The organism is Arenibacter hampyeongensis (assembly GCF_002909255.1).
Classification (GTDB): Bacteria; Bacteroidota; Bacteroidia; order Flavobacteriales; family Flavobacteriaceae; genus Arenibacter; species Arenibacter hampyeongensis.
In genome coordinates this window covers 173,014-288,356 of record NZ_PIOB01000003.1, presented here as the reverse complement: position 1 = coordinate 288,356, position 115,343 = coordinate 173,014, and the positions used below count along the sequence as shown (strand labels likewise).

107 protein-coding genes and 2 riboswitches (1 of these 109 running past the window's edge) are annotated in these 115,343 nt (G+C 39.2%); of the genes, 90 read left to right on the top strand and 17 right to left on the bottom strand.

Annotation, left to right across the window (positions count from 1 at the left end; all coding sequences use genetic code 11):
- Window positions 1-156: 156 nt before the first annotated feature.
- From CWD91_RS09600 to CWD91_RS09580, 5 genes are all read right to left on the bottom strand, one after another.
- Complete coding sequence (locus tag CWD91_RS09600; protein WP_103440766.1) at window positions 157-981, bottom strand: thymidylate synthase; 825 nt, start codon at window positions 979-981, stop codon at window positions 157-159.
- Between the two features lie 194 nt (window positions 982-1,175).
- Window positions 1,176-2,636, bottom strand: a complete 1,461-nt coding sequence (locus CWD91_RS09595) for a NupC/NupG family nucleoside CNT transporter (RefSeq protein ID WP_103440765.1) — start codon at window positions 2,634-2,636, stop codon at window positions 1,176-1,178.
- Between the two features lie 21 nt (window positions 2,637-2,657).
- On the bottom strand, window positions 2,658-3,287 hold the full coding sequence (locus CWD91_RS09590; protein ID WP_103440764.1) for a bifunctional nuclease family protein: 630 nt from the start codon (window positions 3,285-3,287) through the stop codon (window positions 2,658-2,660).
- 90 nt (window positions 3,288-3,377) lie between these two features.
- Complete coding sequence (locus CWD91_RS09585) at window positions 3,378-4,346, bottom strand: electron transfer flavoprotein subunit alpha/FixB family protein (RefSeq protein WP_103440763.1); 969 nt, start codon at window positions 4,344-4,346, stop codon at window positions 3,378-3,380.
- Between the two features lie 139 nt (window positions 4,347-4,485).
- Entirely contained in the window at window positions 4,486-5,232 is a 747-nt protein-coding gene (locus CWD91_RS09580; RefSeq protein WP_103440762.1) for an electron transfer flavoprotein subunit beta/FixA family protein, read from the bottom strand.
- A 186-nt stretch (window positions 5,233-5,418) separates the two neighbouring features.
- Here CWD91_RS09580 and CWD91_RS09575 point away from each other — a divergent pair, with 186 nt between their 5' ends.
- The 6 genes from CWD91_RS09575 (at window position 5,419) to CWD91_RS09550 (ending at window position 14,566) form a co-directional block, all read left to right on the top strand.
- Complete coding sequence (locus CWD91_RS09575; protein ID WP_103440761.1) at window positions 5,419-6,399, top strand: pyruvate dehydrogenase complex E1 component subunit beta; 981 nt, start codon at window positions 5,419-5,421, stop codon at window positions 6,397-6,399.
- Window positions 6,400-6,569: 170 nt separating this feature from the next.
- Window positions 6,570-9,065, top strand: coding sequence for a DUF5686 family protein (locus CWD91_RS09570; protein ID WP_103440760.1), 2,496 nt, complete (start codon window positions 6,570-6,572; stop codon window positions 9,063-9,065).
- Window positions 9,066-9,134: 69 nt separating this feature from the next.
- Window positions 9,135-9,665 (top strand): inorganic diphosphatase, encoded by a 531-nt coding sequence (locus tag CWD91_RS09565; protein WP_103440759.1) that lies wholly within the window; start codon window positions 9,135-9,137, stop codon window positions 9,663-9,665.
- A 114-nt stretch (window positions 9,666-9,779) separates the two neighbouring features.
- On the top strand, window positions 9,780-12,194 hold the full coding sequence (locus CWD91_RS09560) for a sodium-translocating pyrophosphatase (RefSeq protein ID WP_103440758.1): 2,415 nt from the start codon (window positions 9,780-9,782) through the stop codon (window positions 12,192-12,194).
- A gap of 86 nt (window positions 12,195-12,280) precedes the next feature.
- Window positions 12,281-13,531 carry an MgtC/SapB family protein gene (locus CWD91_RS09555; protein ID WP_103440964.1) on the top strand — a complete coding sequence of 417 codons (1,251 nt, stop codon included), beginning with the start codon at window positions 12,281-12,283 and terminating at the stop codon, window positions 13,529-13,531.
- A 12-nt stretch (window positions 13,532-13,543) separates the two neighbouring features.
- The gene (locus CWD91_RS09550; RefSeq protein ID WP_103440757.1) at window positions 13,544-14,566 is read left to right on the top strand and encodes an App1 family protein; all 1,023 of its coding nucleotides are present in this window, start codon (window positions 13,544-13,546) and stop codon (window positions 14,564-14,566) included.
- Between the two features lie 75 nt (window positions 14,567-14,641).
- On the opposite strand, the gene CWD91_RS09545 is transcribed toward CWD91_RS09550, so the two are convergent.
- Window positions 14,642-15,256, bottom strand: coding sequence for a deoxynucleoside kinase (locus CWD91_RS09545; RefSeq protein WP_103440756.1), 615 nt, complete (start codon window positions 15,254-15,256; stop codon window positions 14,642-14,644).
- Window positions 15,257-15,455: 199 nt separating this feature from the next.
- Here CWD91_RS09545 and CWD91_RS09540 point away from each other — a divergent pair, with 199 nt between their 5' ends.
- The 34 genes from CWD91_RS09540 (at window position 15,456) to CWD91_RS09370 (ending at window position 56,608) form a co-directional block, all read left to right on the top strand.
- Window positions 15,456-16,295, top strand: a complete 840-nt coding sequence (locus tag CWD91_RS09540) for a GLPGLI family protein (RefSeq protein ID WP_103440755.1) — start codon at window positions 15,456-15,458, stop codon at window positions 16,293-16,295.
- A gap of 52 nt (window positions 16,296-16,347) precedes the next feature.
- Window positions 16,348-19,035 carry a carboxypeptidase-like regulatory domain-containing protein gene (locus tag CWD91_RS09535; protein WP_103440754.1) on the top strand — a complete coding sequence of 896 codons (2,688 nt, stop codon included), beginning with the start codon at window positions 16,348-16,350 and terminating at the stop codon, window positions 19,033-19,035.
- A 247-nt stretch (window positions 19,036-19,282) separates the two neighbouring features.
- Window positions 19,283-20,539 carry a methionine adenosyltransferase gene (gene metK, locus CWD91_RS09530; RefSeq protein WP_103440753.1) on the top strand — a complete coding sequence of 419 codons (1,257 nt, stop codon included), beginning with the start codon at window positions 19,283-19,285 and terminating at the stop codon, window positions 20,537-20,539.
- A gap of 75 nt (window positions 20,540-20,614) precedes the next feature.
- A riboswitch (SAM riboswitch) is annotated at window positions 20,615-20,729 on the top strand.
- Between the two features lie 153 nt (window positions 20,730-20,882).
- Window positions 20,883-22,175, top strand: coding sequence for an O-acetylhomoserine aminocarboxypropyltransferase/cysteine synthase family protein (locus CWD91_RS09525; protein WP_103440752.1), 1,293 nt, complete (start codon window positions 20,883-20,885; stop codon window positions 22,173-22,175).
- 142 nt (window positions 22,176-22,317) lie between these two features.
- Window positions 22,318-25,704, top strand: a complete 3,387-nt coding sequence (thrA, locus tag CWD91_RS09520; RefSeq protein WP_103440751.1) for a bifunctional aspartate kinase/homoserine dehydrogenase I — start codon at window positions 22,318-22,320, stop codon at window positions 25,702-25,704.
- A gap of 196 nt (window positions 25,705-25,900) precedes the next feature.
- On the top strand, window positions 25,901-26,224 hold the full coding sequence (locus CWD91_RS09515; RefSeq protein ID WP_103440750.1) for a GIY-YIG nuclease family protein: 324 nt from the start codon (window positions 25,901-25,903) through the stop codon (window positions 26,222-26,224).
- Between the two features lie 264 nt (window positions 26,225-26,488).
- Window positions 26,489-27,658: a trans-sulfuration enzyme family protein gene (locus tag CWD91_RS09510; protein ID WP_103440749.1), complete on the top strand. Its 1,170-nt coding sequence runs from the start codon at window positions 26,489-26,491 to the stop codon at window positions 27,656-27,658.
- Between the two features lie 93 nt (window positions 27,659-27,751).
- On the top strand, window positions 27,752-28,162 hold the full coding sequence (locus CWD91_RS09505; protein ID WP_103440748.1) for an RrF2 family transcriptional regulator: 411 nt from the start codon (window positions 27,752-27,754) through the stop codon (window positions 28,160-28,162).
- A gap of 225 nt (window positions 28,163-28,387) precedes the next feature.
- The gene (locus CWD91_RS09500; RefSeq protein ID WP_103440747.1) at window positions 28,388-28,657 is read left to right on the top strand and encodes a DUF2061 domain-containing protein; all 270 of its coding nucleotides are present in this window, start codon (window positions 28,388-28,390) and stop codon (window positions 28,655-28,657) included.
- A gap of 38 nt (window positions 28,658-28,695) precedes the next feature.
- A complete protein-coding gene (locus CWD91_RS09495; RefSeq protein ID WP_103440963.1) occupies window positions 28,696-29,319 on the top strand; it encodes a phosphoadenosine phosphosulfate reductase domain-containing protein in 624 nt (207 codons plus the stop codon).
- A 121-nt stretch (window positions 29,320-29,440) separates the two neighbouring features.
- Window positions 29,441-30,340: a sulfate adenylyltransferase subunit CysD gene (gene cysD, locus CWD91_RS09490; RefSeq protein WP_103440962.1), complete on the top strand. Its 900-nt coding sequence runs from the start codon at window positions 29,441-29,443 to the stop codon at window positions 30,338-30,340.
- 72 nt (window positions 30,341-30,412) lie between these two features.
- Window positions 30,413-31,660, top strand: coding sequence for a sulfate adenylyltransferase subunit 1 (locus CWD91_RS09485; RefSeq protein ID WP_103440961.1), 1,248 nt, complete (start codon window positions 30,413-30,415; stop codon window positions 31,658-31,660).
- Window positions 31,661-31,771: 111 nt separating this feature from the next.
- Complete coding sequence (locus CWD91_RS09480; protein WP_103440746.1) at window positions 31,772-33,862, top strand: HEPN domain-containing protein; 2,091 nt, start codon at window positions 31,772-31,774, stop codon at window positions 33,860-33,862.
- A gap of 2 nt (window positions 33,863-33,864) precedes the next feature.
- Window positions 33,865-34,698, top strand: coding sequence for a uroporphyrinogen-III C-methyltransferase (gene cobA / locus CWD91_RS09475; protein ID WP_103440745.1), 834 nt, complete (start codon window positions 33,865-33,867; stop codon window positions 34,696-34,698).
- 78 nt (window positions 34,699-34,776) lie between these two features.
- Window positions 34,777-35,841, top strand: a complete 1,065-nt coding sequence (locus CWD91_RS09470) for an NAD(P)/FAD-dependent oxidoreductase (RefSeq protein WP_103440744.1) — start codon at window positions 34,777-34,779, stop codon at window positions 35,839-35,841.
- 157 nt (window positions 35,842-35,998) lie between these two features.
- A riboswitch (SAM riboswitch) is annotated at window positions 35,999-36,141 on the top strand.
- A gap of 192 nt (window positions 36,142-36,333) precedes the next feature.
- Window positions 36,334-37,347 carry a homocysteine S-methyltransferase family protein gene (locus tag CWD91_RS09465; RefSeq protein WP_103440743.1) on the top strand — a complete coding sequence of 338 codons (1,014 nt, stop codon included), beginning with the start codon at window positions 36,334-36,336 and terminating at the stop codon, window positions 37,345-37,347.
- Complete coding sequence (locus CWD91_RS09460; RefSeq protein WP_103440742.1) at window positions 37,344-38,285, top strand: pyridoxal-phosphate dependent enzyme; 942 nt, start codon at window positions 37,344-37,346, stop codon at window positions 38,283-38,285. Before CWD91_RS09465 ends, CWD91_RS09460 begins: the two co-directional genes overlap by 4 nt.
- 43 nt (window positions 38,286-38,328) lie before the next feature.
- Window positions 38,329-41,043 carry a methionine synthase gene (metH, locus tag CWD91_RS09455; RefSeq protein WP_103440741.1) on the top strand — a complete coding sequence of 905 codons (2,715 nt, stop codon included), beginning with the start codon at window positions 38,329-38,331 and terminating at the stop codon, window positions 41,041-41,043.
- 580 nt (window positions 41,044-41,623) lie between these two features.
- Window positions 41,624-42,577: a methylenetetrahydrofolate reductase [NAD(P)H] gene (gene metF / locus CWD91_RS09445; RefSeq protein WP_103440739.1), complete on the top strand. Its 954-nt coding sequence runs from the start codon at window positions 41,624-41,626 to the stop codon at window positions 42,575-42,577.
- 142 nt (window positions 42,578-42,719) lie between these two features.
- Window positions 42,720-43,817: an acyloxyacyl hydrolase gene (locus tag CWD91_RS09440; RefSeq protein WP_103440738.1), complete on the top strand. Its 1,098-nt coding sequence runs from the start codon at window positions 42,720-42,722 to the stop codon at window positions 43,815-43,817.
- Window positions 43,818-43,871: 54 nt separating this feature from the next.
- On the top strand, window positions 43,872-44,681 hold the full coding sequence (locus tag CWD91_RS09435) for a head GIN domain-containing protein (protein ID WP_239985716.1): 810 nt from the start codon (window positions 43,872-43,874) through the stop codon (window positions 44,679-44,681).
- Window positions 44,682-44,810: 129 nt separating this feature from the next.
- A complete protein-coding gene (locus CWD91_RS09430; protein ID WP_103440737.1) occupies window positions 44,811-45,887 on the top strand; it encodes a serine hydrolase domain-containing protein in 1,077 nt (358 codons plus the stop codon).
- A 218-nt stretch (window positions 45,888-46,105) separates the two neighbouring features.
- Entirely contained in the window at window positions 46,106-46,447 is a 342-nt protein-coding gene (locus tag CWD91_RS09425; protein ID WP_103440736.1) for a hypothetical protein, read from the top strand.
- 312 nt (window positions 46,448-46,759) lie between these two features.
- A complete protein-coding gene (locus CWD91_RS09420) occupies window positions 46,760-47,227 on the top strand; it encodes a hypothetical protein (protein WP_157943756.1) in 468 nt (155 codons plus the stop codon).
- 37 nt (window positions 47,228-47,264) lie between these two features.
- A complete protein-coding gene (locus tag CWD91_RS09415) occupies window positions 47,265-47,627 on the top strand; it encodes a hypothetical protein (protein WP_103440734.1) in 363 nt (120 codons plus the stop codon).
- Between the two features lie 78 nt (window positions 47,628-47,705).
- Entirely contained in the window at window positions 47,706-48,203 is a 498-nt protein-coding gene (locus CWD91_RS09410) for a VOC family protein (protein ID WP_103440733.1), read from the top strand.
- A gap of 81 nt (window positions 48,204-48,284) precedes the next feature.
- Entirely contained in the window at window positions 48,285-49,079 is a 795-nt protein-coding gene (locus CWD91_RS09405) for a 3-keto-disaccharide hydrolase (RefSeq protein ID WP_103440732.1), read from the top strand.
- Window positions 49,080-49,175: 96 nt separating this feature from the next.
- Window positions 49,176-50,513, top strand: a complete 1,338-nt coding sequence (locus tag CWD91_RS09400; protein ID WP_103440731.1) for a Gfo/Idh/MocA family protein — start codon at window positions 49,176-49,178, stop codon at window positions 50,511-50,513.
- Window positions 50,514-50,665: 152 nt separating this feature from the next.
- A complete protein-coding gene (gene radC, locus CWD91_RS09395) occupies window positions 50,666-51,364 on the top strand; it encodes a RadC family protein (protein ID WP_103440730.1) in 699 nt (232 codons plus the stop codon).
- Window positions 51,365-51,456: 92 nt separating this feature from the next.
- Window positions 51,457-52,752, top strand: coding sequence for a polysaccharide deacetylase family protein (locus tag CWD91_RS09390; RefSeq protein WP_103440729.1), 1,296 nt, complete (start codon window positions 51,457-51,459; stop codon window positions 52,750-52,752).
- On the top strand, window positions 52,745-53,434 hold the full coding sequence (locus CWD91_RS09385; RefSeq protein ID WP_103440728.1) for a YjjG family noncanonical pyrimidine nucleotidase: 690 nt from the start codon (window positions 52,745-52,747) through the stop codon (window positions 53,432-53,434). The genes CWD91_RS09390 and CWD91_RS09385 overlap by 8 nt, the downstream gene beginning before the upstream one ends.
- 62 nt (window positions 53,435-53,496) lie before the next feature.
- Window positions 53,497-54,039 carry a hypothetical protein gene (locus tag CWD91_RS09380; protein ID WP_103440727.1) on the top strand — a complete coding sequence of 181 codons (543 nt, stop codon included), beginning with the start codon at window positions 53,497-53,499 and terminating at the stop codon, window positions 54,037-54,039.
- Window positions 54,036-55,472, top strand: coding sequence for a DUF5723 family protein (locus CWD91_RS09375; RefSeq protein ID WP_103440726.1), 1,437 nt, complete (start codon window positions 54,036-54,038; stop codon window positions 55,470-55,472). Before CWD91_RS09380 ends, CWD91_RS09375 begins: the two co-directional genes overlap by 4 nt.
- A 254-nt stretch (window positions 55,473-55,726) precedes the next feature.
- On the top strand, window positions 55,727-56,608 hold the full coding sequence (locus tag CWD91_RS09370; protein WP_157943755.1) for a hypothetical protein: 882 nt from the start codon (window positions 55,727-55,729) through the stop codon (window positions 56,606-56,608).
- A gap of 38 nt (window positions 56,609-56,646) precedes the next feature.
- Here the strand turns inward: CWD91_RS09370 and CWD91_RS09365 are convergent, their stop codons facing one another.
- The gene (locus CWD91_RS09365; protein WP_103440724.1) at window positions 56,647-57,924 is read right to left on the bottom strand and encodes a replication-associated recombination protein A; all 1,278 of its coding nucleotides are present in this window, start codon (window positions 57,922-57,924) and stop codon (window positions 56,647-56,649) included.
- 145 nt (window positions 57,925-58,069) lie between these two features.
- On the opposite strand from CWD91_RS09365, the gene CWD91_RS09360 reads away from it, so the two are divergent.
- The gene (locus CWD91_RS09360) at window positions 58,070-58,810 is read left to right on the top strand and encodes a rhomboid family intramembrane serine protease (RefSeq protein ID WP_103440723.1); all 741 of its coding nucleotides are present in this window, start codon (window positions 58,070-58,072) and stop codon (window positions 58,808-58,810) included.
- Window positions 58,811-58,885: 75 nt separating this feature from the next.
- Here the strand turns inward: CWD91_RS09360 and rlmB are convergent, their stop codons facing one another.
- The 4 genes from rlmB to CWD91_RS09340 form a co-directional block, all read right to left on the bottom strand.
- On the bottom strand, window positions 58,886-59,629 hold the full coding sequence (gene rlmB, locus CWD91_RS09355) for a 23S rRNA (guanosine(2251)-2'-O)-methyltransferase RlmB (RefSeq protein WP_103440722.1): 744 nt from the start codon (window positions 59,627-59,629) through the stop codon (window positions 58,886-58,888).
- A 190-nt stretch (window positions 59,630-59,819) separates the two neighbouring features.
- Window positions 59,820-60,713 (bottom strand): hypothetical protein, encoded by an 894-nt coding sequence (locus tag CWD91_RS09350; RefSeq protein WP_103440721.1) that lies wholly within the window; start codon window positions 60,711-60,713, stop codon window positions 59,820-59,822.
- Between the two features lie 18 nt (window positions 60,714-60,731).
- Complete coding sequence (locus CWD91_RS09345; protein ID WP_239985715.1) at window positions 60,732-62,432, bottom strand: SusD/RagB family nutrient-binding outer membrane lipoprotein; 1,701 nt, start codon at window positions 62,430-62,432, stop codon at window positions 60,732-60,734.
- An 11-nt stretch (window positions 62,433-62,443) separates the two neighbouring features.
- Window positions 62,444-65,596: a SusC/RagA family TonB-linked outer membrane protein gene (locus tag CWD91_RS09340; RefSeq protein WP_103440720.1), complete on the bottom strand. Its 3,153-nt coding sequence runs from the start codon at window positions 65,594-65,596 to the stop codon at window positions 62,444-62,446.
- 572 nt (window positions 65,597-66,168) lie between these two features.
- On the opposite strand from CWD91_RS09340, the gene rpsL reads away from it, so the two are divergent.
- The 38 genes from rpsL to ctlX all read left to right on the top strand — a co-directional run bounded on the left by rpsL (window position 66,169) and on the right by ctlX (window position 91,153).
- Complete coding sequence (rpsL, locus tag CWD91_RS09335; RefSeq protein ID WP_031445118.1) at window positions 66,169-66,543, top strand: 30S ribosomal protein S12; 375 nt, start codon at window positions 66,169-66,171, stop codon at window positions 66,541-66,543.
- A gap of 78 nt (window positions 66,544-66,621) precedes the next feature.
- A complete protein-coding gene (gene rpsG, locus CWD91_RS09330) occupies window positions 66,622-67,098 on the top strand; it encodes a 30S ribosomal protein S7 (RefSeq protein WP_103440719.1) in 477 nt (158 codons plus the stop codon).
- 9 nt (window positions 67,099-67,107) lie between these two features.
- Entirely contained in the window at window positions 67,108-69,240 is a 2,133-nt protein-coding gene (fusA, locus tag CWD91_RS09325) for an elongation factor G (RefSeq protein ID WP_103440718.1), read from the top strand.
- A gap of 11 nt (window positions 69,241-69,251) precedes the next feature.
- A complete protein-coding gene (gene rpsJ, locus CWD91_RS09320; protein WP_010230113.1) occupies window positions 69,252-69,557 on the top strand; it encodes a 30S ribosomal protein S10 in 306 nt (101 codons plus the stop codon).
- Window positions 69,558-69,714: 157 nt separating this feature from the next.
- Window positions 69,715-70,335, top strand: coding sequence for a 50S ribosomal protein L3 (gene rplC, locus CWD91_RS09315; RefSeq protein WP_103440717.1), 621 nt, complete (start codon window positions 69,715-69,717; stop codon window positions 70,333-70,335).
- Window positions 70,335-70,964, top strand: a complete 630-nt coding sequence (gene rplD, locus CWD91_RS09310; RefSeq protein ID WP_103440716.1) for a 50S ribosomal protein L4 — start codon at window positions 70,335-70,337, stop codon at window positions 70,962-70,964. The genes rplC and rplD overlap by 1 nt, the downstream gene beginning before the upstream one ends.
- Window positions 70,965-70,971: 7 nt before the next feature.
- Window positions 70,972-71,262, top strand: coding sequence for a 50S ribosomal protein L23 (gene rplW, locus CWD91_RS09305; RefSeq protein WP_103440715.1), 291 nt, complete (start codon window positions 70,972-70,974; stop codon window positions 71,260-71,262).
- Between the two features lie 9 nt (window positions 71,263-71,271).
- Entirely contained in the window at window positions 71,272-72,096 is an 825-nt protein-coding gene (gene rplB / locus CWD91_RS09300; protein ID WP_103440714.1) for a 50S ribosomal protein L2, read from the top strand.
- A gap of 13 nt (window positions 72,097-72,109) precedes the next feature.
- A complete protein-coding gene (gene rpsS / locus CWD91_RS09295) occupies window positions 72,110-72,388 on the top strand; it encodes a 30S ribosomal protein S19 (protein WP_103440713.1) in 279 nt (92 codons plus the stop codon).
- A gap of 3 nt (window positions 72,389-72,391) precedes the next feature.
- A complete protein-coding gene (gene rplV / locus CWD91_RS09290) occupies window positions 72,392-72,799 on the top strand; it encodes a 50S ribosomal protein L22 (protein ID WP_103440712.1) in 408 nt (135 codons plus the stop codon).
- Between the two features lie 10 nt (window positions 72,800-72,809).
- A complete protein-coding gene (rpsC, locus tag CWD91_RS09285) occupies window positions 72,810-73,532 on the top strand; it encodes a 30S ribosomal protein S3 (protein ID WP_103440711.1) in 723 nt (240 codons plus the stop codon).
- A gap of 20 nt (window positions 73,533-73,552) precedes the next feature.
- Window positions 73,553-73,972, top strand: coding sequence for a 50S ribosomal protein L16 (gene rplP, locus CWD91_RS09280; protein ID WP_103440710.1), 420 nt, complete (start codon window positions 73,553-73,555; stop codon window positions 73,970-73,972).
- Window positions 73,973-73,989: 17 nt separating this feature from the next.
- Window positions 73,990-74,181 (top strand): 50S ribosomal protein L29, encoded by a 192-nt coding sequence (gene rpmC / locus CWD91_RS09275; protein WP_103440709.1) that lies wholly within the window; start codon window positions 73,990-73,992, stop codon window positions 74,179-74,181.
- Between the two features lie 13 nt (window positions 74,182-74,194).
- Window positions 74,195-74,452, top strand: a complete 258-nt coding sequence (gene rpsQ, locus CWD91_RS09270; protein WP_031445107.1) for a 30S ribosomal protein S17 — start codon at window positions 74,195-74,197, stop codon at window positions 74,450-74,452.
- Window positions 74,453-74,454: 2 nt separating this feature from the next.
- Window positions 74,455-74,823 (top strand): 50S ribosomal protein L14, encoded by a 369-nt coding sequence (gene rplN, locus CWD91_RS09265; RefSeq protein ID WP_103440708.1) that lies wholly within the window; start codon window positions 74,455-74,457, stop codon window positions 74,821-74,823.
- A 13-nt stretch (window positions 74,824-74,836) separates the two neighbouring features.
- Complete coding sequence (rplX, locus tag CWD91_RS09260) at window positions 74,837-75,151, top strand: 50S ribosomal protein L24 (RefSeq protein WP_103440707.1); 315 nt, start codon at window positions 74,837-74,839, stop codon at window positions 75,149-75,151.
- Window positions 75,152-75,153: 2 nt separating this feature from the next.
- Window positions 75,154-75,705 (top strand): 50S ribosomal protein L5, encoded by a 552-nt coding sequence (gene rplE / locus CWD91_RS09255; protein ID WP_103440706.1) that lies wholly within the window; start codon window positions 75,154-75,156, stop codon window positions 75,703-75,705.
- Window position 75,706: 1 nt separating this feature from the next.
- Window positions 75,707-75,976: a 30S ribosomal protein S14 gene (gene rpsN, locus CWD91_RS09250; protein WP_103440705.1), complete on the top strand. Its 270-nt coding sequence runs from the start codon at window positions 75,707-75,709 to the stop codon at window positions 75,974-75,976.
- 67 nt (window positions 75,977-76,043) lie between these two features.
- A complete protein-coding gene (gene rpsH, locus CWD91_RS09245) occupies window positions 76,044-76,442 on the top strand; it encodes a 30S ribosomal protein S8 (RefSeq protein ID WP_103440704.1) in 399 nt (132 codons plus the stop codon).
- A 20-nt stretch (window positions 76,443-76,462) separates the two neighbouring features.
- Window positions 76,463-77,005 (top strand): 50S ribosomal protein L6, encoded by a 543-nt coding sequence (rplF, locus tag CWD91_RS09240; RefSeq protein ID WP_103440703.1) that lies wholly within the window; start codon window positions 76,463-76,465, stop codon window positions 77,003-77,005.
- An 11-nt stretch (window positions 77,006-77,016) separates the two neighbouring features.
- Window positions 77,017-77,373: a 50S ribosomal protein L18 gene (gene rplR, locus CWD91_RS09235; protein WP_103440702.1), complete on the top strand. Its 357-nt coding sequence runs from the start codon at window positions 77,017-77,019 to the stop codon at window positions 77,371-77,373.
- 7 nt (window positions 77,374-77,380) lie between these two features.
- The gene (gene rpsE / locus CWD91_RS09230) at window positions 77,381-77,905 is read left to right on the top strand and encodes a 30S ribosomal protein S5 (protein WP_031445099.1); all 525 of its coding nucleotides are present in this window, start codon (window positions 77,381-77,383) and stop codon (window positions 77,903-77,905) included.
- Window positions 77,906-77,918: 13 nt separating this feature from the next.
- Window positions 77,919-78,098, top strand: a complete 180-nt coding sequence (gene rpmD, locus CWD91_RS09225; RefSeq protein ID WP_072865343.1) for a 50S ribosomal protein L30 — start codon at window positions 77,919-77,921, stop codon at window positions 78,096-78,098.
- A 15-nt stretch (window positions 78,099-78,113) separates the two neighbouring features.
- Window positions 78,114-78,566, top strand: a complete 453-nt coding sequence (rplO, locus tag CWD91_RS09220) for a 50S ribosomal protein L15 (RefSeq protein ID WP_103440701.1) — start codon at window positions 78,114-78,116, stop codon at window positions 78,564-78,566.
- Window positions 78,567-78,578: 12 nt separating this feature from the next.
- Window positions 78,579-79,922: a preprotein translocase subunit SecY gene (gene secY, locus CWD91_RS09215; protein ID WP_103440700.1), complete on the top strand. Its 1,344-nt coding sequence runs from the start codon at window positions 78,579-78,581 to the stop codon at window positions 79,920-79,922.
- 3 nt (window positions 79,923-79,925) lie between these two features.
- Window positions 79,926-80,141 carry a translation initiation factor IF-1 gene (gene infA, locus CWD91_RS09210; protein WP_013751343.1) on the top strand — a complete coding sequence of 72 codons (216 nt, stop codon included), beginning with the start codon at window positions 79,926-79,928 and terminating at the stop codon, window positions 80,139-80,141.
- A gap of 9 nt (window positions 80,142-80,150) precedes the next feature.
- The gene (gene ykgO / locus CWD91_RS09205; RefSeq protein ID WP_013621733.1) at window positions 80,151-80,267 is read left to right on the top strand and encodes a type B 50S ribosomal protein L36; all 117 of its coding nucleotides are present in this window, start codon (window positions 80,151-80,153) and stop codon (window positions 80,265-80,267) included.
- A 2-nt stretch (window positions 80,268-80,269) separates the two neighbouring features.
- The gene (gene rpsM / locus CWD91_RS09200) at window positions 80,270-80,644 is read left to right on the top strand and encodes a 30S ribosomal protein S13 (RefSeq protein ID WP_103440699.1); all 375 of its coding nucleotides are present in this window, start codon (window positions 80,270-80,272) and stop codon (window positions 80,642-80,644) included.
- A gap of 13 nt (window positions 80,645-80,657) precedes the next feature.
- Complete coding sequence (gene rpsK, locus CWD91_RS09195) at window positions 80,658-81,050, top strand: 30S ribosomal protein S11 (RefSeq protein ID WP_103440698.1); 393 nt, start codon at window positions 80,658-80,660, stop codon at window positions 81,048-81,050.
- A 102-nt stretch (window positions 81,051-81,152) separates the two neighbouring features.
- The gene (rpsD, locus tag CWD91_RS09190) at window positions 81,153-81,758 is read left to right on the top strand and encodes a 30S ribosomal protein S4 (protein ID WP_103440697.1); all 606 of its coding nucleotides are present in this window, start codon (window positions 81,153-81,155) and stop codon (window positions 81,756-81,758) included.
- Between the two features lie 17 nt (window positions 81,759-81,775).
- Window positions 81,776-82,768 carry a DNA-directed RNA polymerase subunit alpha gene (locus CWD91_RS09185; RefSeq protein WP_103440696.1) on the top strand — a complete coding sequence of 331 codons (993 nt, stop codon included), beginning with the start codon at window positions 81,776-81,778 and terminating at the stop codon, window positions 82,766-82,768.
- 57 nt (window positions 82,769-82,825) lie between these two features.
- Window positions 82,826-83,371, top strand: coding sequence for a 50S ribosomal protein L17 (gene rplQ, locus CWD91_RS09180; RefSeq protein ID WP_103440695.1), 546 nt, complete (start codon window positions 82,826-82,828; stop codon window positions 83,369-83,371).
- Window positions 83,372-83,467: 96 nt separating this feature from the next.
- On the top strand, window positions 83,468-84,580 hold the full coding sequence (carA, locus tag CWD91_RS09175; protein ID WP_103440694.1) for a glutamine-hydrolyzing carbamoyl-phosphate synthase small subunit: 1,113 nt from the start codon (window positions 83,468-83,470) through the stop codon (window positions 84,578-84,580).
- Window positions 84,581-84,700: 120 nt separating this feature from the next.
- Window positions 84,701-85,993, top strand: a complete 1,293-nt coding sequence (gene eno, locus CWD91_RS09170) for a phosphopyruvate hydratase (protein WP_103440693.1) — start codon at window positions 84,701-84,703, stop codon at window positions 85,991-85,993.
- 152 nt (window positions 85,994-86,145) lie between these two features.
- Window positions 86,146-87,687, top strand: coding sequence for a glycogen synthase (locus CWD91_RS09165; RefSeq protein WP_103440692.1), 1,542 nt, complete (start codon window positions 86,146-86,148; stop codon window positions 87,685-87,687).
- Between the two features lie 125 nt (window positions 87,688-87,812).
- Entirely contained in the window at window positions 87,813-89,096 is a 1,284-nt protein-coding gene (locus CWD91_RS09160) for a citrate synthase (protein WP_103440691.1), read from the top strand.
- A gap of 101 nt (window positions 89,097-89,197) precedes the next feature.
- On the top strand, window positions 89,198-90,112 hold the full coding sequence (locus CWD91_RS09155) for a dimethylarginine dimethylaminohydrolase family protein (protein ID WP_103440690.1): 915 nt from the start codon (window positions 89,198-89,200) through the stop codon (window positions 90,110-90,112).
- A gap of 111 nt (window positions 90,113-90,223) precedes the next feature.
- Window positions 90,224-91,153: a citrulline utilization hydrolase CtlX gene (ctlX, locus tag CWD91_RS09150; RefSeq protein ID WP_103440689.1), complete on the top strand. Its 930-nt coding sequence runs from the start codon at window positions 90,224-90,226 to the stop codon at window positions 91,151-91,153.
- Window positions 91,154-91,162: 9 nt separating this feature from the next.
- Here ctlX and CWD91_RS09145 read toward each other — a convergent pair whose 3' ends face one another.
- Entirely contained in the window at window positions 91,163-92,647 is a 1,485-nt protein-coding gene (locus CWD91_RS09145; RefSeq protein ID WP_103440688.1) for a BCCT family transporter, read from the bottom strand.
- A gap of 158 nt (window positions 92,648-92,805) precedes the next feature.
- A complete protein-coding gene (locus CWD91_RS09140) occupies window positions 92,806-93,231 on the bottom strand; it encodes a hypothetical protein (RefSeq protein ID WP_103440687.1) in 426 nt (141 codons plus the stop codon).
- Window positions 93,232-93,432: 201 nt separating this feature from the next.
- Here CWD91_RS09140 and argS point away from each other — a divergent pair, with 201 nt between their 5' ends.
- The 4 genes from argS to CWD91_RS09120 all read left to right on the top strand — a co-directional run bounded on the left by argS (window position 93,433) and on the right by CWD91_RS09120 (window position 102,538).
- Window positions 93,433-95,217: an arginine--tRNA ligase gene (argS, locus tag CWD91_RS09135; protein WP_103440686.1), complete on the top strand. Its 1,785-nt coding sequence runs from the start codon at window positions 93,433-93,435 to the stop codon at window positions 95,215-95,217.
- Between the two features lie 215 nt (window positions 95,218-95,432).
- Entirely contained in the window at window positions 95,433-97,700 is a 2,268-nt protein-coding gene (locus CWD91_RS09130; protein ID WP_103440685.1) for a LamG domain-containing protein, read from the top strand.
- 145 nt (window positions 97,701-97,845) lie between these two features.
- The gene (locus CWD91_RS09125; protein ID WP_103440684.1) at window positions 97,846-99,114 is read left to right on the top strand and encodes a Gfo/Idh/MocA family oxidoreductase; all 1,269 of its coding nucleotides are present in this window, start codon (window positions 97,846-97,848) and stop codon (window positions 99,112-99,114) included.
- A gap of 22 nt (window positions 99,115-99,136) precedes the next feature.
- Window positions 99,137-102,538: a DUF1080 domain-containing protein gene (locus tag CWD91_RS09120; RefSeq protein ID WP_103440683.1), complete on the top strand. Its 3,402-nt coding sequence runs from the start codon at window positions 99,137-99,139 to the stop codon at window positions 102,536-102,538.
- 206 nt (window positions 102,539-102,744) lie between these two features.
- Here CWD91_RS09120 and CWD91_RS09115 read toward each other — a convergent pair whose 3' ends face one another.
- The 3 genes from CWD91_RS09115 to CWD91_RS09105 all read right to left on the bottom strand — a co-directional run bounded on the left by CWD91_RS09115 (window position 102,745) and on the right by CWD91_RS09105 (window position 106,912).
- A complete protein-coding gene (locus CWD91_RS09115) occupies window positions 102,745-105,306 on the bottom strand; it encodes a TonB-dependent receptor (protein WP_103440682.1) in 2,562 nt (853 codons plus the stop codon).
- Entirely contained in the window at window positions 105,290-106,198 is a 909-nt protein-coding gene (locus CWD91_RS09110; RefSeq protein WP_103440681.1) for a FecR family protein, read from the bottom strand. Before CWD91_RS09110 ends, CWD91_RS09115 begins: the two co-directional genes overlap by 17 nt.
- A 201-nt stretch (window positions 106,199-106,399) precedes the next feature.
- Window positions 106,400-106,912 (bottom strand): RNA polymerase sigma factor, encoded by a 513-nt coding sequence (locus CWD91_RS09105; protein WP_103440680.1) that lies wholly within the window; start codon window positions 106,910-106,912, stop codon window positions 106,400-106,402.
- 114 nt (window positions 106,913-107,026) lie between these two features.
- Here CWD91_RS09105 and CWD91_RS09100 point away from each other — a divergent pair, with 114 nt between their 5' ends.
- The 5 genes from CWD91_RS09100 (at window position 107,027) to CWD91_RS09080 (ending at window position 112,885) form a co-directional block, all read left to right on the top strand.
- Entirely contained in the window at window positions 107,027-108,787 is a 1,761-nt protein-coding gene (locus CWD91_RS09100; RefSeq protein WP_103440679.1) for a hypothetical protein, read from the top strand.
- Window positions 108,788-108,926: 139 nt separating this feature from the next.
- A complete protein-coding gene (gene ffh, locus CWD91_RS09095; protein ID WP_103440678.1) occupies window positions 108,927-110,264 on the top strand; it encodes a signal recognition particle protein in 1,338 nt (445 codons plus the stop codon).
- 77 nt (window positions 110,265-110,341) lie between these two features.
- On the top strand, window positions 110,342-110,704 hold the full coding sequence (locus CWD91_RS09090; RefSeq protein ID WP_103440677.1) for a four helix bundle protein: 363 nt from the start codon (window positions 110,342-110,344) through the stop codon (window positions 110,702-110,704).
- Window positions 110,705-110,742: 38 nt separating this feature from the next.
- Window positions 110,743-111,627, top strand: coding sequence for a bifunctional 5,10-methylenetetrahydrofolate dehydrogenase/5,10-methenyltetrahydrofolate cyclohydrolase (locus tag CWD91_RS09085; RefSeq protein WP_103440676.1), 885 nt, complete (start codon window positions 110,743-110,745; stop codon window positions 111,625-111,627).
- A 190-nt stretch (window positions 111,628-111,817) separates the two neighbouring features.
- On the top strand, window positions 111,818-112,885 hold the full coding sequence (locus CWD91_RS09080) for a sensor histidine kinase (protein ID WP_103440958.1): 1,068 nt from the start codon (window positions 111,818-111,820) through the stop codon (window positions 112,883-112,885).
- A 110-nt stretch (window positions 112,886-112,995) separates the two neighbouring features.
- Here the strand turns inward: CWD91_RS09080 and CWD91_RS22665 are convergent, their stop codons facing one another.
- Window positions 112,996-113,136 carry a hypothetical protein gene (locus tag CWD91_RS22665; RefSeq protein ID WP_157943754.1) on the bottom strand — a complete coding sequence of 47 codons (141 nt, stop codon included), beginning with the start codon at window positions 113,134-113,136 and terminating at the stop codon, window positions 112,996-112,998.
- Between the two features lie 209 nt (window positions 113,137-113,345).
- Here CWD91_RS22665 and CWD91_RS09075 point away from each other — a divergent pair, with 209 nt between their 5' ends.
- Complete coding sequence (locus tag CWD91_RS09075; RefSeq protein WP_103440675.1) at window positions 113,346-114,509, top strand: dipeptidase; 1,164 nt, start codon at window positions 113,346-113,348, stop codon at window positions 114,507-114,509.
- Window positions 114,510-114,672: 163 nt separating this feature from the next.
- On the top strand, window positions 114,673-115,343 hold the 5' portion of the coding sequence (gene fabV, locus CWD91_RS09070; RefSeq protein WP_103440674.1) for an enoyl-ACP reductase FabV. 517 nt of this gene lie beyond the right edge of the window; the window shows 671 of its 1,188 coding nt (coding positions 1-671); it begins with the start codon at window positions 114,673-114,675; its stop codon lies beyond the right edge, outside the window.

Here is a 115,343-nt window from a genome sequence, read left to right as displayed (position 1 = left end):
TATTTATCCCCAAATTTAAGAAATATACACCAATGATGGTCAATCCAGATAAATGAGGGATTGACCCGTTCCATTTTGGAACAGCGCTTGGGGAATCACTGGAAATTAGTCTAAGAATATTGATATCCTTACACTTCTCTAATCAAAAAAAAAGTATTATATGGCTACCGCTCCTTTGATATGTGGATGCGGATCATAATCCAACAAACTAAAATCCTCAAAGGTAAAATGGAAAATGTCCTTCACGTCAGGATTTAAAACCATTTTTGGCAAGGGTCTGGGTGGACGACTTAATTGCAATGCAACTTGTTCAAAATGGTTGTTATAGATATGTGCGTCGCCAAAGGTATGAATGAATTCGCCGGGTTGCAATCCGCAAACCTGAGCAATCATAAGTGTAAATAAGGCGTATGATGCAATATTGAAAGGAACACCTAAAAATATATCCGCACTTCTTTGGTATAATTGACAGGATAATTTTCCGTCGGCAACATAAAACTGAAAAAAGGCATGGCAAGGAGGCAAGGCCGCCTTTCCATTGGCTACATTTTCTGAAAAAGACAATGCGGTGTCCGGGAGTACGCTTGGATTCCAGGCTGAAACCAACATGCGTCGACTATTGGGGTTGGTTTTAAGGGTGCTTACTATTTCCTTGATCTGGTCTATTTCGTCACCATTCCAATTGCGCCATTGATATCCATAAACAGGTCCTAAATTACCATTTTCGTCGGCCCACTCATTCCAGATCCGCACACCGTTTTCCTGTAAATAGGTAATATTGGTATCGCCCTTAAGAAACCAAAGCAATTCATGTACAATGGATTTTAAATGAAGTTTTTTTGTGGTCACCATGGGGAAACCTTCAGCTAGGTTAAAGCGCATTTGATATCCAAACACACTTTTGGTGCCCGTTCCGGTCCTATCTCCCTTTTGGGTTCCATTTTCCAATACATGGTTTAGTAAATCGTGATATTGCTTCATATGCCTTAGCCTTGTTGACCTCCAAAAAGGAGCTAGTGTAGTTTGGATTTAAGTCTAATAAATTGTCTAGCAAAATTAGGTAAATCTACCTTGGGTACGATCGTCCAAGGTTTGAAGTTATTAAATTTTATTAACGGGAAATAATGCAAAAGTTTCCGTCATCAGTAAATCTAAGGATTTGTTTTTTTTACTACTTATCCCAAAATCATTCCCGCTATAGTAGCGGACAGTAAAGAGGCGATGGATCCTCCCAATACTGCTTTCATTCCAAATTCGGATAAGGTTTTTCGCTGACCTGGTGCCAAGGAGCCTATGCCTCCGATCTGAATGCCAATAGATGCGAAATTGGCAAATCCACAAAGCATATAGGTGGCCATGATAACCGATTTGTTGAATGAGAAGTGAGTGGTGCTAGCTATATTTTTAAGTTCCGCCAGTTGTATGTATCCAATGAATTCACTGGCAGCCAATTTAATGCCCAAAAGTTGCCCCATCAACATAATATCCACGGAATCCACTCCTATAAGCCACATAAGAGGAGCAAACATGGTCCCCAGTATGGCTTCCAAAGAAAACTTCCCATAAGGTGAATTGGAGGCGATCCATGAGTTTAGGTCCGTAATATCACCTGTCCAATTTAATATACCATTTATCATGGCAATAAAGGCCACAAATACCAAAAGCATGGCGCCAACATTTACGGCCAATTTTAGGCCCTCCGTAGTACCATTGGAAATGGAGTCCAGAATATTGGAACCAATTTTTTCATTTGAAACATGGACCTCCGTGTTTATTTCTTCAGTTTGTGGATATAAAATTTTAGAGATAACAATGGCACCAGGTGCAGCCATAACCGAAGCTGCCAATAGGTGTTTGGCGAACTGTAGCCTAAGGATGGGGTCGTCTCCTCCTAAAAAGCCAATATATGCCGCTAATACGGCCCCTGCCACTGTGGCCATCCCGCCGATCATGACCAAAAGGATTTCGGATCTGGTCATTTTTTCCAAATAAGCCTTTATTAATAAGGGAGCTTCTGTTTGTCCCAAAAAAATATTACCGGTAACACTTAAACTTTCTGGACCTGAAATCCCTAGTGATTTTGTTAATAACCATGCCAATGCCTGCACTACTTTTTGAATTATTCCCAGATAGAACAAAACTGAGGTAAGTGCAGAAAAGAAGATAATGGTAGGCAGGACCTGAAATGCAAAAATAAATCCAAAGGTATCCATATCCACTACCAATCCTTCAAAAAGGAATTTACTGCCCGCTCTGGTAAAATCTAAAATACTGACAAAAATTTTCCCTCCAAATTCGAAAATCTTGGAAACAAAACTAAGGTCAAATCTATACCCAAAAGCATTGAAGCCTATTTTTTCGCCAATTAGAATGCATATGGCCAATACAAGTTGGATTAAGATTCCAATACCTGCTGTTTTCCAATTGATAGCTTTTTTGTTGTTACTGAAAAGGTAGGCAATAAAAATCAGCGATAACATACCTAAAATGCCCCTCCAAATACTTTGAAAGGACACACCTTGATTGGGGGTAATCTCTGAGGTGCTCTGAAGAATGTTCGTGTTGCCTATTTCTTGGCCTAAGGATGGAAATGTTATTAAACAGAAAATAAATAAAACCCAAAGCTTATTTCTCATCCAATATTTATTAGAGGTAATTTATTTGCGTTTGGAGATTTCGTCCCTAAGTTTAGCTGCTTTTTCATAATCTTCACTGGCAACGGCCTTGTCCAGCTCTGCATACAACTCCTCTATACTAAGTTCTTTGTATCCTTCTGAAGCCCCTGGATTTATCTCTACGGTTTCCCCTTCCTGAAGAATTTCATCGACCATAATGCTGTCGTCGGAATCTTCCTTATCCTTCTCTTTGGAAGAAAATTTTAGGAATATACCGGCTTTGTCCAAAATGGTCTTATAAGTAAAAATAGGAGCATTGAACCTTAATGCCAAGGCTATGGCATCACTGGTCCTGGCATCTATGATTTCCTCTATTTTGTCACGTTCACAAATAATACTGGAATAGAAAACTCCGTCGACCAATTTGTGGATGATAACCTGTTTGATAACAATATCAAAACGGTCGGCAAAATTTTTAAAAAGATCATGGGTCAGCGGTCTAGGAGGCTTAATTTCCTTCTCTAGGGCAATGGCTATGGATTGGGCCTCAAAGGCACCAATGACGATAGGTAGTTTACGGTCGCCATCAACTTCATTCAATATAAGGGCATAGGCGCCATTTTGCGTTTGGCTATAGGATATCCCTTTTATTTTTAATCTAACTAAGCTCATAGAAATTTATCAACTAAAAAAGGCTGTTCAAAATACTGGACGGACCAAGTAAATTTGAGCAGCCCTTTGAGGGGCACAATTTAACAAAAATTAAGCGTTTTGTGCCTTAAATTCCTTTAATTTTTCGATAAGCTTAGGAACAACTTCAAAAGCATCACCTACAATACCGTAGTCGGCGGCTTTAAAAAATGGGGCTTCCGGGTCTGTATTAATGACGACTTTTACTTTGGAGGAGCTAACACCGGCCAAATGCTGAATTGCTCCTGAAATACCAATGGCGATGTATAAATTGCTGGCAACCGGTTTTCCTGTTTGTCCAACATGCTCGCCATGAGGTCTCCATCCAAGGTCCGATACTGGTTTGGAACATGCCGTTGCCGCACCCAGTACTTCTGCCAATTCTTCGATCATTCCCCAGTTTTCGGGACCTTTTAGTCCTCGTCCCCCAGAAACCACAATGTCGGCATCGGCAATAGTGGCCTTTCCAACCACTTTGTCAATTTCTATGGACTTAGTGGTAAACAAATCATCCGCTAGGCTGGGGTCAAAACTCTCAACTGTTGCAGTAGTCTTATTTTCTATACTTCCAAAGGCATTGTTAGATACACCAATTATTTTGATTTCTGAACTAATCTCAGTAAAAGCGAAACCCTTGTTGCTGAAAACCGTTCTCTTAACCTTGAAAGGACTGGTGCTTTCAGGGGCAGAAACAACATTTGGGACATAGCCAGCCTTTAATTGCGCGGTTAAAATTGGCGCTAAAAATTTAGTGTCCGCACTGGAACTAAGAATAATGATCTTGGCGTTTTCTTTTTGGGCAGCCTGCCCTATGACGTTGGCAAAAGCTTTGGCGTTAAATGTTTTTAAACGTTCATTGGAGACGTTCAAGACCTTGGAAACCCCATAATCCGCCAAGCTTTCCGCTTCATTGGCATTAATGGAAATGGCCGTAGCTGTAGTTCCCATTTGCTTTGCTACCTCATAAGCGTAGGAGGCAGCCTCATGGGCATTCTTTTTGAATTTTCCGTTTTCGGATTCTGTATATACTAAAACTGACATATATTTTTAAGTTTTATTTGAGTGTCAAATGGTAAAGATGTGCTGTTAAAAGGCACATTAATTATTTTCCTTTAAACCAAAAAAAATGTTTTATTGGTTACTATTTCTTCAGTACGAATGTATTTATAGGGACTTAATATTAAATCACCTTCGCTTCATTGTGCAATAAATTGATCAATTCGTCTATATTGTCGGCGTCCACCAATTTAACCTGACCCTTAGGTGCAGGTTTTTCAAATTTAACATCATCCGTCGCTTTGCTTGCTGAAATAGGTTCAACGACATTTAATTTCTTTTGACGTGCCATCATAATTCCTCTCATGTTCGGAATTCTTAGGTCACTTTCGGCAACCAAACCTTTTTGCCCGCCAATTACCAAAGGTAATGTTGTGGATATTTTTTCTTTTCCACCATCGATTTCCCTTATGGCGGTTGCATTGTTGCCTTCTATTTCCAAACTTATGCAGGTGTTTACGAAATTCATTCCAGACAAAGAAGCTAAGATTCCAGGGACCATTCCGCCATTGAAATCAATAGATTCACGCCCTGCAATAACTAGGTCGTATTCTCCATTTTTTACTATTTCCGCCAACTGCTCGGCTACAAAATATCCATCCGTCGGAATTGCGTTTACCCGTATGGCTTCGTCAGCACCAATGGCTAGGGCTTTTCTGATGGTTGGTTCTGTGCTGGCCTCGCCAACAGTTGCCACGTGGACTGTAGCACCTTGTTTTTCCTTGAACCACATGGCGCGGGTAAGACCAAATTCATCGTTCGGATTAATTACAAATTGGACCCCATTGGTATCAAATTTTGTGTCTCCGTCAGTGAAGTTTATTTTGGATGTAGTGTCGGGGACATTACTTAGACATACTAAAATTTTCATATATTAATATTTTGTTGACCTTTAAATAAGAAATGGTGGCTAATATACTGAATAATTTTTTAATATACTATGCATGCATAGTATATTTTTGACGTATTTTTAATTATTAACATCTTAGATTTGATATATTATTTCCTACTTTTGCTTGCACTTTTAGCATTTTAACATAAAGATTCCATTTTACAGATGAAAACACTACAGTTTAGGGAGGCTATACAAGAAGCAATGTCCGAGGAGATGAGAAAGGACGAGACCATTTATTTAATGGGGGAGGAAGTTGCTGAATATAACGGAGCATATAAAGCTTCAAAGGGAATGTTGGAGGAATTTGGTCCGGAAAGGGTGATAGATACTCCAATATCCGAGCTTGGTTTTTCTGGTATAGGTGTGGGTTCAGCTATGATTGGCAATAGACCAATTATAGAGTTTATGACCTTTAATTTTGCTTTGGTCGGGATAGATCAAATCATCAATAACGCCGCTAAGATCAGACAAATGTCGGGTGGGCAATTTAATTGTCCCATTGTTTTTCGTGGTCCAACCGCCTCTGCTGGCCAATTGGCAGCGACACATTCACAAGCCTTTGAAAGTTGGTATGCCAACTGTCCTGGACTAAAGGTGGTGGTTCCTTCAAATCCAAAAGATGCCAAAGGATTATTGAAATCTGCAATTCGCGATAATGACCCCGTGATATTTATGGAATCGGAACAGATGTATGGAGATAAGGGGGAAGTTCCTGAAGGTGAGTTTACCATCCCATTGGGTGTGGCCGATATAAGGAGGGAAGGTACAGATGTTACTATCGTTTCATTTGGTAAAATAATTAAAGAAGCGGATAAGGCCGCCGAGGAATTGGCCAAGGAGAATATTAGTGTAGAAATTATTGATTTGCGTACTGTTAAGCCATTGGACTATGAGGCGATTCTAAAATCAGTTAAGAAAACCAATAGATTGGTTATATTGGAGGAAGCTTGGCCTTTTGGCAATGTTTCCACTGAAATAACGTATCATGTGCAGGCGAATGCATTTGATTACTTGGATGCGCCAATTGTAAGGATCAACACTGCAGATACTCCAGCACCATATTCCCCAGTACTATTGGCGGAATGGTTGCCTAACCATGAAGATGTTGTGAAAGCGGTTAAGAAAGTATTGTACAAATTATAATTTATATCATAAAAAGATTGTATTGGCTTCGTTGACTTAGGGTTGACGAAGCTTTTATATTATAAATTGATTTATTTGGGTAAGTATCGCCTTAAGGTTGCGTCTATAGGTTTGATTCCCAATTTTAAAGGAATGATGCAATATTTACATAAGTCCTTTTATCTAAGAAAATGACAAGAATCCTCTTAATCCTTTTTTTGTTTATCGCTCAATTCTCGTTGTCCCAGACCAAGGTTGGTGGTATAGTGTTGGACGAGTCCGGTGAGCCTGTTTCATTTGCCAACGTTTTGTTCAAAGATTCTTCCGAAGGGACCATTACCAATGATAATGGTAGGTTTTATATGGAATCCGATAATACCTATGCTACCTTATTAGTGTCTTTTATTGGTTATGAAACCAAGGAAATTACGCTTTCCTCCAAAGTCACATATAATATGAATATTGTATTGGTGGAGTCTAGTGAACAGTTGGACGAGGTGGTGGTATATGTTGGGAAAACGGACAAGAAAAATAATCCAGCTATAGATATCCTTAAAAAAATATGGGCCAAAAAACGTAAAAATGGGGTTCATATGTTCAAACAATATCAGTTTGATAAATACGAAAAGGTACAATTCGACCTAAATACTATAGATAGTGCCCTTATGAAAAGCAGGGTTTTTAGGGGATTGGAATTTGTGTTTAATGATTTGGATACGTCCAGAATAACGGGGAAGACCTACTTGCCAATTTTTTTGAACGAAACCTTTGCGAAGGTATATGGCAACAATGAAACGGGAGTGGTCAAAGAAGATGTTCTTGGTAGCAAGAATTCTGGCTTTAACAATAATCAGGCAATAATTGCATTTATAGCCGATTTGTATTCAGATTACGATATCTATAATAATTACTTAAAATTTTTCGATAAAAGTTTTACCAGTCCCTTGTCCAAAACAGGGGTGGACACCTATAATTATGTCTTGGCCGATAGTGCCTATGTAGATAATAAATGGTGCTATAATATTATCTACTACCCTCGAAGAAAGAACGAATTGACATTTAAAGGGAATTTTTGGGTAAATGATACTACCTATGCGGTGAAGAATATAAATTTGGCCGTGACCAAAAGTGCCAATATTAACTGGGTAAAGGAGATCTACATTGAACAAGAGTTTGATGTGGTCAACGATTCCGTTTTTCTTTTGACCAGGGATTATATGTTGTCCGATTTCAGCTTTAATAAAAAAGAAAATTCAAGGGGGGTATATGGTAAAAGAACTACTGTTTACGGGGACTATAAATTTGATCAGCCCAAACCCAATGACTTTTACAGGGCCAAGACAGATCCTTTCGACCCTCTGGTTCTGAACAAGGAAGATGACTTTTGGGCATCCAATAGGTTGGAGTCCTTAAATGCCGATGAAAAAGGGATCTATAAATTGTTGGATACCTTAAAAACAGTTCCCAAATTTAAAAGCTATTATAATATTGTGAGCATACTGGGTTCAGGTTATGTGGAGATCGATAAATGGAATTTAGATCTGGGGGATGTATATAGTGTTTTTGGTTACAATGAAGCAGAAGGAGTACGTCTTAGGGCAGGGGCAAGGACCTATTTTGGACAAAATGATCCATGGAGGCTTCAGGGATACGTTGCCTATGGTTTTGGGGACGATAAATTTAAGTATGGAATTTCCGGGAAATGGTTAGTAGATAAGAAATCCAGGTTTATCATATCGGGTGGCAAACGGAGGGATATAGAGCAACTTGGGATTAGTTTAACGTCCACCAATGATGTTCTGGGAAGAAGTATTGCATCTTCCTCTGTGTTTACAGTGGGTTCCAATGATAGGCTTACCAATATAGATCTTAGCACGTTTAACTTGGAGTTGGAGCCAGTCCGCAATTTTAGGATTGGTGTAGGAGGGTCATTCAGGACACTTGGTTCAGCCTTGCCAAATGCTTTTAATCTGGATTATATAGATCCTTCATCGCCTACAGGTATTTCCTCTGAAATAAATCAATTTGATCTTTCTACCGTTCTTATATACACTCCGGGAAAGAGGACTATAGGCAATGGGGTGGAAAGAAGGGATGTAAATGACAATTACAGTACCTTGTTTTTGTCCTATACCAATGGAATTAAAAATTTCATGGATAGTGATTTCGATTTTAAAAAGGTTCAATTTAGCTACACCCAGCCGTGGCAGGTTGGAGGTCTGGGAAGGTTGCTCAGTACGGTGGAGATTGGTAAGACTTATGGAGAGGTACCATTGGGATTGCTAAATGCCATTCCTGGAAACCAAACCTTTTTCTCGGTGTACAATACCTTTTCCAATCTGGATTTTTACGAATTTGTAACAGATACCTACGTATCGGCCCATTTGGAACACAATTTTAACGGTAGGTTTCTCTCTCGGATTCCCTTTATGAGAAATTGGAATTTAAGGGAGATCGTTGGACTAAGAGGTGTTTGGGGCGAACTTTCAGACGAAAATAAGGCCCTGAGTGCCCCGGCAAACATACCGTTGTTAGCACCAAATGATAAGATATACTGGGAGTATTCCGTTGGGGTCGGCAATATATTGAAGATTTTAAGGATAGATTTTAACTTTAGGGGAAATTACTTGGAAAACCCTGGGGCAAGGTCTTTTGGGGTTACCGGGTCCTTCGGATTTCATTTCTAATATACTTATTTGACCGCTACCTGATATTAATTTGTTATTTTAGAAAATTATAAGATTAAAGATAACCATATGAGCAATGAAGATATTACGTCGTTCGATGTATTGATCGAAATACCAAAAGGTAGTAGAAATAAGTATGAATACGATTTTGCCTTAAAGAAGATAAGATACGATAGGATGATTTTTTCGTCCATGATGTATCCTGCGGACTATGGCTTTGTACCGGAAACCCTGGCCCTGGATGGGGATCCATTGGATGTGCTTGTGTTGGTGACGGAAGCAACATTCCCTGGATGTGTTATGGAAGTTAAGCCTATTGGTGTCTTTCATATGACCGATGAAAAAGGACCGGATGAAAAGGTAATTTGTGTACCGGTATCTGATCCAGTCTGGAACAAAATCAATGATCTAAACGAACTAAATCCGCATTTAATAAAGGAAATAGAACATTTCTTTAAGGTTTATAAGGATTTGGAAAAGAAAAAAGTTGATGTAGGCGGATGGGGCGAGCGACAAGAGGCTATGGAAATTGTAGCAAAATGTATCCAAAGGTTTAAGGATAGCGATGTGCCAAAACAAGATGTAAGTATAAAGTATTAATCCTTAATTTTTTAAAAAGTTAAAAAGCAATATTATGGAAGTAATATTGCTTTTTTTATTCTACCATATTTTACTACTTTTGCCCCTCAAATTATATAACAAATAATCAAACAAATGGAATCAATAATTATTTACTTGCCAATAATTATGGCATTGGTAGGTCTTGCTTTTATGGCGGTAAAAAGGTCTTGGGTATTAAAACAAAATGCTGGGGACGGAAAAATGAAAGAAATTTCAGATTATATCTATGAAGGGGCCTTGGCATTTCTTAAAGCAGAATACAAATTATTGACCATCTTCGTTATAGGGGCCAGTGTTGCATTGGCTGCAATTTCTTTTATAGTACCAACTACCCATATTCTAATTGTAGTAGCTTTTATTTTTGGTGCTTTCTTTTCTGCATTGGCAGGTAATATGGGGATGAAAATAGCTACAAAAACAAATGTTAGGACAACACAGGCGGCACGTACAAGTTTGCCCCAGGCATTAAAAGTGTCTTTCGGTGGTGGAACTGTAATGGGACTTGGAGTTGCAGGTTTGGCCGTTTTGGGTTTAACCACCGCTTTTATACTATTATTCCAATTCTTTATGAACGGTACCTGGACCTCTACAGAGGACATGACTATTGTCCTTGAAACTTTGGCCGGCTTTTCCCTAGGCGCTGAATCCATAGCCTTGTTTGCAAGAGTTGGTGGAGGTATCTATACCAAGGCGGCTGATGTTGGCGCGGATTTGGTTGGCAAGGTTGAGGCAGGTATTCCTGAGGATGACCCGCGTAACCCGGCCACTATTGCCGATAACGTTGGGGACAATGTTGGGGATGTTGCAGGTATGGGTGCGGATTTATTTGGTTCGTACGTAGCTACTGTTTTGGCGGCTATGGTACTTGGTAATTATGTTATTAAAGATATGGGTGGAGCCATACAAGATGCTTTTGGTGGTATTGGACCAATTTTGTTGCCTATGGCCATTGCTGGTTTTGGAATTATTTTTTCCATTATTGGTACAATGTTGGTTAAAATAAAAAATAACGAAGCCAAGGAAAAAGAGGTGCAGGGTGCTCTGAATATCGGAAACTGGGTATCTATAGGTTTAACATTGATTGCCTGCTTTGTGTTGGTAAAATACATGTTGCCGGAAACCATGCAAATGGAGTTTTTTGGTGAAGGTTTAAAAGATATTTCTTCAATAAGGGTATTTTATGCAACCGTTATTGGCTTGGTTGTAGGTGGGGTTATTTCCTCGGTTACTGAATATTATACAGGTTTGGGTACAAAGCCAGTTATGGCAATCGTGCAAAAATCAAGTACTGGTGCAGGAACCAATGTTATTGCCGGTTTGGCAACGGGGATGATTTCTACATTTCCAACGGTTCTAATTTTCGCAGCAGCAATTTGGTCTTCCTATGCCTTTGCAGGTTTTTATGGGGTGGCATTGGCCGCTTCTGCAATGATGGCTACTACCGCCATGCAATTGGCCATTGATGCGTTTGGGCCAATCTCTGATAATGCCGGCGGTATTGCAGAAATGAGTGAGCAAGACCCTATTGTAAGGGAACGTACAGATATATTGGATTCCGTTGGGAACACCACGGCAGCAACAGGAAAAGGATTTGCCATTGCCTCTGCAGCCTTGACTTCGTTAGCATTATTTGCAGCCTATGTTACCTTTACGGGTATCGACGGAATTAACATTTTTAAGGCGCCAGTTCTGGCCATGTTGTTCGTAGGAGGTATGATTCCTGTAGTTTTTTCCGCATTGGCCATGAATTCAGTGGGTAAAGCGGCTATGGATATGGTATACGAAGTGCGTAGACAATTCAAGGAAATTCCAGGAATTATGGAAGGTACTGGGAAACCAGATTATGCAAAATGTGTCGATATTTCAACCAAGGCTGCACTTCGTGAAATGATGTTGCCGGGAATTCTGACCATTGGCTTCCCTATTGCAATTGTACTTTTGGGGAAATTGGTCTATGGTAGCGACAATCAGTTAATTGCCGAAATGCTTGGCGGTTATATGGCAGGGGTTACGGTTTCAGGTGTGCTTTGGGCTATTTTTCAAAATAACGCAGGTGGTGCTTGGGATAACGCCAAGAAATCTTTTGAAGCGGGTGTAGAAATTAATGGAGAAATGACCTATAAGGGATCGGATGCCCACAAAGCAGCGGTAACTGGAGATACGGTTGGTGATCCATTTAAGGATACTTCTGGTCCATCAATGAACATACTTATTAAACTTACCTGTTTAATTGGATTGGTAATTGCCCCTATATTGGGAGGTCACGCTGAGACAGGAGTGGCAGAGCAGGAAGTGCAAATTGAAATGACTGTGAATGCTCCTGAGTTGGCTCAAGCCGTTATTACCTATTCAACAACTGTTAATGGTGAGACAACAAAAGAAGAGAAAACATTTAAAGGAACAGCTGAAGAAGTAAAGGCCCAATTGGAAGCTTTTGAAAATACTACTGTAAAATCAGATAATAATGATAGAAAAGTAGTAATTGAAAAGGTGGAGATTAATAAGTAAGTTGTATAATTTATTTTTTGGTATTATCTTAAAAACCCCGTTTAACGGGGTTTTTACTTTTTTGAGTTGTTAACTTATTAATGTATATGGATTATCACGATTTAACTACTTTGGGCATTGCTTTTGGATTGGGATTGTTGGTAGGTCTGCAGCGTCAAAAAGCCCATAGCGAAATGGCGGGGGTAAGAACTTTTACCCTAATTGCGGTTTTGGGCGTATTGGCCGGATTCATAAGTAGGGATTATCAAAACCCCTTTATTTTGCCAGTTCTTGGCATAGCCATTACCAGCCTTTTGGTAGCCGCCAATTTAATTAAAGTAAAGGCATTTACCAACCCGGACATTGGACAGACTACGGAGGTGGCCGCCTTGATGATGTTTGCTATAGGGGCTTATTTGGTAATGGGCGACAGGGTATTGGGTGTAATTATAGGTACTTCCATGGCAGTTCTTCTTTATGTTAAGGAAAGACTGCATGGATTTATAGATAAACTACAGGAAAAGGATCTTGCTGCCATAATGACCTTTGCTGGAATCTCATTGGTTGTGTTGCCCATTCTTCCGAATAAAACATATGGGCCGTACGAGGTGCTAAATCCACAGAACATATGGTTAATGATAACCCTTATAGTAGGGCTGAGTGTCTTAGGGTATTTTATTTATAAGTTCGTAGGGAAGAAAGTTGGAATTATTTCCAATGGTGTTTTGGGCGGTTTGATCAGCAGTACTGCAACTACGGTAAGTTATGCCCGAAAAACTACAGATACCGTGTCCATAAGCAAAATGGCGGCCTTTGTAATTACAACGGCGTCGGCAATTGCCTTGGCTAGGGTAATGATAGAAGTGAGTGTGGTGGTACCTGAGAAAATTCCGGAAATGCTATTGCCTTTAATAATCGAATTTGTGGTCATGGCACTAATTTGTGTGGGCATGTTTTACAGTATAAATAAGGACTCTTCAAATGATAGGATGCCGGAGCCCGATAACCCTGCCCAGTTTAAAAGTGCTTTGATATTTGGGTTGCTATATGGGGCTATTTTGTTGGCGGTTGCTTTTGCCAAGGAAGAATTGGGCAACGAAGCCTTATATCTAGTGGCGATCATTAGTGGATTAACGGATGTGGATGCCATTACCCTTTCCTTGTCACAACTTGTTAAAACCGAATCATTGAATGCAAATACAGGCTGGAGGCTTATCCTACTGGCCTCAATGTCCAATTTGGCTTTTAAAGGGGTAATGGCAGGGGTGTTGGGAAGTAAACAGTTAGGGAGATGGATTGCAATTTCTTTTGGAATAGCCATTACAGCCGGGATATTTTTAATTTGGCTATGGCCATAGAATTTGTTTGCTATGGGATTATTTAGAAGGCGGGACCCCTTACAGATTATTGTTTTCCAAACCTATGGCTCCAACACGCAATTATACATTAAGGGGCGTGCCCTTGAGGATGAAAATATAGATCTATCAAAAAAGAATTTCATTCACCTTATAATCAATTCTTGGAAACGCTTCGAGACAGATGTTATTGGGAATTGCGCTTTAAAATTGAAGTTGCCCAATGGTGATATTCATGACTTCCATACTGATACGGAAGGCTATTTTTTACTGGCCTTAGGAAAAACCGATCTGCAATCTATGTGTAATGAAGAGGGGTGGTTGGCGTTTGAAGTATCCTATGCCAATAAAATCTTAAAGAGAAGTATTCAACTTGAAAACCGATTTCCTGGTGAAATGTTGATTCCTTCTCCGGAATCAGATTTTGGGGTTATTAGTGATATCGACGATACTATTCTTCAAACCGGTATGGTGTCCTTGTTGAAATGGCGGGTGTTGTATAACACTATCCTAAAAACCCCTGAAAGAAGGATTCCCTTGGTAGGAGCGCCAGAGTTTTATCACCTGCTCCATAGAGGGACTTCAGGAGAAAAATCGAACCCTATTTTTTATGTAAGTAACAGTCCATGGAATTTGTATCTATATCTGGAGTTTTTTTTAAGGAATAATAACTTTCCAAAAGGGCCCATATTATTAAGGAGCCTTAGCGCATTTTTCAAAAGAAGCAAGCTAAAGGGGCCGGACGATCGTCCACATAAAATAAACGAAATTTTAAATATACTTAAAACCTATCCAGCACTTTCCTTTGTGCTTATTGGCGATAGTGGGGAGAAGGATGCTGATATCTATTTGGAAATTGCAGGAATGTTTCCCGATAGAATCAAAGCCATTTATTTACGCAGTGTTAGGCATAGGAGGAAAATGTTGAGGATAAGGGGTTTGTTTAAGGAATATAAGGTTATACCCGTACTTTTGGTTGAGGATAGTGACCAAGCCATAAAACATGCCAAGGCAAATGGATTGATTGTGAAGAAATAGGCCTATTTCTATAAAGTACTTAATTCAATATTATAAGACTATTTAATTTCCAATAAAGTATAAAGCTGTTTAGGCTTAAAACAAGCCATTGATCTCGGCGTCTATTTTATTTATTACCAGTCCTAAATCTTCGGGTTCGTCCACAAAGTTAAGTTTATCCACATCAATAACCAGGAGATTGCCCTTGCCGTAACTCTGGGCCCAGGCCTCATACCGCTCGTTCAATCTACTTAAATAGTCTATAGAAATACTATTCTCATATTCACGTCCACGTTTGTGAATTTGATTCACCAAATTTGGAATGGAACTTCTTAGATAAATCAACAGATCAGGTGGCTGCACCAATGTTTCCATCAATTCAAAAAGACTAGTGTAATTGTTGAAGTCCCTATTCGTCATTAAACCCATTGCATGAAGGTTTGGGGCAAAAATATGTGCATCTTCGTAGATGGTACGATCCTGAATAGTGTCCTTGCCACCTTTTCTAATTTGTAATATTTGTCGATATCTATTATTTAAAAAGTAAATCTGGAGATTAAAGCTCCATCTTTCCATTTGATTGTAAAAGTCGTCCAGATAAGGATTGTCAACCACATCTTCAAATTGAGCCTCCCATTGGTAGTGTTTGGATAGTAATCTTGTTAAGGTGGTTTTGCCAGCCCCAATATTTCCTGCAACGGCGATATGCATAGATTATGTAATTATGGTTAGTGTTGTGCTCCCTTCCAATTAAGTGGTACAATATACAAGATATCGTGTGCATGTTAAAATCTTTGGTAGATTATCCGATAAAAAACTTATAGGAAGGCATAATTATTTTTTTTATCGGTTTTCGGATTAAACCAAAACATATAATTGTAGTCTTATTCTTGATATAAAATGTAAAATAATGAAAAGTTTCTGTTTTTTCTCTTTGATGCTATTTGCGTCCCACGTTGGAATTTATGCCCAAGATTTTCAGGGCGAAGCCACATATTTCAGTAAAACCACCGTGAATATGGATTTTGGCGGAAGGCAAATTCCGGAGGATCGCAAGAAGGAAATTATGCAAAGGATGAAGGAAGCCAATGAGAGGACCTATATTTTAACCTTTGACAAATCCGCATCTATCTATAAGGAAGAAGAAAGATTGGAACAGCCTGGCAACGAAAGAGGTGGTGGGCGATTTGGAATGATGTCGGGAGCTGGTGGCGATTATTACAAAGATGTGAAAGAAGGTAGGTATTTAGTTAAAAATGAACTTTTTGGAAAGATTTTTCTGGTCGATGATCAGTTGCCAAAATTGGAATGGAAACTGGGTGGAGAGTCTAAACAGATTGGAAATTATACTGCCTTTAAGGCCACTGCAACCAAAACGATAAAAAGACCCAATATGCGGGCAATTTTTCGTAGGGGAGGTGAGAATGATGAAAATAAGGAGGAGGAATTTACAGAAAAGGAAATAGAGCTTATAGCTTGGTATACTCCAGATGTTCCTGTGAATCAAGGTCCTGGCGAGTATTGGGGACTTCCGGGCCTTATTTTGGAAGTAAAGGATGATATTACGGTTATACTTTGTACAAAATTAGTGCTTAATCCTACGGAGAGGAAAGAGATAAAGGCTCCGAGCAAAGGCAAGACGGTGACCCAAGAAGAATATGATAAAATTTCCAAGGAAAAGATGGCGGAGATGAGACAGAATTTCCGTCGAGGAGGAGGTAACAGAGGTGGTGGCGGAAGGCCTCAATAAACCCAGGGACATTTTTCATAAACAATCATATTTGTATTTTAATTTATTATAGATGTACAATAAGAATTTTTATTCGGTACTAGCAGCTTTTTTCGCTCTATCGGTAGCTTTTGGCCAAGAAATTACCCTCACGGGAACAGTTAAGGATTCCATTGGAGTGGGAATCGATATGGCTAATGTAATTGCCATAAATACGGAAACCAAGGCGCTGGAATCCTATGGGATTACAAATCATAGTGGACTGTACAAATTAAATTTAAAATCGGGCGCAAATTTTAATGTTCGCGTTAGTTATTTGGGTTTTAAGACGGAGGAATTCTCTTTTACGGCACCTACCAACGATGTTAATAAGGATATTGTTCTTCATGAACAAACCAATCAACTGGATGAAGTTGAGGTAACTTATGAGATGCCTATTTCGGTCAAGGGGGATACCATAGTGTACGACACGGATTCTTTTGTGACCGGTACAGAAAAGAAGCTCAAGGATGTACTGGCCAATTTGCCCGGGGTGGAAATAAATGATGATGGGCAAATAGAGGTGGAAGGTAAAAGAGTTACCAAGGTAATGGTAGAGGGCAAAGATTTTTTTGACGGGGATTCCAAGTTGGCCGCAGAGAATATTCCGGCCAATGCCTTGGATAAAATAGAGGTGTTGAGAAATTTTAATGAAGTAACCCAAATGAAGGGCCTTACCAATGATACGGACAATGTGGCCCTAAATATTAAACTCAAGGAAGGAAAAAAGAGATTCTGGTTTGGTGAAATAACGGCAGGCTATGGTACCAACGATAGTTATTTGGCCCATCCAAAACTGTTTTATTACAGTCCTGATTATAGTATTAACATTATTACAGATCTTAATAATATAGGGGAAGCCCCCTTTAATAGAAGGGATTATCAGAATTTTACCGGTGGATTTAGAAACTTGGGCAGCTCAAGTGGAAGTTCAATAGATATTGGTGGAGATGGATTGGGACTGTCCAGTCTACAAAACAATAGGGCCAAGAATATAAATACCAAGTTTGCCGCTGTCAACTTTAGTTACTCTCCCAAAGAAAATTGGGATTTAAGTGGATTTGGTATTTATTCCTATACGGGGACCTTGATGGAAAACCAAACTAGGAGAGTATACATTTCCTCCAACGAGACGGAAGATGCTACTACGGCTACAGATCAAACCGCCCACTTGGGTTTGGCCAAATTTAGTTCCGTTTATAAACCCAATGACAGAGTGCAATTTGATTATGATGTACTTTTAAAGAAGTCGGACGATTATGAAGTGGAAAATGTGCTTTCCATTTCCAATATTACAGATGAAATTACCGAAACTAAGAAGCAAAAGCCTATTTCGGTCAGTCAAAATGCCAATATTTATTATACCTCCTTAAATGCAAAAAACATCATTGCCTTTGAAGCCCAACATATATATCAGGATGAAGATCCCTTTTATAATGCTATAAGGGATAATTTTGCATTTACGGATCTATTTCCAGTGGATGAGGGTCAGAATGTTTATGACCTAAACCAGGGCAAAAATACAATTACCAACAAGGTGGACGCCAAGGTAGACTACTATTGGGTTACTGGTATGAAAAGTAATTTAAACTTTACCCTGGGGACCACACAGAGTCGTCAAAGTTTCGATTCAAATATTTTTCAAATTTTGGATGGGGGATCATCATTGAATTTTACGGATGCCGAATTTAACAATGATGTCACCTATACTATTTCGGATTTGTATTTGGGTTTTCATTACAAGGTAATTGCAGGAATCTTTACTTTTAATCCAGGGGCTACATTGCATCAATACGGAGCTAAAAACACCCAGCTGGGAACTATAGTAAAGGAAAATCTAACGGCCTTGCTGCCCGATCTATATATTAACGCACAACTGAAAAAGTCAGAAAACATTCGATTTAATTATAAGGTTTCAAGATCTTTTACGGATATTAATAATTTCGCCGAAGCATATGTTCTCAATAACTATAATTCAGTTTATTCTGGAAATAGGGAGTTGGAAAGTGCCTTAAACCATAATTTATCCTTGAATTTCTTTAGTTTCAATATGTTTAATTTTACCAATATTTTCGGTAATGTTACTTATACGAAGCGGATAGATGCCCTTAAAAGTTCCTCGGAAATTATTGGAATAAATAGGATTGGCACTACTATCAACTCTAACTTGGAGGACGAATCCTTAAGTGCCAATGGTAGGTACCAACGGACTTTTGGTAAAATAAAGGCTTCAGTGGGGGCAAATGTTTCATGGTCTACCACTAATAATATTGTGGACCTGGAGCCAAGAAAATCGGAATCCTTTACTCAAAATTATACGTCTTCCTTAGCAACCAATTTTAGAAATGCCCCTAACTTGGAGTTGGGTTATAGGTATTCTGTAAATAATTATGACAACGGGGGACGTGCTACAACTTATTATACCAGCAGCCCTTTCGCCAAGTTTGATGCCTCCTTTCTAAAAAGCTTCATATTTACCTTGGATTATGATTACTATAATTACAGGGACAAGGAAAATACCATTGATAACACCTATAGCTTTTTGGAAGGCAATCTTTCCTATCAGAAAAAGGATAGTCCATGGGAATTTGGAATTAAGGGCACCAACCTTCTGGATACTTCAACGCTGAATAGGGATAGCACCAATGAATTGTATTTCACCACCTCTTCTTATTTTATCCAACCACGGTATGTCTTGTTTACGGTTAAGTATGATTTATAAGTTGAATCTACCTGTATTTTAAAATAGTTGTTAAACATTTTTAGATACGTCAAGAATTCTTGTACTTTTGTACCCTAAAATATCGAGGAAGGATTTGACTGATTGCAACCTCAATTGCTGAAATAGGTTCGGCATAACAAAATGCTAAAGCAGTTTATGTTGTTTATGTTCCTAGGGAACTTTAACATCCACTCTTCTTTAGTATGCTTCGTCAAATTCTTATTAATTTTTTATTTAGAAAGGATTTATGGCATATTTATTTACTTCGGAATCGGTTAGTGAAGGGCATCCAGATAAGATTGCGGATCAAATTAGTGATGCGTTATTGGATAATTTTTTAGCATTTGACTCGGAAAGTAAGGTGGCTTGTGAAACTTTGGTGACCACTGGCCAAGTGGTTTTGGCCGGGGAGGTCAAGAGCCATACCTATCTTGATGTTCAGCAAATAGCTCGCGATGTCATCAACAAGATCGGTTATACCAATGGAGATTATAAGTTTAGTGGAGATTCCTGCGGTGTAATTTCATTGATCCATGAGCAGTCCAAAGAGATCAATCAAGGGGTAGACCGTGGTTCAAAGGAAGAACAAGGTGCTGGTGATCAGGGCATGATGTTCGGCTATGCAACCAAGGAAACGGATAATTACATGCCGTTGGCCCTGGATATTTCCCATAAGATATTGCAAGTTTTGGCAGATTTAAGAAGAGTTGGCGATGCCATAACCTATCTTAGACCGGACGCCAAGGCGCAGGTAACCATAGAATATTCCGATGATAATGTGCCGCAACGTATAGACACCATAGTCGTCTCTACCCAACATGATGAGTTTGATAAGGACGATGAATTAATGTTGGCAAAAATTAAAAGGGATATAATCTCTATTCTAATCCCAAGGGTAAAGGAACAATTGCCAGGGAATATACAAAAGCTATTCAACGATACTATAAAATATCATATTAACCCAACAGGGAAATTTGTAATTGGTGGTCCTCATGGCGATACAGGTTTAACCGGAAGGAAGATCATCGTTGATACCTATGGAGGTAAAGGAGCCCATGGCGGTGGTGCCTTTAGTGGAAAGGATCCCAGTAAGGTAGATCGCAGTGCTGCTTATGCGGCAAGGCATGCCGCTAAAAATCTAGTAGCTGCCGGTGTTGCAGATGAAATGTTGGTGCAGGTAAGTTACGCCATTGGTGTTGTGGAGCCAACCTCAATATTTGTGGATACCTATGGGTCATCTAAAGTTGGATTGAGTGACGGTGAAATTGCAAAAAAAGTTGCGCAATTGTTTGATATGCGTCCATTTGCCATTGAGGAACGTTTGAAACTTAGAAATCCAATTTATTTGGAAACTGCAGCATACGGACATATGGGCAAGGAACCAATAACTAAGGTTAAGGTTTTCGAATCGCCTTACAATGGACGTGTAGAAAAAGAAGTGGAATTGTTTACTTGGGAGAAATTGGATGCCGTTGATTTGGTGAAACAAGCTTTCGATTTATAATTTTTTTGAAAAGATTAGGGAAAAAGAATTTTCCATACCTATATTTGCATACCTAAAGTTCAAACACTTATTGAATTGTTATCAAGAAAGGTGGAGGGAATAGACCCTTTGAAGCCTTAGCAACCCTTTGATCATTTGTTAAAGAAGGTGCTAAATTCTACCTAAATACTGCTCCAAAGAAAAGTGACTTTTTTTTGCAGTATCCATGGCAGATAACGCTAACGGTTACTTCTGTAATTGATTTTCTTTTTAACTTTTTGATTTTATAATATTGCATTGTCCGCATTATTTGTTTTGGCTTTTTATTTTATCTATTTTAATAATATAAAAAAAACAAGAAATCATGAGTACTCAAAAATTTTCAACAAATGCTTTGCATGCAGGACATGACACAAAATCAACGGCTGGTACTAGGGCTGTCCCTATTTATCAGAATACAGCCTATGTGTTTAATAATTCTGACCATGCTGCCAATCTTTTTAATCTATCGGAACCTGGATTTATTTATACCAGACTTAACAACCCAACCAATGATATACTAGAGCAGCGTTTGGCAGCTTTGGAGGGAGGACTTGCGAGCGTGGTTACAGCTTCGGGTACAGCCGCTATTTCTACAGCCTTATTGGTTTTGTTGAAAACAGGGGATCACATTGTAGCTTCCAGTAGTCTTTATGGGGGAACCTATAATTTATTGGCTGTGACATTGCCTAGATTGGGTATTACGACCACTTTTGTTGAGCCAGGGGACGAAGATAACTTTACCAATGCCATTCAGGAAAACACAAGAGCCATTTTCGTGGAATCTTTGGGGAATCCAAAATTGGATGTACTTGACCTAAAGGCCATATCTGGAGTAGCGAAAAAGGCAAAAATTCCTTTCATTGTGGATAATACGGTGGCTACAAGTGCCTTGGTAAAACCAATTGAGCACGGTGCGAATATTGTAATCCATTCGCTGACAAAATATATAAACGGAAATGGTACTTCCATGGGAGGTGTTATTATAGATGCCGGCACATTTGATTGGAGCAGTGGAAAATTTCCGGAATTTACAGAGCCATCCGCAGGATATCATGGATTGGTTTATCACGATGCCTTGGGAGCTGCAGCCTTTATTGCAAAGGTTAGAATAGAAGGTTTAAGGGATCTTGGTGCAGCCTTGAGTCCGTTTAATGCCTTTCAGATTATTCAAGGTTTGGAAACTTTGGAACTTCGTATCAAGAAACATAGTGAAAATGCTTTGGAATTGGCAAAATGGTTACAGGGTAGAAAGGAAGTGACTTGGGTAAACTACCCTGGTCTATCAACAAGTCCTTATTATACCTTGGCAAAAAAATACCTTCCAAACGGACAAAGTGGTATTGTAACCTTTGGTGTTAAAGGAGGATTTGAGTCTGCTAAAAAAGTTGTTGACGAAACCAAGTTGTTTTCTTTATTGGCCAACATAGGGGATACCAAATCCTTAATTATCCACCCTGCAAGTACCACTCACCAACAATTGGATGACAATGCCCAACAAACGACAGGAGTTACTAAGGATTTGATACGTCTTTGTGTAGGTTTGGAGGATATTGAAGATATTAAGGCCGATTTGGTGCAGGCATTTGCAGCGATCGATAAATCCGTTTTGGCGTAATATCGCGATAGTTTTCTTTAAATAAATTGACAAAATGATGTGGGAGTGCAGAAATTAATATCTAAAATGCCCAGGCATTCCCATATTGTTTTAAAATCAATGACCGTGTTCTTTCAGGAATAATTACAAGTATAAACAACTTATGTTACATCATCTTTCAATAAATAAATACGTTACCTATAGTGGCAAAACCTTGGATATTAATTTGTCTTATGAAGTTTTTGGTCTTCCCCTGCATTCTGCTCCAATTATTCTGGTGAACCATGCTCTTACAGGTAATTCCGATGTGGCTGGTGAGCATGGCTGGTGGACGACATTGATCGGGGTTGGTAAATGTATAGATACTAAGAAATACACCATTCTTTCTTTTAATATCCCTGGAAATGGATACGATGGATTTGTTATAGAAAATTACAAGGATTTTGTAGCCAAGGACATTGCCAAAATTTTTCTTTTAGGATTGGAGGCCTTAAATATAAGTAAGGTTCATGCCCTTATCGGCGGTTCCTTGGGAGGAGGTATTGCATGGGAAATGGCAGCCTTGAATCCCAACTTAACAGAACATCTTATACCAGTTGCAAGCGATTGGAAATCTACGGACTGGCTTATTGCCAACTGTCAGATACAGGAACAGTTCTTGGTGAATTCCAAGCAACCTGTACATGATGCACGTATGCATGCCATGCTCTGTTACAGGACACCTGAATCTTTTAAAGAGCGCTTCAAAAGAAGTACCAATGAGGAATTGAAAGTTTTCAACGTGGAAAGTTGGCTAACGCACCATGGAAAGAAGTTACAGGAGCGTTTTCAATTGTCTGCCTATAAGTTAATGAATCAATTGTTAAAGACCATTGATATTAACAGGGAAGGGGAAGAAGCATTTATTAATCTTCAAAATAGTGATACCAATATCCATATCATTGGGGTAGATTCCGATCTTTTTTTTACGGCCCAGGAAAATAAGGATACCTTTAAAAAATTGGCCCAGGCCAACAGTAATGTAACCTATGGCGAAATTCATTCCCTTCACGGACACGATGCCTTTTTGATCGAATTCAATCAGATGGAGGAGCTGTTAAAAGGAGTTTTTGACCGTAACGGCAGATCCAAAAAGGTGAAGGTCTTAAAATTCGGCGGTAAGTCCTTGGCTAATGGCGAAGGACTTGATACGGTGCTGAGGATTGTTACCGATAAGGTGGAAAAGGGTGAAAATATTGCTGTAGTGGTCTCCGCTAGGAATAAAGCAACCGATGAATTGGAAGCCATTTTGGATAAGGCGGCCAAGGGGTTGGATTATGTAAAGGATTTTGAGGAATTTGAAAAATATCAGAAGCACTCTTATGACAATGTTAATCTATCTGAGGAATTTAGGGGATTGGTGAAATTGTTCGAAGGGGTAGCGATGTTAGGGGATTATAGCCCTAAGATAAAGGACCAGGTTTTGGCATATGGAGAACTGCTCTCGGCAAAATTGGTAACCAAATTACTCATTGGGAGAGGAGTCAATGCCAAATTTATGGATTCCAGACAGCTCATTAAAACGGATTCCAACTTTGGCGATGCAAAAGTTTTGGAGACTTTGTCCAAGGAAAATGTGAAAAGCGAATTCGGTAAATTGGATTTGGATGCCGTAGCGGTTACCACTGGCTTTATTGCTTCCAATGAACTTAATGAAACAACCACCCTGGGCAGAAATGGGAGCAACTACTCGGCCGCCTTATTGGCAAATTACCTCAATGCCGAAGAATTGCAGAACTACACTCACGTGGACGGTATTTTTACGGCCAATCCTGATTTGGTGACCGAGGCAAAAAGAATCTCGGAACTCTCCTATAGTGAAGCCAATGAGCTGGCGAATTTCGGGACCAATATCCTGCATGCCAAGACAATTATACCATTAATAGAAAAGAATATTCCACTTCGTATCCTAAATACTTTCAACAACGACAATGAAGGGACATTAATAAGTGCCAAAACCAGTAAGGAAGGTATAAAATCCTTGTCGGTAATAGAGAATATGGCGTTGATCAATTTGGAAGGTCGTGGTTTACTGGGCAAGGTTGGGGTAGATGCCCGAATTTTTAGGACAATGGGCAATAATAATATTAGTGTAAGTATTATATCCCAGGGATCGTCTGAAAGAGGGATCGGTTTAGTGGTCGACGCAAAGAATGCCAACTTGGCCAAATCCTCGTTGGAAGAGGAATTTCAAACCGATTTCAAACTACAGGATATCAATAATATTACGGTGGTGGACCAAGTGTCCGTTATATCCATAGTAGGCCAGGATCTGAGCACATTCCATAAGCCCTTCAATGCCCTTATAAAGAATCAGGTTGTCCCATTGTTGTTCAACAATACTATTTCAGGAAAGAATGTGAGTTTGGTCGTTAAAAAATCAGATCTTCACAAGGCTCTTAACGTGGTGCACGGACAGATTTTCGGGATAAGCAAAAAAGTAAATTTGGCCATTTTTGGACATGGAAATGTGGGTGGAACCCTCATTGATCAAATTCTTAAGTCCAACAAGACTATCGAAAAGAGAAAAGGGATTAACATCAATGTTTTTGCAGTTGCCAATTCAAAAAAGGTATTACTGAATAAAAATGGTATTTCCAAAAATTGGAAGGCATCGATGGATACCAAGGCAGTTCCTTATAAATTAAGCGATATTTTCAAGTTTGCCAAAGACAATCATTTGGAGAACCTTATTGCTGTAGACAACACGGCCAACGAGGACTTTGTAGCTTCTTATTTTGATTTTGTGGATAACGGTTTTGATTTGGTTTCGTCCAATAAAATTGCCAATACCCTGCGTTTCGATTATTATCAATTGCTCAGGGAGGAGCTTGCCAGGCATCAAAAGCAATATTTGTACGAGACCAATGTGGGCGCTGGCTTACCCTTGATAGATACTATAAAATTATTGCATCTTTCCGGTGAGAATATCACAAGAATAAAAGGGGTATTCTCGGGGTCCTTGAGTTATATATTCAACACTTTTTCAGAAAAGGATGCCTTATTCTCTGTAATATTAAAAGAAGCAATGGAACTGGGATATACCGAACCAGATCCGCGTGAGGATCTTTCCGGTAATGATGTGGGCAGGAAATTATTGATTTTGGCCAGGGAACTGGATCTTAGCAATGAGTTTTCGGATATACAAATTGAAAATTTAATTCCGGAGTCGCTTCAGGACGGTGATGTAAAAGGCTTTTTGAAACAATTGGATATTTTGGATGAAAAATTCAGCAAGATAAAGGAAGTTCAAAAACCGGGTCACGTATTGCGCTATGTGGGCGACCTATCGGGAGACCTGCAAAAGGAAAAGGGGAAACTGGAAGTGAAATTGATCTCAGTTCCCAAAGAGAGTGCTCTTGGACAAATAAAAGGGTCCGACTCCATCATTGAAATATATACGGAATCCTATGGGGAACATCCACTGGTAATACAAGGCGCAGGTGCAGGCGCCGCAGTAACGGCCAGAGGTGTTTTCGGAGATATATTACGAATTGCTGAAAAGGGCTAGGTTTTTGTGGCTTCGACTCCGCTCAGCCACCGGGGATATTCGGAGATTGAGCGTAGTCGAAATCGGTCATAATGGAGAAGGAAAGTATTTGGATGTGGCTTCGACTCCGCTCAGCCACCGGGGATAGTCGGAGATTGAACGTAGTCGAAATAGAAATAATAGGTATTTCGGATATAACGGTTTTAATTTTTGTAGGGTGAAAGGTTTCCTTTACATATTGGAATGCTCGGACGGAAGTTATTATTGTGGTAGTACGGTGGATTTGGACAAGAGGTTAAAGGAGCACAACGATGGTAAGGGGGCCAACCATACAAAAAAGAGACTTCCGGTTAAGTTGATGTACGTAGAGGAGTATGATAGGATTGATAAGGCATTTTATCGTGAAAAGCAAATCCAGGGTTGGAGTCGTAATAAAAAGGAGGTATTGATAAATGGGGATTTAGCCAAATTAAATGGCCTTGCTGAATGTAAAAATGAAACCCACTTTAAACATTATATTGAGGAGAAGTTTAAACCATAATCGATTGGTGGCTTCGGCTCCGCTCAGCCACCGGGGATATTCGGAGATTGAGCGTAGTCGAAATCGGTCATAATGGAGAAGGAAAGTATTTGGATGTGGCTTCGGCACCGCTCAGCCACCGGGGATAGTCGAAATCGGATTATGTTTTGGGTCTTCCCTAGCAATATATCCTTCAAAATGAAGTGAGAAAAATAGTAGCAAAAAAGTGAAATTATAGCTTATCCTTTGCAATGGATACTTAAAGAATTAGATAGATTAGAAATAATGAAGAAGAATTTTAAATTTGAAACGGAAGCGATACGTACTCAGACAGAGCGTACCCAATTTCTAGAGCATTCAACTCCCCTGTATTTAACCTCTAGTTTTATCTTCGAGGATGCGGAGGATATGCGCGCTTCCTTTGCTGAAGAAAAAGACCGTAATATCTACTCTAGGTATAGCAATCCCAATTCCTCCGAGTTTATTGATAAGGTCTGTAAGATGGAAGGTGCCGAGGATGGTTTTGCCTTTGCATCTGGAATGGCGGCTGTTTTTTCCACTTTTGCGGCCTTATTGGAAAGTGGAGATCACATTATTTCCGCTAGAAGTATTTTTGGGTCTACCCATAGTTTGTTTACTCAGTATTTCCCTAAATGGAATGTTTCTACGAGCTATTTTAAAATAGACGAGTTGGATAAGCTTGAAGAATTATTGACGCCAAATACCAAAATTATCTATGCGGAAAGTCCCACCAATCCGGGAGTGGATGTATTGGACTTGGAAGAATTGGGCAAATTTGCCAAGAAGCATAACTTAATATATATCATTGACAATTGTTTTGCTTCGCCCTATTTGCAGCAACCTATTAAGTTCGGGGCCGATTTGGTAATCCATTCCGGAACCAAATTAATGGACGGTCAAGGAAGGGTGTTGGCAGGGATTACGGTTGGAAGCAAAGCACTAATAGATAAGGTGTATCGCTTTTCCAGGATTACGGGTCCGTCCCTATCACCATTTAATGCATGGGTACTATCCAAAAGTTTGGAAACCTTGGCCTTACGAGTAGATAAACATTGCGACAATGCCCTAAAATTGGCGGAATATTTGGAAGGGCATCCAAAGGTCAATTGGGTGAAATACCCATTTTTAAAATCACATCCTAAATACGAGGTAGCAAAGAAACAAATGAAGGCAGGTGGTTGTGTTGTGGCCTTTGAAGTAAAGGGAGGGGTAGCCGCTGGACAAAAATTCTTTAACGCCATTAAAATGCTGTCACTGTCCGCCAATCTAGGGGATTCCAGAAGTATAGTTACACATCCAGCGTCGACCACACATAGTAAATTGTCCATTGAGGAAAGAATGGCATCCGGCATTACAGATGGTACGGTCAGGGTATCGGTTGGTTTGGAGCATATAGATGATATTATTGCGGATATTGCCCAAGCATTGGCTTAGCCTGTATTGTGAAGGTTTTCTAATGGGCCAAACTGTTTTTGTAAAATAAGGTTAGGTCCAATTGCGAATGTTAATTTTCCTTATCTTCGCTGCATGCTTTCCAAAAAGACCAAATACGGATTAAAGGCACTGACCTTCTTGGCGTCTCAAGAGGGGCGTACCCCTGTTCAAATTTCTGAAATAGCCAAACATGAGAATATTTCTCAAAAATTTCTGGAAAGTATTCTTCTTACTTTACGAAAAACGGGCCTATTAGGTTCTAAAAAGGGAAAAGGAGGAGGTTATTACCTAATTAAAGAACCAAAGGATATACCCATGACCACTGTCATGAGGGTTTTGGAAGGGCCTATAGCCATGGTGCCCTGTGTAAGTTTAAATTTCTACGAAAAATGTGAGGACTGCCCGGATGAGGCCAGCTGTTCCGTTCATAAATTAATGTTACAGGTTAGGGATAGCACCTTGGAGGTTTTTAGGAACAACACGCTTGCGGACCTTGTGCCTTAAGAGTGAATCTACCTAATCAAGGAAGTATAGTTGTAAAGTTTGCATGGTAATTCCGTAATATTACATTGATAATCTTCAATAATCAGGGATAAATTTTATTAATCTACTAAATTTATAGGGTAAGTTGTATTTTATGCAACTTTTTCTATTGTGTTCTGAAAAATATTTTTATTTTTGCTTACTCTATTAAATCGATAGGGTAATAAATTTAAGTTTTTTTGTCATATGATTGCTGAACAATTAATTGCAAATAATAATACTGGTACTGCAACTAAAAGCTATAAGGCGGATAAGCGTTCTGAAAATCCTAAAAGGAGTATTGCTAAATCTATTAGTTGGAGAATTATTGGAACCTTGGATACCATCTTAATTTCTTGGATCGTAACCGGGACCTTGAGCGTTGCATTTTCTATTGGGGTTGTTGAGTTGTTTACCAAGATGATATTGTATTTCTTTCACGAAAGGATTTGGAATAAGATTAATTGGGGGAGGTAGAGGAAATAGAGTACAAAGAATTTAATGAATCAGAGACAATGGCATTTACAGAGCAGGAAATACACAGATTAAATCAACAATTTAAGGGTATACCGCCAGAGGAAATAATTTCCTGGGCTATTCAATACGCCGAGAATCCGTTGGTGACAACAAATTTTAGGCCTTATGAAGTGGCTATTTTACATGCGGTAACCGATGTTGCCCCTAAAATTCCTGTGGTTTGGTGCGATACTGGTTATAATACGCCCAATACCTACAAACATGCCGAGGAGCTAATTGCAAGGTTGCACTTAAATGTGAAATTATATGTTCCTAAACAAACTTCCTCCCATAGGGATGCAGTTATGGGAATTCCTGGTATAGATGATCCCAGGCATCAGCTTTTTACGGAACAGGTAAAATTGGAACCCTTTAGAAGGGCTATGGACGAGCACAAGCCAGATGTATGGTTTACCAATCTAAGACAAGGGCAGACTGCATTAAGGGATTCTTTGGATATCCTAAGTTTAAGTCGCGATGGAGTATTAAAGGTGAGTCCATTCTATCATTTTAATGATAGTCAATTGGATGCTTACCTTAAGGATAGGAATTTGCCCAATGAACATAAATACTTTGACCCCACCAAGGTTTTGGAAAACCGGGAATGTGGACTACATACCTAGAAAAGAATATTAACAGTTGGTAATTGCTTCCATTGGGGGAAAGCCAATTAAATACAGAATTATTGTGAGCATTGTAGAATCAGAATTGGAAACAGTAGTAGACGTGATCGAATCGAATGAATTGGAAGTATTGAACAATAATGCTTTGGAGAACGAAGCAATTTATATTTTAAGGGAAGTTGCCGCACAGTTTGAAAAACCAGTATTGCTTTTTTCGGGTGGTAAAGACTCCATTACCTTGGTGAGATTGGCACAAAAAGCCTTTTTCCCTGCTAAAATACCATTCCCTTTAATGCATATCGATACTGGGCATAATTTTCCGGAAACCATAGCCTTTAGGGATAAGTTGGTTAAGGAATTAGGAGTTGAATTGATTGTTCGCAACGTTCAGGATTCCATAGATCAAGGTAAAGTGGTAGAGGAAACTGGTAAATATTCCAGTAGGAATATGTTGCAGACTACGACCTTGTTGGATGCCATTGAGGAATTTAAGTTCGATGCCTGTATTGGTGGCGCCAGAAGGGATGAAGAAAAGGCCCGTGCCAAAGAACGCATCTTTTCGGTTCGTGACGATTTTGGTCAGTGGGATGAAAAAAATCAGCGTCCAGAGTTGTTCGATATGTTGAACGGTCAGATAGAATTGGGTCAGAACGTAAGGGTTTTTCCGATAAGTAACTGGACAGAATTGGATGTTTGGAGCTATATCCAACAAGAGGATATAGAAATACCTTCCATCTATTTTGCACATAAGAGAAAAATTTTCCTTAGGGACGGATTTATATGGTCGGCAGAAGATGATGTGGTTTTTCGTGCAGATGATGAAAAAGTGGAAGAGCGCATGGTTCGTTTTAGAACAGTTGGGGATATGAGTTGTACTTCGGCGGTATTGTCCCACGCTGATACCATTGAAAAGGTGGTAGGCGAAATTAGGGAATCCAAGATTTCGGAAAGAGGAGCTAGGATAGATGACAAACGTTCCGAAGCCGCAATGGAGAAAAGAAAACAACAGGGATACTTTTAAAGTCGGCATTTGAATTGGCACTTGTAAAAAATGTCAACAGAAGCTCAATGTCAAATACAAAATACTAAAGAAATGGAAGTACTAAAAATAGCAACGGCAGGAAGTGTAGATGACGGTAAAAGTACCTTGATCGGAAGATTGCTGTATGATACCAAATCCCTGACAGACGATAAGTTGGAGGCCATAGAAAAGACCAGTAAGCAAAAAGGATATGATTATCTTGATTTCTCTTTGGCTACTGATGGTTTGGTAGCGGAAAGGGAACAAGGAATTACTATAGATGTAGCCCATATCTATTTTTCAACGCCCAATAAGAGTTATATCATTGCAGATACCCCAGGACACGTAGAATATACCCGTAACATGGTTACCGGTGCTTCTACTTCCCAAGCGGCCATTATTCTGATCGACGCTAGAAAAGGAGTAATAGAGCAGACCAACAGGCACTTTTTTATCAATAATTTATTAAGGATAAAAGATGTTATCGTGGCCATAAATAAAATGGACTTGGTTGATTATTCGGAGGAAAGATACAATGAAATCAAAGCGGATTTTGAGGAACTGATGAGTAAGCGCGATTACCAAGACCAGAAAATTACCTTTATTCCCGTAAGTGCGCTTAAGGGTGACAACGTGGTAAACAGGTCAGAGAAAATGACGTGGTACAAAGGGCAAACTCTTTTGGAACATTTTGAGGAATTGGATAGAAAGGATATCTACAATGTAGGTACCCCAAGATTTCCGGTTCAATATGTAATACGTCCCAAAACAGAGGAATTCCATGATTTTAGGGGATTTGCCGGAAAAGTATATGGAGGGGAGCTGAGCGTAGGTGATGAAGTAGTGGTTTTGCCATCAATGACCAAATCCAAAATCAAGGAGATTTATTTCTACGACAAGAAATATAAAACTGCAACAAGACGTTCTTCCGTAACCATTACCTTGGAAGATGAGATCAATGTAAGCAGGGGTGATATGTTAGTCAAGGCAGGTGATTTGCCCACAATTGACAAGCAATTTACGGCTACAGTTTCTTGGATGGATTCCCAAAATTTGACTGTCGGAAGCAAATATGTAGTACAACATGGAGTGAACAAGGTTTTGGCCAAGGTGGAGAACATTCACCATAAAATTAATCCGGATTACTCAGGTATTGATACGACGATCACTGCTTTGGGAATGAACGATATAGCACAGGTTACCTTTAGATTGAATAAGCCAATATTTTACGATTCTTTCAAGAATCACCGTACCAATGGCTCTTTTATCTTAATAGATAATCAATCCAATACAACAGCTGGGGTTGGGTTTATAAATTAAACCTCCATCCATACCCTAGGGTATGGTGTTGTTGTCAATTTAATCTATTATCCCTATGGGATAAACAGTTTTTAAAGTTAATAATCAATTTGAATAAAAAATAAAAGTAACATGCGGACTTTCAGAACAGAAGTGGAAAACCCGGTTGTAGAACAGGATATCATAGCATTGGAAGCTAAGATCCGTGAATTTCAAGGCGGTAGTTTGGATGAGGAAAAATTCCGTAGTCTAAGATTGGCTAGGGGGATTTATGGTCAAAGACAACCTGGTGTCCAAATGATTCGTATAAAATTGCCCTATGGAAAAGTAAGTTCTCAGCAATTAAGAAGGATATGTGACGTTTCCGAAGAATACTCTACGGGCCGACTTCATATTACTACGCGTCAGGATATTCAGATCCATTATGTGGACATTAACCGTACACCGGAATTGTGGGCACAGTTGGAACAGGATGATATTACGATCAGGGAGGCTTGTGGAAATACAGTGAGGAACGTTACGGCCAGCGAAACTGCGGGAATAGATGTAAATGAACCCTTCGATGTTTCCCCATACGCGCATGCCTTGTTTCAGTACTTTTTGAGGAATCCCATTAGTCAGGAAATGGGGAGGAAGTTTAAAGTTTCTTTTTCTTCATCAGATGAAGACACTGGTCTTTCATATATGCACGATCTTGGATTTATTGCCAAGATAGAGAATGGTGTAAGAGGATTTAAAGTGCTTTTGGGCGGTGGTTTGGGATCACAACCTAGACATGCAGATGTAATTTATACTTTTCTACCTACCGACAAGATCATTCCTCTAATGGAAGGAGTAGTTCGTGTTTTCGACCGTTTTGGGGAAAGAAAAAGTAGGGCAAAGGCAAGAATGAAATTCTTATTGAAGGATATTGGTTTGGACGGATTTAAACAATTGCTGGAAGAAGAGCAATTGGCAATACCCATCCAAACTTACGAGATAGATGCAGATGCCTATCCAAGTGTGAATATTGCCAAGAATAATGCTCCTGAGGTAACTATCAAAGACCAGAAGGCCTTTGATAACTGGAAGGCGACCAACTTGGTTCCACAAAAACAACAGGGATATGTTGCTATTGGGGTGAAGGTGTTATTGGGCGATTTTTATATAGAAAAAGCCAGGTTATTGGCGGATTTGGTAGAAAAATATGCAGCAAGTGAAATTAGATTGAGTCTGCGTCAGAATATATTGATTCCTTATGTTAAGGAATCATTGGTACCCTTTTTCTATCAAGAGTTGGAAAAATTGGGCTTCGCTGAAATTGGATACAATACGGCATTGGATATTACAGCCTGTCCGGGCACCGATACCTGTAATTTGGGAATTGCCAGTAGTACTGGGATAGCAGATGAATTGGAAAGGGTAATTAAGGCAGAATACCCCCATTATATCAATAATCCTGACGTGGTTATTAAGATTAGTGGATGTATGAATGCCTGTGGGCAGCACAATATGGCCAATATTGGTTTTCAGGGAATGTCCGTTAGAACAAAGAATAAATTGGTAGCTCCAGCGCTTCAAGTGCTTTTGGGAGGTGGTAATTTAGGAGACGGAAACGGGCGTTTTGCAGATAAAGTAATTAAGATACCTAGTAAAAGAGGTCCTGAAGCATTAAGGTTTATTTTAAACGATTATGATGCCAACGGCAATGGAAAACCCTTTGTTGATTATTATGAGGAAAAGGGTCAGATGTACTTTTACGATTTTCTAAAGCCCTTATCCGATGTGGATAATTTAGAAGCATCCGATTTTATTGATTGGGGTACTTCAGAAAAATATGAACAAGCCATTGGTGTTGGGGAATGTGCCGGGGTGGTAATAGATTTAATAGCCACCTTGTTGTTTGACAGTGAGGAAAAGATTGAAACGGCAAAACTGAATTTGGAAGAAGAAAAATGGGCCGCTAGTATCTATCACTCCTATTCCTCAATGGTAAATACGGCCAAGGCTTTGTTGACAGCCGAAAATACCAAGGTAAATACACATATCAGTATCATTAAGGATTTTGATGAGTTGTTAGTTGCCTCTGGGAAGTTTAAATTGGATCAAAGCTTTGAGAAAATGGTACTTCAATTAAATCAGAACGCACCAACAGAGGCCTTTGCAAAAGCGTATTTAAAAGATGCTGAGGAATTTTTGGGCAATGTGGAAGCTTACAGAAAATTGGAATTGACAAACGCATAGTAATGATCGGCAAGGAAAATAATATTCACCTTAATACCACGCTGGCGAACCTTATTTTAAATGGGGAAGCCAATAAGCTTGGACAGTTGACCGTAGTTGGTGCTGGACCTGGCGATGTGGAATTAATAACGCTAAAGGCCATAAAAGCCTTGCAGGCGGCAGACGTAGTATTGTACGATGCCCTCGTGGATGTTTCCTTACTGAATTATGCTCCTAATGCAGAACATATATTTGTGGGCAAAAGGAAAGGATGCTATGCCTATCAACAGGAACAAATAAATGAACTTATTGTAAGTAGGGCTAAAACCCACGGCCATGTTGTAAGGTTAAAGGGGGGTGATCCATTTGTTTTTGGTAGAGGGGCGGAAGAAATGGAATTTGCCGCCAGCAAAGGCATAAAAGTAGCCATGGTACCCGGAATATCTTCATCGGTGGCCGTACCAGCTTCTCAAAACATTCCGGTTACCAAAAGGGGTGCTGCTGAAAGTTTTTGGGTAATTACGGGTACGACAAAAGATCATAAATTATCCACTGATGTTGCCTTGGCCGCCAAATCCAATGCCACTATTGTAATACTGATGGGGATGGGCAAACTTGCTGAGATTGTCGGGTTATTTAAAAGCGAGGGAAAATCGGATACACCCATCGCTATTATTCAAAATGGCACACGTGAAGACGAAAAGGTAGGTGTTGGGACTATAGGCACAATTGAGAAATTAGTAGCTAAAGAGCAATTGAGCAACCCTGCGATTATTATTATCGGAGAGGTGGTCAGCCATCGTTCCATAATATTGAATTATACCGAAATATTAAATAGCTACGAAGTGGCACAGTAAATAAAAGGAGAGACATTTAACTAATTGGGTCCAGGCCTAAATAGGTGTCGTAATTAATTAGGAATTAATCGAAGTAGTATGATAAAGACAGATATACTTATAATTGGAGCAGGTCCAACAGGGTTGTTCACGGTTTTTGAAGCGGGATTATTAAAATTGAAGACGCATCTTATAGATGCATTGCCTCAACCTGGGGGTCAATGTTCTGAAATTTATCCTAAAAAACCTATTTATGATATTCCAGCATTCCCGGAAATTCTTGCCGGTGATTTGGTTAAAAATCTGATGCAACAAATTCAACCTTTTGAACCTGGGTTTACCTTGGGTGAAAGAGCACAGACACTGGATAAGTTGGATGACGGTTCATTTGTGGTAACTACAAATAAAGGAACAAAACATCAGGCGCCAGTAGTGGTTATTGCTGGTGGATTGGGGTCCTTTGAGCCAAGAAAACCTTTGATTCCCCATTTGGCCGATTTTGAGGATAAGGGTGTGGCGTATATCATTAAAGACCCTGAAGTTTATAGGGATAAAAAAGTGGTAATCTCCGGTGGAGGCGACTCTGCATTGGATTGGGCAATATTCCTGTCGGACGTAGCCGCTGAAGTATCTTTGGTGCATAGAAGAAATGAATTTAGGGGTGCTTTGGATTCAGTGGAAAAAGCCGCTGACTTGGCCAAACTGGGTAAGATTAAGTTATTTACTGAAGCTGAGGTGGTTAAATTGTACGGAGACGACAATTTGGAAGCCGTTGTGGTAAAACACAATGATGAGGCCAAAGGTGAAACCTATGTGGAAGCGGATAATTTTATTCCTCTGTTCGGACTTTCCCCAAAATTGGGACCTATAGGAGACTGGGGATTTGAAATAGAAAAAAATGCGATCAAGGTGAACAACGCCTACGATTATCAGACCAATATTCCAGGAGTTTACGCCATTGGCGACGTAAACACCTATCCTGGAAAGCTTAAATTAATATTGTCCGGTTTCCATGAAGCGGCCGTTATGTGTCAGAGTGCCTACCAGTTGATCAATCCTGGAAAGCGTTATGTAATGAAATATACCACTGTTGGTGGTGTAGAAGGATTTGACGGTAGCAAGAAGGAAGCTAAAAAAGAAGTAGTTCAAAGTATTTTGGCGTAACCGCCAATTAAACCTGTCAGGTTGTTAGGGCTGACAGGTTTAATTATTATATGATTTTCCTGAAATTATATTTTGGGAGGATTAAAATAAAGATGTGATTGTTTGCTTTTAAAGGCTCTGTTGCGTTACTTTGCAACCCGTTCATTAATACATTGAAACGTTATCAAGAAAGGCGGAGGGACTAGACCCGGTGAAGCCTTAGCAACCCTTTTTTCATTTTCGACAACTATCGGGAGGAAGAAAGAAGGTGCTACATTCTAATCCTGTTTACTTAGAATTTTATACGGGAATAGATAACATAAAGAAAGACGCTGGTCTAAAACTTTTCCTTACTTGATTTTATTTATTTTTTTTGATACCGATAACTAAGGGGGTAGTCCATTGTTTATGGGTGTCATTTTTATAATTTTGTGTTTCCCTACTATTTTGGGACGCCAATTAATAACATCTTGGTTTTGACCCATAAGGGAGCAAACATTTTTGAAAAGTAATATGAAGAAGATTCAAGACGTACTAAAGGAAAGGATTTTAGTGTTGGATGGCGCTATGGGCACCATGTTACAACGACATAAATATACGGAGGAGGATTTTAGGGGAGAACGATTTAAAGATTGGGAACACCCCTTACAGGGAAATAACGATCTTTTGTCCCTCACCCAGCCCGAAGCTATAGCTGAGGTACATCGTCTGTATTTTGCTGCTGGCGCGGATATCGTTGAAACAAATACATTTTCCAGTACCACCATTGCAATGGCTGACTACCATATGGAAGATTTGGTTTACGAACTAAATTATGAATCGGCCAAAATTGCCAAGGCAGTGGCTGAGGAGTTTACTGCACGGGAACCAAACAAGCCACGCTTTGTTGCCGGGAGTATTGGGCCTACCAATAAGACAGCCAGCATGTCCCCAGATGTGAACGATCCCGGTTTTAGGGGGGTTTCATTTGACGAATTACGCGTAGCTTATAAACAACAGGTGGAAGCACTTTTGGATGGAGGCGCGGATATATTATTGGTAGAGACTGTTTTTGATACTTTAAATGCAAAGGCCGCCTTATTTGCCATTGAAGAAGTAAAGGAAGAGAGAAATATAGACGTTCCAATTATGATAAGTGGTACCATTACAGATGCTTCTGGTAGAACCCTATCCGGGCAAACGGCCGAGGCATTCCTAATATCCATAAGCCATATACCCATTTTGTCCGTAGGTTTCAACTGCGCTCTTGGAGCTAGTCAATTGGTACCTCATTTGGAGGTACTTTCGGCGAAGACGGAGCATGCAGTTTCAGCGCACCCAAATGCGGGATTGCCAAATGCCTTTGGCGAATATGATGAAACTCCGGAGGAGATGGCCATGCAGATTAAGGAGTATGCCGAAAAAAGTCTGGTTAATATTGTAGGTGGATGTTGTGGGACCACTCCTGAACATATAAAGGCGATGGCCGATATTGTTAAGCACTATTCCCCGAGAACCCTAAATACCCTGGAAGCGCATAACGTATGATACCTTCTAGGCAAATTGTTCTTGAAGCAGGAAATAGAGTTGCCCCGTTTGTTCATAGAACACCGGTGCTCTCTTCCCGTTTATTGAACGACTTATCTGGGGCGGAGGTTTTCTTTAAATGTGAGAATCTTCAAAAAATGGGAGCCTTTAAAATGCGGGGTGCTATAAATGCCATCCAGCAATTAGGTGAGGCGCAGAAAAAGGCAGGGGTAGTAACGCATTCTTCCGGAAACTTTGGTCAGGCCATTGCATTGGCAGCACAGAATTTAGGTGTAAATGCCTATATAGTAATGCCATCCGGCACCCCAACTGTAAAGATTGAGGCTGTGAAAGCCTATGGAGGGCTAGTTACGATTACAGAGCCTACATTGCAAGCCAGGGAAAATTCTGCGGCGGCCATTGTAGAGGAAAAGGGAGCTGTTTTTATACATCCTTCCAATGACCTCAATGTAATTCTCGGTCAAGGTACCGCGGCCTTGGAACTCTTGGAGGATCAACCCGATCTGGAGTTCATTATTACTCCGGTAGGCGGTGGGGGACTCATAGCGGGCACGGCTTTGGCGGCCCATTATTTTGGGACTAATTGCGCAGTTGTTGGAGCTGAGCCAATGGAGGCCGATGACGCCTATAGAGCCTTGAAGAGTGGAAAAATAGAATACAATACATCCGCAGATACTATTGCGGACGGACTAAAGACGAACCTGGGGGATAAGAATTTCCCAATTATCACCGCATTGGTATCCGATATTATTAGGGTGGGTGAAAAGGAAATCATCGATGCCATGAAATTAATTTGGGAGCGGATGAAACTGGTAATAGAGCCGTCCAGTGCAGTGCCGTTCGCGGCCTTGTTAAAGGAAAAAGAAAGGTTTAGGAATAAAAAAATAGGAATCATCCTCTCGGGAGGTAATGTGGAACTATCGAATTTGCCATTTTAGGGACACAAGATCGTGTTTTAATATTGTGGTCAATACATAAATAATGAACAATACTAAGGATAAGGAACAGCATAGTACAAAACGGTTTTTAAAACTTTCCGGATTGGAACCTTTGGTGATAACCCCAGAAAGCAATTTCGTAAATGTGGGAGAACGTACCAATGTGGCGGGTTCCAAAAAATTCCTGCGACTGATCAAGGAGGAGAAGTTTGAAGAAGCTTTGGATATTGCCCGCGAACAGGTAGAGGGAGGGGCTCAGATCATTGATGTTAATATGGATGATGGCCTTATAGATGGCAAGGAGGTTATGGTAAAGTTCTTGAACCTTATCGTGGCCGAACCGGATATAGCCCGGGTCCCCATCATGATCGATAGCTCTAAATGGGAAATTATAGAGGCAGGTCTGCAGGTAGTGCAAGGAAAATGTGTGGTAAATTCAATAAGTCTCAAAGAAGGGGAGAAAGAGTTTATACATCACGCCAAATTAATTAGGCGTTACGGTGCTGCAGTCATTGTTATGGCTTTTGATGAGGTAGGGCAGGCTGATAATTACGAGAGGCGGCTGGAAATTACCAAACGTTCCTATGATATTTTGGTGAATAAAGTAGGGTTTCCACCAGAGGATATTATTTTCGATTTAAACATTTTTCCCGTAGCCACGGGAATGGATGAGCATAAGTTAAATGCGCTCGATTTTATAAAGGCTACTGCTTGGGTGAAGGAGAATTTACCTTTTTGTAGTGTAAGTGGAGGGGTGAGTAATGTGTCCTTTAGTTTTAGGGGCAATAATCCTGTTCGGGAGGCTATGCATTCCGTATTTCTGTATCACGCCATAAAGGCGGGTATGAATATTGGAATTGTTAACCCAAGTATGTTGGAAGTGTATGACGATATTCCAAAGGACCTATTGGAGCGTGTAGAGGATGTAATCCTTAACCGAAGGGATGACGCCACTGAGCGCTTATTGGAATTTGCAGAAACTGTAATTGGCAAGGAGAAGGAAAATAAAGTAGATCTTTCTTGGAGGGAAGAACCCTTGCAAAATAGGATTACCCGGGCATTGGTCAAGGGAATCGATCAATATGTTGTAGAGGATGTGGAAGCTGCGCGCTTAAGTGTAAAAGCCCCAATCGAGGTAATAGAAGGACATTTAATGACCGGAATGAACGTGGTGGGAGATCTTTTTCAAAGTGGTAAGATGTTCTTGCCCCAAGTGGTAAAATCTGCCAGGGTAATGAAAAAGGCAGTGGCTTATCTGTTACCCTTTATTGAAGAAGAGAAGCTTAAAAATCCGCAACCTGAAGGAAGCAGCTCGTCTGCTGGAAAAATTCTAATGGCGACCGTAAAAGGGGATGTGCACGATATAGGGAAAAATATTGTTAGCGTAGTTCTTGCCTGTAACAACTACGAGATCGTTGATTTGGGGGTAATGGTGCCTCCCGAGAAAATTATTAATGCAGCCAGGGAGGAAAATGTGGATATTATCGGTCTTAGCGGACTTATTACCCCTTCCTTGGATGAGATGGTCTTTTTGGCCAAGGAAATGGAGCGACAAAATTTTACGGTTCCCCTGCTTATTGGTGGTGCTACGACCAGTAAGGCCCATACAGCCGTTAAGATAGACCCGCAATACAAGAGTGCCGTGGTGCATGTTAACGACGCTTCCAGGGCAGTAACCGTGGTGGGAGACCTATTGCAAAAAGAGGCTTCCCAAAAGTACAAGGAGAACATTAAGTTGGACTATGCCGATTTTAGAAAAAAATTCCTGAACAGGGGAAAACATAAAGAATATTTGACCCTAGAGGCGGCAAGAAAGAATAAATATCAAATGGACTGGTCAAAGGCCGGAATTGTTAAGCCTAAGACCTTGGGAATTCAAATGATCGAAGATTTTGATTTTCGGGAATTGGAACCGTATATAGATTGGTCCCCCTTCTTTAGAAGTTGGGAACTGCATGGCAAGTACCCGGATATTTTGAAGGATGAGGTCGTAGGCAAACAGGCGACCGAGCTTTTTGATGATGCCAAGGCCATGCTGAAAAAAATACTGGATGGCAAGCTTTTTCAAGCGAAAGCCATATTTGGCTTGTTCCCTGCCAATACGGTCAACGACGATGATATTTTGTTGCAGCACAATGGAAAGGAATTTACCTTTAGGACTTTAAGGCAACAGGCTAAAAAATATGTAGGGAAACCTAATTTTGCTTTGTCCGATTTTATTGCCCCTGAAGCAAGTGGTTTACAAGATTATATAGGTTGTTTTTGTGTATCCACGGGATTTGGAACAGATGAATTGGCAGATAGTTATCGTAAAAATCTGGACGACTACAACAGTATTATGGTAAAGGCATTGGCAGATCGTTTTGCAGAGGCTTTCGCGGAATATTTGCATAGGGAAGTACGGATCAACCATTGGGGATATGCCGTAGATGAAGGGCTTAGCAATGAAGAACTGATCAAGGAGTCCTACAAAGGAATAAGGCCAGCACCGGGATACCCGGCCTGTCCGGACCATTTGGAGAAATTGACCCTTTGGGAATTATTGGAAGTGAAGGAAAAGATCGGGGTGGAATTGACAGATAGTTTGGCCATGTGGCCTGCAGCCAGTGTAAGTGGATATTATTTTGGCAATGAGGAAGCCCGGTATTTTGGAGTAGGTAAAATAAAGGAGGACCAGGTGGCCGATTTTGCAGCTCGGAAAGGGATGCCTGTGGAGGAAGCCACAAGATGGTTGTCGCCCAATATTGCGGATGATTAAGGACAGGAATTTGCAAGGTTGTTGATTTGACCTGCAAGGTTTTTTTTTAACCTTGTAGGTCTAGTTAAGGTTTGAAGAGGAAGGGTATTGCGGTTGATTGGGTATCATCATTTGGACCTGCAAGATTTTTTTTTAACCTTGTAGGTCTTGTCAAGGCTTGTTGCAGAATATTACGGATGATTGATTTGGCCATTTGGACCTGCAAGGTTTTTTTTAACCTTGTAGGTCTTGTCAAAGTTGTTGCAGAATATTGCGGATGATTAATTTGGCCATTTGGACCTGCAAGGTTTTAAAAACCTTGTAGGTCTAGGTTTCGCTCTCGAAATAAAATGTAGCATTGAAATTGGATTTTGATTCCTATCCACAGGGATAGCCTTTGCAGCAGGGATAGGAACGATATCTTTTTTATGTAATTGGACATAAAAAAATTAAGTGTATAGCCCGGTCCCAAACCGACTGAAAGGAGTGATTGGGAGCTGCCATATAAGAATTCAGAATATAGAAGTGCATATTTGCGCATGTATTAATTATAATAATTGACAAAGGTCCTTTTCATTAGGGAAAGGTAGGGGGAGAAATCATGAAAGTAACAGAACACATAAAAAAAGCTGAGGGGAAGACCTTATTCTCCTTCGAAATTATACCGCCGGTCAAGGGTAGGAGTATTCAGGAATTGTATGACAATATAGATCCCTTAATGGAGTTTAAACCGCCATTTATTGATGTTACTACATCCAGGGAAGAATATGTGTACATAGACCGGGATGGCCTGTTGGATAAAAAGTTAACGCGTATGAGACCGGGAACGGTAGGAATTTGCGCGTCCATTCAACATAAATACGGGGTAGATACAGTTCCCCATGTACTTTGCGGCGGATTTACCAAAGAAGAAACCGAGTACGTTCTTGTTGATTGTCATTATTTGGGTATCGAAAATGTGATGGCTCTGCGCGGAGATGCCCGGAAAGAGGAACAGTATTTTAGTCCTACCACAGGCGGACATGCTTATGCAACGGATTTGGTGAAACAGATCTACGCCTTAAATCATGGAAATTATTTGCATGATAAGGTTGAGACGGTGCATAGTGCCAATTTTTGTATTGGGGTGGCGGGGTATCCTGAAAAACATCTAGAGGCCCCTTCCTTGATAACCGACTTAAAACGCTTAAAGGAAAAAGTGGATGCAGGAGCCGATTATGTGGTGACTCAAATGTTTTTTGATAATCAAAAGTATTTCGAATTTGTAAAAGCAGCCAAGGATATGGGGATTAATGTGCCCATTATTCCAGGGATTAAGCCCATTGCCGTAAAACGGCATTTGCAATTATTGCCTCAGGTTTTTAAAATTGATCTTCCACAGGATCTGATAAATGCAGTAGACGACTGCTCTACCAACGCAGATGTGCGCAAGGTGGGAATTGAGTGGGCCATACAGCAATCCAAGGAACTTAAAGCGGCAGGAGTTCCTGTATTGCATTATTATTCCATGGGTAAATCTGACAATATTGAAGCCATCGCCAAAGAGTTGTTTTAAAGGTTGCCTTCTGTGACAATGTCCGTGAAACGGATTGGAAAAGGTTCTGCATTGAATTAATTTCAGGAGTTCATGTGTGGGCTAGAAGTATTGCCAAGTTTTAGAAACCCCTATTTTTAATTTTTCATTACATTTGCTCCCCATGAAACTAAGGCTATTTCTTATAGGCTGTCTGTCGACAGCTTTTTGCTTTTCACAAAACTCCCAAGAAACCAAGAGATATACCTTGGATATTAGCCAGTACTATGGTTCCGTGCTCTTGCACAATCCTGATATTTCCCATTTGATTACCAATCATCCTGGGGGATTTATCTTGGGATATAATAGGAAAACCTATGGGGAGGAAGAGTGGCAACAGTTATATAATTATCCCGATACCGGTTTTTCATTCGTCTATCAGAATATGAACAGTAGTACTTTGGGCGAGAATTTTGGGCTCTACGCACACTATAATTTCTATTTTTTTAAAAGAAATCTTCAATTCAGGCTAGGGCAGGGGGTGGCCTATAACACCAACCCATTTGATAAGAACGAGAATTTTAGGAACAACGCCTATGGTTCCCATTTTTTGAGTTCTACCTATTTAATGTTGAACTATCAAAAGGAGAATATATTTAAAGGCTTGGGCCTTAAGGCCGGAATCTCCCTAATTCATTATTCCAATGCCAATGTTACTGCTCCAAATACCTCTACCAATACTATGGCCCTAAATGTGGGGTTAACCTACGATTTGGATGGTGGTTTGGAAAGGGATTATTTACGATCTGAAAAATTAAAGATTACAGAGCCAATTCGGTATAATCTGGCCTTCAGGTCAGGTATTAATGAAAGCGATGTAGTGGATTCCGGACAATATGCCTTTTATATTTTTTCGGCCTATGTGGACAAACGTTTTACCAGAAGAAGTGCCCTGCAGTTTGGTGCCGACCTGTATTTTTCCAACTTTTTGAAGGAGCTTATACGCTATCAATCGGTAGCATTCCCGGAATATGGAGTGCAACCTGATGACGATTATAAGCGGGTTGGTCTATTTTTAGGGCATGAACTTTTTATCAATAAAATGTCTGTTATAGCCCAGTTGGGGTATTATGTGTATTATCCATTTGATTTTGAAGGGAAGGTGTACAATAGAATTGGCCTTAAGCGATATTTTTCGGACAAGGTCTACGGGGCCGTAACCTTAAAATCCCATGGTGCAAAAGCCGAAGCTGTGGAATTTGGGGTAGGGGTACGGTTATAGTGCAAAAAAGATTTGACTGTAATGCCTAACAGTAAGTTTTAAAGATTTAATAGCATGAATTATTTAATTTTGATGATAAGATTTGGCTGGAGGAATGGCTTGGAAATTGTTTCCAGATGCAGCATGCTTATGTCTGCAATGTTCTTGCTTTGGAATTGTAACAGTGAAAACGCCTCTGATTGCTTTCAAAATGCAGGTGACATTACTAGAGAGATTGTAGAAGTGCCCGATTTTACCAGGATTACGGTTTACGAAAATGTACAACTGACCCTTAAACAGGGAATTACTTTAAAAGTAGAAGTGGAAACAGGGGAATATTTGCGTAACGAGGTTGAGGTGGCCGTGGAGGATGGCCGCTTGTTGTTACGCGATACCAATGATTGTAATTTTACCAGAAAATATGGCCTTACCAAGGTATATGTTACGGCTCCCAATATTTCGGAAATCAGAAGTAGTACGGGACAGGATATTTTAAGTGATGGGGTATTGGCCTTCCCGAGTTTAAATCTTATTTCTGAAAGCTTTAATGATCCTGACGCCGGCTATACCAGCGGCGAGTTTAACCTGGAATTGGATACCCAAAGTTTGGCCATTGTCTCCAATGGTATTTCATTTTATAATTTGCGGGGCAAAACGCTTAATTTTAATATAGTTTTTGCGGCTGGTGATTCCCGCTTGGAAGCAAAGGCCTTAATTGCAGAAAATGTTAGTTTTAACCACAGAGGTTCCAACGATATGCGGATTAGCCCACAACAATCCCTAAAGGGTACCTTGCGCGGTACTGGGGATGTGGTAAGTTTTAATAGACCAGCTGTAGTGGAGGTGGAGCAATTGTATAAGGGGGAACTTATTTTTAGTGAGTGAGTAGGTACTGCTGCTGGCGCGCAGTTGCCAGTTTAACTGTTAAAGAGGATTACTCCCAGGAATTGGTAGTAGAAATTACCTAGTGAGGCACATTACAGACAGGCCTTTATATTAACCCATAGCCACCCGATGAATCCCATTTTAAAATATTTAAAGAATTTTTTTGCTTCCCAAAGGGTAATCGGGGCGTACAGGCAATTATTGGGCAAGGCCCAGGCGGATCAAATCTTACAAAAGCTTATAGATGACCAGCGGGTTCCAGGTCTGGCAATTACTGTTCGCAAAAACAATGAAGTTTTTTTTGAGAAAGGCTATGGATATGCCGATGTTGAACAACAAACTTCCATAGAACCGCAAAGCGCAATTTTTAGGGTAGCCAGTGTATCCAAACCCATTTCCGCCTCCGCCTTGGCCACCATGGTAGAGGAAGGACTGTTGGATCTGGATACATCTATTTATGAATATCTTCCTTACTTTCCAAAAAAGGAGTTCGACATTACCTTGCGTCAGTTGGCGGGACATACTGCTGGAATAAGAGGTTATCGCGGTGGTGAATATGGATTAAATAGGCCGATGACCATTAAGGAGGCTCTTGCTTTGTTTCAGGATGACAAACTTCTTTTTGAGCCAGGAAAAGGCTTTCAGTATACCAGTTTTGACTGGGTGCTGATTTCTTTGGCCATGCAAGAAGTTAGTGGTATCCCCTTTGCCGATTATGTTCGGGAAAAAATATTGGAGCCTTATGGATTAAAAAATACGTTCCCTGAAGTTCCCGGTGAGCCCCCACCTAACTGTACCACTTTTTATTCAAGGGGAAGGCTGGGATTTAGGATGGCCATCCCAGTAAATAATACTTACAAACTGGCCGGAGGTGGCTATTTGTCCACTTCTTCGGACATTGCACTTTTTGGACAGTTATATTTGGATTCCATGTTTAGGGAGAATAAAACTCAGTCCCAATTCCTTACTTCCGGGATTATTAATGGGACACCAACTTACTATGGTCTAGGTTGGCAAGTAACACAGGACAAATGGGGCAGAACCTATTATGGTCATGTGGGGAACGGGGTAGGCGGTTACGCGGTATTCTACATATATCCTGAACAGGATATGGTGTTTTCTATTCTAATAAATTGTACTAACCCCGGGGTTTTGGATACCTTGGAAGAGGTGATAGGGATTCTTATTGGGGAGGCGACCACATAGCCAATAAATTCTAAAACCTTTGTGGATATCTCCAGATATTAAAGCTGGGCACCATTGGTTGGAGCATAAGGGATTTGGATTGTAGCTGAAAACTGACTATTTTCTTTCTGGCTAAGATGAAAATAACGATATTTAAAACTTGTCGGTGCGGGTAGAGGTGAAATTTCGGTTTTTATAATATCAGACATTACAAATTTAGTTCAATAGATAATTTATAGATGAATAAAGATATAATACCCTTATTGATGGCCATAATTCTAGTTTTTATATCCATGGGTATGAATTTATTTATGGATGCTAAATTGGACGGAACGCTATATATTGGGATTGGATGGTTGAGCTTTTCTTCCTGCTTTTACTTTATCAATAAGAAGATCTACCTATTTGCTTTTGGACTAACTTTAATAGCGGGATTATTTAGTTTGATCGACGTTTTTTATGTTTCATTAAAGTTCGGTGTTGGCTCTTTTTTGATTAATCCTGTTTTTATCTTTTTAATTATTTTATTTATTATATTCAATAAGGAGGTACTGAAAATGCTTATAACTGCAAAGACATAGTTGTAGGGCAATTGATCTTCAATTTACTCTGGGCAATTATTATTGGTCCTGCTAATCATTATTCATTCTTTTTAATATATGGACAATTTTCATTGGCGCTGATTGTTCCTTTATATTTTTTAGTCAATACCTAGCTGTTAAACCGTTGTGTTTTATGATCTTTATTGCCATTGGGGATAGAGTGTTTCGTAAAGGGAATAATGGGTCCACGCAACCTAAATTGAACATTTACATCTAAATAAAAACAATTGACCGACTGGGAATCACTTTGCGAAATCCCCTATGATGCAGTTGTTTTTAATACCCAAACAGATGATGAAAAATTACTTATTTCTTGTTATTATGGTCGGCTTACTGATTTCTTGCGAAAAAAATGAGGGTAACCCTTCGGAAATCAAACAGATGGGTTATGGGACTTCCTTTGGAATGTGTGTGGGCTATTGTACACATGCCATGTTGCTTAAGTTGGGCAAAGTAACCTATTCCCGTTCAGGTTGGAACGATCAAGTGACACCCATTAAATGTACCGAAAACTTGACCAAGATTAGTTGGGATTCTTTTAAAAAAACAGTAGATTTAAGTGAATTTTTTTCACTGCCCGAAATCATAGGATGCCCTGATTGTGCGGATGGTGGGGCAGAATGGTTGGAAATCGAAGAATTTTCCGGTAAAAAATACAAGGTGACCTTTGAGTACGGAAACGCGCCTGAGGGATTAAAAAATGCTGTAAATGCGTTGAGGGAACAATACGAAAAAGGGATTCACTGCGGGGAATTTTAAATATTCCTACCTAAGTGGCGCCTACAAAAAATATAAAATGAAACAATTCATCTTTTTTTGTTCAGTATTATTTTTAATTGGCAATAGTTTAAATGCACAACAATACCCTAAATTGGCCAATACCGAAGATGATAATAACAATTTTTTGGAAAAGGATTGGAGCGATCATGAGGCCAATGCTTTTAAAAAGCGTGCAAGTACCTTAAAGGATACTATCGTTTTTGACTTCAATTATAAAGATCAATTGGATAATTTGATCGATAATCATGGATCAACAGCTATCTTTCCTACTGTCAAGGTTGTGGAAATGCCCAATTATAAGCCCAGCGGAAATTATCCCATAGCTTTTTATCCTATAGACACTACTTCAACATACGCTGCAAGAATTTATAAGTATTGATAAAGCTTGTAGTTACTGGATTAATTCTAGTACGGAATCGTGAATTAGTATTTATCTGTAGCTAAATACCTTTCTTATATGGAAAATGAATACACCATACCCTCCCAGACACGAATTGGGCATGTTCACTTAAAAGTAGCAGACCTGGGGCGGTCGCTAAATTTTTATTGCGATCTTTTGGGGTTTGAAGTAACTACCTTGTATGGAAACCAAGCAGCCTTTATTTCAGCTGGTGGTTACCACCATCATATTGGTTTAAACACCTGGCATACTAAAGGGCAACCTCCTGCATCTGCCAATAGTGTTGGCTTGTTTCACACTGCAATTTTATATCCAACAAGAAAAGATCTTGCAGAAATATACACGCGTTTGCACAATGCCCAATATCCTTTAACGGGGGCCAGCGATCATGGTGTTTCGGAAGCTCTTTATCTGGATGACCCAGATGGGAATGGGGTGGAGCTATATTGGGATCGACCAAAAAGTCTTTGGACCTATGAGCCGGACGGCTCCTTGGTAATGTTTACCAAACCTCTAAATATGGCCAGTTTGCTAAAGGAATTGGAATCAGATTAAATTACGCTTTTATATTTTAAGTCATTTGTGAAAAAATTTTTATCTTCAACTTTTTATAAATACTACAAATAAAATAATCGAATGAAATTATTGTTGACCTTCTTTTCTGTGGCTTTAGTTCTGTCTTCATGCAAATCTAAGACCAAAACCGACGCTGATGTTAAACCTGAAACTATAGTAGAAACCGAAAACTGGACATACTTGTTTAATGGAGTCACTACCAACGGATGGCGTGCTTATAACGGAGATACATTACCTCCTGGTTGGGTAGTAAAGGATAGTGTATTGACATTTGATACCGAATTGGGGCTGGAGCAGGATTATACTGGAGGAAAGGATATAATTTACGGCTTGGAAGAGTTTGATAACTTTGAGTTTTACGTTGAATGGAAATTGCCAGAAGGGGGGAATAGTGGGATTTTTTACCACTTAAAGGAAGGAATACCCAATGCCGGGCCACCAAATATTTCCCCGGAATATCAATTGATCGATGATGAAAACTATGCGAAGATTCACGATCTTACAGCATATAATCTTAGTCTTGGGCATACAGAAAATCCAGCGGCACTTCAACCCTTACAACAGACCGCTTCTGACTATGCAATGCATGTAGCCGATCCCGATCAAAAAATGTTGAACCCTGTAGGTGAATGGAACTCCTCCAAAATAGTCTTTACCCCAGAAAAAGTAGAGCACTGGCTCAATGGGAAAAAAGTGCTATCTTTTGTGCCTTGGTCCAAGGATTGGTATGAAAAAAAGAATTCAGGAAAATGGAAGAATGAAGAGCATTATGGTCGGTTTAAAACTGGTTATATTGGATTTCAGGATCATTCAAGTCCCATTTGGTTTAGAAATATAAAAATTAGAAAATTATAAAACGTAACTGTTTACAATAATCCATTTCACAGAGGGGAATGATTATTTTAATCATTATGGCTTACCTATAACTGATAAAAAAATTAAAATATACATATGAAAAAAAGAGACTTTCTAAAAAGTACCGCTGCTTTGGGTTTAACGGCGCTATTGCCATCCTCTGTTTGGGCATTGTCCAAAAATGGTCGTTTGAGGACGGCACATATCGGTGTTAGTAATATGGGGGGAAATGATCTGGCCTCCATATCTTCACATGAATTGGTGGATGTGGTGGCACTTTGTGATGTGGATTCCAATGCACTGGCCGAAGCCAAAAAATTGCACCCCAATGCTGTAGTCTATAAGGATTACAGGGTGATGCTCAAGGAAATGAAGAACGATATAGATGCGGTAATAGTCTCTACACCGGATCATACCCATGCTCCCGCTTCAATGATGGCCATGGAAATAGGTAAGCCTGTATATTGTCAAAAGCCCCTTACCCACCACGTAGCCGAAGCTAGGGCGATGAGGAAGATGGCCACGGAAAAAAACTTGGTGACCCAAATGGGAATTCAAGTACATTCTTTCTATGATTATAAACTGGCAACATTATTGATCCAATCTGGAATTATAGGAAAAGTGAGTACCGTTAGGGCATGGAGTCCCAAGAATTGGGGATTCGACGGGCCGGAACCAAAAGGGTCCGATCCGGTTCCCGAAAATTTGGATTGGAACCTTTGGTTGGGAACTTCTGCAGAAAGACCATATAAGGAAGGGTATTACCATCCGGCCAACTGGAGAAAGTTATTGGACTACGGTTGTGGTACCTTGGGGGATATGGGAGTACATATTTTTGATACTCCTTATAACGCACTTAAACTGGACGTGCCCATGACCATAAAAAACCAGTGCAGAAAACCCACGGGATTCGGATTCCCTGAAAAAAATACCGTTACCTATACCTTTCCCGGAACTGAATTTACCGCAGATACCTTAAAATGGATTTGGTATGATGGTAAAGGGGCGCCGGAGAAGCACAAGGATTTGGTACTGCCCAACAAAGAGAAATTACCAGGTCAAGGAGCCATGTTTATAGGTGAAAAAGGAAGACTTTTGTTACCACATTTCATGGAATTGCCTAGGCTTATTGTAGATGGTAAGTACCAGGAATTGGATCTGTCCATTATTAAGGATCAGGAAGCTGTAGGAGAGCCAGTAAGGGATTACGATTCTGAAGGGGATAAGCATTATCATCAATTCGTGGACGCCTGTTTGGGCAAAGCCGAATGTACTGCCCCATTTGAATATGCAGCTAGATTGACAGAAACGATATTGTTGGGGGTTATTGCCGGCCGTTTTCCTAATAAAACTTTACATTGGGATAATAACACCGCTAGATTTTCTGAACCGGAAGCCAATAAGTTCTTGGACGCACCGTATAGGGATTTTTAATAATTCAACTGTTTAAGTTATCTCTGAGGCCTAGCTGCTATTTTTAACAAGAATTGCAGCTGGGCTTTTTTTTGTTGATTTTATGTTCCCATCTATCCGTAATATTCGGTTTTGTAATTATGATAAAACGTTAAGATTCTTATCTTTAGGTTATGCAACACAAGCCGACTTCTTTCTCCATTAAAAATTGGTCCGATGATGATAAACCGCGGGAGAAAATGGTACAAAAAGGTAAATCCCATCTCTCGGATGCGGAATTAATAGCCATTCTTATTGGATCTGGAAGTCGTAATGAAAGTGCTGTTGAACTGTCTAAACGTATTTTGGCATCGGTAAACAATAACCTGAACGAATTAGGAAAACTTTCTATAAAACAGCTCATGCAATTTAAGGGCATTGGGGAGGCCAAGGCTGTTTCTATTGCTGCAGCTTTGGAAATCGGGCGGAGACGTAGGGGAGAAGAGGCACAAAAAATAACAAAAATCAGCAGTAGCAAAAATGTATTTGAACTTCTGCAGCCTAAAATGGGTGAACTGCCACATGAGGAATTTTGGATAGTTTTTCTTAATAATTCCAATGCGGTGCTGCATGCTGGCCAATTGAGCAAGGGAGGTATTACCGGCACATTGGTAGACGTTCGTTTGGTGTTAAAACAAGCCTTGGAACTTGGTGCCGTAGGATTGATCCTGGCGCATAACCATCCTTCCGGCACATTAAGACCCAGTGAGGCCGATAAACAAATTACCGGAAAATTAAAATTGGCCTCAGAGGCTTTGGATATAAAAGTTTTAGATCATATCATCATCACACAAAAAGAATACTTTAGTTTTGCAGATGAAAATATCCTTTAGACCGCGGTTCGTAATTTAGAATATGGACCAACTATTTTTGAAAACTATAACCTAAGGTCAGGCTCATTTAAAATAGGAAAAAGTAAATTACTATGTTACTCATCTATACCCATAAAATCACCCCTCGTTTTAGTTATATTATGAGGCATATATTTACTACTATATTGGGGATAGAGGTAACCTACACCACCAAAGTAGAGGATTTTATAAAACATACAGGCCCAAAGATTACGTATACGAAGCAACCTTTGCAAAACGAGTTTTTTGTAAGGAGCAATGATTTGTTGTTTGAACACGGTATAAACGATATTCAGATTCATATGGCCGATTGGGAAGGAACACCTTGTTTTTTTTCAACAGGGGAAAGGAGTAACCTGCCCTTCGATATTTTTTCAGGCAGTTTTTATTTGTTAAGTAGGTACGAAGAGTATTTGCCCCATGTGAAGGACATGCATGGCAGATTTTCCCCAAAGGACAGTTTGGCTTTTCAATACGATTTTTTAGAAAAGCCCTTGGTAGATATTTGGGCCCAAAAACTTTTATACGCCCTTAAGAACAGATTTAAAGATTTAAAACACAAGCCAAGGAATTATAAATACTCGTCCGTCATAGATGTTTCCACTTCGCATTGTTTTGCCTATAGAGGTTTTGTCAGGGGGATGTCCGGATTTTTTTTCGATTTGGCATCGCTTAAAATCAGACGGGTATACGACCGCATTTTGGTTTGGGCAAAGCTAAAGAAAGATCCCTATGACAATTTTTTCGAGCTTATTGAATTACATAAAAAAAATAAGGTTAAGGGAATGTTCTTTTTTCAGTTCGCCGAGTATTCCACCTATGACAAAAATGTGTCCCCCAACAATAACAATTTTAAACACCTAATTAAATCTGTGGCCGACTACGATAAGGTTTCCTTATCCTGCTCCTATAGTTCCTTTAATGATATAGCCTTGCTTAAAGAGGAGAAAAGGAATCTTTCCAATGTTATTAATAGGCCTGTTTCCAGCTCTCGAATGCGCTATAACAGGGTGGATATCCCTGAAACCTATAGGAATTTGATCGAGGCTGGTTTTACAGATGACTATACCATGGGATATACCCATGAAATTGGTTTTAGGGCCGGTTCTTGCACACCATTCTACTTTTATGATATTCCCTTGGAAGTCCAACAGCCCATTAAGATACATCCGTTTGCAGTTCACGATTACGGTTTGTTGAAATATAGAAATAGGACAGAGGCTTTTACAGCGGTTAACAGACTGTATCTGGCAACGAAAATGGTAAACGGAAATTTTATCACCGTTTTTTCAAATGAATTAATTGGGGCCGAGAGCAAATTGAATTGGAAAAAATTGTACAGTAGTATCCTAAAACAAGTACATGTTTAAATCTCTTGTCACCGATATTTTTTTTGATTTAGATCATACCCTATGGGACTTTGAGAAAAATTCAGCCTTGACTTTTCAGAAAATTCTTTTAAGGAATTCGGTGAGTGTTGATCTAAAGGATTTTTTAGAGGTCTATATCCCCATAAATTTCGAATTTTGGAAGTATTATCGGGAAGGAAAAATATCCAAGGAGGAACTTAGGTTTCAAAGATTGAAAATCACTTTTGATACACTTGGATATACCATATCCAAGGAATTAATATTTATTCTGTCCGATCAGTATATTGAGAACTTATCTTCCTTCAATCATCTTTTGCCAAATACAACGGAGGTTTTGGACTATTTGAAGCCCAATTATAAGTTGCATATCATCACGAACGGATTTCAGGAAATACAGGATAAAAAGTTACAAAGCTCCAAAATCCATAATTATTTTGATCATATAATTAATTCCGAAATGGCAGGTGTGAAAAAACCGAACCCCAAAATCTTTGAACTGGCACTTAGTAAAGCCAAAGTTTTGCCGCATAAATCCTTGATGATCGGTGACAGTTTGGAGGCAGATATTTTGGGTGCCAGGGCGGTGGGATTGCATACCTTGCATTTTAACGCCAATAATGAACCAGAGCACGAATATTGCGATATGATTCACGATTTAAGTGAAATAAAATTGTATTTATAGAGTTATAATATAAGTAACACTATAGCAACACGATACCAGTAGTTGTTCTTGACAGGTTTGGTATGAAAAATAAAATTTTACTTCTATCCCTAATTTTGCTTGCGTTCTATTCCTGCATAGAAAAGCAAAACTTTGACCAATACGATGATTTGGAAATTATCCCCACAATTGAAGCCAGTATCTTGTATGTAGAATCGCCCGAAAGAATAATAAACGAGTCTGTTGGCCAATATTTTTACACCCAGGATTTTAATTTTGATGCCTTTACTGTTGATGCCTTTGCTGATCGGGTTTTGGATGGCTCTATTTTTTTTGAAATAGATAATACTACCAGTAAGGAGTTTAAGCCGACTGTAGAATTTTTGGATGAAGGTGGGAATACGATTGATATTATAGATTTTCCTGTACAACCATCCGCCCCAACGCCGCTTTATAGAAGGCAAGTGCCTTATGGCCCAGGAAAGGAAAGAAGCATAGAAATCATAAAAAATACTTCAAGTATAAAAGTCAGTGTTCTTATAGAGGACAACAGCAGTGTTTCCAACCTCCCAGATCCAAAAATTATTTTTAGGTCCAGTGGTAAATTCAGGGTTCGTTTAAAATGAGGCATTTTCAACTTGTCTTTTTGTCCTGGTTACTGGGCTGTACCTTTGTTACTGCACAGAACAAACAAATACTGTACGATTTTACAGAAATCCCCCAGGCTTTAATGATCAATCCGGGAATGTCTACGGATTTTCAATGGTATGCCGGTATTCCCGGAATATCCGGCATTTCCTTTCAAGCTGGAAGTAGTGGACTTACAGTAAACGATTTGTTCGCTGATGACGGAGTGGATTTTAACGAAAAAGTAAGGGAACGAGCCATTTATGGTATGAACACCCGTGATGAACTTAGCGGCACTTATCAAGTTGAATTACTGAATGGTGGTTTTCGGGGGCGTAATCCAGATAATTTTTACTCTTTTGGGATTTATAATGAAGGGGATGCTATTGGCTATTGGTTTAAGGATTATGCCATCTTGGCCTTTGAGGGCAATGCGGATCAGTTGGGCCGAAAATTTGATCTTGGGCATTTAAAAACACGAGGGGAGATGCTCAATGTGTTTCACTTCGGAATCAACAAAAGTGTGGATGGTGCCTTGACCGTTGGAGCGAGGGCTAAAGTGTATTCCAGTGTGTTTAATTTTTCGTCCACAAAAAACAAAGGTTATTTTGTAACTAACCAAGGGCAGAACAATATCCTGTCCCATACTTTTGATGCCGATATGGAATTAAGGTCTTCTGGCCTTAATGAAATTGAAGATGCCCTGGACAATGATAGTTCCCTTTTGCCTGGAATTATTACAAGAAGAATGTTCTTCGGGGGAGATTTGGGATTTGGAATCGACCTTGGATTTACGTATAAGCTTAACAAGCAGACGGTGATTACAGGAAGCTTGTTGGATCTAGGCTTTGTTTATAGTTCTACAGACGTAAAGAATTATACCATAAATGGGAATGCCACTGTAGAGGGAATAGAAGTAATCCTACCCGATGCATTTTCCAATTCCAATGATGATTTTTGGCAAGATTTAGTGGATGAGGTGGATGCCCTGGTTCCACACGGCACCAATAATAATAGCTATATTTCATTTAGGCCTACCAAGTTGTATGGTTCCATACGTCATAATTGGGGGGAGGCAATGAAACAAAATATGGATTGCGACTGTAACTATATGGTTTCAAAAAGGAGGGATTATACCAAATATGCCAACGGAATTGGTGGACAATTGTATGTAATTAATAGGCCCCGAGGGCCACAAGCAGCACTTACTGCCTTTTATTTACGAAGATTTGGTAGGGCTTTGGCACTTAAAACAACCTACACTGTAGATAAGTTTACTTGGAGTAATATTGGTTTGGGCCTCAATCTCCAGGCCGGTCCTGTAAATATCTATGTGTTGGCCGACAACTTGTTGGCTTATAGGAACCTTGCGGATAGTCACTACTCCTCTTTTCAATTAGGATTAAATATCATATCTTGGGGAAAGAAATAATATATGATTTTTGAAAACGTGCATTATTGGATTTCAGGCTTCCATTTGTCTTAAATGGTGTCTAAAATTATAAATGTGGGAATCCAGTGATTCTTAAGTTTTTTAGTATCGTAGTTTATTCCTTATCAAATAATTATTTGGATTTTCACCTTATGGATGAACCATGACAGGAAGCTAGGGCTTTCTGGCATGTTTTGTGATTAATTACCATTAAAGGCCAACTAACTTGATTTATAGAAACAATGAAATTTGAAATGATGAAAAATATTTTTTTACCCCTGTTTTTAATATGCAGCTTTTACGGAATGTCCCAAGCTGAATTAAATAAATACAAATACATAATAGTGCCAACCAAATTTGAAGCTTTTAAAAGTGAAAATCAGTATCAGACCAGTACTTTGATTAAATATAATCTTGTGGAAAATGGGTTTGCGGCGGTTTATGATAATGATATGCCTGTAGATTTGGTGGCCAATAGATGCCTTGGTTTGCAATTGAGTCTTAAGGACGATTCCTCCATGTTTACCACCAAGGTAACCTTGATTCTCAAAGATTGTCTCTCTAATGAGGTCTATACCACTGTGGAGGGAATTAGTAAGGAGAAGGACTACAAATCTGCCTATTCCGAGGCTATAAAGGAATGTTTTAAATCGCTGTCAGGGTTGGGGTACAAATTTGAGCCTTCGGGAGAAAATGTGCCACCTACAGTGAGTTTTAAAAATGATGTTAAAAGAATCGAAGAGAAGGCCAGCGTAGCGCCAAAACAAAATATTCCAAATCCAGTTGTACAGCAAAAAGCAACCTTGGAGGAGCAATCCTATAAAAATATGGAACCGGTACAGTCCAATATAACCAAAGCCCAAAGCATGCCTGATGTGGCTTTGCCAGAAGTGGAGTATGCCACGGAAGGATTGGGAGTATTATATGCCCAGCCAATAGCCAACGGCTTTCAGTTAGTGGACAGCACGCCCAAAATTGCTATGTGGATGTGGAAAACAACGGTAACCGATGTCTATATTGCCCAAGCCACCCATGTTGCTGAGAATGGTATTGTCGTTAAAAAAGGAGACAAGTGGTATTTTGAATATCGCGGTGATGACAAAATAATGGCACAGGAACTGAATATTAAGTTTTAGTGGAACTCCAATCAATGACCAAGTAGTTTAAGTTGAAGCTAGAGTTCATATTTATTTTTCCATCGTTTTTTTAGGAAATCCTTGATGGCGTTTTCCCGCTGATTGTTGCCAGGACGGTAAAAGCTTGTTTTGGCTACCTCCTTGGGCATAAACTCCTCTGCAATAAAATTATTCTCATAGTCGTGGGCATATTTGTAATCTTCCCCATAACCCAGATCCTTCATTAATTTGGTAGGGGCATTGCGTAATGCCAAGGGTACCGATAGGTCACCTGTTTGTTTTACGGTTTGTTGCGCCTTGTTTATGGCCATATAACTGGCATTGCTTTTTGCCGATGTGGCCAAATAGATTACACACTGACTCAATATGATCCTTGCTTCGGGATATCCTATGGTAGTAACGGCCTGAAATGTAGTGTTTGCGATTACCAAAGCGGTAGGATTGGCATTGCCAATGTCTTCAGAGGCCAAAATAAGTAAACGTCTTGCAATAAATTTCACATCCTCTCCACCCTCTATCATCCTAGCCAACCAATATACCGCCGCATTGGGGTCACTTCCCCGGATCGATTTAATAAAAGCCGATACAATATCGTAATGCTGTTCGCCCGTTTTGTCATATAGAACAGTGTTCTTCTGTATTTTATTCAAAACCAGCTCGTCAGTAATGGTAACGGTATCCGTCTCCTCTGAATTGATGATCAGCTCAAATATATTAAGCAATTTTCTTCCATCGCCCCCTGAAAGACGAAGTAGGGCTTCCGTTTCCTTTAGTTTTATTTTTTTGGTTTTCAAATATTTGTCCTCTTCCATGGCTCTCTGGAGCAATGCCTCAAGGTCTTCCTTTCCAAAAGGGTTTAAAATATATACTTGACACCTGGACAATAGGGCCGGAATTACCTCAAAGCTGGGGTTTTCTGTGGTGGCACCGATTAGGGTGACCCAACCTTTTTCCACTGCCGCCAAAAGGGAGTCTTGCTGCGATTTGCTAAAGCGATGAATTTCATCAATAAAAAGTATTGGGTTTTTGGTCGTGAACAATCCACCACTTTGCTTCGCCTTTTCTATGACTTCCCGGATATCCTTAACTCCACTACTAACGGCACTTAGCGTATAAAAAGGTCGCCCGCTTGTATGGGCTATAATATTTGCCAAGGTAGTTTTGCCTGTACCTGGAGGTCCCCAAAGAATCAAGGAGGGTAAAATCCCCTTTTTTATTTGATGGGTCAAGGATCCATTTTCTCCCACCAAATGATTTTGGCTTATATATTCCTCCAAGGTTTTGGGGCGTACCCTTTCTGCTAGTGGCTCGTTCATAATGTAAAAATAAAACAAAGTTGTTATAAGGTGGTTTCTTTTTTGGGACTTTAAAATTGATTTTAAAAGGACTAAAATTTCAATGACATTTTAACCGATTTTGAAATTTTGGTAAGCATATTGCATAAATAATTATATTTCCATTATGACAGAGAGCAATTATTTTAGATTTTCCAATACCGTAATAGCAATTCCGTTATTGGCGGTGCTCTCCATTTGGACCGTATATTGGTTTGAAATTCAGTTTCAGGTTAATTTCAATGACTACGGTATTTATCCTAGGACATTACTAGGGGTACGGGGTATTGTTTTAAGTCCTTTTTTACATGCCTCCGTGGAGCATTTGTACAATAATACCATTCCACTTGCCATCCTTACAGCATCGTTGGTTTATTTCTATAGAGGCATAGCCTTTAAAGTATTGTTATGGGGAATTCTTGTCTCGGGCTTTATAACCTGGCTCATTGGTAGGCCATCCTATCATATTGGGGCCAGTGGATTAATTTATGTCTTGGTGAGCTTTATATTTTTTAAAGGAATTATTTCCAAACACTACCGTCTGGTAGCCCTATCACTAATTGTAGTTTTTATATATGGCAGTACACTTTGGTATATTTTTCCTGTTAAGGACGGAATTTCATGGGAAGGTCATTTAGGTGGATTTATAACAGGCCTGTTTTTGGCATTTGTTTTGAAGGCCCCTTTACCCAAAGTGAAAAAATACGATTGGGAGAAGGAAGATTATAATGAAGAGGAGGACGAATTCTTAAAACATTTTGACGAAAATGGAAATTTCATTGAAAATAGACCACAAGACTCAACAGCGGAAGAAATCAAAATCACCTATCGTTATAAAAAAAATCCCGAGGATTCGGGATTGGAATAATACTATGGATTTTGACAGTATATCGGGAAAATTGGAATATTGCCAAGTCCTGATAAAGTTGGGAAATCCAACTCCTTAAGTGGTTTCCTGTCTTTGTCTTACTGCTTCATAAAGGAAAACACCACAGGCTACGGAAACATTTAGTGAACCAATTTCACCCAATAGGGGAAGTTTTGCCAAATGGTCAGAGGCTTTTAAAATAGAGGGTGAGATACCCACATCTTCAGATCCCATAATTATGGCACAAGGTTCCTTAAAGGAAACCTCATAAATGGAATTTTCTGTTTTCTCGGTTGCTGCAATTACCTTTATTCCAGAAGCCTGTAAATAAAATACAGCATCCTTTATGTGGTCTATCTTGACAATGGGCACACGAAACGCCGCTCCTGCCGATGTTTTAATGGTATCTGCCGTAACAGGTGCTGCCCCTTTTTTCTGAATAATGATTCCATCTACCCCAGTACATTCGGCAGTTCTAATAACTGCGCCAAAGTTGCGCACGTCGGATAGTTGATCCAATAATAGGAAAAGAGGTACTTTTTTGGTTTCCAATACTTTTTCTACCAATTCTTCAATGGTCAAAAAGGTAATGGGAGATATATTGGCAACAACACCTTGATGATTGTTCTTGGTAAGTCTATTTAATTTTTCAATAGGGACATAGGAAGCAGTAATACCATTTTTTCTAATTAGCGTTTCCATATCCTTGGATAGGTCGCCTTTAAGGCCTTTTTGGATAAAAACCTTGTCTATGGGTTCATTGGATTTTATGGCTTCAATTACGGCTCTGATGCCATAAATCTGTTGGGTATCTTTCATGGCGGTAAAGGTAGAAAATAAGTCAGAAATAAATACAACTTAAAAATATAAGCTGGTAATATTTAATGCTACCTGAACTAAATAGGTTCAAAGTTGGAATTATGGGTAAAAAAAAGAAACCGTTGAAAATTAACTCTCAACGGTTTCTGAATAAATTGTAACTCGGTTTTATGCCGGGTTTAGAATAGATTTACTGTGGGGTATATACAGCATCCGCAGTGTCATCATAACCATTTATCCATGTAATGGAAAGCGTTCCATCCGGATTAACAGTTCCTGTAACAGTAACGTCAGTTCCAAAAGGTTCTCCCCAGGTTCCTGATAATTCACCACATATATCGGTGAAATTACCTGGAGTTTCTCCAGAGATACCGTAGATATCATACCAAAGTATATACAAGCCGGCAAAACCATCCGAAACAGTATAATTTCCGCCACCATTGTCTGTTAAAACCACAGTGTATGGATAATCAACAATAGGGTTTTCATCTGGTGTTGGTCCGGAATCAGTAGAGAATCCACTACTAAGAACCGTGTAAGTACCAGCCAAATCGGAAGGACATGATACAACATACTCCAATTTTACAGTAAAGTCGGTGTAGGTGTTAAAATCGGAAGCAAGGTAGTTTGGCTCCCCTTTATTATTAAGAATATCAATTTGGGAACCATCCTTAAATGTATAAGATGTAAATAATTTTAAGACATCTCCAACTTGAATATCATCAGCACTGCTCAGTTCTGAAAAGGCAGCTACAAGACCTGTTCCTGTAATTGAATACTCCTTAGGAAAAGTGGTGACACCGGCATCCAAAACTATAGGGCCATACAAATCGCCATCCACTGTCTGGTAGAATGCTTTTAGATCAAAAGATGTTGGTTCTCCGACGCCAACACCAACGGTGAATTGTAGGTTTAGGTCGTCCAAGCCAGTAAGGTCAATAAATGCAGGACTACCCGCCACTACCTTAAAATCTGGTAGAGCGCCATTGGTGGTCGGGATTGCTGAAGTGCCTCCGTCATCATCACATGATGTATTTAGCGCAAATATGGCTAAAAAGAGACTTAAAATATATATTTTTTTCATGATATGAATTTTATGATTTTAGTTATCCCAAAATATTTTATACGTAGTTGCATCTTTCTGGGCAGGTGCATTTTCATTAACGTTCAATTCAGCTTGTGGCCAGAATAATGAAACCTGGTATGGTCTTAGTAAGTTGGTTTCGCTGTCAAGCAAAGGCCATTCATCTTCATTGTCCAATTGATATTCCGGAGTAGTAGAATTTGGATTAGCCAAAACTGGAAATCCCGTTCTTCTATAATCATTGTATTGATCAAACGGATCGCCAAAAGTGGATACCCATTTTTGGGTCATAATGATTTCCATTTTCTTGGTATCGGAAGCAGCATCGTATTCAGCCAATATACCTGCAATAAAATCGGTAACTGCCGTGGTTCCATCAAGTTTTGGAACTGTTTGTGTCGTAGCGGAATTGGCAACAACTTCATCCACTTTCTTGAAAGCAGCGGTCATAGCATCTTCCAACATTGCTCTTGCATCGCCGGAGATTACGTTGGCTTGTATTAATTCTGCCTGTATAAACAAAGACTCATGAAAGGTTAACAGCCTGTGTGGAGCTGCACCTGTACCTGCATTTACGTCTGCATCACCTCCTTGGCCATCATCATATCTGCCACCAGCAGGATATATTCCAGGATATGTGGAAGATTCTCTGGAAGCAAAATCCCTATTAGGGCTTATACTACCAAATCTAATGGTGTGGAATCCGGTATTTCTATCCCAATAATCCGCTTTTGGATCACCTGTTGTTGGATCTCCAACATCCGGAGGTAACTGACCTGGTGTTAATTGATTAAAGAAATAGTACGGTAATCTAGGGTCTGCCACTCCGTTATGAATGTTTGGATTCCATCCTTTTAGAATTTCATAGAACCAAGGGCTTGCGTAATGGGAGGTTTGACCAGAAAGGTAACTTGTTCTAAACAGCGGATTTCTTTCCTCAGCCGGTGATTGGGTGGTAGAATAAGGAAATTCGAAATCGTCACTACTACTGGCCATAAAGTTATCTGCAGCAATTAAAGCATTTAATTTACCGGCATTAAACATAGTGGACAACCTAATTTCGTTGTACAATTTTAATTTCAGGGTATTAACGAATTTGTTCCATTTGGCAATACTACCGTCGTAAAACAAATCCTGGGTTCCTGGGTTGGAACCTTTTCCACTGTTAATATTGGCTAGACCTTCGTCAATTAGCGCCAAGGCATTCTCGTAGATTGCAGTCTGACTGTCAAATACAGGGCTTACCACACCAGTGGCAAGTTTTGATGCCTCGGAATATGGAGCATCTCCCCAAATGTCAGCAATAATGGTGGCGGTATATCCTTTAAGGACCTTGGCCATTCCAACAATGATCATCTCTTCTTCAGCAGTACCCTGCTCGATAATGATATCAGCTTCGGTTATCACCGAATAAGCAACGTCCCAAGAATTTTGAATATCGGTATTATCCTGTTTGGTACCGTACTGATCTTGTTCTTCACGGAAAGTAAACTGGTGGACATAGGCGGAAAGTTCTTCTGCCATATAAACTCTAAATTCAGTAATCAAGTTAAAGTTTCTCTCTGTGTCCGTCAAAAGTTGGTCCAACGGAGCTACAGTAGGATTGTTTGGGTCTGTATTCACATCCAAATAGTCACTACAATTGTAGAATAGTAAAGACACCAATGCTACAGCGAACATTGTGCGGCTTTTCTGATTTATTTTAAATATATTTTTCATAGTTCTTTTTATTAAAATGTTACGTTAAGTTTAAACCCAAATCTTTTGGAACTAGGGGCAGATTGGGTTTCAATACCTTGTAGGTTACCTGACCCATAAGCAGTAACATCTGGATCAAAATTAGTGTACTTAGGAACATTAGGGGCAAAATACCATAAGTTGTTCCCGACTACTGAAAAAGTCATACCGCCTATAAATGTCTTGTCCAAAAACTTTTTAGGAACTTCGTATGCCAATGCTATTTCCCTTAACCTAAAGACAGTGCCATCATAAATGGTAGCCTCATCCACAGAGTTAATACCAAATGTGTTACTATTGGTTGGGGAGAAATATAGGTTGTTCATAGTCATTTGTGTGGTATTAGGAATTTTGTTCCCTGAACCATCCAAAATGGGTTCCCCTGTGATAGGATCGCCATAAAAACCAGGAAGAATAAAAGTACGTTCCCGGTCTTCGGTATCCTTGGTTACCCCTCTACCTAATAAGGCTGCAATTCCTGAAGAGGAAATGTCGCCACCTTCTTTCCAGTCCAATTGGGCCTGTAAACTCAAAGTTTTATATTTAAAGGTATTGGTGAATCCAATTTTGAAATCCGGGTTAGGGTCACCTACTACTTGGTTGTCCAAGGCCTGTAAAATACCTCCTTCACTCTGTTCAATTAAATAATTCCCTTCATCATCCCTCATAAATGCGGTTCCGTAGAACACACCAAAGGGTTCACCTTCATCTACAAAGGCAATTTGGTCTACATCTATAGGGAATCTGTCTAGGCCTTCGATCAATTTGTTTACCACGTTCTTATTTTTGGTAAAAGAGGTAAAGGTAGACCACTTAAAGTTATCCGTTCTCACTGGGATCAAGGTCAATCCAACTTCGATACCTTTGTTTTCCATTTCACCTATGTTCGTCAATAGTGAAGTATAACCGGAGGACGTAGGTACATTAACTTCAGAAATAAGATCTGTAGTTGTTTTTTGATACCAAGTAAAATCAACTAACACTCTCTTGCTAAAGAGTTCCAAATCCATACCTATTTCAAATTCTTCGGTATTCTCAGGACTTAAATTAGGATTACCAAGAGTAGCAGGGACAAATACGGAAGGTTGCCCAGAATATACAGTACCTACGGTAAATATTTTATTAATCTGGTAAGGATCTGCATCTCTGCTTACGTTGGCCCAACCACCTCTAATCTTACCATAGCTAAGGATGTCATTGTTAATACCCAAAGCCTCCGTAAATATAAAAGAGGTAGAAACGGAAGGATAAAGAAAGCTATTGTCCGTTTGCGGTAATGTGGAAGACCAGTCGTTTCTTGCAGTGGCGTTTAAGAATAAAAAGTCCTTATATCCCAATCCTAAATCTCCAAAAACACCCACTATTCTTTTTCTTGTAGTATTATCTACGTCAGAAACCACATTGGCCGTATTATTAACGGTAAAAATATTGTCCGCAATAAGATTGGTACCTGTATAACCAACACGGTGGCTGGAAATTTGGTTTACGTTATTTCCGACCAAGAAATTCATGTTTAAATCTTCGGCCAAATCATAATTGAAAGTTACTACGAAAGTAGATTCTATTTCTTCGCTTCCATAATTGTCGGTTACTACGCTTCCAGTGCCCGAAGCACCTCTAGAGCCTTTATCGGTTATTTCTATACGGGCTAAATCGTACTTATTTATACCAAGTTGATATCTTGCATTAATATGCTCGTTAAAGTCGTAAGCAAAACTTACGTTGGCAACAGTTCTATTTACCCCAGTCCTGATTTGATTGTGTTCCCAAGACCATAATGGATGGTCCCAACCACCGTTGGGTATTACGGGTGCTCCATTGGCATCCTCATAGGGCAGGCTTAGGTCCCATGTTCTTCCTAGGACCAAAGTCCTTGCAAAGGAAGAAGCGGCTCCTACGAATTGATTTTCTCCAAGGAAAGGGCCAACTTGGTAACTGTCAGAGTAACTTAGATTGGCTCCAACTTTTAAACCATTGTCCAATTTAAAATTACCACCTGCAGAAATATTGGTCCTTTTATAGGAGTTAAAAGGAATATACCCTTGTTGGTCTATATTGGATATAGTAAGACTAAAATTAGAATTTTCTTTGGCAGAACTAATGTTTACCGAATTATCGGCAACAAATCCTGTTTTAAACAGATCCTTTACGTTGTTTGGTTGTGCAACATAAGGCACAGTAGGGCCAAATTGGTCTGGAAATGCATTAAGCAAGTTTGGCCAGGTTGGGATGGTTTCGCGTGAATCAAATCTAGCACCCCAAGAACCATTGGCGTTGTTATAGTTGAAATTGGTTCCGTTACCATAAGTGTTTTGGTACTCTGGAAGATTGGCAATTTTTTCAAAATAGACACCTGTATTAAGGGACACCTCGAATTTTTTGTTGGACAATCCGCCTGATTTTCCCGACTTGGTGGTAATAATGATTACCCCGTTTACGGCTCTGGAACCATAAAGTGCCGCTGCAACCGCTCCTTTTAGGACTTCCACATTGGCAATATCGTTAGGGTCCAAAGATGAAATACCGGATTCATAGCCACCACCACCTGTAATCTGGCTTGTAGTGGTTACTTGGTCGTTACTATAAGGAGTACCATCAACAACAAATAGAGGTTGGTTTCCACCTTGGAAAGAAGTGGTACCCCTTATACTTATTTTGTTGGAAGCACCGGCAACACCAGTTGAGACATTTACGTTTACTCCCGGTACTTTACCATTAAGTGATTTTATTAAATCTGGTTCTGAGTTCTCTGTAATGGCTTCGGCCTCGACAGACTTAACAGAATATCCTAAAGATCTTGGATTTCTTTTAATACCTAAAGCGGTTACTACCACTTCTTCCAGTGCCTGTGCATCTTCCTCCATCTGAACGTTTATGGTGCTACTGGCACCAACCGTCATTCTTGCATTCTTTTGTCCTATATAAGAGAATACCAAAACTTCCCCAACATTTGCTTCAATGGTGTAAAGTCCATCAAAATCTGATTGGGTACCTGTGGTAGTTCCCTCTACTAGAATATTCACTCCAGGGAGCGGTAGACCGTCTTGGTCCGTTACCGTACCTGAAATCGTCTTTTCTTGTGCAAACGATAGTTGCACAATCAACGCTAGAAACAGCGTTAGGATTCCATTTAACTTTGTTTTCATTTTATGTTTATTTGAATTAGCAACGCAAAAATCTTAAATCATTGTTAATAAAACAAGTTTTTAGGTATATTTATTATGCACGCATAGCAAAATATTGTTAAAAATGCCCATTTAGGTTATTATATTTGCATTTTTAACACACATTTCAATTAAAATTTTACATTTAAAACAATTTAAAGATTTGATTGTAGGATTTTATTGCAGCAAAACAGTTAAAATAATGACAATTTCATAATAATCGCAACTATTAGGCGGTTTAAGATAATAGGATTGCATTATTTTTAGTGATTAATCGATTAAGCTGAGAATTTATCAATAAATGAATTGAATTTCTATAATTATTCCCTGATCTTTTGTTGGCTTCATCTTTGATTTCGCAATGGCGATTTCTTAAATTTTAAGAGGTTGACGGATCCAAAGAGTGGTGCGTTGCAATCTAATTATAAGGTGCCGAATCTGTTGAGGATAAAAAATATAAAAAATAAATTCGCTAGGGTTTGAATTATTGCGAATAATTACTACATTTGCCAGCCCTTAAAAGAGGGGTTAAGTTTTTATTATACAAAAATAGTATGCCAACAATTTCACAATTAGTACGAAAAGGAAGAGTCACGATTACTAAGAAGAGTAAATCGGCTGCTTTGGATTCGTGTCCTCAAAGAAGAGGTGTATGTACACGTGTTTATACAACCACTCCTAAGAAACCAAACTCCGCAATGCGTAAAGTTGCAAGGGTTAGGTTGACCAATGGGAAGGAAGTAAACGCTTATATACCAGGTGAGGGTCACAATTTACAAGAGCACTCGATAGTATTAGTAAGAGGCGGAAGGGTAAAGGATTTGCCAGGAGTTAGGTATCATATCGTTAGAGGTGCCTTGGATACAGCAGGTGTTGCTGGAAGGACACAACGTAGATCTAAGTACGGAGCAAAACGCCCTAAGAAGTAAAAATTTGTTAAAAGTTTAATATTAAAGGTATAAGTACTTTTGATAATTAACTATTGACCATTAACTCAAAAAGAAGAAATGAGAAAAAAGCAGGCAAAAAAGAGACCACTTTTACCCGATCCAAGGTTTAATGACCAATTGGTGACCCGTTTTGTTAACATGATGATGTGGGATGGAAAGAAGTCGGTTGCCTTTAAAGTATTTTACGATGCAATTGATATCGTAGAAGAGAAAAAGACAGACGAAGAAAAAACAGCGTTGGAGCTTTGGAAAGATGCATTGTCCAATGTAATGCCCCATGTTGAGGTAAGAAGTAGAAGAGTAGGTGGTGCTACTTTTCAGATTCCTATGCAGATCAGACCAGATCGTAAGATTTCAACCGCTATGAAATGGCTTATTAGTTATGCTCGTAAGAGAAACGAAAAGGCAATGTCTCAAAAATTAGCTGGAGAAATATTGGCAGCAGCAAAAGAAGAAGGTGCTGCAGTTAAGAAAAGAACAGATACCCATAAAATGGCAGAGGCAAACAAAGCATTCTCCCACTTTAGATTTTAATAAGCAGAAATGGCAAGAGATTTAAAATTAACAAGAAATATTGGTATTGCTGCTCATATTGATGCAGGTAAAACAACTACGACAGAGCGTATCTTGTTTTATACTGGTGTGAGTCATAAAATAGGTGAGGTTCATGATGGTGCTGCCACAATGGACTGGATGGAGCAGGAGCAGGAGCGTGGAATTACAATTACTTCAGCTGCTACAACTTGTGAGTGGATTTTCCCAATGGAGAATGCAGAGCCAACCGAGGATGCTCAATCCTATCACTTTAATGTTATAGATACCCCGGGTCACGTGGATTTTACGGTTGAAGTAAACCGTTCTTTACGTGTATTGGATGGGTTGGTCTTCTTGTTTAGTGCAGTTGATGGTGTTGAACCACAGTCTGAAACTAACTGGAGATTGGCGGATAATTATAAAGTGCCGCGTATCGGTTTCGTTAACAAAATGGATCGTCAGGGAGCTGACTTCCTAATGGTTAACAAGCAGGTTAAGACTATGTTGGGATCCAATGCGGTGCCTATTGTATTGCCGATCGGAGACGAGGCAGACTTCAAGGGTATTGTGGATTTGGTGAAAAACAGGGCTATTGTATGGCATGAGGATAATTTCGGAGCAACTTTTGATGTTGTTGCTATTCCGGAAGATATGAAGGAAGAGGTTAGGGAACGCAGAGCTGAATTGATTGAAGCTGTTGCGGAATATGACGAAACCTTGATGGAGAAGTTCTTTGAGGATGAGGATTCCATTACAGAGGATGAAGTTCATGCTGCCTTAAGGGCTGCGGTTATGGATATGAGTATCATACCTATGATTTGTGGTTCTTCATTTAAAAATAAAGGTGTTCAGTTTTTATTGGATGCAGTTTGTCGTTATTTGCCTTCTCCATTGGATAAGGAAGCGATTACTGGTACCAACCCTGACACGGAGAAGCCGGAATCTAGAAAGCCAAGTGTTAAGGAGCCATTTGCTGCTTTGGCCTTTAAGATTGCTACTGATCCATTTGTTGGTCGTTTGGCATTCTTTAGAGCATACTCTGGTAGATTGGATGCAGGTTCTTATGTGTTGAACAATCGTTCAGGTAACAAAGAGCGTATTTCCAGAATTTACCAAATGCATGCCAATAAGCAAAATGCGGTAGATTTTATTGAAGCGGGAGATATTGGTGCAGCTGTAGGTTTTAAGGATATTAAGACTGGGGATACCTTGTCTGATGAAAAACATCCAATTGTTTTGGAAAGTATGAACTTCCCTGATCCCGTTATCGGTATTGCGGTAGAACCCAAGACAAAAGTTGATGTTGATAAATTAGGAATGGCTTTGGCTAAATTGGCCGAAGAGGATCCAACTTTTCAGGTAAAAACAGACGAAGCATCTGGTCAGACTATTATTTCTGGTATGGGCGAGCTTCACTTGGATATTATTGTTGACCGTCTAAGACGTGAGTTTAAGGTTGAAGTAAACCAAGGGGAACCGCAAGTTGAATACAAGGAGGCGTTAACCAAAACGGCTGCACATAGGGAGGTTTATAAAAAACAATCCGGTGGTCGTGGTAAATTTGGGGATATCGTCTTTGAGATGGGGCCTGCTGATGATGATTTTGTTGGAACTGGTTTACAGTTTGTTGACGAAATTAAAGGTGGTCGTATTCCAAAAGAATTTGTAGGTCCTGTTCAAAAAGGATTTGCTGCCGCTATGAAGAATGGTCCATTGGCCGGTTTTGAAATGGATAGGATGAAAGTAGTTCTTAAGGATGGATCTTTCCACCCTGTGGATTCCGATGCACTATCTTTTGAATTGGCTGCAAAAATGGGTTATAAAGCTGCTGGTAAGGCTGCTGGTGCAATAATTATGGAGCCTATCATGAAAATGGAGGTTTTGACCCCGGAAGAAAACATGGGTGATATTGTAGGTGACCTTAACCGTAGAAGAGGAACTGTTACCAATATGGATGATAGAGCCGGTGCCAAAGTAATTAAGGGCGAAGTACCTTTATCCGAAATGTTTGGATATGTTACTTCTTTGAGAACCTTGTCTTCAGGTAGAGCAACTTCAACAATGGAATTTTCACACTATGCTGAAACTCCTTCCAATATTTCGGAAGCGGTTATTAAGAAAGCAAAAGGATTAACAGCTTAAATCGTACTAAGATGAGTCAAAAAATTAGAATTAAATTAAAGTCGTACGACCATAACTTGGTAGATAAATCTGCTGAGAAGATCGTAAAAACGGTAAAGACTACAGGTGCGGTTGTAACTGGACCAATTCCTTTGCCAACACATAAGAAGATATTTACTGTGTTGCGTTCTCCACACGTAAATAAAAAAGCAAGGGAGCAGTTCCAATTAAGTTCTTACAAAAGGCTTTTGGATATCTATAGCTCTTCATCAAAAACCATCGATGCTCTAATGAAGTTGGAACTTCCTAGCGGTGTTGAGGTTGAGATAAAAGTATAATTCTAATTTCGGAATTCATAATTCGAAATTATGAAAGACATGTCCCGAGCGTTTCGCGAAGGAAAAACGGAAAAAAATATATTCAGGGTTGAATTGTTTTTTGACCCTGTTTTTTTGTCAATAATTTAAATAGTAATCAATTAATAATTAATTAAATATGTCTGGGTTAATAGGTAGAAAAGTAGGTATGACCAGCATTTTCGATGAAAATGGAAAGAATATTCCATGTACAGTAATCGAAGCTGGACCATGCGTAGTTACCCAAGTCAGAACCGCAGAGGTCGACGGGTACAATGCCCTTCAGCTTGGTTTCGATGACAAGGCAGAAAAACGTGCTAATAAAGCGGCTACAGGTCACTTTAAAAAGGCAGGCGCTTCTCCCAAGAAAAAGGTCATGGAATTCAGGTATTTTGAAGAAGGTGCGCACAAATTAGGTGATACTCTTGGAGTAGACCTTTTTGTAGAAGGAGAATTTGTTGATGTAATCGGTACCTCAAAGGGTAAAGGTTTTCAAGGAGTTGTAAAAAGACACGGCTTTGCCGGTGTTGGTCAATCAACCCACGGTCAGCACAATAGGTTAAGAGCTCCAGGTTCCATTGGTGCTGCTTCATATCCTGCAAGAGTTTTTAAGGGAATGAAAATGGCTGGTAGAATGGGAACTGATAGAGTTACCGTTCAGAACTTGAGAGTATTAAAAATTGTTCCAGAAAAGAACCTTATAGTAGTAAAAGGTTGTGTTCCTGGTCATAAGAACGCTTACGTAACTATTGAGAAGTAATGAAGGTAGCAGTTTTAGATATTAAGGGAAAAGAAACAGGTAGAAAGGTTGAGCTTTCTGACGCTGTATTCGCAATAGAACCAAACAATCATGCTGTTTATTTGGATGTTAAGCAATATTTGGCACACCAAAGACAAGGTACGCACAAATCCAAAGAGCGTGCCGAGATAGCAGGAAGTACAAGAAAGATCAAAAAACAAAAGGGAACAGGTACTGCTCGTGCGGGTAGTATTAAGTCTCCAGTGTTTAGAGGTGGTGGACGTATTTTTGGGCCAAGACCAAAGGATTATAAGCAAAAATTGAACAAAAATGTTAAGCGTTTGGCTAGAAGGTCGGCCTTAACTTTGAAGTCAAAAGAGAATGCTATAATGGTGGTTGAGGACTTTAATTTTGAAGCACCAAAAACTAAGGATTTTAAGCAATTTTTAAAGTCTTTGGGCTTGGAGAATAAAAAATCCTTAATTGTGTTGGGTGATTCAAATAATAACGTATATTTGTCCTCACGCAATTTAGAGCATTCTGAGGTTATAACTAACTCAGAATTAAGCACTTACAAAATATTAAACGCTAACAACCTAGTGTTGTTGGAAGGTTCTTTGGAAGGAATCGAATCGAACTTAATTAAATAAGCGAACCATGGGTGTGTTGATAAAGCCAATTATTACGGAAAAAATGACTGCGGATAGCGAGTTGCACAATCGTTATGGTTTTCTTGTTGATCCAAAAGCCAACAAGATTCAGGTCAAGGAAGCGGTAGAAGCAACTTATGGTGTTTCTGTTGAGAAAGTTCGAACAATGAATTATGGTCCTTCGCGCAAATCGCGTTACACCAAAACTGGTGTACAGCACGGAAAGACAAGTGGTTTTAAGAAAGCCATTGTTGATGTAGCAGAAGGAGATATTATTGATTTTTACAGTAATCTATAAAGACAAAAAATGTCAGTTAGAAAATTAAAACCAATCACTCCCGGGCAGCGTTTTAGAGTAGTAAATGGATTTGACGCCATTACTACTGATAAGCCGGAAAAAAGCTTGCTTGCTCCGTTAAAAAAGTCGGGAGGTAGAAACAGTCAAGGAAAGATGACCATACGCCAGAAAGGTGGAGGTCATAAGAGAAGGTATCGTGTTATTGATTTCAAAAGGGATAAGCAAGATGTTGCTGCCACGGTGGAATCAATTCAGTACGATCCCAACAGAACAGCTTTTATAGCTTTATTGGCGTATGCTGATGGTGAAAAGAGATATATTATTGCTCCAAATGGTTTGCAGGTGGGTCAAGAGGTGTCTTCTGGAACTGCAGTTGCCCCAGAGATCGGAAATGCACTTCCATTGAGCGAAATACCTTTGGGTACTATCATATCTGGAATTGAGTTGCGTCCTGGACAGGGAGCTGTAATGGCAAGAAGTGCTGGCACATTTGCCCAATTAATGGCCAAGGACGGTAAGTTTGTCACCATTAAATTGCCATCGGGTGAAACCAGATTGGTTTTAGCGGATTGTTTGGCCACTATAGGTGCTGTATCCAACTCTGATCATCAATTATTGGTGTCAGGTAAGGCTGGTAGAAGTAGATGGTTGGGAAGAAGACCAAGAACAAGACCAGTTGCTATGAACCCTGTTGATCACCCCATGGGTGGTGGAGAAGGTAGGGCTTCTGGAGGTCATCCTAGATCTAGAAACGGAATTCCTGCTAAAGGATATAGGACCCGTTCCAAGACCAAGAGTACCAACAAATATATTTTAGAACGTAGAAAGAAATAAAAAGTAGAAAGAAATGGCACGTTCATTAAAGAAAGGACCTTACGTTCACTATAGTTTGGATAAAAAAGTCCAAAACAATGTTGAATCTGGTAAAAAGGCAGTCATTAAGACATGGTCTAGAGCTTCTATGATTACTCCTGATTTTGTAGGTCAGACAATAGCGGTTCACAACGGAAAGCAATTTGTACCAGTTTTTGTAACAGAAAACATGGTGGGTCACAAATTAGGTGAATTTTCTCCAACACGATCTTTTAGAGGTCATGCCGGGGCAAAAAATAAAGGTAAAAAGTAAGCTATGGGAGTTCGTAAAAAACAAATGGCCGAAAGAATTAAGGCGGAAAAGCAGCAAATAGCGTTTGCAAAATTGAATAATTGCCCTACTTCCCCTAGAAAAATGCGTTTAGTAGCGGATTTGGTTAGAGGTGTAAAAGTGGAGAAAGCGCTTGCTATTTTGAAATTCAACTCAAAGGAATCATCACGTAGATTGGAGAAGTTATTGTTATCCGCAATAGCTAACTGGCAAGCTAAGAATGAAGATGCCAGTGTTGAGGAAGCTGAACTTTTTGTTAAGGAAATCAGAGTGGATGGTGGAAGTATGTTGAAAAGACTACGTCCTGCTCCACAAGGAAGAGCACATAGAATTAGAAAACGTTCCAACCACGTTACCTTGGTTTTGGGATCTAACAATAACACACAAAGCTAGAGCATTTAGTATGGGACAGAAAACAAATCCAATCGGAAATCGTCTAGGAATTATCAGGGGATGGGAATCTAACTGGTACGGTGGAAACGACTATGGTGATAAACTTGCCGAAGACGATAAGATCAGAAAATATGTTCATGCACGTTTGGCAAAAGCAAGTGTGTCTAGAATTATTATTGAGCGTACTCTAAAGTTGATTACGGTTACCATTACTACTGCTAGACCAGGTATTATCATTGGTAAAGGTGGTCAAGAGGTAGATAAATTAAAAGAGGAACTTAAAAAGATTACGGACAAGGAAGTTCAGATCAATATTTTTGAGATCAAAAGACCTGAATTGGACGCTAATCTAGTGGCTGCCAGTGTAGCTCGCCAGATAGAAAGCAGAATTTCTTTTAGAAGAGCTATTAAGATGGCGATTGCAGCTGCCATGAGAATGAACGCTGAAGGAATTAAAATTCAGATATCTGGACGTTTGAACGGTGCTGAAATGGCAAGATCAGAATCTTACAAAGATGGTAGGATTCCATTGTCTACTTTCAGGGCTGATATAGATTATGCTTTACATGAAGCGCATACTACCTATGGAAGATTGGGTATTAAGGTATGGATCATGAAAGGTGAGGTTTACGGAAAAAGAGAACTTTCTCCATTGGTAGGAATGGCCAAGAGCCAGTCCCCAGGAAAAGGTGGAAAGCAAGAAGGACCGAAGAAACAACGTCGTAGAAAGTAATTTTTTAAAGAAGTAAAGAAATGTTACAGCCAAAAAGGACTAAGTTCCGCAAAATGCAGAAAGGTCGTATGAAAGGGATCTCAGGTAGGGGTCATCAACTTTCAAACGGTATGTTTGGTATAAAATCAATGGATACCTCTTTTATAACATCGCGCCAAATTGAAGCAGCTCGTATTGCGGCAACTAGGTACATGAAAAGAGAAGGCCAATTATGGATAAAAATATTCCCGGACAAGCCTATCACCAAAAAACCGTTAGAGGTTCGTATGGGTAAAGGTAAAGGTGCTCCAGAATATTTTGTAGCTGTGGTATTGCCAGGACGGGTTATGTTCGAGATTGCCGGTGTATCTCTTGATATTGCAAAAGAGGCTTTACGTCTTGCGGCACAGAAACTACCAGTAAAAACGAAATTTATTATTGCTAGGGACTATTCTGCTTAATATAATTGCAAGGAATCATGAAACAATCAGAAATAAAAGAATTATCAGTTGAGGGGTTAAAGGAAAAAAGTGCTGAATTTAAAAAGCAGTATTTTGATTTAAAATTGGCCCATTCTGTTACACCATTGGAAAATCCTTTACTAATTAGAAAAGTGAGAAGAACTGTGGCAAGATTGGCAACTGAATTAACTAAAAGGGAATTACAATAATTGGTTCTGCTTTATGGAAAAAAGGAATTTAAGAAAAGAGAGAATAGGAGTTGTAACTAGCAACAAAATGGAGAAATCAGTAGTGGTTTCAGAAGTTAAACGTGTTAAACACCCTATGTACGGTAAGTTCGTGTTGAAAACTAAGAAATATGTTGCACACGATGAAAAGAACGATTGCAATATTGGCGATACTGTTAAGATAATGGAGACTCGTCCATTGAGTAAAACCAAGTGTTGGAGATTAGTGGAAATCATTGAAAGAGCTAAATAATTATGTTACAGCAAGAATCTAGACTAAAAGTAGCGGACAATACGGGGGCAAAAGAAGTTTTGACCATTCGTGTGTTGGGAGGTACAAAAAGAAGATATGCTTCTGTTGGGGATAAAATTGTAGTTTCCGTTAAGGAAGCTACTCCTAATGGGGCTATTAAAAAAGGTGCGGTTTCCACAGCGGTTGTTGTAAGAACAAAAAAAGAGGTTAGAAGACCGGATGGTTCTTATATCCGTTTCGATGATAATGCCTGTGTACTTTTGAACCCAACTGGGGAAATGAGGGGAACACGTGTTTTTGGACCGGTGGCTAGGGAACTTCGTGATAAACAATTCATGAAAATTGTATCATTGGCTCCAGAGGTGCTTTAATATAAATAGCAAAATGGGAAAATTAAAAATCAAAACAGGGGATACTGTTAGAATCGTTGCCGGAGACCACAAAGGGGTAGAGGGTAAGGTTGTAAGTGTAGACCGTGAAAAGAACAAGGCGATCGTTGAAGGTGCCAATATGGTATCTAAACATGAAAAGCCAAGTGCTAGCAATCCACAAGGTGGGATTGTTAAGAAAGAGGCTCCCTTACAAATATCCAATCTGTCATTGATCGATCCAAAATCTGGAGAGACCACTAGAGTAGGATTTGAGGTAAGAGATGGTAAGAAAGTAAGATTTTCTAAGAAATCTAAAGAAGTAATTTAGTTATGGCCTACGTTCCAAGATTAAAACAGGAATATAAAGAAAGAGTTGTTAAGGCTCTTAAAGAGGAGTTTGGTTACAAAAATGTAATGCAGGTTCCTAAATTAGAAAAAATTGTTGTTAGTAGAGGTGTTGGTGCCGCTGTTGCGGATAAGAAACTTATAGACCATGCGGTAGATGAGTTGACCAATATTACTGGCCAAAAAGCAATTTCAACGATGTCTAAAAAGGATGTTGCTGCATTTAAATTACGTAAAGGTATGCCGATCGGGGCAAAAGTAACTTTACGTGGGGAAAGAATGTACGAATTCTTGGATAGATTGGTGACTAGCGCATTGCCTAGGGTAAGGGATTTCCAAGGGATTAAGGCCACTGGTTTTGATGGAAGGGGAAATTATAATCTTGGTGTTACAGAGCAAATCATATTTCCAGAAATAAACATTGATAAAATTAATAGAATCAATGGTATGGATATTACATTTGTAACCTCTGCGGAAACAGATAAAGAAGCAAAATCATTATTAACCGAATTAGGACTACCTTTTAAAAAGAATTAGTATGGCTAAAGAATCCATGAAGGCCCGTGAGGTCAAGAGAGCTAAGACTGTAGCAAAATATGCTGAGAAAAGAAAAGCCTTAAAAGAGGCTGGTGATTATGAAGGGTTACAGAAATTACCTAAAAATGCTTCACCTGTTCGCATGCACAACCGTTGTAAGTTAACTGGTAGACCAAGAGGTTACATGAGAACTTTTGGTGTATCCAGAGTTACTTTTAGGGAAATGGCCAATAATGGTCTTATACCTGGGGTAAGAAAAGCTAGCTGGTAATAAAAGAGTATAAACTGGTTTCAGGTTTAACAATAATGTTAAAAACCGTTACCGTAAATCAATAATTATGTTTACAGATCCAATTGCGGATTATTTAACTAGAATTAGAAATGCAAGTAGTGCTGGCCACAGGGTGGTTGAGATTCCTGCATCTAATTTAAAGAAAGAGATTACTAAAATATTATTCGATCAAGGATATATTTTAAGCTACAAATTTGAAGATAATGCGGTTCAAGGGACTATTAAAATAGCCTTGAAATATGACAAATTCACAAAAGAGCCGGTTATAAAGAAAATTAAGAGAGTTAGTACACCAGGACTTAGAAAATATGCTAACTCAGAGGAGTTGCCAAGAGTATTAAACGGTCTTGGTATTGCTATTATTTCTACTTCCCATGGTGTAATGACCAGTAAGCAAGCAAAGCTTGAGAATGCAGGTGGGGAAGTATTATGTTATGTTTATTAATACTATAAAGATTTAGAATAATGTCTAGAACAGGTAATAATCCAATAGCAATTCCAGAAGGAGTAACCGTAGAGGTTAAGGAAGATGTTATTACCGTAAAAGGTAAGTTGGGAGAACTCTCCCAAGAATTTTCTGGTGCTGCTGTTAAGGTTGAGGATGGTCAAGTTTTTGTTACAAGACCATCAGATTCCAAGGAGCATAAAGCGAAACATGGTCTTTATAGATCATTGTTCTTTAATATGATCGAAGGAGTTTCTAAAGGATGGGTAAAGGAATTGGAATTGGTAGGGGTAGGATATCGTGCCAGTAACCAAGGACAAACATTGGACCTAGCTTTAGGGTTTTCACACAACATCGTTTTGGATGTGGCTTCAGAGGTAAAAGTGGAGACCGTATCCGAAAAAGGAAAGAATCCAATAATAAAGCTAAGTTCGCATGATAAGCAATTAGTGGGGCAGATCGCCGCTAAGATTAGATCCTTACGTAAGCCAGAACCTTACAAAGGAAAAGGAATTAAGTTCGTTGGCGAACAATTAAGAAGAAAAGCTGGTAAATCGGCTTAATAATTAGCATTATGGGATTAACGAAGACTGAAAGAAGACTACGTATCAGAAGGAGAATTAGAAAAATTTCCTCAGGTACTGCAGAAAGGCCAAGGCTAGCTGTTTTTAGAAGTAATACTGGAATATACGCTCAAATTATTGATGATGTGGCTGGTAAAACTATAGTGTCCGCATCCTCAAGGGATAAGGAGTTGGCTAAAGCTAAAGGGACTAAAACGGAAGTGGCCAACATAGTTGGTAAGGCGCTTGCTGAAAAGGCAAAAGAAGCTGGTATAGAAGCTGTTGCTTTTGATAGAGGTGGTAACTTATACCATGGTAGAGTAAAATCATTAGCCGATGGCGCTAGGGAAGCAGGATTAAAATTCTAAGAATATTATGTATCAGAAATACAAAAACGTAGAGACTGTTAAGCCGGGAGGTTTAGAATTAAAGGATAGATTGGTTGGGGTACAACGTGTTACCAAAGTTACAAAAGGTGGTAGAGCGTTCGGATTTTCTGCTATCGTTGTGGTAGGTGATGAAAATGGTGTTGTGGGTCATGGTCTAGGTAAGTCTAAGGAAGTTGCCACGGCAATAGCCAAGGCTATAGAAGATGCTAAAAAGAATCTTATTAGAATTCCATTGAACAAAGGTACTTTGCCGCACGAACAAAAAGGGAAATTCGGTGGAGCTAGAGTTTATATCCAGCCTGCATCGCATGGTACCGGAGTAATTGCAGGTGGTGCTGTTAGAGCGGTATTGGAAGCAGTTGGTGTTCATGACGTATTGTCCAAATCACAAGGTTCTTCCAATCCTCATAACGTAGTAAAAGCTACTTTTGATGCTCTTTTACAACTGAGAGGTGCAAAGACAGTTGCAAACCAAAGAGGTATTTCTTTAGAAAAAGTTTTTAAAGGATAAAACCAAGAATATAATGGGAAAGATTAAAGTAAAACAAGTTAAGAGCAGTATTAAAAGAGCTCAAAATCAAAAGAGAACATTAGAGGCTCTTGGTTTACGTAGAATAGGACAGGTAGTTGAGCATGATGCTACTTCTAATATTCTTGGGATGATAAATAAAGTTAAACACTTAGTTTCCACAGAGGAAGCTTAATATAATATTAGTGTTATGAATTTAAGTAATTTAAAACCAGCGGAGGGTGCTGTCCAAAAAGCCGGTAAAATCATAGGTAGAGGTCAGGGTTCCGGTAAGGGAGGTACTGCTACCAGAGGGCATAAAGGCGCTAAATCCAGATCAGGTTATTCTAAGAAAATTGGTTTCGAAGGTGGTCAAATGCCATTACAGAGACGTGTGCCAAAGTTTGGTTTTACGAATATCAATAGAAAGGATTACGCTGGAATCAATCTAGAAAAATTACAGGAATTAGTAGATAAAGGAGTTATCAAGGATACGGTTACTTTAGATGCACTTGTTGAAAATGGATTGGTTGGCAAAAACGATTTGGTTAAGATTCTTGGTAATGGAGAGCTAAAGGCTTCCCTTAAAGTTTCTGTACATAAATTTACGGCTACCGCAAAGGCTGCTATTGAGGCTGCAGGTGGTGAGGCCATAAGTTTATAAGCAAAGAATACTATGAAGAAATTTTTCGAGACATTATCAAATATTTGGAAGATTGAAGAGCTAAAGGGTAGAATCATTATTACCCTTGGTTTGCTTTTAGTGTATCGTTTTGGTGCCCAAGTTGTTCTTCCAGGTATTGATTCTACCCAGTTAGGTGCTTTGGCTGCCAGTACTGATAGTGGTATTTTAGGAATATTGAATGCCTTTACTGGAGGTGCGTTATCAAATGCCTCGGTTTTTGCATTGGGCATTATGCCCTATATTTCTGCATCCATTGTGGTACAGTTGATGGGTATAGCGATTCCTTATCTTCAGAAATTGCAAAAGGAAGGTGAAAGCGGCAGAAAGACGATCAATCAAATTACCAGATGGTTAACTATCGGTATATGTATTGTTCAAGCTCCTGCTTATTTGTATAGTTTGGGAGCCTTAGGTGTTCCTGAAAGCGCTTTTGTATTTGGTAAGGGACTTAATTTTATTATTCCATCGGTAATAATTTTGGTTGCAGGAACAATATTCGCAATGTGGTTGGGTGAGAAAATCACCGATAAAGGTATTGGTAATGGTATTTCCTTATTGATCATGGTCGGTATAATAGCCAATATGCCACAGAATTTTGTTCAAGAATTTATATCAAGAACGGCAAATAACAACGGTGGACTTATGTTCATGCTCATTGAGGTTATTATTTGGTTCGCGGTTATATTGTTGTGTGTATTGTTAGTGATGGCGACACGCCAGATTCCGGTTCAATATGCGAGAAGAACCGCATCCGGAGGTTATGAAAAGAATATCATGGGATCCAGACAGTACATTCCTTTAAAATTGAATGCTTCTGGAGTTATGCCTATCATATTTGCACAGGCAATTATGTTTGCGCCAGGCTTATTGGGTAAAACCTTTAACAACACGGCGGTAGGACAGTGGATGGAGGTGCAGTTCCAAGATATATTTGGGCTGGCTTACAATATATTGTTCGGGTTTTTGATTATCGTCTTCACGTATTTCTATACGGCGATTACGGTACCTACCAATAAAATGGCCGATGATTTAAAGAGAAGTGGTGGTTTTATTCCTGGAATTAGACCAGGAAAGGAAACTGGGGATTTCTTGGATAAGATTATGTCATTGATTACTTTACCAGGTTCTGTTTTCCTTGCATTGTTGGCGGTATTACCGGCAGTGATCGTAAAGCTCATGGATGTGCAGGCAGGTTGGGCATTGTTTTACGGCGGAACATCATTGCTGATTATGGTGGGTGTTGCGATCGATACAGTACAACAAGTAAATTCATATTTGTTGAACAGACATTACGACGGGTTGATGAAATCAGGTAAAAATAGAAAGGTAGCATAGATTATGGCTAAACAGGCAGCGATAGAGCAGGATGGAAGCATAATTGAGGCATTGTCAAATGCCATGTTCCGCGTGGAGTTGGAAAACGGTCATGTGGTAACGGCGCATATCTCTGGAAAAATGCGAATGCATTATATTAAGTTACTTCCAGGGGATAAGGTTAAGCTCGAAATGAGCCCTTACGATTTAAGTAAAGCAAGAATTACATATAGATATTAAGTAAATAGGATGAAAGTTAGAGCATCAATTAAGAAAAGAAGTGCCGAGTGCAAGATTGTGCGTAGAAAAGGCAGATTGTACGTAATTAATAAAAAGAATCCTAGATTTAAACAAAGACAAGGGTAATTATGGCAAGAATTGCAGGTGTAGACATACCAAAACAGAAAAGAGGGGTAATAGCCCTTACCTATATCTTCGGTATAGGTAGAAGTAGGGCTAAGGAGATTTTATCTACTGCCCAAGTAAGTGAGGATACCAAAGTATCTGAATGGAACGATGATGAGATTGGTCGTATTCGTGAGGCAGTTTCTTCTTTGACTATAGAAGGAGAATTGCGTTCCGAAAACCAATTGAACATTAAGCGTTTAATGGATATAGGTTGTTATAGAGGTATTCGCCATAGATCTGGTCTGCCTTTAAGGGGTCAGCGTACCAAGAACAACTCTAGGACAAGAAAAGGTAAGAGAAAAACAGTTGCTAACAAGAAGAAGGCAACTAAATAATAATTAGGATATTATGGCAAAGGCAAGTGCAAAAGCAGCAAAGAAGCGTAAGGTTATAGTAGAGTCTGTGGGCGAAGCCCATGTTACTGCTTCTTTTAATAATATTATTATTTCTTTAACCAATAAGAAGGGTGATGTAATCTCTTGGTCCTCAGCAGGTAAAATGGGTTTCAGAGGTTCTAAAAAGAACACTCCTTATGCAGCTCAAATAGCTTCTGAGGATTGTGCTAAAGTTGCTCACGAAGCTGGTTTAAGAAAGGTAAAGGTTTATGTAAAAGGACCAGGAAATGGTAGGGAATCTGCTATTCGTTCCATACATAACTCAGGAATTGAAGTTACAGAGATTATCGATGTAACCCCAATGCCGCACAATGGTTGTAGACCACCTAAAAGAAGAAGAGTATAATTAATAGTAATCAATTGCCCCAAGGGGTATTTCAAGGAGATGTAGATACGATTATCGAAGGATAAGCCTTAATTCATGATCACGTTTCCAAACTAAAAGAAAATGGCAAGATATACAGGACCAAAAACAAAAATCGCCCGTAAATTCGGTGAAGCGATTTTCGGAGATGATAAATCTTTTGAGAAAAGAAATTATCCTCCAGGACAACACGGTAATAACAGACGTCGTGGTAAAAAGTCTGAATACGCTATCCAGTTAATGGAAAAGCAAAAGGCAAAATACACTTATGGTATTTTGGAAAAACAATTCCGGAACATATTTGCGAAAGCAAATAGAAGTAAAGGAGTTACGGGTGAGGTATTACTTCAATTGTGTGAATCCCGTTTAGACAACGTTGTTTACAGAATGGGTGTCTCCCCTTCTAGGAGTGGTGCAAGACAATTGGTTTCCCATAGACATATTACAGTTAACGGAGAGTTGGTAAACATACCATCCTATACCTTAAAAGCTGGTGATGTTGTAGGTGTCAGGGAAAAATCAAAGTCTTTAAAAGCGATCGATGACGCACTTTCTGCCAATAGCAGCGTGTACGAATGGATTACTTGGAATTCTGAAAAAATGGAAGGTAATTTTGTTGCCGTTCCAGAAAGAATGCAAATTCCAGAGAATATCAAAGAACAATTAATAGTCGAGTTATACTCTAAATAAACAACACTGATCCAATTATGGCATTATTAAATTTTCAGAAGCCCGATAAAGTTATAATGATTGATTCCTCCGATTTCGAAGGTAAATTCGAATTTCGACCATTGGAACCAGGTTATGGCCTAACTGTTGGGAACGCATTAAGAAGAGTTTTGCTTTCGTCCTTGGAGGGTTTTGCTATCACTTCTGTTAGAATTGATAAGGTGGAACATGAGTTCTCTGTAATTTCCGGTGTTGTGGAAGATGTTACCGAAATCATTCTAAATCTTAAACAGGTTCGTTTCAAAAGACAGATAGATGACGTTGATAGTGAAACTGTATCCATCTCTGTTAGCGGAAAGGAACAATTGACTGCAGGTGATTTTCAAAAATTTATTTCTGGTTACCAAGTATTGAACCCAGATTTGGTTATTTGTAACATGGACCCCAAGGTTAGTATTAACATGGAGGTTACTATAGATAAAGGTAGAGGGTACGTGCCAGCCGAGGAAAATAAAAAGTCCAATGCGCCATTAGGTACTATTGCCGTTGATTCTATCTTTACTCCTATAAAGAATGTAAAGTACAGTATAGAAAACTTTCGTGTAGAGCAAAAGACCGATTATGAAAAATTGGTTTTTGAAATCGCAACCGATGGTTCAATTCATCCAAAAGAGGCATTGACCGAAGGAGCTAAGGTTTTAATACACCATTTTATGTTGTTTTCCGATGAGCGAATTACCTTGGAGGCAGACGAGATTGCACAAACAGAGACCTATGATGAGGAATCATTGCATATGCGTCAGCTATTGAAAACCAAATTGGTTGATATGGATCTTTCTGTAAGAGCATTGAACTGTTTAAAAGCTGCTGAAGTGGATACACTTGGAGATTTGGTTTCTTTCAACAAGAACGATTTGATGAAGTTTAGAAACTTTGGAAAAAAGTCCTTGACCGAATTGGAAGAGTTGGTTATCAACAAAGGCTTGAGCTTTGGAATGGATTTGTCAAAATATAAATTGGATAAAGATTAATTGAACTTTCAAAGGAATTGGGAATACCAGGACTGAGAAAGAATATAGAAAAGAACAATGAGACACGGTAAGAAAGTTAATCATTTAGGAAGAAAGGCAGCCCATAGAAAATCTATGTTGGCAAACATGGCCTGTTCATTAATAGAGCATAAGCGAATTAATACAACTGTTGCTAAGGCAAAAGCTTTGAAGCAGTTCGTAGAACCATTGATTACCAAATCCAAAGCTGAAAATAACCAGTCTGTGGAAAAAGGTACTCATAACAGACGTATTGTTTTTAAGAGTCTTCGTGACAAGTATGCGGTGACCGAACTTTTTAGCAGTGTTGCTGAAAAAGTAGCTGACAGGCCAGGAGGATATACCAGAATTATTAAATTGGGTAATCGTCTGGGAGATAATGCTGATATGGCAATGATCGAGCTTGTAGATTTCAATGAAATATACAATGCAGGTAAACCTAAAAAGCAAAAAACCACAAGAAGGGGTAGAACCAAAAAAGTGGAAGATGCACCAGTAGTTGAAGAGGTAGCGAAAGCAGATGCCAAAGCTGAAACAAAGGATGAAACAAAGGCAGATACAAAAGCTGATGATTCAAAAGAATAAAATTGTTATTAAATATTAATAATTGTTAAAGGATAAGCCTAAAAGCTTATCCTTTTTTTATGTTATTTTTGCAAAACCAAAATTGTAAGACTAAAAATGAAGTATCAAACAAGAAAAAAAGCAATATTGTTGCTGGCCGACGGGACCATTTTTCACGGGAAGGCCGTAGGGGACAAGGAAGGAACTGCCTTTGGGGAGGCTTGTTTTAACACAGGTATGACCGGTTATCAGGAAATATTTACAGATCCATCCTATTTTGGACAATTAATGGTAACCACAAATGCCCATATAGGGAATTATGGGGCCAATAATGATGAAGTGGAATCTGACTCTGTGAAGATATCTGGTTTGATATGTAAAAATTTTAGTTACAACTATTCGAGACCTAATGCCGATATGAGCTTACAGGAGTTTTTGGATAAAAGCAATCTGTTTGCCATTTCCGATGTGGATACCAGGGCTTTGGTAGGTTATATTAGGGATAATGGAGCCATGAATGCCGTTATTTCTACAGACGTAGATAATGTAGAGGAGCTTAAAAAGAAATTGGCAGAAGTACCAAGTATGGAAGGATTGGAGCTCGCCTCACAGGTTTCTACCAAAGAGCCATATTTCTATGGAGATGAGAATGCGAAATATAAGGTATCCGCTTTGGATATTGGAATTAAGAAAAATATTCTTCGGAATTTGGCCAAAAGGGGAGCCTATATAAAAGTTTTTCCCTACAATACAACTTTCAAGGAAATGAGTGCCTGGAATCCGGACGGTTATTTTATTTCCAATGGCCCCGGAGATCCTGATCCATTGCACGAGGCAATAGCATCTGCCAAGGAAATGATCAAATCGGACAAGCCATTGTTTGGTATTTGCCTTGGACATCAGGTGTTGGCACTGGCCAATGGCGTATCTACCTATAAAATGCACAATGGGCATAGGGGTATTAACCATCCTGTTATGAATTTGGTAACAGGAAAGGGAGAGATCACTTCCCAAAATCATGGTTTTGCCATAAATAGGGATGAGGCCGAATCCAATCGAGATTTGGAAATTACCCATCTTCATCTCAATGACAATACTGTAGCTGGGATAAAAATGAAAAATAAGAATGTATTTTCTGTTCAATATCACCCTGAAGCAAGTCCGGGTCCTCACGATGCAGAATATCTTTTTGATCAATTTTTTGAAATGATCCAATCCACGGTAAACTAAAACGTTATAGTTTTAATTTATTGTTATTAAACCGCCAATAAAGCTAATAATAGTGGGGTGAAAAGCGCTTCCTTTGCTATATTTGCATATTAAATTAACTAAAAAATAAAAGTAAGACATATGAGTATCATCCTAAGTGTTCATGCAAGACAAATTTTGGATTCAAGAGGTAATCCAACAGTAGAGGTAGACGTAATTACGGAAAATGGAGTTATGGGTAGGGCAGCAGTTCCGTCTGGAGCTTCTACAGGTGAACACGAAGCTGTAGAGCTTCGTGATGGAGGAAAGACTTTCATGGGTAAAGGAGTTGGTAAAGCTGTAAATAACGTAAATACGGTTATTGCTGAGGAGATTCTAGGTATGTCGGTTTTTGAACAAAATTTGGTAGACCAAACGATGATAGATTTGGATGGTACGCCCAATAAATCAAAATTGGGTGCCAATGCTATTTTGGGTGTTTCCCTTGCAGTTGCCAAGGCAGCTGCCAACGAATTGGGATTGTCCTTGTTTAGATATGTAGGTGGTGTTAGTGCCAACACCTTGCCTGTTCCAATGATGAATATTATCAATGGAGGTTCACATTCGGATGCTCCTATAGCTTTTCAGGAATTTATGGTGATGCCCGTTAAGGCCAATAGTTTTTCGCACGCCATGCAAATGGGTACGGAAATTTTCCATAACCTTAAGAAAGTTTTGCACGATAGGGGTCTTAGTACGGCAGTAGGTGATGAAGGTGGATTTGCACCAAATCTTGCCGGTGGTACCGAAGATGCATTGGATACTATTGCAAAAGCAGTGGAAAAAGCTGGATACAAATTAGGAGACGACGTTATGATCGCCCTGGATTGTGCAGCTGCGGAATTCTATGTAAACGGAAAATATGACTATACCAAATTCGAGGGAGATAAGGGAGTAGTAAGAACTTCTGAAGAGCAAGCCCAATATTTGGCAGAATTGAGTGCTAAATATCCTATTATTTCTATTGAAGACGGTATGGATGAGAACGATTGGAAAGGTTGGAAGGCTTTGACCGATAAAATTGGAGATAAGGTACAGCTGGTAGGGGATGATCTATTTGTAACCAATGTAGAGCGTTTATCCCGAGGAATCAAAGAAGGTATTGCCAACTCCATCTTGATCAAGGTAAACCAGATAGGAACATTGACCGAAACCATTGCAGCCGTGAATATGGCTAAAAATGCTGGCTATACCTCCGTTATGTCTCACCGTTCAGGAGAGACTGAGGATAACACTATTGCCGATTTGGCCGTTGCTTTGAATACAGGTCAAATTAAAACAGGTTCTGCTTCAAGATCGGATAGAATGGCAAAATATAACCAATTGTTAAGAATTGAGGAAGAATTGGGAAGTACGGCCTATTATCCTGGGGTTAATGCTTTCAAGATAAAATAATACCACATATTTATTGTCATTAAAAAGCCATTCTAATCAGAATGGCTTTTTTTTTTAAATATAATGGAGGTTTGTTTACTTATCAGAAATAAATAATTATATTATCATACTTTTATTATTAAACCAAGTTGAACAACCAAATTCTAGATTAAATGAATAACTTTCTATTTGTAGCTGCGGAGAATGATGGTCTTCCCAAATGTAAGGCCGGTGGCATGGGTGATGTTGTTAGGGATGTTCCTAGGCAGATTTCGGAAAGAGGAGACATGGCGCACGTAGTAGTTCCTTCCTATTCAAGATTACACCAAAATGGAACTTTTATAACCAATTTAAACCTTAACCTGAGGGGAATGGTATATGTTGCTGAGTTGTACGAAGTGGTCCCTAAAAAGGAGTTTGCAAATTTACATCATTATGTAATTCATCATCCGGAAATTACAGCCGGAGAAATTGGACATATTTATCATGATGACCCGAAAGAAGCTTTTTATACGGATAATATTAAATTTACCATTTTCTGTACTGCCGTAGCTGAGGCCATTAAAGTTGGGGCTTTTGGAGAATTGGATATCGTGCACATGCACGATTGGCACTCCAGTTTATTGCTGTTTTTGAAAACCTACCACCCGGAATATCAGGCGTTAAAAAAAATGCGCTATGTCTATACCATTCATAACCTTGCGATTCAAGGAATACGTCCGTTCTATGATAATTATTCATCACTTGGGAATTGGTTTCCCAATGTTCCTTTAGATATACCAAGGTTAATGGATCATAGGTATCAAGACTGTATTAACCTAATGGCAGTCGGTATCCGGTTGGCAGATTCTGTTCATACGGTATCTCCTTCATACAAGGAAGATGTTCTTAGACCTAGCACACCACCAGAGTTTATAGGAGGTGAAAGTTTGGAATTGGACTTACAGGAAGCCAATAATCAAGGGAGGTTATTCGGAATTCTTAATGGTTCCAATTACAAGAATATTCGTGCGGCAGAAAAGGGATTACTGTATCGCAATACGGTAAAAGCTTTGTTTAGATGGTTGCAAGAGGAATCCAAAAAGTATAAGGCCGATTTTTTAGCGCATACGGGTGAGAAAGTAATGGAATATGTCACGGACAGGCCAAAATTCATAGTTTCAAGTGTGGCTCGTTTAACGGAACAGAAGTTTTACTTTTTTAAACGTTCTCCAGAGGCTTTTGTTGAAATTCTTAAACGACTCCAAAAAGTTGATGGAATCTTTATGCTCTTGGGTACGGGTGCGCCTGAATACGAGGAATTATTTCGCCAATTGAGCTACGAACATAAGAACTTCATATTTACCAACGGACAATCCGAAGATTTGATCGATTCCATTTACTTGGAGACCGATCTATATTTTATGCCCAGTTTGTTTGAACCTTGTGGCATTAGCCAAATGTTGGCCATGCGCAATGGCAACCCTTGTTTGGTACATAATACTGGAGGCTTGAGAGATACTGTGGAGCATATGAGAACAGGGTTCAGTTTTGATGGCAAGACCTATGACGATAAAATTAAAAATATGCTTGTTGCTTTAGATCAAGCTTTGGACATTTTTGTAAATGACAAACCAAAATGGAAGGAGATTCAGGACAATGCCAAAAAAATGAGGTTCACTTGGGAAAAATCCGTGGATGATTACTATAAATTTTTATATTCCATTAATCAATAGATTCACAATCATATTAGGTTTCGTGAAGATTTCATATTTATTCTATAAATAAGAATTCTTCAATTGTTAACCTTGGGTGTTTTTAGTATTTTTACGAATAATCGAATAAAACAGGGATTTAAGAAATGGCGAATAAGGCAAGTTTAGAATACAAAGGAAAAAAATTTGAATTTCCAGTTATAGAAGGTACTGAAAATGAATTGGCTATAGATATCAAAACTATGAGAGCCACTTCAGGAATGATAACAATAGACCCTGGTTTTAAGAATACGGGCTCCTGTGAGAGTGCCATTACTTTTTTGGATGGCGAAAAGGGGATTTTACGGTATCGTGGGTATTCTATTGAAGAATTGGCGGAAAAAGCCGATTTTTTGGAAGTAGCTTACTTGTTGATTTTTGGGGAATTGCCGAATAAGGAGCAATTGGCAAAATTCCATCATGATATTAAGGGCGAGTCGCATGTGGATGAGGAGATGAAGAAGATTTTGGACGGTTTTCCGAAATCTGCACATCCAATGGGTGTACTTTCCAGTTTAACCAGTGCACTTATAGCCTTTAATCCAACCTCTGTAAACGTGTCGTCCGAAAAGGAAATGTATTGGGCCATTGTTAGGATCTTGGCTAAATTTCCGGTATTGGTAGCATGGACTCTCAGGAAGAAAAAAGGATGGCCTTTAGATTATGGGGACGATTCTTTAGGTTATGTCGAGAATATTCATAAAATGATGTTCAAGAGACCTAGTCATAGGTACGAAACAAATAAGATTGTTATAGATGCCTTGGATAAATTACTGATCTTACATGCAGACCATGAGCAAAATTGTTCTACTTCGACCGTACGTATAGTAGGGTCTTCCCATGCAGGTTTATTCGCCTCTATATCCGCGGGCATATGTGCTCTTTGGGGCCCACTGCACGGTGGGGCAAACCAAGCAGTATTGGAAATGCTCGAGGCAATAGAAGCCGATGGTGGAGATACTAAAAAGTATATGGCCAAGGCCAAGGACAGGAACGACCCATTCCGTTTAATGGGCTTTGGACATAGAGTTTATAAGAATTTTGATCCAAGGGCAAAGATTATTAAGAAAGCTGCGGAGGAAGTATTGGCCGATTTGGGTATTGATGATCCTATTTTGGATATAGCCAAAGGTTTGGCCAAGGAAGCTCTGGAGGATAAATATTTTGTGGATAGAAAATTATATCCTAATGTGGATTTTTACTCGGGAATAATATATAGGGCCTTGGGAATCCCAACAGAAATGTTTACTGTAATGTTTGCATTGGGTCGCCTACCGGGCTGGATTGCCCAATGGAGGGAAATGAGATTGAAAAATGAACCGATTGGTCGTCCGCGACAAGTTTATATTGGAGAGACCTTAAGATCTTTTGTTCCCTTGGAAAAGAGATAAGTAAGGTGTAAATTATATTAAACTGCCCTTTGTGTATTTTTCACAAAGGGCAGTTTTTATTTATCAAAATAAGTATTTCTATCTTTACATAAAATTCAGGTATGCTAAAGTTGAATGTACAGGATGAAACTTCGCGCTTAAGATCGGTGGTGCTGGGAACTGCTAAAAGCTGTGGACCCATTCCAAAACCTGAAGAAGCCTACGATCCCAAATCATTGGAACATATATTGGCAGGAACCTACCCAGAAGAGGAGGATATGATTCGGGAAATGGATGGTTTTGCCAAAGTATTTGCCAAATATGATGTGCAGGTTTTTAGGCCTAGGGTTTTAAAGGATTGCAATCAAATATTTTCGAGGGATATAGCCTTTGTAATAGATGATAAGCTGGTGAAAGCCAATATTCTTCCAGATAGGGAAAAGGAATTTCAAGCAATCAGATTTGTGCTTAATAAAATTGATGATGATCAGATTGTTTATCCCCCAAAGGAGGTGCATATAGAAGGTGGTGATGTTATGCCATGGGGCGAGTATATTTTTATGGGAACCTATACGGGTGTGGACTACCCCGATCAAATTACTGCGCGCACGAATAAAGCTGCGGTAGATTTTATTGCCGGACAATTTCCGAATAAAAAGGTCAAATCTTTTGAACTTCGAAAATCAAATACCAATGCCCGTGAAAATGCACTGCATTTGGATTGTTGTTTTCAGCCGGTTGGAAAGGATAAGGCAATCTTACATAAAAATGGCTTTCTAAAGGAGGAGGACTATCAATGGTTGTTGAATTATTTTGGAAGCGACAATGTTTTTGAGATTAGCAAGGAGGAGATGTACAATATGATGAGCAACGTTTTTTCCATTTCCCCAACCGTAGTGGTTTCGGAGCGCAATTTTACCAGATTGAATAATTGGTTACGTAAAAATGGTTTTACGGTCGAAGAAATTGCCTATGCGGAGATAGCTAAACAAGAAGGTCTTTTGAGATGCAGTACCTTACCTTTGGTAAGGGATTAATTTAGTCCTAAATTTTTCCAAATGGTTCATACTGGGAATTAAATAGACTAATTTTGCGCAGATTTTACACGAAAGTGTTTTGTAATATCCAATTGAAAAGTGAATAAAAAAATGCAAGTTACCAATACCATATTGATGGTGCGCCCCGTAAATTTTCGAATGAACGAGCAGACCGCGGTTAATAATTATTTTCAGGAGGATCTTGATTTAAAAAATAGGGAAATAAATGCTAAAGCACAGGAGGAGTTTGATGCCTTTGTTTTAGCGTTAAGGGAAAAGGGAGTAAATGTTATTGTGGTAGACGACAAAGAGGACGTGGATACACCCGATTCCATATTTCCAAATAATTGGGTGTCCTTCCATGCAGATGGAACAGTGGGCATTTATCCTATGTTCGCAGAAAACCGAAGAAATGAAAGAAGGGAAGATATACTTGCCATTTTGGAACAAAGGGGATTCGTTATAGAAAATGTAATGGACTATGCTTCTGCGGAGGAGGAAGGCTTTTTTCTGGAAGGGACTGGAAGTGTTATCTTGGATAGGGTGAATGAAAAGGCGTATTGTGCACTTTCAGATAGGGCGAATGAGGATTTATTCATAGAGTTTTGTGAGGATTTTGAATATACCCCTGTTGTATTTACGGCCAATCAATCCGTGGCAGGAACCCGAAAACCTATTTATCATACCAACGTAATGATGTGTTTGGGAGAAACGTTTGCCGTAATATGTTTGGATTCCATCGACGACAAAAAAGAAAAAAAGAATGTCGTTAACCATTTAAAGCAAGATGGTAAAGAAATTATTGCCATCTCCGAAAAGCAAATGCACCATTTTGCAGGGAATATGCTACAAGTCTTGGGAATGGGTGAAAAACGCTATTTGGTAATGAGTACTGCGGCCTACAATAGTTTAAGAGATGAACAGGTACGGGCATTGGAAAAACATTGTGCTATTATCCATAGTTCTTTGGATACTATTGAAACCTGTGGAGGTGGCAGTGCACGCTGTATGATGGCCGAGGTGTTTCTGCCAAAAAAATAAGTGCTTAAATCATTTTTTTGAGCCGAGGGTGTACTTCCTATGGTGCCCCAATAGTTCCCTTAGAAAGACAAAGGTCATAAAGACCATAAAAAAAGCAAAGGGTAGTGAAGTTATTATCAATAGCTTTTGTGCAGCAATTAATACATCCACCTCCGGTCTTGCATTGCCCAATAGAATTAGGGCGATCGTTGCAAGAAAGATAAAAAGGGACCAAATTAAGCGATGCCTCTTACTGGGGTCTTTTTTGCCTTTATCCGAAAACATACTCAATACGAAAACAGCAGAATCTACGGAGGTTACCAAAAAACCGATCAATAATACTATGGTGGTAATATTCAGAAACGTGGAAAAGGAATAATTACCGAAAAATACAAATATGGAGGAAAACACCCCATCAAATTCGCCGTTGTAACTTCCCCATCCTTCTATAAGTTGAAAGGCCGAGGTACCAAATACCGAAAACCAAAAAAAGGTACCTAAACTTGGAATGATCAAAACCCCCAATAATAACTGTCTTAGGCTGCGCCCTTTCGATATTCTAGCAATAAAAATCCCGGTAAAGGGAGCCCAAGCCAACCAAAATGCCCAGTAGTAGAAGGTCCAATCGGTAAGAAAAGCTATACCGGGATCGTAACTTCCAATTGCCAAACTCAGGGGTATAAAGTCAATTATATACTGGAAGGTAGCGGTGATAAAATTGGTCATGACCATAGGAATGTCACTTTGAACAAGCGTAAAAAGCAAAACCGCCAATGTAATAAGGATGTTGACTTTGGATAATACCTGTATCCCCTTGTTTACGCCTTTCCATGCAGAATAGAACGCCAAAGCCGAAATAACGGTGGTGAGCAATAGTGTAGCAATTAGACCAAAATTAGAGGAGGAAATGTAATTAAGGCCACCGTTAATTTGGGTAGTCCCCAAGCCTATAGCCGCAACCAGCCCAAAAACGGTTGTCATAATGGTAAGCACATCTATACTTGTCCGAGCAGCTTTGTTTGGAATTATGTCTTCTATGGTTGAACTTACCAGTACTTTTTTCTTTTTAACAAAGAGATAATAACCAATAATCATTGCGAAAAGTCCGTAAAATGCCCAAGCGGTAAAGCCCCACTGGTAAAAGGTGAATTCCAAGGCAAGGATATTTGGGGACAAATCCGAAAGGTAAGGAGGGTTTTGCTGCATATAAGTGGGTTCCTGTACCGCCCGAAGTAAAATTCCCGCTCCCATTCCCGCACTGTAGAGCATAGCTGTCCAAGCCCAGATGGTGAACTCGGGTTTTTCATTTTTCTTTCCTAGTTTAATTTTCCCCAAAGGTGAAAGGGCAATTGCAATCAAAAGAAGAACACATCCCAGGCCAAGATATAAATAGAAATATCCAAAATGATTCCTCACCCAAATGGAAGTCGTTTCAATAACGTTATAGGTGGCTTTGGTGGCCACAAACACTATCAAAGTGGATATTGATAGAATTCCAATGGAAATGGAAAGCAATGGATATTTTCGGCAGGAATTAAATATTTTGATAATATGAATTTTTAGACAAGGTACTAAAAAGCGTCTTATTTTTTTAGGATGGATTTTGACGTTTATGGTATAATTTATATTCTTTTATACTATGGTGGACCGTAATATAATGGTATGGAGATATATTAAATATCCTCTATATTGGGTGGAGCATTGTCTGCCCTATGACCTAATAATTTGGTGAAAAATTTCTGAATGGCCTTGGTGTCGGATTTTATTTTTATAAAGTATTGGTCCCTATAAATGGTGTATATACCAATATCGGTCTTGTAAAGGGTAAACTTGTAATATGGGATAATAAGGCCAAATGTTTCCAGTAGGGACCGAAAACGAATTATGATTCCCTTTGGCCTCAATTCTATATTGCAGGAATTGGTATTGTTGTCTAAAATCAATAAATTTTTAATTTCGATGCTACTGTCCACAATGAATAATTTGGGAGAGCCTATTCCGTCCAATGCAAAGCGTTCTTTTAACGTAAAAGGTTTTCCAACTTCTTCGTCTATTTTTCTTGTAATTTCTTTATTGTTATAGGAAACGTTTAAAAGCATAGGTTTAAATGAGATAAAGACTTACTTGGCACACAACGGACCTTTAGGAAAATAAAGTTAAAAAAATCATTCCGCTTTATAATGGACATATGTGTAATATTAAGTGGCTGTTTAATAAGTTGCCTATGGCAATTACTTCAACGGGTACTAAGGCGAAAGAATAAAAATTGCTTAATTTTGCAGCCGTAAACAACAAAATTAATGAACATTCAAGAAGTCCTTGCCCAAAAGGTAAAAGAAGCCGTTAGCTCAATTTTTAAAGTTGATTTGCCCATTGTGGAATTTCAACCTACCCGAAAGGATTTTGCCGGTGATATTACAGCGGTTATTTTTCCAATGTTACGATTTGTAAAAGGAAATCCTGTGCAAATAGGGGAGCAAATAGGGCAGTACTTGAAAGATCAGGTAAATGAGGTGACCGATTTCAATGTGGTCAAAGGATTTTTGAATATTACCATTAGCAATGAATATTACCTCGATTTCTTTGCTGGTATAAGGAATCTGAAAGATTTTGGTTTTGTGGTCCCAGGGAAAGGAGAAGCTATTATGGTGGAATATTCTTCACCCAATACCAATAAGCCTTTGCATTTGGGCCATGTAAGAAACAATCTATTGGGATATTCCGTGGCAGAAATCCTAAAGGCTTCCGGTAAGAAGGTATATAAAACTCAAATCATTAATGATAGGGGAATCCATATCTGTAAAAGCATGCTGGCATGGCAACGCTTTGGCAAGGGGGAAACGCCGGAGATTGCTGGGTTAAAAGGGGATAAGTTGGTTGGGAACTATTACGTAGCCTTTGACAAGGCCTATAAGGCCGAAATTGCTGCCATGGTTTCAAATGGTGTAGATACAAAGGTCGCAGAAAAGGAGGCGCCTATCTTGTTGGAGGCCCAAGACATGCTAAGAAAATGGGAGGCGGGGGATGAGGAAGTGGTTTCCTTATGGAAAACTATGAACCAATGGGTTTATACAGGGTTTGACGTTACCTATAAAAACATGGGGGTCGATTTTGATCAACTTTATTACGAAAGCAATACCTATTTGCTGGGAAAAGATTTTGTTGAGGATGGGCTGCAAAGAGGTGTCTTCTTTAGAAAAGAGGATGGCAGTGTTTGGATAGACCTAACCGATGAGGGCCTTGATGAAAAAATTGTGCTTCGTTCAGATGGTACGGCAGTGTATATGACCCAAGATATTGGTACCGCAATACAAAGGGTGAAGGATAATCCCGATGTTGGTGGCATGGTCTATACCGTTGGCAACGAGCAGGATTACCACTTTAAGGTGTTGTTCCTTATCCTTCAAAAACTGGGATTTTCATGGGCTGAAAAACTGTACCATTTAAGTTATGGCATGGTAGATTTGCCTAGTGGAAAGATGAAGAGTAGGGAAGGTACCGTGGTGGATGCAGATGAATTAATGGACGATATGACCAGGACGGCAGCCGAAATTTCTGAAGAATTGGGTAAGTTGGAGGATTACTCGGTGGATGAGAAGCAAGAACTTTATAAAATTATAGGGCTAGGTGCTTTAAAATATTATATTCTTAAGGTTGACCCCAAAAAGAGAATTTTGTTCAATCCGGAGGAATCTGTTGATTTTCAAGGAAATACAGGACCATTTATTCAGTATACCTATGCAAGGATTCAATCTATTTTGAGAAAGGCCGAAGAATTGGAATATGACTTGAACAGTACTCCAAAGTTGGCAGATCTGCATGAAAAAGAGAAAGAGTTACTAAAACAATTGCAATTATTTCCAGATACAATACAATTGGCAGCGGATAACTTTAGTCCAGCTTTAATTGCGAACTACACCTATGATTTGGTGAAGGAGTTTAATTCCTTTTATCAGAATGTTTCTATATTGGGGGAGCAGGATGAGGACAAAAAGATCTTTCGTGTTCAATTGGCAAAGAAGGTTGCCGACGTTATTAAATCGGCCTTTGGCCTTTTGGGGATACAGGTGCCCGAAAGGATGTAAACAGTTCTGAGACTTCCTTGGCTAGTTAGTATTTTTGTGACTTAAATTTAAATTGTTCGGCATAGATATACTTCGAATGACTTCCTTGGACGAAATTTTATTTATTCTTAGTAAATTGCGTGGTTAACATAAATGCCCAATCTGGGATTATTACGTAAATATTGCTAAGAAGTAGTCCATTTTCTAAATTTTGTCTGTTGTTTTTACTTCTCTTAATGAAAGTGGGAATAGCACAGCAATATCATCTTCTTACGGAAGAGGAAAAATGGAAAATACGGCTACAATCTCACGTTTTAATAGATATAGATCAAATTACAACGGAAAATTTACCTGCTCTTCTTAATGGTAATACTCCTATTGCCCTCTATATTTCAGATTATCAAGAAAACCACCAACTACTAATAGAAAGCCTGATAGAGGAAAGGGATTCACTCATAGTGGTCGGGGACAAGGTTTTTGATGATGATGTTTTTTCTGATGCATGGCTACCTCAGATACCGCTTCAAAAGGTAGAAACAATTCAATTGGATACTCTTAACAATAGTGAGGGTTCCTTAATAGTGGCAGCAGCTAAGGAATTGTTGGCCTTAAAGATATTAAATCAGGAAAGTATAAATGATAGCATTTTTATAGCCTATTGGAATCAATTGGGAAAGATGCCCAATTTTATTCAAATTGACCATGAACTTTTCCATATAGCAGATAGTCTTGCCTTGATGTTAAATAAGAAAAACAAAGTATTTGGAGCTGTAAGATCTAAAGAGGGATTGTTATATGGGGTAAGTTTTAAAAACCATAAGAATCTTGTTGTCGACGGATATTTTAGTCTTCCAATAGATATAAAGGAGAACTTACCTGTATTTATCCCACATAAAGCCGGTTATTATTTTTCCCCTGATATTATTTACACAACTCCGGAAAATAGGAATAACCTAAAGGAATTCATTGGATTCCCCTTAGATTTTGAATATGGTTTAACCGATCATTTTGCGTTTGGGACTACAATAAAAAATTCGATCCGGAAAAATAACAAAGAACTGATCATTAATGCGGTAAGGATTCAGGTGGATGAAGTTCACGGTAAGGTAGGCTATTTTAGTAAAGGAGCCTATGTAGATGCCGGACTTGACAGTAGAACTGCATTGAAAGGAAGTTTTGCTATATCTGCTTGGGTAAAGCCTACTGTTCTCAGTAATAATAATAGCATACTGGGGAAAGGCGATAATTTTGTTTTAAAGCTACATGAGGGCTTATTGACCTTCACCATGGCCGATATCAAGGATTATATATCGGAGGCATCTCCTGTGCCTATAAATGAATGGACACATGTTGCCTTAGTACATTCGAAGCTGAACAATGAACTGCTTTTTTTTGTAAACGGCGTGCAGACCGATAAAATACAGCTCATTGAAGACTATGATACGTCCGACTATAATATTTTGATTGGAAGTAATTTATGGCAGGAGTTTTTTGTGGGATTCCTTACAAATATTAAAATATGGGAGCGTGAGCTGAATGCCTTTGAAATTGCTAAAGAATATCATAGAATAGAAATGAACAGTCCAACGGAATTATCACTTTATGGGATAATAGGAATTGTGGCTGCTGCAGTTTTTCTTATGGTCATGACCATTTGGCTATGGAGGAGGAGGGCGGCCAAGACAAGGGTGACCTCAATACGAAAGGAAAATAGAAAAGTGGGGGTAAACAGTGATTTCAAGAGATCGGATGAGGCTTCCGAAAAAATACTTTGTTTTGGTCCCTTGCGTATAATAACTTCAGAGGGTAAGGATATAGCCAAGAAATTGTCGCCCAAGCTGAAACAGTTATTTGTTATTGTTTTGCTACATAGCCTCGGGGATAAAGATGGAATCAATACCAAAAAACTTACGGAAGCACTTTGGCCAGGGGTAGGCCTCAAGAATGCGAAAAACACCAGAGGAACCAATATACAGAACCTCAGGGCTATTTTGTCCCTTACCAAAGAAATGAATTTGACATTTCGGGATAAAAATTGGTATTTGGAAATTGGCGAAGATTGTTTTTGTGATTATCAGGAGGTACTTAATTATTTAAATGACTTGGGCCGGAATGATATGTCGGTCGCCCATTTGGAAGAACATTTGCCTAAATTGTTCACTATTTTAAAGGAGGATCGTTTTTTTGTCAATATGAGCGATTCTTGGTTGGATCCCATTGTCGAAAAAATGAGCAATAGAATTATTGAATTCTGTTATGAAATATCAAAGAGGCTGGACATGGATAAGCATAGCTCCCTATTGTATGACCTGGCATCGGTAATGTACATCTATGATGATTTAAATGAGAATGCGCTCCAGATTAAATTGCAAATTCTTATTGGCCAGGGAAAATTGAGTTTGGCGCATACTGTGTACGACAATTTTTCCAGGCTGTATGAAAAGATATATGGTGAAATGTATACCGTTAAATTTGAGGATATGGTGGTTGGCAACACCCCATAGCGGACACTAGGAATTGAAATAAAATTCACATAATTCGTTGTTTTTCAATTTCATTACCCCAAATATTACCCCCTATTTTACGCATTGTAGTTTTTCTTTGTAGTTTTAAATATCAAAACTTCAAATAATTAATAGAATAGAATCAATGGAGAAAAAATCAACCAGCCGCAGGGATTTTGTAAAAAGGTCGTTAGTGGCAGCTGCAGGTATCAGTATTATTCCAAGACATGTCATGGGGGGAACCAATTTTATTCCGCCCAGTGATCAATTGACCAAGGCGATAATTGGAGTTGGAGGCATGGGCCAAGGACATTTGGATTATGAAGGAACAAGACTATTGGCTATTTGTGATGCTGATGCGAATCACCTGTCAAGCACTCTTCAAAAAGTAGGAAGTGGGGTAAAGGGATACCGCGATTTTAGGGAAGTTTTGCAAAGACCTGATGTTGATATCGTTCATATTGCTACTCCCCCGCACTGGCATGGTCTTATGTCCATTATGGCTGCGGAGGCAGGTAAGGATGTTTGGTGCGAGAAGCCCATGACAAGAACCATTGGTGAGGGTAAAAAAGTAGTGGAAGCCATGCAGCAGCATGGAAAAATGTTCCGTTTAAATACATGGTTCCGTTTTAAGGATAATTTTTACGGAATGGGTACACCTGTAAAAAAGTTGAAGAAGGTAGTGGATAGTGGTGCCCTGGGTTGGCCGTTAAAAGTGACCATAAGCGGTGTTACCGGTTTTAATTGGAAATTCTATTGGGTAGGCAAGGAAAATCTAACGCCTCAGCCAGTTCCTGCTGCACTGGACTATAACATGTGGCTAGGGCCAGCTCCTGAAAAGCCGTATCATCCCCATAGGGTGCATGGCACCTTTAGGGGTTATTGGGATTACGATGGCGGTGGATTGGGAGATATGGGCCAGCATTATATAGATCCTGTACAATACTTTTTGGGCAAGGATAATACCAGCCCTGTAAAAGTAGAGGTAGATGCCCCTGAGCAGCATTATGATGCCATTGGTACTTGGCGAAGAATTGTCTACACCTATGCCGATGGCTGTCAAATTATTTTGGATGGCGCAAATAGTGATAAGGATGCGGCGTACATCGAAGGGCCGAATGGCAAAATATATAACGGTTTTAAATCTACCATTCCCAATATTGAGGGGTTAATAGATAGTATTCCAGATCCCGAGGAGCAAATTACCGTTTTCTCGGAATCGGTGAAAACCAGAAAGAAATTTGCTCTTAATGAAGAAAATGGCCACCGTTCGGCCACTGTGGTGAATATGGGTATTATTGCCTTGCGATTGGGTAGAACTTTGGAATTTGATCCGGTAAAACAGGAATTCATCAATGACGAGGAAGCCAATAGATTAATAGATCAACCAATGAGGTCCTCTTGGGCTTATTAACCAATTAATTAGAATTAATAAAATGAATACATTATTTAAAATTATAGCTGTGCTAATGCTATTTGTTGGTACACTTACTATAAGCGCACAGGATAATAGAACCTTGGACACCAAGGTGGCTGATATTTTGATGCAGTTACCGACGGAAGACCTGGGGCATTCCGATCGCCTAATGCAGGAAATAATCGACTTAGGTGAGAAGGGTATCCTGAAATTCACGGAGAAGCTTGTACCTCTTGGTAGTGGAGATGATACCAAAGCAAGGTACGCCATACAGAGTGTAGCTATATACAGTGGTGGGCTGCAATCCAAAATACAAAACAGTGTTGTTGAAAATGCCTTGCTGAAAGCCTTGGAGTCTTCGTCCAACAAAGAGGTGAAAACATTTATAATGGACCGGCTAATTTATGTTGGAACAGAGGTAAGCATACCGGTATTAAACAAGTATCTGTCCAACAACGATTTGTTTAAACCTGCTCTGGCGGCTTTGACCTCAATTGGCACTACGGATGCTGCTTTGGCCATTTTGGAAGCTACCGAGGTTGAGGATGCAAATAAACAGGCAGCTTTTGTAGAGGCTTTGGGAACCTTGCAATTTGCTCCTGCAGAAGAAGTTTTGAAAGCTAGGGTTAATTCATCCTCAAAAATAGTTCAACAAAGGGCCTTAATGGCATTGGCGGAAATTGCCAGTCCGAGTTCTTATGAGGTACTCGAAAAAGCTGTCGGGAATTCTGCATATCAATTGGATGATACAAAAAGTATTATTGCCTTTATACACTATGGAAATAGATTGCAGAAAAAAGGAAATACAATATTAAGCAATACCGTGGCCAACGCCATACTGAAAAATTGCAAGATGGACGGCCAATTACATTTTCGGTCTGCGGGAATACATATATTAAGTGCCAATGAAGGAACCTCCTTTACCAAGACACTGTTAAAGGAATCCAAGAATGGCAATAAGGATTATGTAGGTGCCGTTTTGGACGCCGCCAGTTCCGATCTATCACCCAGTGAAGTTGCACTTTGGGTAAAACAGTACAAGAAGTCATCCACAGAAATTAAACCACTAATCATTCGGATGCTTACTAAAAGTGATGCAGCTGTAGTTTTTGAAAAGGTTATTTTAAACGCGGTAGCGGATAAAGATGCTTCGGTACGTGAGGCTGGAATAAAAGCTTTGTCCTATCAAAATAAAAGCAAGGCCTTGCCGGTTTTGTTCAAGAGTTTAAGGTCGGCTACATTACCTGTGGAATATATTGCTATCGAGGAAACCTTGTTGAGGTTGGTCGATGCCAAGGATAGTCAATTATTGGCTGGTCAACTTGCCCATGTCAATGATGCGGGCAAGGAGGTATTGATTAATGTCTTGGCCGCCAGAAACGCAACGGATCAATTTAATACATTAACTGCAGTTGTAGAAACTGGAAGTGAAAACGTTATAGCAGGGGTATACAGGGCTTTGCCATCCATTTCAACAGAAAAGAATTTTTCAACCTTAATAAATCTTTTGGACAAGACAGAAAAGCCGGAAAACATAAAAAATGCCCAGATAGCCATACTTGGAATTCTGAATGAAAGTAATGGTAAATTTTCAGATGCTGTATTTAAAGAATATAAAGGAGCGGCGGATAAGTCTAAATTGTTGCCTGTATTGGCTTCTTTAAGTAGTCAAGAGGCATTGGAATTAGTTTCCCAAAGGCTTTCTACGGGTAATGAAAGCGAGAAAATGATTGCTTTGGACGCACTTGCAAGCTGGAAAAACAATGATGCTTTGCCGTATTTGTTTAAAACAGCCACTGCTAGCACTGATGGAGCTATAAGGAAGAATGCTTTTACTAATTATCTTGCCAAAGTGAGAAAATCGGATTATCCAGCAGATCAGAAGTTGCTTTTAGTGAGGAAATTGATGCCCGAAGCCAAAACCATCTCAGAAAAAAAGCAAGTGTTATCAGCAGCCCAAAGTATAAAAACTTTTCTTTCCTTAATTTTTGTATCGGAATATTTAGATGACCAAGAGTTGTTGACCAGCGCTTCCAATGCAGCTATTGCCATAGCCTTGCCAACTCCTGGTGTACAGGATGGCCTAAGCGGCGAAATGGTTAGGGATATAGTGTCTAGAAGTATCGATAATCTTACTGGCCCTGATAGTCAGTATATCAAAATTGATGTAAAGGAATTTTTGGATAAAATGTCCAATGAAAAAGGCTTTGTATCAATCTTTAATGGAAAGGACTTTACAGGATGGGAAGGATTGGTGCAAAACCCAATTGCCCGTTCCAAAATGTCCTCCAGAAAATTGGCAGAGGAACAGGCCAAAGCCAATGAGCAAATGATGAGGGATTGGTATATTGAAAATGGAGTGATCGGCTTTAAAGGGGAAGGATATAATAATATTTGTACGGTAAAGGACTATGGTGATTTTGAAATGATCGTGGATTGGAAGATTACCAATGGCGGTGACAGTGGTATTTATCTTAGAGGCACGCCCCAGGTACAAATTTGGGATATAGCTCGAGTGGATGCGGGTGCGCAAGTTGGTTCAGGTGGCTTGTACAACAACCAGAAACATGAAAGCAAACCGTTACAGGTGGCCGACAACCCTATAGATGAGTGGAATACCTTTAGAATTAAAATGGTAGGTGAGCGAGTTACCGTACATTTAAACGGAAGCTTGGTCACGGATAATGTAGTTTTAGAGAACTATTGGGACCGCAAACAGGCTATTTTTGCCAAAGAGGCCATAGAATTGCAGGCGCATGGAGAAGATTTGGGCTTTAGAAATATTTATTTAAGAGAGATTGGTTCTGGTGATGATCAATTAACAGAGGCTGAAAAGAATGAAGGATTTAAGTCTTTGTTGAACGGAAAAAATTTAGATCATTGGATCGGCAATAAAACCGACTATATCATGGAAAATAATGAGTTGCTGGTACGCCCAAAAAGAGGTGGACATGGTAACTTGTTTACGGCTGAAGAATATTCAGATTTCATTTTCAGATTTGATTTTAAGTTAACACCTGGAGCCAATAACGGTTTGGGCATTCATGCTCCCTTGGACGGGGATGCTGCCTATGATGGCAAGGAATTGCAGATTTTGGACGACACGGCTGAAATATATGCCAACCTAGAACCTTACCAATACCATGGTTCTGTATATGGAATAATTGCAGCCAAAAGAGGTGCTCTCAATCCAGTAGGGGAGTGGAATTCGCAAGAAGTGATTGTTAAGGGGAATCATATTAAAATAACCTTGAATGGTACCATTATAGTGGATGGAGATTGGAAAGAAGCTTCCAAGAATGGGACGGCTGACCATAAAGATCACCCTGGTTTAGAAAGAAATACTGGACATATTGGTTTCTTGGGACATGGTGCCGAACTTGCCTTTAGGAACATTAGAATTAAGGATTTGGGTAAGTAATTTGATTTTAATTAATACAAGCCGGGAGTTTTATAAAGCTTCCGGCTTTTTTGTGGCTATAATCCAAGGTAAAGGAATTTAAAATCAGCCTACTTCCAATAGTTATCGGGATTTTGGTTCGTTTTTTGGGCGATGCAAAAAATGAACAGAACACGAACTGTGAGATCCTATATTCCAATACAGCCTTAACTTTGGAGATGGACCCACTAAAAGCTCATTCGGAAACTAAAGTTGGGAGTAATGCCAAGGGAGACCCTTTCCACTGTTTCAATTTCGTTTTGATCGTTCAGCCGGTAATAGGTGTTCAAGATATTTTTTTTGTTCAATATATTCAATACTGATGCACCAACGGAAGATTTTATACCGGAACTAATTCTAAAGTTATAGATAATTGAAGCATCGGCCCTTAGGTAAGAGGGCAGTCTACTGCTGTTAGGCTCCTCGTAGTTGATTTTGTTGGGAAAAACATTTAGTATTATGGAATTGTTCCCCTCCTGCGGTTTGGTGTATGGTTTTCCTGTATGATAATTTGCGCCAAGGCCCATTCTAAAATTTTTATAGGTATAGGTTCCAGCAAAAGTTATAGTGTGTTTTATGTCTAGATTATTGGGGAATTTGTTAGGGGTTATATTCTCAAAAGTGTAATTGTTGGTATTATAAGCATAGCTAAACCAAGTGCTATAGGTGGCCGTTTTTTTGTTGATTAAAAATTCGATACCGGAAACATCATACTTTCCTATTTCGCCACTAAATTGATCCTGATTTTGAAATCCCTGTGTAGCGGTGCTTATGCCGTCCACCTTTTTGTAGAACCCTTCAATTCCAACATAAAGCGTGTTTTTGTCATAGTTAAGTCCTAAGGATATTTGTTTGCTTTTGGTTATGGGCAAGATGTCGTCATCGGATAGTATCCAACGCCTTTTTTCAATTCCCAGGAAATTCTGCTCCAAGTCAATTATTTGGTTGGTGGTCTGACTTTTGAACTCTCCCAATAATTCGGTCTTAAGACCATCGGCCAAGGTGTAATTGATGTTTAATCTAGGCTCAAGGATAATTTTCTCAAACGTTTTAAAGGTTTTGAGGTTTTTAATGTAGTTTAATCTAAGTCCTCCTCTGGCTATCAATTTTTTATTATTGGATTCATAATCCAACTCCGAAAAAAGGGAATGGGTAAGTATTACCCCTTTGATATTGCTTTTGTAAGGAGGTTGGCTAACTTGGGTATAATTGGTGATGCCTACTTCGTTCAATTGATAGCCATTGAGCCATTTAAGTCCTTTTCCCAATTTATAATTGGTATTTAGCTTTACGGCCTTTTCCAAAACCTGGTTACTTTGAAAAAGTTGTTGGGATTCCGAAGGAATATTTTGGGAGTCCAAGTTGTAGCTTGTGTAGTAAAGGTTTAGATGGGTACTCCATTTGGAATTCCATATACTTTCCAGGCTTCCCCCAAAGGAAAGGTTGGATTGGTCCAACAAACTTGTTGCCGTGCGATCCTCTGTTTTTTCGGTGTACTGAAGGTGATTGTTGGTGTTGATAAAGCTTATTCTTACTTTTTGATTTTCACTAATGTCATAAAGCAATTTGCCTGTAAAATCATAAAAGTAAAAATCCTCGTTCCGCACAATGTTTTCGTCGTCGGATGAGTTGTCATTGTCCTTAACTTCACTATCCTGAAAAACCTTATCAAAAAATCGATTGTAGGTTGGGGTGTTTATAAAATCTGTGGTAGAACGTCTTCCTGAAAATTGAACGGAAACTTTTTCTGAAAGGGGGAGATGTCCGTACACATCGCCGCTTAATAGATTAAATCCTGCTCCTCCAACGAAAGAATCGGTTAAATTGTTCCTAGTTCTAATATTTATAACACTGCTCACCCCATCTCCATATTGAACGCTTGTTCCATTTTTTATAATGTTTACCTTTTCTATCAAATTAGGGTTAAAAGCGGATATGAGGCCAAAAAAATGTCCGGAATGGTACATCTTTATCCCATCCCACAGTACCAAATTTTGGTCGTTTGTACCTCCTCTTACGTTTATATCGGATACGGTCTCATCAACACTCTTAATGCCTGGTAAAGCCTGTATGGTCTGAAGAACATCTGGTTCTATTAGACCAGGTAAAATTCCAAATTTGTCCGTATTTAATTCTATGCTGGCATCAGGTTCCTTGGTTATACCTGTGGTTAGGAACTGATAAACAACCACCTCTTCAAGTTGTTGGTAGTTGGGTGACATTAAGATGGTCTTGCAGGGATTGTTTCCTGTTAGTTCTTCCGCGGTTAAATATTTAGTTTTAAATCCAAGGTGTTTAATCGCGATATTGGCATTTCTGGGAACTTCTGTTAAATAGAACCGTCCTTCCAAATCTGTAATTTGGGAAACACTGTTGCCCAAAACTTCCACGGTGGCATTCATTATAGTGCTATTCTCAAAATTGTCAACTACATTGGCGCAGATATCCACGAAGTTAGGTTTGGATATGGCAAAATAACGATCATCCAATTTGGTGATTTCTAGTTGGGTCTCCTTGCGTAGTTCCTCTATTATTTCAGGTAATAAATTGGTATCCGGAACGGTTATCTGTAAGAGTTGTAAATCTTCATCTGCATAGGAGAATTTAATGTTAAATTCCCTTTCCAGTTCCTCTATATAGCCAATCAGGTTTGCTTTTTGAGCAAAGCTTTCCTGTGCTCTAGTGGTGAAAGAAACTAGACATATATACAGGCCAATAAGAAATACATATTGTTTATGGCGTTTCAGCATAGAATAGCACTTTATTCCCCTCTAATTTATACTTCATTTGAGAAGGAGTACTTATACTTTGCAACGCTAAATCTTTGTTGGTATTGCTAAAGGACCCAGTAAATAATTGATCGGTATCAATATTTTGGGTGGTGACCATTAAATTGAACTGTCTTTGGAATTCATCCAGGACATATTTCAATGGAATACTCTTGAAATTACTTTCGTTGCGTATCCAGGATGGTTCCTTAATATTTGGAATTTCCAAGGCCTGCACTTCACCATTGATGACTACCAAAGAATTTCCAGCAGGAAGTTTAACCTCTTTTTTGTTGTAGACAACACTTACCAAGCCTTCATAACAAGCAACTTCGAAATAGCCTTTTCTGTTTTCTACGTTGAACTGTGTGCCCAATACCGTAACGGTTCCATTGTCTGTAGTCACCGTAAAACGTTTGCCTTTGGCAACTTTAAAAAAAGCTTCCCCGTTCAGTGCTATATTTCGTTTGTTATCCCAATTCTTTTTACTGTAAGAAATTTGCGAATCCGCATTTAATTGAACTTCCGATGCATCGGGAAGCACTATTTCTGCCCTTTCTGCATATTGGGTGCTAACTTCTTCGTTTAAGGTACCATAATATAAAAAGGTGGCCGTAAAAATCAAGGCTATGGCTGCAGCAACGCTCAAATACTTCTTAAAAGGATTTAGTTTAACTACTTTACTCTCTTTGGAAGTCTTTTGCTTGTTAAGGTCTTCCCACGCTTTTGCCATGTCAAAATCCGGGCCAACCAAATTATCGGTGGCCTTACGTAGTTTTTCATACGAGGCGTACTCCTTGGACTCTTTAAATTTAACGACCTCCTCTTCAGAAAGTTCGTTGTTGAGCCATTTTGCCAAATAATTTTCTTGCATGGTTTCTAGCTTTATATAAGTATAACAATCAAAAATTAAAATACCCTACTTTTAAAATAACAATTATTATTGGTAATGAGAAATTAGCATTGAGTATTACTTATTGGGACCGCAGGATAAAATGAAAATTTTATAACCCTTAAAAGCATAAAACAATCCAAATAGTTCGTTTACTCATTAATTAGTTCTCATTTCTCTCCTTTATATGCCTTCAATTTGATCTCTAAGCGTTTTTAAGGCCAAGTGCATCCTTTTTTCAATAGCTTTTACACTTACCCCTTCCAAATCGGCGATTTCAGCATATTTCTTTCCGTCGATCCTATTTAGTAAAAATGTTGTGCGCTGGTTTTCAGGCAAGGCCTGAAGCACCCGCTCCAATTTTTCTTTATACTCCTGTTCCTCCATTATAAAGTCAGGGGATTCATGCACTACGGCATTGGTATCCGGCGCATATTTTAATCTAACCTTTTCGGCCTTTATAACATTGAGATATAAATTGTTGGCAATGGTATATACATAGGACTTTGCCTTTTCCGGAGCGACCTTGGAACAGTTCTCCCATAATTTTATAAAGGCCTCCTGAACAACGTCATACGCTTTCTCTTCGTTGCCGAACTTATAATATATGTAATTAAAAACCGTTTTGGAATGGGTGCTGAAGATGGAAGCGTAAACTTCATCCTCACATACATGTTCTTCTTTGATAGCTTTCAATCCTTCTTGTTTTTTATTTTTTCAAAGATATTTTAAAAAAAACGAAATATTGGGTAGGGTATTTTAAAAGTGAGTTGTTTTAGATATATACGAACAAATAAAAACCAAATCGTTATGAAAAAGTTTATGTCTTATTTAATGTATGGGAGCCTACTTCTAGTGGCATTAAATTTCACCTCTTGTCAAGAGGAGTTTGAAGAATTGCCTGGAGAAGATAGCCAGGAAGCCATAATGGCAAGTTCCAGTACTGGACAACTTATACAAAGAACCTCTTCCAAAGATGGTTCCTATGATAATATAGTGGATGGTGCCAGTTGTTTTGCAATCAACTTTCCCTATATAGTAAATGTTAATGGCCTGGAAGTTGAAATAGATGCCATTGAGGATTTAAAGTTGATAAAGCAACTTTTTAATGAAGTGGAGATTGATGATGATATTGTGAATATTGTATTTCCTATAAATATAACCTTATCGGATTACACTGAAATTAAGATAAATAACAGGGAGGAATTGCGTGAAAGAGCCAAGGAGTGCATTGAAGGTGGGGATGACGACGATATTGAGTGTATAGATTTTGTGTATCCAATTGTGGTTTATTCCTTTGATATTAATCTTCAACAAACAGGGAATGTAACTGTAGAAAACGATATGCAACTAAGACGCTATTTTGCGGAGCGTGGTGATGATGACCTACTTAGTTTTGATTTTCCTATTACATTGGAATTATATGATGACACTAAAATTAGTGTGAACAATAATGCTGAGTTGGCCCATGCCATTGAAACTGCAAAAAGTGAATGTGATGAGGATGATGATAATGATTTTCATGATAATGACTTTACGCAAGAGCGTTTGGAAGAATATCTTGTTGCCTGTCCTTGGTTGGTGCGGGAAGTGTTCAGAGCCAATTTGGACAACAGCGATCAATACTTTGATTATGTAATGAACTTTACTGATGATGGTAAGGTAGTTATGAGAGATAGGATAGGTAATAGCCTTACCGGTACTTGGAGCACCAGGATTGGTGACAACAGAGTTTTGTTGAAACTTGAATTTGAAGCTTTGGCCGATTTCAGTTTGGAATGGTTTGTATATGACTTGGACTATGGTAAGATAAAGTTATATGCAGGTGAAGGGGAGAAAATAATAATGAAAAAGGCATGTGATATTGTGGACAATACGCCTGATACCTTAAGGGAAATATTAAAGGAATGTAGCTGGGTCATTAAAAAGGTGAAGCTTAATAACGAAGAGGTAGATAGACTTTTAGGATATGAATTTAATTTTCATGCCGAAGGAGTGGTTACTTTAAGCAACGAGTCCAATATTTCTGAAGGGCAATGGGCTATTACTACCAATGCACAAGGACGTTTGGTGATGGCAATTACAATGGGTGACGAGCCTGGTGTGAGTTTTGAGTGGTTGTTATCCGACCTTAGGGACAAACGCCTGAAGTTTAGTATAGAAGATGAAAATTATGAACTTATCCTGGAAAGGGTTTGTGATAACAATGCCAACGACGGAGATGTTCCGGAGATAAGGAATATTCTGATGGGTGGAGAATGGTTAGTGGCCAAGTATATGGTTGGTGACAATGATGAAACTCAGAATTTCGCGGCATTTACCTTTGCATTTCAGGCAGAACTTGCCGTTAATGTTACCACAGGAGAAACTGGACCTACCTACCCAGGACTATGGAGAATAATTAGGGATAGCGAAGGAGAATTGAAATGTTATCTTAATTTTGGCTTGGCAACTGCTATGCAGGTTTTAATGGACGATTGGAAAATTGTTTCTGTCTCCAGTAGCCGAATTGAGCTGAAAAATATTAGCGGAGATAACACCACGGAAATCCTGGTCTTCGAAAAGAAATAAAAATTTTGCCCCAATTTTTGGAAAAGGGTGGCTTCTTTAAGAAGCTGCCCTTTTTTTTGCGTTTATATTTTTCACCTCGGGCTTCAGACTTACGGCAGTTATTCTTAAATTTGCGCTTTCTTGATAATACAGTAAGACTATGTTCGATAATTTAAGTGAAAAGTTAGATAAGGCGTTACATGTTCTAAAAGGACATGGGCAAATTACGGAGATTAATGTTGCGGAAACCTTAAAGGAAGTGCGAAGAGCACTTTTGGATGCGGATGTCAACTTTAAAATAGCAAAGGAGTTTACCAACAAGGTCAAGGAAAAGGCATTGGGGCAGGACGTATTAACCTCCCTTCAGCCGGGCCAATTAATGGTGAAATTGGTAAAGGACGAACTTACGGAGCTAATGGGCGGTGATGCTGAAGGCATCAATCTGTCTGGAACACCTTCCATTATCCTAATGTCCGGTTTGCAAGGTTCCGGTAAAACTACCTTTTCTGGGAAATTGGCCAATTTTCTTCAAACTAAAAAGAATAAGAAACCTTTGTTGGTAGCCTGTGATGTTTACCGACCAGCGGCCATAGACCAACTTCATGTTGTTGGTGAGCAGATTGGGGTAGAGGTTTTTTCCGATAAAGGCAACAATGATCCTGTGGCCATATCCAAGGCAGGTATAGCCCACGCAAAGGCCAATGGTTTTAATGTTGTTATTATAGATACAGCGGGTCGTTTGGCCGTGGATGAGCAAATGATGACTGAAATTGCCAACATTCATAAAGCCATTCAACCTCAGGAGACGTTATTTGTGGTCGACTCCATGACTGGTCAGGACGCAGTTAATACGGCAAAATCGTTTAACGATGTACTTAACTTTGATGGTGTTGTACTAACAAAATTGGATGGGGATACCCGTGGTGGAGCTGCAATTTCCATTAAGTCGGTTGTTAACAAGCCCATTAAATTTATTGGTACCGGAGAAAAGATGGACGCTATAGATGTCTTCTATCCTTCCCGTATGGCGGAGAGGATCCTAGGAATGGGAGATGTGGTGTCATTGGTGGAAAGGGCCCAAGAGCAGTTTGATGAAGAGGAAGCAAGGAAAATTCAAAAGAAAATAGCCAAGAACAAATTTGGTTTCGATGATTTTTTAAGTCAGATCCAGCAGATAAAAAAGATGGGTAGTCTTAAAGATCTTATGGGTATGATCCCGGGTGCGGGTAAGGCTTTGAAGGGATTGGATATAGATGATGATGCCTTTAAACATATAGAGGCCATTATACATTCCATGACACCTGATGAACGTTCTACGCCAGCGAAATTAAATGCAAGTCGGAAAAAGAGAATAGCCGCGGGTAGCGGTACCAGCATTCAGGAGATAAATCAATTGTTGAAGCAGTTTGACCAAATGAGCAAGATGATGAAAATGATGCAAGGTGGCGGAGGTAAAAAAATGATGCAAATGATGGGTGCTATGAAGGGGATGAAGTAGTATTGTTCTTATTTGGTTGGCAGTTTGCAGTTACAGTTGGCAGTTGATTTAAGAAGCTGGATTACAAATTACAGGGCATGGGGTATAAAAAATTGTTGGCCTATCAAAAAGGATTTCAATTGGCAATGGATATTTTTGAAGTGTCAAAATCCTTTCCTAAAGAAGAAACCTATGCTTTGACAGACCAAATTAGAAGATCTTCCCGTTCTGTTTGTGCCAATATTTCGGAGGCATATAGAAAAAGGAGATATGAAAAGCATTTTATCAGCAAGTTGACAGATGCCGATAGTGAAAATTCGGAAACTCAGGTTTGGTTGGAATTTGCCGAATCTTGTCAATATATATCAGCGGAAGACAAACGAGACCTAATCGATGAAAGTTTGGAAATAGGAAGATTATTACAATATATGATTAACAATCCGGGCAAGTTTGGTGTGTAAGGGACTGCCAACTGCCACTGGGAACTGAATACTAAGAAATGGAATTACTAGACGGTAAAAAAGTATCGAATCAAATTAAGGAAGAAATAGCCGCTGAGGTGGCTAAAATGAGGGAGCGTGGTGAAAAGGTGCCACATTTGGCAGCGGTAATCGTAGGGAACGATGGTGCCAGTCTTACCTATGTAGGCAGCAAGGTAAGGTCCTGCGAGAAAGTAGGGTTCGAATCCACCTTGGTGCAGCTGCCCAGCACAACCTCCGAACAGGAGTTGTTGAACAAGATCCAAGAACTTAACCAGAATGAAGATATAGACGGATTTATAGTTCAACTTCCTTTGCCGGAGCAGATCAATACCCAACGCGTCTTGTTGGCAGTTGACCCGGATAAGGATGTAGACGGATTTCATCCTACCAATTTTGGAAAGATGGCCTTGGATATGAGTACTTTTATTCCGGCAACGCCTTTTGGAATTTTGGAACTCTTGGAAAGATATAAGGTAGAGACTAAGGGAAAGCATACCGTAGTTATTGGTCGAAGCCATATTGTGGGTAGGCCTATGAGTATTCTTATGGGAAGAAAAGGCTGGCCAGGTAACTCCACAGTGACCTTGACGCATAGCCATACCAAGAACATTACACAGATAATTTCACAGGCAGATATTGTTATTTCTGCATTGGGAGTTCCTAATTTTTTAAAAGCTGAAATGGTTAAGGACGATGCCGTGGTTATAGATGTGGGTATTACGCGCGTACCGGATGAGACCAAGGCACGGGGATATTATATCACCGGCGATGTTGATTTTGAAAATGTGAGCAAGAAGGCTTCTTTTATTACGCCGGTTCCAGGTGGTGTGGGGCCAATGACCATTGCCATGTTATTGAAAAACACCTTGTTGGCAAGGGAAAGGCATAGAAGCTTAAAATAATACCAGAAGACCGCAAAGCCTTTATTTTGCGGTTTTTTTTGTTTATTTTAATACGTGCGCAAGTAGATATCCAAAGGAGAATTCGGATGCTTTTAATTATAGTTGCCATAGAGTGCATTTGTATCTTCAATAGTAACTTCCTTTGGCTATTAATAAAAAACCGTATATTTCCATAATGCTAGAAGCCCATATGCAGAATACCAAAAACCTTAGCCTTGAACCTTTTTTTAACCTTTCCATGGACCTGCTATGTATAGCTGGATTTGATGGTTATTTTAAAAAAGTAAACCCAGCTTTGATACAACTATTGGGGTATTCGGAGGAGGAGTTGTTTTCTAGAAAGATCCGGGAGTTTATTTATGAGGAAGATAGGGACCTTACGGCCCGCTATAGGGATAATTTAAAAAATAACGTGCCCTTGGTCAATTATGAAAACAGGTACGTTACTAAATCGGGAGATATAATTTGGTTGCATTGGACTTCAATTCCTTTGGAGGATGAAAATTTGGTATATGCTATTGCCAAAAATATTACCCATAAAAAGAGTTTGGAAAAAGAGCGGATAGAACATCTTATAAGCCTTGTTGATAAAAACCAAGAATTAAAACAACTCAATTACACCACCTCACATGATTTAAGGTCACCGGTAAACAATTTATTGTCCATCTTTGGATTTTTGGATGTCGATAAAATTGAGGATCCTGAAATTTTGGAAACCTTGGATTATATGAGGAGGGCCACTGAGGGTCTCAATAAATCGCTTAACAAATATGTTGATCTATTGAGCAAGAAAGATGCCTCGGAGTTGGAATTGGAGGAAGTGGATTTTACGAGGGCACTCCAACATGTTAAACTCTCCATCAGTTCCTTATTGAACAATGCCAATGTAACCTTTAATGTTGATTTCTCAGGCTTGAGCGGTGTACAGCACAATGTAAATTATATGGAAAGTATTTTCCTAAATCTGCTGACCAATTCCATAAAATATGCCAGGCCGGATGTTCCGCCGGTTATATCTATAACATCGCGTATTTCTGAAGGCAGTAAGCAGTTGGTTTATACCGACAATGGTCTTGGGTTTGACATGGAGAAATTTGGAGATAAAATCTTTGGTCTTAATCAAAAGTTTCATCATAATGGCGATAGTAAAGGAGTTGGACTCTATCTGGTATATAATCATATTAATAGCCTAGGAGGTACCATTGCCGTAGAAAGCGAAGTTAATAATGGAGTTACCTTTACCATTACCTTTAAATAAATTGAATTGCCACCTACATCTGGCTTTTAAATAGAATCTGAAGGAAAAAATAGATAAATATAAAGGTCGATTTAGTGGTTGTTATCCTCCAAATCGACCTTTTTTCTGCCCTACTCTGTCGGTTCAAGAATTACTTGAGTACTGTCGGTTGGAGTTAGGACATCAATTTTTTCGTCATCTTCGTCATTGGTACAACTGCTTAAGGCAATGATGCAAAAGAGGACTTTTGCCAAGTAGATTATTTTTTTCATGAGTTCAGAGTTTAGTGGATATATCCAAATTCAATATGTTTTATAACGTTTTAATTTCACTTTTGTTTTATGTCTATTGTATGATTTTTTGGAACTGGAATAACATCAATAGGACCTAGAGGTAACTTGGATTTATAAATCGAAGTGGTTTATAGCTATTATTAATTTTTAATTGATTAATTTTTGAGTAATTAAAGTGGCAAAATTGCATGAAAAAATTCCTTAGATACGCTTTGGCCATTGTGCTATTCCTTTATTTTGTGACAACTCTTGTCGTATCACCTATTTTGGACAGGCAGATGAACCTAGTGGAATATAACGACCCTAGGGAACTTGGGACCCAGGCAAAGAATTTGTATAATTCCCTTCATTTTATTGCTGATTTGCACTGTGATGCCCTTCTTTGGGATCGTGACCTGACCAAACGCGTGGATTATGCCCATTTGGATTTTCCGAGAATGCAGGAAGCTAAAATGAGTTTACAGGCATTTACCATTGTTACCAAATCTCCCAAAGGGCAGAATTTCAACCACAATAGCGCAAATGCTTTCGATAAGATTACAATGTTGAATTTTGTGCAAGGTCGGTTTCCTGACAAATGGTTTAGTTTGTACAAGCGAGCTGTATACCAGGCAAGGGCCTTACAGGAATACCCAAAGAAGTTCCACGGTAAGTTTATATTGGTAAAATCGCGCCAAGATTTAATGCAACTAATAGATTTAAAGAAAGAAGATCCTAAGGTAATTGGTGGTTTTTTGGGAATTGAAGGAGCGCATTGTCTGGAAGGTAAATTGGAAAATCTGCAAAACCTTTATTACGAAGGGGTCAGGATGATGGCTCCTACCCATTTTTTTGACAATGAACTTGGTGGGTCTGCTCATGGTATGTCTGGAGAGGGTCTTACCGATTTTGGTAGGGATGTAATTAATAAGATGAATCAATTGGGAGTAATCATAGATGTGGCACATGTGTCCCCAAAAATGATCGATGATATTTTGGATCTATCCACAAAACCTGTGTTGGTGTCACACACAGGAGTAAAGGGTACCAAGGACAGTCCCCGCAATATATCGGACCATCATATTAAGAGAATTGCTGCCTCGGGGGGACTTATAGGTATAGGCTTTTTTAGGGGAGCCATAAAAGGGGAAATTAAACATATTGCAGAAGCCATGAAATATGTCCGGGATTTGGTGGGTGTTGATCATGTGGCCCTAGGTTCCGACTTTGATGGTGCGGCCACCACGCCAATAGATGTTACCGGCCTGCCTTTTTTGGTTCAGGAATTAATGACCCAGGGATTTTCGGAAAATGAGATAAGAGCCATTATGGGCGAGAATGTTAAGCGATTTTTAATGGAACAATTGCCCTAGAATCGAGGTAATTTTGTTTAAATCCACCATAAAAGATGCAATTTTGGCCGCTACAACTTTGTCTTTTGAATCTTTTATATATCTTCGATAATTGGGAAAATTATAAATAATATGCACTATGATACACCCTACCTCAAGGGAGTGCAAAAAAATAAATTAAGAAATGATAATAGAGCCTAGAACACGCGGATTCATATGTCTGACCTCACATCCTAAAGGGTGCGAACAAAATATTATTGATCAAATTGGATATGTTAAGTCCAAAGGGACCATAGATGGAGCAAAAAAAGTTTTGGTAATAGGTGCTTCCACAGGATTTGGTTTGGCCTCAAGGATTACAAGTGCATTTGGTTCCGGGGCTTCCACCATAGGAGTGTTTTTTGAAAAACCACCGGCAGAAGGACGGCCTGCTTCACCAGGATGGTACAACAGTGCAGCCTTTGAAAAAGAAGCGAGTAAGGAAGGATTGTACGCAAAAAGTATTAACGGGGACGCATTTTCAAATGAAATTAAAAAACAAACCTTAGATCTGATCAAAGCCGATTTGGGTCAGGTAGATATGGTAATCTATAGTTTGGCTTCCCCGGTAAGGACACACCCTGATACAGGAGTAAAATATAAATCGGTCCTAAAACCAATCGGTGGTAAGTTCCAAAATAAAACGGTCGACTTTCATACAGGAGTGGTGTCAGAGGTGTCCATAGAACCTGCTCAAGGGGATGATATAGAGAATACAATAGCAGTAATGGGAGGTGAAGATTGGAAAATGTGGATCGATGCCTTAAGAAAGGAAGGATTGCTTTCCGAAGGATTTACAACGATAGCCTATTCGTA

Bases quoted from the DNA above. Each gene is read 5' to 3' on its own strand.
- CWD91_RS09410 (WP_103440733.1), top strand. From the start codon at position 47,706: ATGGAAAATGAATACACCATACCCTCCCAGACACGAATTGGGCATGTT.
- rpmD (WP_072865343.1), top strand. From the start codon at position 77,919: ATGGGAAAGATTAAAGTAAAACAAGTTAAGAGCAGTATTAAAAGAGCT.
- CWD91_RS09360 (WP_103440723.1), top strand. From the start codon at position 58,070: ATGACAGAGAGCAATTATTTTAGATTTTCCAATACCGTAATAGCAATT.
- rpsM (WP_103440699.1), top strand. From the start codon at position 80,270: ATGGCAAGAATTGCAGGTGTAGACATACCAAAACAGAAAAGAGGGGTA.
- CWD91_RS09420 (WP_157943756.1), top strand. From the start codon at position 46,760: ATGATGAAAAATTACTTATTTCTTGTTATTATGGTCGGCTTACTGATT.
- CWD91_RS09465 (WP_103440743.1), top strand. From the start codon at position 36,334: ATGAAGAAGATTCAAGACGTACTAAAGGAAAGGATTTTAGTGTTGGAT.
- rplF (WP_103440703.1), top strand. From the start codon at position 76,463: ATGTCTAGAACAGGTAATAATCCAATAGCAATTCCAGAAGGAGTAACC.
- rpsE (WP_031445099.1), top strand. From the start codon at position 77,381: ATGTATCAGAAATACAAAAACGTAGAGACTGTTAAGCCGGGAGGTTTA.
- rpsJ (WP_010230113.1), top strand. From the start codon at position 69,252: ATGAGTCAAAAAATTAGAATTAAATTAAAGTCGTACGACCATAACTTG.
- rpsH (WP_103440704.1), top strand. From the start codon at position 76,044: ATGTTTACAGATCCAATTGCGGATTATTTAACTAGAATTAGAAATGCA.
- CWD91_RS09545 (WP_103440756.1), bottom strand. From the start codon at position 15,256: ATGCATATCGCCGTTGCAGGAAATATTGGGGCTGGCAAAACCACCTTA.
- metK (WP_103440753.1), top strand. From the start codon at position 19,283: ATGGCATATTTATTTACTTCGGAATCGGTTAGTGAAGGGCATCCAGAT.
- CWD91_RS09565 (WP_103440759.1), top strand. From the start codon at position 9,135: ATGAGCAATGAAGATATTACGTCGTTCGATGTATTGATCGAAATACCA.
- rpsK (WP_103440698.1), top strand. From the start codon at position 80,658: ATGGCAAAGGCAAGTGCAAAAGCAGCAAAGAAGCGTAAGGTTATAGTA.
- cobA (WP_103440745.1), top strand. From the start codon at position 33,865: ATGATCGGCAAGGAAAATAATATTCACCTTAATACCACGCTGGCGAAC.
- rplQ (WP_103440695.1), top strand. From the start codon at position 82,826: ATGAGACACGGTAAGAAAGTTAATCATTTAGGAAGAAAGGCAGCCCAT.
- rplP (WP_103440710.1), top strand. From the start codon at position 73,553: ATGTTACAGCCAAAAAGGACTAAGTTCCGCAAAATGCAGAAAGGTCGT.
- CWD91_RS09090 (WP_103440677.1), top strand. From the start codon at position 110,342: ATGGGGTATAAAAAATTGTTGGCCTATCAAAAAGGATTTCAATTGGCA.
- CWD91_RS09115 (WP_103440682.1), bottom strand. From the start codon at position 105,306: ATGCTGAAACGCCATAAACAATATGTATTTCTTATTGGCCTGTATATA.
- CWD91_RS09600 (WP_103440766.1), bottom strand. From the start codon at position 981: ATGAAGCAATATCACGATTTACTAAACCATGTATTGGAAAATGGAACC.
- CWD91_RS09540 (WP_103440755.1), top strand. From the start codon at position 15,456: ATGAAAAGTTTCTGTTTTTTCTCTTTGATGCTATTTGCGTCCCACGTT.
- CWD91_RS09440 (WP_103440738.1), top strand. From the start codon at position 42,720: ATGAAACTAAGGCTATTTCTTATAGGCTGTCTGTCGACAGCTTTTTGC.
- CWD91_RS09370 (WP_157943755.1), top strand. From the start codon at position 55,727: ATGATGAAAAATATTTTTTTACCCCTGTTTTTAATATGCAGCTTTTAC.
- ctlX (WP_103440689.1), top strand. From the start codon at position 90,224: ATGCAAGTTACCAATACCATATTGATGGTGCGCCCCGTAAATTTTCGA.
- infA (WP_013751343.1), top strand. From the start codon at position 79,926: ATGGCTAAACAGGCAGCGATAGAGCAGGATGGAAGCATAATTGAGGCA.
- CWD91_RS09415 (WP_103440734.1), top strand. From the start codon at position 47,265: ATGAAACAATTCATCTTTTTTTGTTCAGTATTATTTTTAATTGGCAAT.
- CWD91_RS09460 (WP_103440742.1), top strand. From the start codon at position 37,344: ATGATACCTTCTAGGCAAATTGTTCTTGAAGCAGGAAATAGAGTTGCC.
- rlmB (WP_103440722.1), bottom strand. From the start codon at position 59,629: ATGAAAGATACCCAACAGATTTATGGCATCAGAGCCGTAATTGAAGCC.
- rplX (WP_103440707.1), top strand. From the start codon at position 74,837: ATGGGAAAATTAAAAATCAAAACAGGGGATACTGTTAGAATCGTTGCC.
- CWD91_RS09435 (WP_239985716.1), top strand. From the start codon at position 43,872: ATGAATTATTTAATTTTGATGATAAGATTTGGCTGGAGGAATGGCTTG.
- CWD91_RS09080 (WP_103440958.1), top strand. From the start codon at position 111,818: ATGCAGAATACCAAAAACCTTAGCCTTGAACCTTTTTTTAACCTTTCC.
- CWD91_RS09595 (WP_103440765.1), bottom strand. From the start codon at position 2,636: ATGAGAAATAAGCTTTGGGTTTTATTTATTTTCTGTTTAATAACATTT.
- rpmC (WP_103440709.1), top strand. From the start codon at position 73,990: ATGAAACAATCAGAAATAAAAGAATTATCAGTTGAGGGGTTAAAGGAA.
- metH (WP_103440741.1), top strand. From the start codon at position 38,329: ATGAACAATACTAAGGATAAGGAACAGCATAGTACAAAACGGTTTTTA.
- rpsD (WP_103440697.1), top strand. From the start codon at position 81,153: ATGGCAAGATATACAGGACCAAAAACAAAAATCGCCCGTAAATTCGGT.
- rplO (WP_103440701.1), top strand. From the start codon at position 78,114: ATGAATTTAAGTAATTTAAAACCAGCGGAGGGTGCTGTCCAAAAAGCC.
- CWD91_RS09485 (WP_103440961.1), top strand. From the start codon at position 30,413: ATGGAAGTACTAAAAATAGCAACGGCAGGAAGTGTAGATGACGGTAAA.
- CWD91_RS09120 (WP_103440683.1), top strand. From the start codon at position 99,137: ATGAATACATTATTTAAAATTATAGCTGTGCTAATGCTATTTGTTGGT.
- CWD91_RS09505 (WP_103440748.1), top strand. From the start codon at position 27,752: ATGCTTTCCAAAAAGACCAAATACGGATTAAAGGCACTGACCTTCTTG.
- ffh (WP_103440678.1), top strand. From the start codon at position 108,927: ATGTTCGATAATTTAAGTGAAAAGTTAGATAAGGCGTTACATGTTCTA.
- CWD91_RS09560 (WP_103440758.1), top strand. From the start codon at position 9,780: ATGGAATCAATAATTATTTACTTGCCAATAATTATGGCATTGGTAGGT.
- CWD91_RS09350 (WP_103440721.1), bottom strand. From the start codon at position 60,713: ATGAAAAAAATATATATTTTAAGTCTCTTTTTAGCCATATTTGCGCTA.
- CWD91_RS09430 (WP_103440737.1), top strand. From the start codon at position 44,811: ATGAATCCCATTTTAAAATATTTAAAGAATTTTTTTGCTTCCCAAAGG.
- CWD91_RS09125 (WP_103440684.1), top strand. From the start codon at position 97,846: ATGGAGAAAAAATCAACCAGCCGCAGGGATTTTGTAAAAAGGTCGTTA.
- CWD91_RS09140 (WP_103440687.1), bottom strand. From the start codon at position 93,231: ATGCTTTTAAACGTTTCCTATAACAATAAAGAAATTACAAGAAAAATA.
- carA (WP_103440694.1), top strand. From the start codon at position 83,468: ATGAAGTATCAAACAAGAAAAAAAGCAATATTGTTGCTGGCCGACGGG.
- rplD (WP_103440716.1), top strand. From the start codon at position 70,335: ATGAAGGTAGCAGTTTTAGATATTAAGGGAAAAGAAACAGGTAGAAAG.
- CWD91_RS09165 (WP_103440692.1), top strand. From the start codon at position 86,146: ATGAATAACTTTCTATTTGTAGCTGCGGAGAATGATGGTCTTCCCAAA.
- CWD91_RS09380 (WP_103440727.1), top strand. From the start codon at position 53,497: ATGAAAAATAAAATTTTACTTCTATCCCTAATTTTGCTTGCGTTCTAT.
- CWD91_RS09110 (WP_103440681.1), bottom strand. From the start codon at position 106,198: ATGCAAGAAAATTATTTGGCAAAATGGCTCAACAACGAACTTTCTGAA.
- CWD91_RS09085 (WP_103440676.1), top strand. From the start codon at position 110,743: ATGGAATTACTAGACGGTAAAAAAGTATCGAATCAAATTAAGGAAGAA.
- CWD91_RS09100 (WP_103440679.1), top strand. From the start codon at position 107,027: ATGAAAAAGTTTATGTCTTATTTAATGTATGGGAGCCTACTTCTAGTG.
- rpsG (WP_103440719.1), top strand. From the start codon at position 66,622: ATGAGAAAAAAGCAGGCAAAAAAGAGACCACTTTTACCCGATCCAAGG.
- CWD91_RS09500 (WP_103440747.1), top strand. From the start codon at position 28,388: ATGATTGCTGAACAATTAATTGCAAATAATAATACTGGTACTGCAACT.
- rpsQ (WP_031445107.1), top strand. From the start codon at position 74,195: ATGGAAAAAAGGAATTTAAGAAAAGAGAGAATAGGAGTTGTAACTAGC.
- rplW (WP_103440715.1), top strand. From the start codon at position 70,972: ATGGGTGTGTTGATAAAGCCAATTATTACGGAAAAAATGACTGCGGAT.
- rplC (WP_103440717.1), top strand. From the start codon at position 69,715: ATGTCTGGGTTAATAGGTAGAAAAGTAGGTATGACCAGCATTTTCGAT.
- CWD91_RS09405 (WP_103440732.1), top strand. From the start codon at position 48,285: ATGAAATTATTGTTGACCTTCTTTTCTGTGGCTTTAGTTCTGTCTTCA.
- thrA (WP_103440751.1), top strand. From the start codon at position 22,318: ATGTTACATCATCTTTCAATAAATAAATACGTTACCTATAGTGGCAAA.
- CWD91_RS09470 (WP_103440744.1), top strand. From the start codon at position 34,777: ATGATAAAGACAGATATACTTATAATTGGAGCAGGTCCAACAGGGTTG.
- CWD91_RS09345 (WP_239985715.1), bottom strand. From the start codon at position 62,432: ATGAAAAATATATTTAAAATAAATCAGAAAAGCCGCACAATGTTCGCT.
- CWD91_RS09185 (WP_103440696.1), top strand. From the start codon at position 81,776: ATGGCATTATTAAATTTTCAGAAGCCCGATAAAGTTATAATGATTGAT.
- CWD91_RS22665 (WP_157943754.1), bottom strand. From the start codon at position 113,136: ATGAAAAAAATAATCTACTTGGCAAAAGTCCTCTTTTGCATCATTGCC.
- CWD91_RS09385 (WP_103440728.1), top strand. From the start codon at position 52,745: ATGTTTAAATCTCTTGTCACCGATATTTTTTTTGATTTAGATCATACC.
- ykgO (WP_013621733.1), top strand. From the start codon at position 80,151: ATGAAAGTTAGAGCATCAATTAAGAAAAGAAGTGCCGAGTGCAAGATT.
- CWD91_RS09575 (WP_103440761.1), top strand. From the start codon at position 5,419: ATGAAAACACTACAGTTTAGGGAGGCTATACAAGAAGCAATGTCCGAG.
- CWD91_RS09130 (WP_103440685.1), top strand. From the start codon at position 95,433: ATGAAAGTGGGAATAGCACAGCAATATCATCTTCTTACGGAAGAGGAA.
- rplV (WP_103440712.1), top strand. From the start codon at position 72,392: ATGGGAGTTCGTAAAAAACAAATGGCCGAAAGAATTAAGGCGGAAAAG.
- CWD91_RS09425 (WP_103440736.1), top strand. From the start codon at position 46,106: ATGAATAAAGATATAATACCCTTATTGATGGCCATAATTCTAGTTTTT.
- rplE (WP_103440706.1), top strand. From the start codon at position 75,154: ATGGCCTACGTTCCAAGATTAAAACAGGAATATAAAGAAAGAGTTGTT.
- CWD91_RS09570 (WP_103440760.1), top strand. From the start codon at position 6,570: ATGACAAGAATCCTCTTAATCCTTTTTTTGTTTATCGCTCAATTCTCG.
- CWD91_RS09535 (WP_103440754.1), top strand. From the start codon at position 16,348: ATGTACAATAAGAATTTTTATTCGGTACTAGCAGCTTTTTTCGCTCTA.
- rplB (WP_103440714.1), top strand. From the start codon at position 71,272: ATGTCAGTTAGAAAATTAAAACCAATCACTCCCGGGCAGCGTTTTAGA.
- CWD91_RS09510 (WP_103440749.1), top strand. From the start codon at position 26,489: ATGAAGAAGAATTTTAAATTTGAAACGGAAGCGATACGTACTCAGACA.
- radC (WP_103440730.1), top strand. From the start codon at position 50,666: ATGCAACACAAGCCGACTTCTTTCTCCATTAAAAATTGGTCCGATGAT.
- rpsL (WP_031445118.1), top strand. From the start codon at position 66,169: ATGCCAACAATTTCACAATTAGTACGAAAAGGAAGAGTCACGATTACT.
- CWD91_RS09525 (WP_103440752.1), top strand. From the start codon at position 20,883: ATGAGTACTCAAAAATTTTCAACAAATGCTTTGCATGCAGGACATGAC.
- CWD91_RS09155 (WP_103440690.1), top strand. From the start codon at position 89,198: ATGCTAAAGTTGAATGTACAGGATGAAACTTCGCGCTTAAGATCGGTG.
- CWD91_RS09580 (WP_103440762.1), bottom strand. From the start codon at position 5,232: ATGAAAATTTTAGTATGTCTAAGTAATGTCCCCGACACTACATCCAAA.
- CWD91_RS09340 (WP_103440720.1), bottom strand. From the start codon at position 65,596: ATGAAAACAAAGTTAAATGGAATCCTAACGCTGTTTCTAGCGTTGATT.
- eno (WP_103440693.1), top strand. From the start codon at position 84,701: ATGAGTATCATCCTAAGTGTTCATGCAAGACAAATTTTGGATTCAAGA.
- CWD91_RS09550 (WP_103440757.1), top strand. From the start codon at position 13,544: ATGGGATTATTTAGAAGGCGGGACCCCTTACAGATTATTGTTTTCCAA.
- rpsC (WP_103440711.1), top strand. From the start codon at position 72,810: ATGGGACAGAAAACAAATCCAATCGGAAATCGTCTAGGAATTATCAGG.
- CWD91_RS09390 (WP_103440729.1), top strand. From the start codon at position 51,457: ATGTTACTCATCTATACCCATAAAATCACCCCTCGTTTTAGTTATATT.
- secY (WP_103440700.1), top strand. From the start codon at position 78,579: ATGAAGAAATTTTTCGAGACATTATCAAATATTTGGAAGATTGAAGAG.
- fusA (WP_103440718.1), top strand. From the start codon at position 67,108: ATGGCAAGAGATTTAAAATTAACAAGAAATATTGGTATTGCTGCTCAT.
- metF (WP_103440739.1), top strand. From the start codon at position 41,624: ATGAAAGTAACAGAACACATAAAAAAAGCTGAGGGGAAGACCTTATTC.
- CWD91_RS09160 (WP_103440691.1), top strand. From the start codon at position 87,813: ATGGCGAATAAGGCAAGTTTAGAATACAAAGGAAAAAAATTTGAATTT.
- CWD91_RS09585 (WP_103440763.1), bottom strand. From the start codon at position 4,346: ATGTCAGTTTTAGTATATACAGAATCCGAAAACGGAAAATTCAAAAAG.
- rplR (WP_103440702.1), top strand. From the start codon at position 77,017: ATGGGATTAACGAAGACTGAAAGAAGACTACGTATCAGAAGGAGAATT.
- argS (WP_103440686.1), top strand. From the start codon at position 93,433: ATGAACATTCAAGAAGTCCTTGCCCAAAAGGTAAAAGAAGCCGTTAGC.
- CWD91_RS09075 (WP_103440675.1), top strand. From the start codon at position 113,346: ATGAAAAAATTCCTTAGATACGCTTTGGCCATTGTGCTATTCCTTTAT.
- CWD91_RS09590 (WP_103440764.1), bottom strand. From the start codon at position 3,287: ATGAGCTTAGTTAGATTAAAAATAAAAGGGATATCCTATAGCCAAACG.
- CWD91_RS09400 (WP_103440731.1), top strand. From the start codon at position 49,176: ATGAAAAAAAGAGACTTTCTAAAAAGTACCGCTGCTTTGGGTTTAACG.
- rpsS (WP_103440713.1), top strand. From the start codon at position 72,110: ATGGCACGTTCATTAAAGAAAGGACCTTACGTTCACTATAGTTTGGAT.
- CWD91_RS09555 (WP_103440964.1), top strand. From the start codon at position 12,281: ATGGATTATCACGATTTAACTACTTTGGGCATTGCTTTTGGATTGGGA.
- CWD91_RS09375 (WP_103440726.1), top strand. From the start codon at position 54,036: ATGAGGCATTTTCAACTTGTCTTTTTGTCCTGGTTACTGGGCTGTACC.
- CWD91_RS09495 (WP_103440963.1), top strand. From the start codon at position 28,696: ATGGCATTTACAGAGCAGGAAATACACAGATTAAATCAACAATTTAAG.
- CWD91_RS09365 (WP_103440724.1), bottom strand. From the start codon at position 57,924: ATGAACGAGCCACTAGCAGAAAGGGTACGCCCCAAAACCTTGGAGGAA.
- CWD91_RS09480 (WP_103440746.1), top strand. From the start codon at position 31,772: ATGCGGACTTTCAGAACAGAAGTGGAAAACCCGGTTGTAGAACAGGAT.
- rplN (WP_103440708.1), top strand. From the start codon at position 74,455: ATGTTACAGCAAGAATCTAGACTAAAAGTAGCGGACAATACGGGGGCA.
- rpsN (WP_103440705.1), top strand. From the start codon at position 75,707: ATGGCTAAAGAATCCATGAAGGCCCGTGAGGTCAAGAGAGCTAAGACT.